The organism is Aeromonas sp. BIGb0445, from assembly GCF_024809075.1.
Classification (GTDB): Bacteria; Pseudomonadota; Gammaproteobacteria; order Enterobacterales; family Aeromonadaceae; genus Aeromonas; species Aeromonas rivuli.
In genome coordinates this window covers 1-115,343 of the sequence record NZ_JANUES010000002.1, presented here as the reverse complement: position 1 = coordinate 115,343, position 115,343 = coordinate 1, and the positions used below count along the sequence as shown (strand labels likewise).

94 protein-coding genes, 1 tRNA gene and 1 other RNA gene are annotated in these 115,343 nt (G+C 59.8%); 45 read left to right on the top strand and 51 right to left on the bottom strand.

Features of this window, described 5'->3' with window-relative positions:
* The first annotated feature begins 229 nt into the window (after positions 1–229).
* The 4 genes from M2367_RS04245 (at position 230) to alr (ending at position 3,960) form a co-directional block, all read left to right on the top strand.
* A tRNA-Pro gene (locus M2367_RS04245) sits at positions 230–306 on the top strand.
* A 186-nt stretch (positions 307–492) separates the two neighbouring features.
* A complete protein-coding gene (locus M2367_RS04240; protein ID WP_259235908.1) occupies positions 493–966 on the top strand; it encodes a CC0125/CC1285 family lipoprotein in 474 nt (157 codons plus the stop codon).
* A 187-nt stretch (positions 967–1,153) separates the two neighbouring features.
* Complete coding sequence (locus M2367_RS04235; protein WP_259235907.1) at positions 1,154–2,425, top strand: dicarboxylate/amino acid:cation symporter; 1,272 nt, start codon at positions 1,154–1,156, stop codon at positions 2,423–2,425.
* Positions 2,426–2,733: 308 nt separating this feature from the next.
* Positions 2,734–3,960 (top strand): alanine racemase, encoded by a 1,227-nt coding sequence (gene alr / locus M2367_RS04230; protein WP_259235906.1) that lies wholly within the window; start codon positions 2,734–2,736, stop codon positions 3,958–3,960.
* Between the two features lie 131 nt (positions 3,961–4,091).
* Here alr and M2367_RS04225 read toward each other — a convergent pair whose 3' ends face one another.
* The 7 genes from M2367_RS04225 to M2367_RS04195 all read right to left on the bottom strand — a co-directional run bounded on the left by M2367_RS04225 (position 4,092) and on the right by M2367_RS04195 (position 11,940).
* Positions 4,092–5,045: a TerC family protein gene (locus tag M2367_RS04225; protein ID WP_259235905.1), complete on the bottom strand. Its 954-nt coding sequence runs from the start codon at positions 5,043–5,045 to the stop codon at positions 4,092–4,094.
* A gap of 343 nt (positions 5,046–5,388) precedes the next feature.
* The gene (gene oppF / locus M2367_RS04220; protein ID WP_042042210.1) at positions 5,389–6,384 is read right to left on the bottom strand and encodes a murein tripeptide/oligopeptide ABC transporter ATP binding protein OppF; all 996 of its coding nucleotides are present in this window, start codon (positions 6,382–6,384) and stop codon (positions 5,389–5,391) included.
* Positions 6,385–7,365, bottom strand: coding sequence for an ABC transporter ATP-binding protein (locus M2367_RS04215; RefSeq protein ID WP_042042211.1), 981 nt, complete (start codon positions 7,363–7,365; stop codon positions 6,385–6,387). It abuts the gene before it with no gap.
* Positions 7,366–7,457: 92 nt separating this feature from the next.
* Positions 7,458–8,369: an oligopeptide ABC transporter permease OppC gene (oppC, locus tag M2367_RS04210; RefSeq protein WP_259235904.1), complete on the bottom strand. Its 912-nt coding sequence runs from the start codon at positions 8,367–8,369 to the stop codon at positions 7,458–7,460.
* A 14-nt stretch (positions 8,370–8,383) separates the two neighbouring features.
* On the bottom strand, positions 8,384–9,304 hold the full coding sequence (gene oppB / locus M2367_RS04205; protein WP_042042214.1) for an oligopeptide ABC transporter permease OppB: 921 nt from the start codon (positions 9,302–9,304) through the stop codon (positions 8,384–8,386).
* A gap of 99 nt (positions 9,305–9,403) precedes the next feature.
* Entirely contained in the window at positions 9,404–11,023 is a 1,620-nt protein-coding gene (locus M2367_RS04200) for an ABC transporter substrate-binding protein (RefSeq protein WP_259235903.1), read from the bottom strand.
* A 281-nt stretch (positions 11,024–11,304) separates the two neighbouring features.
* The gene (locus tag M2367_RS04195; protein ID WP_005906182.1) at positions 11,305–11,940 is read right to left on the bottom strand and encodes a YchE family NAAT transporter; all 636 of its coding nucleotides are present in this window, start codon (positions 11,938–11,940) and stop codon (positions 11,305–11,307) included.
* Between the two features lie 267 nt (positions 11,941–12,207).
* Between M2367_RS04195 and M2367_RS04190 the strand changes: the two genes are divergently transcribed.
* The 6 genes from M2367_RS04190 to M2367_RS04165 all read left to right on the top strand — a co-directional run bounded on the left by M2367_RS04190 (position 12,208) and on the right by M2367_RS04165 (position 21,615).
* Entirely contained in the window at positions 12,208–12,837 is a 630-nt protein-coding gene (locus M2367_RS04190; RefSeq protein ID WP_259235902.1) for a 2OG-Fe dioxygenase family protein, read from the top strand.
* A 294-nt stretch (positions 12,838–13,131) separates the two neighbouring features.
* Entirely contained in the window at positions 13,132–15,807 is a 2,676-nt protein-coding gene (adhE, locus tag M2367_RS04185; protein WP_259235901.1) for a bifunctional acetaldehyde-CoA/alcohol dehydrogenase, read from the top strand.
* Positions 15,808–15,917: 110 nt separating this feature from the next.
* Entirely contained in the window at positions 15,918–17,156 is a 1,239-nt protein-coding gene (locus tag M2367_RS04180; protein WP_259235900.1) for an HD-GYP domain-containing protein, read from the top strand.
* 354 nt (positions 17,157–17,510) lie between these two features.
* The gene (locus tag M2367_RS04175) at positions 17,511–19,181 is read left to right on the top strand and encodes a sensor histidine kinase (RefSeq protein ID WP_259235899.1); all 1,671 of its coding nucleotides are present in this window, start codon (positions 17,511–17,513) and stop codon (positions 19,179–19,181) included.
* 61 nt (positions 19,182–19,242) lie between these two features.
* Positions 19,243–19,947 carry a two-component system response regulator BtsR gene (gene btsR, locus M2367_RS04170; RefSeq protein ID WP_259235898.1) on the top strand — a complete coding sequence of 235 codons (705 nt, stop codon included), beginning with the start codon at positions 19,243–19,245 and terminating at the stop codon, positions 19,945–19,947.
* A gap of 234 nt (positions 19,948–20,181) precedes the next feature.
* A complete protein-coding gene (locus tag M2367_RS04165) occupies positions 20,182–21,615 on the top strand; it encodes a carbon starvation protein A (RefSeq protein WP_042042219.1) in 1,434 nt (477 codons plus the stop codon).
* Between the two features lie 86 nt (positions 21,616–21,701).
* Here M2367_RS04165 and M2367_RS04160 read toward each other — a convergent pair whose 3' ends face one another.
* Positions 21,702–23,339 (bottom strand): mechanosensitive ion channel family protein, encoded by a 1,638-nt coding sequence (locus M2367_RS04160; RefSeq protein ID WP_259235897.1) that lies wholly within the window; start codon positions 23,337–23,339, stop codon positions 21,702–21,704.
* 233 nt (positions 23,340–23,572) lie between these two features.
* Between M2367_RS04160 and M2367_RS04155 the strand changes: the two genes are divergently transcribed.
* The 5 genes from M2367_RS04155 (at position 23,573) to M2367_RS04135 (ending at position 28,869) form a co-directional block, all read left to right on the top strand.
* Complete coding sequence (locus M2367_RS04155) at positions 23,573–23,902, top strand: DUF3302 domain-containing protein (RefSeq protein WP_084218196.1); 330 nt, start codon at positions 23,573–23,575, stop codon at positions 23,900–23,902.
* 10 nt (positions 23,903–23,912) lie between these two features.
* Positions 23,913–24,950, top strand: coding sequence for an HlyD family secretion protein (locus M2367_RS04150; protein ID WP_259235896.1), 1,038 nt, complete (start codon positions 23,913–23,915; stop codon positions 24,948–24,950).
* A gap of 103 nt (positions 24,951–25,053) precedes the next feature.
* Entirely contained in the window at positions 25,054–26,862 is a 1,809-nt protein-coding gene (locus tag M2367_RS04145; RefSeq protein ID WP_259235895.1) for a DEAD/DEAH box helicase, read from the top strand.
* Between the two features lie 166 nt (positions 26,863–27,028).
* Positions 27,029–28,465, top strand: a complete 1,437-nt coding sequence (gene dacB / locus M2367_RS04140; protein ID WP_042042224.1) for a D-alanyl-D-alanine carboxypeptidase/D-alanyl-D-alanine-endopeptidase — start codon at positions 27,029–27,031, stop codon at positions 28,463–28,465.
* A 140-nt stretch (positions 28,466–28,605) separates the two neighbouring features.
* Positions 28,606–28,869 carry a GrxA family glutaredoxin gene (locus M2367_RS04135; RefSeq protein WP_042042225.1) on the top strand — a complete coding sequence of 88 codons (264 nt, stop codon included), beginning with the start codon at positions 28,606–28,608 and terminating at the stop codon, positions 28,867–28,869.
* A 56-nt stretch (positions 28,870–28,925) separates the two neighbouring features.
* Here M2367_RS04135 and M2367_RS04130 read toward each other — a convergent pair whose 3' ends face one another.
* On the bottom strand, positions 28,926–29,168 hold the full coding sequence (locus M2367_RS04130) for a DUF1653 domain-containing protein (protein WP_259235894.1): 243 nt from the start codon (positions 29,166–29,168) through the stop codon (positions 28,926–28,928).
* A gap of 370 nt (positions 29,169–29,538) precedes the next feature.
* Between M2367_RS04130 and M2367_RS04125 the strand changes: the two genes are divergently transcribed.
* Positions 29,539–30,753 carry a pyridoxal phosphate-dependent aminotransferase gene (locus tag M2367_RS04125; RefSeq protein ID WP_042042226.1) on the top strand — a complete coding sequence of 405 codons (1,215 nt, stop codon included), beginning with the start codon at positions 29,539–29,541 and terminating at the stop codon, positions 30,751–30,753.
* A 159-nt stretch (positions 30,754–30,912) separates the two neighbouring features.
* Here the strand turns inward: M2367_RS04125 and fabV are convergent, their stop codons facing one another.
* A complete protein-coding gene (fabV, locus tag M2367_RS04120) occupies positions 30,913–32,106 on the bottom strand; it encodes an enoyl-ACP reductase FabV (RefSeq protein ID WP_042042227.1) in 1,194 nt (397 codons plus the stop codon).
* Positions 32,107–32,842: 736 nt separating this feature from the next.
* Between fabV and M2367_RS04115 the strand changes: the two genes are divergently transcribed.
* Positions 32,843–33,166 carry a hypothetical protein gene (locus M2367_RS04115; RefSeq protein WP_224430668.1) on the top strand — a complete coding sequence of 108 codons (324 nt, stop codon included), beginning with the start codon at positions 32,843–32,845 and terminating at the stop codon, positions 33,164–33,166.
* A gap of 146 nt (positions 33,167–33,312) precedes the next feature.
* Here the strand turns inward: M2367_RS04115 and M2367_RS20460 are convergent, their stop codons facing one another.
* Positions 33,313–33,396: a hypothetical protein gene (locus tag M2367_RS20460; protein ID WP_396021398.1), complete on the bottom strand. Its 84-nt coding sequence runs from the start codon at positions 33,394–33,396 to the stop codon at positions 33,313–33,315.
* Positions 33,397–33,803: 407 nt separating this feature from the next.
* Here M2367_RS20460 and M2367_RS04105 point away from each other — a divergent pair, with 407 nt between their 5' ends.
* Positions 33,804–34,241: a DUF4124 domain-containing protein gene (locus tag M2367_RS04105; RefSeq protein WP_259235893.1), complete on the top strand. Its 438-nt coding sequence runs from the start codon at positions 33,804–33,806 to the stop codon at positions 34,239–34,241.
* Between the two features lie 83 nt (positions 34,242–34,324).
* Here the strand turns inward: M2367_RS04105 and M2367_RS04100 are convergent, their stop codons facing one another.
* Positions 34,325–36,745 (bottom strand): glycoside hydrolase family 3 protein, encoded by a 2,421-nt coding sequence (locus M2367_RS04100; RefSeq protein WP_259235892.1) that lies wholly within the window; start codon positions 36,743–36,745, stop codon positions 34,325–34,327.
* Positions 36,746–37,044: 299 nt separating this feature from the next.
* Between M2367_RS04100 and M2367_RS04095 the strand changes: the two genes are divergently transcribed.
* The 10 genes from M2367_RS04095 to gloA all read left to right on the top strand — a co-directional run bounded on the left by M2367_RS04095 (position 37,045) and on the right by gloA (position 47,427).
* On the top strand, positions 37,045–38,082 hold the full coding sequence (locus M2367_RS04095) for an AraC family transcriptional regulator (protein WP_259235891.1): 1,038 nt from the start codon (positions 37,045–37,047) through the stop codon (positions 38,080–38,082).
* Positions 38,083–38,426: 344 nt separating this feature from the next.
* Positions 38,427–39,725 (top strand): methyl-accepting chemotaxis protein, encoded by a 1,299-nt coding sequence (locus M2367_RS20455; protein ID WP_404972851.1) that lies wholly within the window; start codon positions 38,427–38,429, stop codon positions 39,723–39,725.
* Positions 39,726–40,052: 327 nt separating this feature from the next.
* Positions 40,053–40,634, top strand: a complete 582-nt coding sequence (gene rsxA / locus M2367_RS04080; RefSeq protein WP_042042230.1) for an electron transport complex subunit RsxA — start codon at positions 40,053–40,055, stop codon at positions 40,632–40,634.
* 4 nt (positions 40,635–40,638) lie between these two features.
* On the top strand, positions 40,639–41,202 hold the full coding sequence (rsxB, locus tag M2367_RS04075; protein WP_042042231.1) for an electron transport complex subunit RsxB: 564 nt from the start codon (positions 40,639–40,641) through the stop codon (positions 41,200–41,202).
* A 2-nt stretch (positions 41,203–41,204) separates the two neighbouring features.
* The gene (gene rsxC / locus M2367_RS04070) at positions 41,205–43,700 is read left to right on the top strand and encodes an electron transport complex subunit RsxC (RefSeq protein WP_259235890.1); all 2,496 of its coding nucleotides are present in this window, start codon (positions 41,205–41,207) and stop codon (positions 43,698–43,700) included.
* 3 nt (positions 43,701–43,703) lie between these two features.
* Positions 43,704–44,756 carry an electron transport complex subunit RsxD gene (gene rsxD / locus M2367_RS04065; RefSeq protein WP_224430673.1) on the top strand — a complete coding sequence of 351 codons (1,053 nt, stop codon included), beginning with the start codon at positions 43,704–43,706 and terminating at the stop codon, positions 44,754–44,756.
* 233 nt (positions 44,757–44,989) lie between these two features.
* On the top strand, positions 44,990–45,628 hold the full coding sequence (gene rsxG / locus M2367_RS04060; protein WP_224430674.1) for an electron transport complex subunit RsxG: 639 nt from the start codon (positions 44,990–44,992) through the stop codon (positions 45,626–45,628).
* Entirely contained in the window at positions 45,625–46,344 is a 720-nt protein-coding gene (locus M2367_RS04055) for an electron transport complex subunit E (RefSeq protein WP_042042234.1), read from the top strand. The genes rsxG and M2367_RS04055 overlap by 4 nt, the downstream gene beginning before the upstream one ends.
* A gap of 24 nt (positions 46,345–46,368) precedes the next feature.
* Positions 46,369–47,010 carry an endonuclease III gene (gene nth, locus M2367_RS04050; protein ID WP_042042235.1) on the top strand — a complete coding sequence of 214 codons (642 nt, stop codon included), beginning with the start codon at positions 46,369–46,371 and terminating at the stop codon, positions 47,008–47,010.
* A gap of 3 nt (positions 47,011–47,013) precedes the next feature.
* Positions 47,014–47,427 carry a lactoylglutathione lyase gene (gloA, locus tag M2367_RS04045; RefSeq protein WP_224430675.1) on the top strand — a complete coding sequence of 138 codons (414 nt, stop codon included), beginning with the start codon at positions 47,014–47,016 and terminating at the stop codon, positions 47,425–47,427.
* 95 nt (positions 47,428–47,522) lie between these two features.
* Here gloA and M2367_RS04040 read toward each other — a convergent pair whose 3' ends face one another.
* Together M2367_RS04040 and M2367_RS04035 are read right to left on the bottom strand one after the other, a co-directional pair.
* On the bottom strand, positions 47,523–48,194 hold the full coding sequence (locus tag M2367_RS04040) for a hypothetical protein (RefSeq protein WP_224430676.1): 672 nt from the start codon (positions 48,192–48,194) through the stop codon (positions 47,523–47,525).
* A gap of 176 nt (positions 48,195–48,370) precedes the next feature.
* Positions 48,371–49,246: an OmpA family protein gene (locus tag M2367_RS04035; protein WP_259235889.1), complete on the bottom strand. Its 876-nt coding sequence runs from the start codon at positions 49,244–49,246 to the stop codon at positions 48,371–48,373.
* A 354-nt stretch (positions 49,247–49,600) separates the two neighbouring features.
* Here M2367_RS04035 and rnt point away from each other — a divergent pair, with 354 nt between their 5' ends.
* The 3 genes from rnt (at position 49,601) to M2367_RS04020 (ending at position 52,169) form a co-directional block, all read left to right on the top strand.
* Complete coding sequence (gene rnt / locus M2367_RS04030) at positions 49,601–50,281, top strand: ribonuclease T (RefSeq protein ID WP_042042238.1); 681 nt, start codon at positions 49,601–49,603, stop codon at positions 50,279–50,281.
* Positions 50,282–50,453: 172 nt separating this feature from the next.
* Complete coding sequence (locus M2367_RS04025) at positions 50,454–51,776, top strand: Na+/H+ antiporter family protein (RefSeq protein ID WP_042042239.1); 1,323 nt, start codon at positions 50,454–50,456, stop codon at positions 51,774–51,776.
* Positions 51,777–51,923: 147 nt separating this feature from the next.
* Complete coding sequence (locus M2367_RS04020) at positions 51,924–52,169, top strand: hypothetical protein (RefSeq protein WP_042042240.1); 246 nt, start codon at positions 51,924–51,926, stop codon at positions 52,167–52,169.
* A 123-nt stretch (positions 52,170–52,292) separates the two neighbouring features.
* Here the strand turns inward: M2367_RS04020 and M2367_RS04015 are convergent, their stop codons facing one another.
* The 9 genes from M2367_RS04015 to M2367_RS03975 form a co-directional block, all read right to left on the bottom strand.
* Positions 52,293–53,042, bottom strand: a complete 750-nt coding sequence (locus M2367_RS04015; RefSeq protein ID WP_259235888.1) for a class I SAM-dependent methyltransferase — start codon at positions 53,040–53,042, stop codon at positions 52,293–52,295.
* Positions 53,043–53,192: 150 nt separating this feature from the next.
* Positions 53,193–53,573: an STAS/SEC14 domain-containing protein gene (locus M2367_RS04010; protein WP_259235887.1), complete on the bottom strand. Its 381-nt coding sequence runs from the start codon at positions 53,571–53,573 to the stop codon at positions 53,193–53,195.
* 340 nt (positions 53,574–53,913) lie between these two features.
* The gene (locus M2367_RS04005) at positions 53,914–58,242 is read right to left on the bottom strand and encodes an ATP-binding protein (protein WP_259235886.1); all 4,329 of its coding nucleotides are present in this window, start codon (positions 58,240–58,242) and stop codon (positions 53,914–53,916) included.
* Between the two features lie 239 nt (positions 58,243–58,481).
* The gene (gene gcvP, locus M2367_RS04000; protein ID WP_259235885.1) at positions 58,482–61,358 is read right to left on the bottom strand and encodes an aminomethyl-transferring glycine dehydrogenase; all 2,877 of its coding nucleotides are present in this window, start codon (positions 61,356–61,358) and stop codon (positions 58,482–58,484) included.
* 234 nt (positions 61,359–61,592) lie between these two features.
* Positions 61,593–61,982, bottom strand: a complete 390-nt coding sequence (gene gcvH, locus M2367_RS03995; protein WP_042042245.1) for a glycine cleavage system protein GcvH — start codon at positions 61,980–61,982, stop codon at positions 61,593–61,595.
* Positions 61,983–62,057: 75 nt separating this feature from the next.
* Complete coding sequence (gene gcvT, locus M2367_RS03990) at positions 62,058–63,155, bottom strand: glycine cleavage system aminomethyltransferase GcvT (RefSeq protein WP_259235884.1); 1,098 nt, start codon at positions 63,153–63,155, stop codon at positions 62,058–62,060.
* A 382-nt stretch (positions 63,156–63,537) separates the two neighbouring features.
* The gene (locus M2367_RS03985) at positions 63,538–64,833 is read right to left on the bottom strand and encodes an FAD-dependent 2-octaprenylphenol hydroxylase (RefSeq protein WP_404972850.1); all 1,296 of its coding nucleotides are present in this window, start codon (positions 64,831–64,833) and stop codon (positions 63,538–63,540) included.
* Positions 64,834–64,836: 3 nt separating this feature from the next.
* Positions 64,837–66,084: a 2-octaprenyl-6-methoxyphenyl hydroxylase gene (ubiH, locus tag M2367_RS03980; protein WP_259235883.1), complete on the bottom strand. Its 1,248-nt coding sequence runs from the start codon at positions 66,082–66,084 to the stop codon at positions 64,837–64,839.
* A gap of 156 nt (positions 66,085–66,240) precedes the next feature.
* Complete coding sequence (locus M2367_RS03975) at positions 66,241–66,810, bottom strand: UPF0149 family protein (RefSeq protein ID WP_042042248.1); 570 nt, start codon at positions 66,808–66,810, stop codon at positions 66,241–66,243.
* Between the two features lie 173 nt (positions 66,811–66,983).
* Here M2367_RS03975 and zapA point away from each other — a divergent pair, with 173 nt between their 5' ends.
* Positions 66,984–67,316, top strand: a complete 333-nt coding sequence (gene zapA, locus M2367_RS03970; protein ID WP_042042249.1) for a cell division protein ZapA — start codon at positions 66,984–66,986, stop codon at positions 67,314–67,316.
* A gap of 17 nt (positions 67,317–67,333) precedes the next feature.
* Positions 67,334–67,516, top strand: a non-coding RNA gene (ssrS, locus tag M2367_RS03965) — 6S RNA.
* Between the two features lie 240 nt (positions 67,517–67,756).
* On the opposite strand, the gene M2367_RS03960 is transcribed toward ssrS, so the two are convergent.
* Positions 67,757–70,048: an FdhF/YdeP family oxidoreductase gene (locus tag M2367_RS03960; protein WP_259235882.1), complete on the bottom strand. Its 2,292-nt coding sequence runs from the start codon at positions 70,046–70,048 to the stop codon at positions 67,757–67,759.
* Positions 70,035–70,841 (bottom strand): formate dehydrogenase accessory sulfurtransferase FdhD, encoded by an 807-nt coding sequence (locus M2367_RS03955; RefSeq protein WP_259235881.1) that lies wholly within the window; start codon positions 70,839–70,841, stop codon positions 70,035–70,037. Before M2367_RS03955 ends, M2367_RS03960 begins: the two co-directional genes overlap by 14 nt.
* A 161-nt stretch (positions 70,842–71,002) precedes the next feature.
* Between M2367_RS03955 and M2367_RS03950 the strand changes: the two genes are divergently transcribed.
* Positions 71,003–71,905, top strand: a complete 903-nt coding sequence (locus M2367_RS03950) for a LysR family transcriptional regulator (RefSeq protein WP_259235880.1) — start codon at positions 71,003–71,005, stop codon at positions 71,903–71,905.
* A 118-nt stretch (positions 71,906–72,023) separates the two neighbouring features.
* Here M2367_RS03950 and emrD read toward each other — a convergent pair whose 3' ends face one another.
* The 7 genes from emrD to M2367_RS03915 all read right to left on the bottom strand — a co-directional run bounded on the left by emrD (position 72,024) and on the right by M2367_RS03915 (position 79,744).
* The gene (emrD, locus tag M2367_RS03945) at positions 72,024–73,220 is read right to left on the bottom strand and encodes a multidrug efflux MFS transporter EmrD (protein ID WP_259235879.1); all 1,197 of its coding nucleotides are present in this window, start codon (positions 73,218–73,220) and stop codon (positions 72,024–72,026) included.
* A gap of 252 nt (positions 73,221–73,472) precedes the next feature.
* Positions 73,473–74,909 carry an ABC transporter ATP-binding protein gene (locus M2367_RS03940; protein ID WP_259235878.1) on the bottom strand — a complete coding sequence of 479 codons (1,437 nt, stop codon included), beginning with the start codon at positions 74,907–74,909 and terminating at the stop codon, positions 73,473–73,475.
* A complete protein-coding gene (locus M2367_RS03935; RefSeq protein ID WP_259235877.1) occupies positions 74,906–75,712 on the bottom strand; it encodes an ABC transporter permease in 807 nt (268 codons plus the stop codon). The genes M2367_RS03940 and M2367_RS03935 overlap by 4 nt, the downstream gene beginning before the upstream one ends.
* A gap of 2 nt (positions 75,713–75,714) precedes the next feature.
* A complete protein-coding gene (locus M2367_RS03930) occupies positions 75,715–76,677 on the bottom strand; it encodes an ABC transporter permease (RefSeq protein ID WP_259235876.1) in 963 nt (320 codons plus the stop codon).
* Positions 76,674–78,200: an ABC transporter substrate-binding protein gene (locus M2367_RS03925; protein WP_259235875.1), complete on the bottom strand. Its 1,527-nt coding sequence runs from the start codon at positions 78,198–78,200 to the stop codon at positions 76,674–76,676. The genes M2367_RS03930 and M2367_RS03925 overlap by 4 nt, the downstream gene beginning before the upstream one ends.
* A 210-nt stretch (positions 78,201–78,410) precedes the next feature.
* A complete protein-coding gene (locus M2367_RS03920) occupies positions 78,411–79,073 on the bottom strand; it encodes a glutathione S-transferase family protein (RefSeq protein ID WP_259235874.1) in 663 nt (220 codons plus the stop codon).
* A 59-nt stretch (positions 79,074–79,132) separates the two neighbouring features.
* Positions 79,133–79,744: a glutathione S-transferase family protein gene (locus M2367_RS03915; RefSeq protein ID WP_259235873.1), complete on the bottom strand. Its 612-nt coding sequence runs from the start codon at positions 79,742–79,744 to the stop codon at positions 79,133–79,135.
* 89 nt (positions 79,745–79,833) lie between these two features.
* On the opposite strand from M2367_RS03915, the gene M2367_RS03910 reads away from it, so the two are divergent.
* Positions 79,834–80,439 carry a TetR/AcrR family transcriptional regulator gene (locus tag M2367_RS03910; RefSeq protein ID WP_259235871.1) on the top strand — a complete coding sequence of 202 codons (606 nt, stop codon included), beginning with the start codon at positions 79,834–79,836 and terminating at the stop codon, positions 80,437–80,439.
* On the opposite strand, the gene M2367_RS03905 is transcribed toward M2367_RS03910, so the two are convergent.
* On the bottom strand, positions 80,436–80,900 hold the full coding sequence (locus M2367_RS03905; RefSeq protein WP_259235870.1) for a hypothetical protein: 465 nt from the start codon (positions 80,898–80,900) through the stop codon (positions 80,436–80,438). The genes M2367_RS03910 and M2367_RS03905 overlap by 4 nt on opposite strands.
* A gap of 212 nt (positions 80,901–81,112) precedes the next feature.
* Between M2367_RS03905 and suhB the strand changes: the two genes are divergently transcribed.
* On the top strand, positions 81,113–81,916 hold the full coding sequence (gene suhB / locus M2367_RS03900; protein WP_042042263.1) for an inositol-1-monophosphatase: 804 nt from the start codon (positions 81,113–81,115) through the stop codon (positions 81,914–81,916).
* Positions 81,917–82,243: 327 nt separating this feature from the next.
* On the opposite strand, the gene M2367_RS03895 is transcribed toward suhB, so the two are convergent.
* Positions 82,244–83,875, bottom strand: a complete 1,632-nt coding sequence (locus M2367_RS03895; RefSeq protein WP_259235869.1) for a methyl-accepting chemotaxis protein — start codon at positions 83,873–83,875, stop codon at positions 82,244–82,246.
* A gap of 529 nt (positions 83,876–84,404) precedes the next feature.
* Between M2367_RS03895 and M2367_RS03890 the strand changes: the two genes are divergently transcribed.
* Positions 84,405–85,385 (top strand): Gfo/Idh/MocA family protein, encoded by a 981-nt coding sequence (locus tag M2367_RS03890; RefSeq protein WP_259235868.1) that lies wholly within the window; start codon positions 84,405–84,407, stop codon positions 85,383–85,385.
* A gap of 78 nt (positions 85,386–85,463) precedes the next feature.
* Here M2367_RS03890 and M2367_RS03885 read toward each other — a convergent pair whose 3' ends face one another.
* The 4 genes from M2367_RS03885 to soxR all read right to left on the bottom strand — a co-directional run bounded on the left by M2367_RS03885 (position 85,464) and on the right by soxR (position 87,469).
* Positions 85,464–85,937 carry an SRPBCC family protein gene (locus M2367_RS03885; RefSeq protein WP_259235867.1) on the bottom strand — a complete coding sequence of 158 codons (474 nt, stop codon included), beginning with the start codon at positions 85,935–85,937 and terminating at the stop codon, positions 85,464–85,466.
* A 107-nt stretch (positions 85,938–86,044) separates the two neighbouring features.
* Positions 86,045–86,539 (bottom strand): VOC family protein, encoded by a 495-nt coding sequence (locus M2367_RS03880; RefSeq protein ID WP_259235866.1) that lies wholly within the window; start codon positions 86,537–86,539, stop codon positions 86,045–86,047.
* Positions 86,540–86,648: 109 nt separating this feature from the next.
* Positions 86,649–86,990, bottom strand: a complete 342-nt coding sequence (locus M2367_RS03875; RefSeq protein WP_259235865.1) for an O-methyltransferase — start codon at positions 86,988–86,990, stop codon at positions 86,649–86,651.
* Entirely contained in the window at positions 86,990–87,469 is a 480-nt protein-coding gene (gene soxR, locus M2367_RS03870) for a redox-sensitive transcriptional activator SoxR (RefSeq protein ID WP_259236204.1), read from the bottom strand. Before soxR ends, M2367_RS03875 begins: the two co-directional genes overlap by 1 nt.
* A gap of 280 nt (positions 87,470–87,749) precedes the next feature.
* Here soxR and M2367_RS03865 point away from each other — a divergent pair, with 280 nt between their 5' ends.
* On the top strand, positions 87,750–88,754 hold the full coding sequence (locus M2367_RS03865) for a questin oxidase family protein (protein WP_259235864.1): 1,005 nt from the start codon (positions 87,750–87,752) through the stop codon (positions 88,752–88,754).
* Positions 88,755–88,863: 109 nt separating this feature from the next.
* Here the strand turns inward: M2367_RS03865 and M2367_RS03860 are convergent, their stop codons facing one another.
* From M2367_RS03860 to M2367_RS03840, 5 genes are all read right to left on the bottom strand, one after another.
* A complete protein-coding gene (locus M2367_RS03860) occupies positions 88,864–89,193 on the bottom strand; it encodes a DHCW motif cupin fold protein (protein ID WP_259235863.1) in 330 nt (109 codons plus the stop codon).
* Between the two features lie 65 nt (positions 89,194–89,258).
* A complete protein-coding gene (locus M2367_RS03855) occupies positions 89,259–89,720 on the bottom strand; it encodes a protease (protein ID WP_224430699.1) in 462 nt (153 codons plus the stop codon).
* A gap of 40 nt (positions 89,721–89,760) precedes the next feature.
* A complete protein-coding gene (locus M2367_RS03850; protein ID WP_259235862.1) occupies positions 89,761–90,819 on the bottom strand; it encodes a M35 family metallo-endopeptidase in 1,059 nt (352 codons plus the stop codon).
* A gap of 391 nt (positions 90,820–91,210) precedes the next feature.
* Complete coding sequence (locus M2367_RS03845) at positions 91,211–91,849, bottom strand: DUF2913 family protein (RefSeq protein WP_198135274.1); 639 nt, start codon at positions 91,847–91,849, stop codon at positions 91,211–91,213.
* Between the two features lie 145 nt (positions 91,850–91,994).
* A complete protein-coding gene (locus tag M2367_RS03840; RefSeq protein ID WP_042042272.1) occupies positions 91,995–93,281 on the bottom strand; it encodes a DEAD/DEAH box helicase in 1,287 nt (428 codons plus the stop codon).
* Positions 93,282–93,796: 515 nt separating this feature from the next.
* Between M2367_RS03840 and M2367_RS03835 the strand changes: the two genes are divergently transcribed.
* The 3 genes from M2367_RS03835 (at position 93,797) to M2367_RS03825 (ending at position 96,203) form a co-directional block, all read left to right on the top strand.
* Complete coding sequence (locus M2367_RS03835; protein ID WP_310504054.1) at positions 93,797–94,678, top strand: autotransporter domain-containing protein; 882 nt, start codon at positions 93,797–93,799, stop codon at positions 94,676–94,678.
* A 30-nt stretch (positions 94,679–94,708) separates the two neighbouring features.
* Positions 94,709–95,263 (top strand): DUF4256 domain-containing protein, encoded by a 555-nt coding sequence (locus M2367_RS03830; protein WP_259235860.1) that lies wholly within the window; start codon positions 94,709–94,711, stop codon positions 95,261–95,263.
* A gap of 88 nt (positions 95,264–95,351) precedes the next feature.
* The gene (locus M2367_RS03825) at positions 95,352–96,203 is read left to right on the top strand and encodes a nuclease-related domain-containing protein (RefSeq protein ID WP_259235859.1); all 852 of its coding nucleotides are present in this window, start codon (positions 95,352–95,354) and stop codon (positions 96,201–96,203) included.
* A 120-nt stretch (positions 96,204–96,323) separates the two neighbouring features.
* On the opposite strand, the gene M2367_RS03820 is transcribed toward M2367_RS03825, so the two are convergent.
* The 5 genes from M2367_RS03820 to dapB form a co-directional block, all read right to left on the bottom strand.
* Positions 96,324–97,436, bottom strand: coding sequence for a DUF1615 domain-containing protein (locus tag M2367_RS03820; RefSeq protein ID WP_005899209.1), 1,113 nt, complete (start codon positions 97,434–97,436; stop codon positions 96,324–96,326).
* Between the two features lie 333 nt (positions 97,437–97,769).
* Positions 97,770–99,440, bottom strand: a complete 1,671-nt coding sequence (gene leuA / locus M2367_RS03815) for a 2-isopropylmalate synthase (RefSeq protein ID WP_259235858.1) — start codon at positions 99,438–99,440, stop codon at positions 97,770–97,772.
* Between the two features lie 553 nt (positions 99,441–99,993).
* Positions 99,994–103,218 (bottom strand): carbamoyl-phosphate synthase large subunit, encoded by a 3,225-nt coding sequence (gene carB, locus M2367_RS03810; protein WP_259235857.1) that lies wholly within the window; start codon positions 103,216–103,218, stop codon positions 99,994–99,996.
* A gap of 16 nt (positions 103,219–103,234) precedes the next feature.
* Positions 103,235–104,371, bottom strand: coding sequence for a glutamine-hydrolyzing carbamoyl-phosphate synthase small subunit (gene carA, locus M2367_RS03805; RefSeq protein WP_259235856.1), 1,137 nt, complete (start codon positions 104,369–104,371; stop codon positions 103,235–103,237).
* Between the two features lie 619 nt (positions 104,372–104,990).
* Positions 104,991–105,803, bottom strand: a complete 813-nt coding sequence (dapB, locus tag M2367_RS03800) for a 4-hydroxy-tetrahydrodipicolinate reductase (RefSeq protein WP_259235855.1) — start codon at positions 105,801–105,803, stop codon at positions 104,991–104,993.
* Positions 105,804–106,087: 284 nt separating this feature from the next.
* Here dapB and M2367_RS03795 point away from each other — a divergent pair, with 284 nt between their 5' ends.
* The 4 genes from M2367_RS03795 (at position 106,088) to serA (ending at position 110,463) form a co-directional block, all read left to right on the top strand.
* A complete protein-coding gene (locus tag M2367_RS03795; protein WP_404972849.1) occupies positions 106,088–107,437 on the top strand; it encodes a Na+/H+ antiporter NhaC family protein in 1,350 nt (449 codons plus the stop codon).
* 115 nt (positions 107,438–107,552) lie between these two features.
* Positions 107,553–108,143: a 5-formyltetrahydrofolate cyclo-ligase gene (locus M2367_RS03790; RefSeq protein ID WP_259235854.1), complete on the top strand. Its 591-nt coding sequence runs from the start codon at positions 107,553–107,555 to the stop codon at positions 108,141–108,143.
* A 234-nt stretch (positions 108,144–108,377) separates the two neighbouring features.
* Positions 108,378–109,031 carry a ribose-5-phosphate isomerase RpiA gene (gene rpiA / locus M2367_RS03785; protein ID WP_259235853.1) on the top strand — a complete coding sequence of 218 codons (654 nt, stop codon included), beginning with the start codon at positions 108,378–108,380 and terminating at the stop codon, positions 109,029–109,031.
* Between the two features lie 199 nt (positions 109,032–109,230).
* Positions 109,231–110,463: a phosphoglycerate dehydrogenase gene (gene serA, locus M2367_RS03780; RefSeq protein WP_042042282.1), complete on the top strand. Its 1,233-nt coding sequence runs from the start codon at positions 109,231–109,233 to the stop codon at positions 110,461–110,463.
* Positions 110,464–110,533: 70 nt separating this feature from the next.
* Here serA and M2367_RS03775 read toward each other — a convergent pair whose 3' ends face one another.
* The 3 genes from M2367_RS03775 to M2367_RS03765 all read right to left on the bottom strand — a co-directional run.
* On the bottom strand, positions 110,534–111,235 hold the full coding sequence (locus M2367_RS03775) for an SIMPL domain-containing protein (RefSeq protein ID WP_259235852.1): 702 nt from the start codon (positions 111,233–111,235) through the stop codon (positions 110,534–110,536).
* A gap of 54 nt (positions 111,236–111,289) precedes the next feature.
* Positions 111,290–111,847 carry a hypothetical protein gene (locus tag M2367_RS03770; protein ID WP_042042284.1) on the bottom strand — a complete coding sequence of 186 codons (558 nt, stop codon included), beginning with the start codon at positions 111,845–111,847 and terminating at the stop codon, positions 111,290–111,292.
* Positions 111,848–111,937: 90 nt separating this feature from the next.
* A partial coding sequence (locus M2367_RS03765) for a VCBS domain-containing protein (protein ID WP_259235851.1) occupies positions 111,938–115,343 on the bottom strand: 3,406 nt, incomplete at its 5' end.

Genomic DNA, 115,343 nt, shown 5'->3' with positions numbered 1-115,343 from the left:
GGAAGCGATAGCCATTCAAAGGCTGTCGCTCCCAACCCCATTGGCATGAAGATGACAGGCAGATCACCCGGCAAAACGGTCAGTTCACCGGCTTGCCATTGGGCAAACGGCTGACCTTTAACCGTTAATTGCGTGCAAAGCAGGCGAACGCGTCAAAGTCGCTGTTTGCTGGTTGACAGGGGGGGGCCATCTCCATAAACTCAGCCCCCGTCAGCCAAGCTGACGCAGTCGGCGTGTAGCGCAGCCAGGTAGCGCACTGTCATGGGGTGTCAGGGGTCGGAGGTTCGAATCCTCTCACGCCGACCATCATTCCCCGAGAAAGGCCCAATCAGCAGATTGGGCCTTTTTTTATCCGCGATCCTTCCCCTCCCCCTTTTCCCTCATCACGGATGGCATTGACCCTCTCCCTGCTCTCCTCCAGCCAGGTGGATGATTGCCCAAAACCGATCCCTGTGTTGTGATCAGCTATCGTCTCTGCCCAGGGTTTATCTCATGCCATCTTGTCGTTCTCCTCTGCCCTCTCTCCTGCTGGTCTGCGCCCTGCTCTTGGGCGGCTGCGCGACCCCCTATGACAGTGAGAAGTCAATGTGGAATGGTCAGACTGGCTTCTCCCAGACCCAGCTCGGCCCGGATCGCTGGCAGATAGAGTTCGTCGGCAACGATCTGGTGGACAGGGAGACGGCGCGCAAATACGTGCTCAAACGCGCCGGGGAACTGGCCCTGTCCAGAGGCTATGGCTGGATAGAGGTATTGAGTCTGGAGATTGCCCGGGATGCCGTGCGCGCGACCCCCCGTCGCCCTCAGTTTGGTTTCGATGAGTACGAGCCAGACACCTTCATGGAGCAGTTGCATGTCGAGCATCGCATCTCTGCCCTGCTCAACCTGCGCCTGCGTCACCAGGCCAAGGGGGATGGCAGCTTGTCAGCCGAATATCTCAATAAAATAACAATTAACAACAGTAAATAGTAACAATCAATTAAATAACATCCTTAATACACCTAAGACCAGTATGAAAAGTGTGACTCGACGCTGGTGTTAGTGCTCGCCTTTGGGCATGCTGCAAACCGTGATCGCCCTCCTCTGGCGATCTGGCACGGCTGTCGTGGCACTCGCCACCCCATCCCGACTCCTTGCGTTGCCCGGATCTCTCCCCATGAAAATGAACAAGCTGACCCTCGCCATCCTGATCGCCATGCTGCTTGGCATCGCCACCGGTCAGGGTTATCGACTCTTTGCCCCCGGCGAAGCCCCCGCTTTTGCAGACAATGTCACCCTGCTCACCGACATCTTCCTGCGCCTCATCAAGATGATCATCGCCCCCCTGGTGTTCACCACCCTGGTGGTCGGTATCGCCAAGATGGGGGATACCCGCACCGTCGGCCGGATCGGCGCCAAGACCCTCGGCTGGTTTATGCTCGCCTCCCTGCTCTCCCTGAGCCTGGGGCTGCTCATGGTCACCCTGATGCAGCCGGGCAGCGGCCTCTCCTTGCCTCTGCCACCCGAGTCCGCCAGCAGCGGCATCAGCGCCGCCAGCCTGAGCCTGCGCGACTTTATCGCTCATGCCATCCCCAAGAGCCTGATCGAGGCCATGGCCAACAACGAGATCCTGCAAATCGTGGTGTTCTCACTGTTCTTCGGTCTGGCCGCCGCCGCACTCGGTGATGCCGCCAAGCCGGTGGTGATGCTGCTGGCAAGCAGCGCCGAGATCATGCTCAAGGTGACCGGCTATGTGATGAATTTCGCTCCCTTTGCCGTCTTTGCCGCCATCTCGGCCATGGTCGCCAAGGAGGGGCTCGGCATCCTCGCCACCTATGGCAGCTTCATGGCCCAGTTCTATCTGGCCCTGGCCTGTCTCTGGCTGCTGCTCATCGCCATGGGCAGCCTCTTCCTGCGCCAGCGCACCCCGCGCCTGCTGGCCCTGATCCGCGAACCCGTGCTGCTCGCCTTCTCGACCGCCAGCTCGGAGGCGGCCTATCCCAAGACGCTGCAACGCCTCGAGTGGTTCGGCTGTGACAAGCGCATCGCCAGCTTCGTGCTGCCCATGGGTTACTCCTTCAATCTGGATGGCTCCATGATGTACTGCACCTTTGCGGTCATGTTCATCGCCCAGGCCTATGGCATCGAGCTCTCCTTCGCCCAGCAGGTGACCATGTTGCTGCTGCTCATGGTCACCTCCAAGGGGATGGCCGGGGTGCCACGGGCCTCCCTGGTAGTGATTGCCGCCACCCTCAACCAGTTCCATATCCCGGAGGCGGGTGTCCTGCTGCTGCTCGGCATAGACCACTTCCTCGACATGGGTCGCTCCGCTACCAATGTGCTCGGCAACGCCATCGCCGCCTGCGTGATCGCCAAGACCGAGGATTGTCTGGAAGAGGAGACCCAAGCGCCCCATGCCGCCTCGAAAGAGGCTCGCCAACCCGTTTGATGAGGGGCGAGGTTCGCTCCGTCAATGGCTCAACGCCCGGCTGTGCCCCCTCCCGCCCCGAGACGGGGCACAGCCGGGCATTTGTCCCCTGTCTTGCTCCCCTTCAGCCTCTGATCACCTCAGGGAAACGTGACCTAAAGACGTGCCACAAAGAGCACCATACGGTACACTCCCATCCGGGTCCAAACCCCGTTAAATACATAAAAATCAATAACAAGGCATTTATTAGCCACTGGTAGCATCCAGGGGCGGATCCCGATCTGCCCCTCGATGCCCAGCCGCCTCGCCTCAACAAAACAGGACATCCCATGAACAAGAAAACCCTGCTCGCGACCCTGATCTTCGGCCTGATGGCTGGCCAGGCCGTTGCCGCCCCTTACCTGCCCCAGGCGGACGATCAACGCAATGGCCAGCAATACAGCGCCGCCAATGCCTGGCTGGAAGTGGATCTGGCAGCCTTCGATCACAACCTGCAGACCCTCAAGACTCGCCTCGGTGACAAGGGCCCGCAGATCTGCGCCATCATGAAGGCCGACGCCTATGGTCACGGCATCGATCTGCTGGTGCCCTCGGTGGTTGCCGCCGGCATCCCCTGCATCGGCATCGCCAGCAACGAAGAGGCCCGCGTGGCACGGGACAAGGGCTTCACCGGTCGTCTGATGCGAGTCCGCGCCGCGACCCCGGCCGAAGTCGAGCAGGCGGTGCCTTACAAGCTCGAAGAGCTGGTCGGCGGCCTGGAAAACGCGACCATCATCAGCGAGATAGCCCAGCGCCACCAGACCCGGATACCGGTGCACATTGGCCTCAACTCGGCAGGCATGAGCCGTAACGGTCTGGATCTGCGCGCCCAGGATGCCAAGGGTGAAGCCCTGGCCATACTCGGCCTCAAGGGGATCACCCCGGTCGGCATCATGACCCACTTCCCGGTGGAGGAGAAAGAGGACGTCAAGCTGGGTCTGGCCCAGTTCAAGCTCGATTCCCAGTGGCTGATCGAGGCGGGCAAGCTGGATCGCAGCAAGCTTACCCTGCACTGCGCCAACTCTTTCGCCACCCTGGAAGTGCCCGAAGCACATCTGGACATGGTTCGCCCGGGCGGCCTCATCTATGGCGACTCCATCCCCTCCTACACCGAATACAAACGCGTCATGGCCTTCAAGAGCCAGGTAGCGGCAGTCAGTCACTTCCCGGCGGGCAACACGGTCGGCTACGATCGCACCTTCACCCTCAAGCGGGACTCCGTGCTGGCCAACCTGCCGATGGGCTACTCGGACGGCTATCGCCGCGCCATGAGCAACAAGGCCTCCGTGCTCATCAACGGCCAGAAGGCCCCGGTGGTGGGCAAGACCTCCATGAACACCGTCATGGTCGATGTGACCGACATCAAGGGGGTCAAACCCGGTGATGAGGTGGTGATGTTTGGCCGTCAGGGGGATAACGAGATTAAACAGGCAGATCTGGAAGAGTACAATGGCGCCCTGCTGGCGGACATGTACACCGTCTGGGGTTACAGCAACCCGCGCATCATCAAGCGTTAATCCTGCCGCCCCTGTGGCACGGCGCGCGAGCGGGCAATCAATGCCCATAGAAAAGGGCTCCCTTAGGAGCCCTTTTCATTTCATTATCCTCTGGCACCGCCGCCGTTATACCCGCGCGCCAGGGCTGCGGATCAGCTCGCCGATTTGACTTGCTTGCGCGTCAGCCAGAGGCTGAGCCCCATGCTGAGCACCAGTATGCTGGCCACCACCCCCAGGGCTACCCCGGTCGGGATCTTGAAGATGTCGAGCAGCAGCATCTTGACTCCGATAAACATCAGGATGAAGGCCAGGCCGTATTTCAGCAGGCTGAAACGCTCGGCCACACCGGCCAGCAGGAAGTACATGGCCCGCAGCCCCATGATGGCGAAGATATTGGAGGTGAGCACGATGAAGGGATCCGTGGTCACCGCGAAGATGGCCGGGATGCTGTCCACCGCGAAGATGAGGTCACTCACTTCAACCAGCACCAGGATCAGCAGCAGCGGCGTGGCGTAGCGCACACCATCACGCCAGACGAAGAAGTTCTCCCCTTCCAGCTGCTCGGTCACCTTGACGCGACGGCGCATCCAGTTCAACAAGGGGTTGTTGGCAAGATCCGGCTCCTTGTCGGCCGCCCACAGCATCTTGGCACCGGTCAGCAGCAAGAAGGCGCCGAACAGATACAAGATCCAGTGGAACTGCTCGATGAGCCAGCTGCCCGCAAACACCATGCCAGCCCGCATCACGATGGCGCCCAATACCCCGTACAGCAGCACCCTGCGCTGCAGCTCGGCCGGGATCGCAAAATAGCCAAACAGCATCAGCCAGACAAAGACGTTGTCCACCGCCAGTGCCTTCTCGATGAGGTAGCCGGAGAGGAACTCCAACCCCTTCTGGTTCGCCATCTCGCGACCCATATTCACATCAACCCAGTACCAGATGGCCAGGTTGAAGAGCAGCGCCATGCTCACCCAGACCAGGGACCAGGCTCCCGCCTCCTTGAGGGAAACCTTATGAGACTTGCCGCCCCCCACGAAACGTAAATCGACCCAGAGCAGGGTCAACACCAGGGCGAAGAACCCCAACCACATCCACCATTCACCCATTGTGTCCTCCTTAAAAACGACAAAACCCATGACCGGAGGCATGGGTTCGCGTTTGGAGCAGATACACCTTGCCTCTCGGCAAGGTCTCACTTACAGCCTTGGCTGCCCGGGTGCCGGGTGCTTTGCGCTGCAAAGACACCGTAATGACGACAGACCGGCGAGAAGTTACTCCCCTTGTGCCGCGGATACTAGCAGGCCCTCCTGGTGCTGCCAAGTGCCTGATAAAGATATAGCAATCCGATGAGCGGATCGGCCCGTACCCAGCGCCTCCCCCCGCAGCAGCAGGGGCATCCATAAAGAAGGGCGCCCAGAGGCGCCCTGTTATCTGCATGACGGCGATACGTCAGAGCGGGTCTGCCTTGAGGCAAGAGACGGCGTGGTCGAAGTTCCCCTCAAGCACAGGCCGGGTCTTGGCGCACTCGGGACCGGCCACCGGGCAGCGGGTACGGAACACGCAGCCGGACGGCGGATTCATCGGCGACGGCAAGTCCCCTTCCAGGATCTGGATCACCTTGCTGCGCTCCAGATCAGGATCCGGTACCGGCACCGCCGACATCAGCGCCTTGGTGTAGGGGTGCAGAGGATTGGCGTAGATCTCCTTGCCCTTGCCCAACTCCACCGCATTGCCCAGATACATCACCAGCACCCGATCCGAAATATGCTTCACCACGGACAAGTCATGGGCGATGAAGATGAGCGACAGCCCCATCTCCTTCTGGATGGACTTGAGCAGATTCACCACCTGCGCCTGGATGGAGACATCCAGCGCCGAGACCGGCTCGTCACAGATGATCATCTTGGGTTCGAGGATCAGGGCCCGGGCGATACCGATGCGTTGACACTGACCGCCGGAGAACTCATGGGGGTAGCGGTTGACCAGGTTGGGCAACAGCCCCACCTTGGTCATCATGGCGCGCACCTTGCCCTCCACCTCGCTCCTGGAGAGCTTGGGATAGAAGGTGATAAGGGGCTCGGCGATGATATCCCCTATGGTCATGCGCGGATTCAAGGAGGCGAGCGGGTCCTGGAAGATCATCTGGATCTCCTTGCGCTTCTCACGCAGGGCCTTCTGATCGAGCTTGGTCAAGTCGTTACCCAGCCAGACCACCTTGCCGTCCGTGGCGGGCACCAGGCCAATCAGCGCCCGGGCAAAGGTGGACTTGCCACAGCCGGACTCCCCCACTACGCCCAGGGTCTCCCCTTCATACAGACGCAGAGTCACCCCATCGACCGCTTTGAGGGTCGAGGGCTTGGCCCAGGGCCAGGCCTTGTCACTCTTGATGCTGAAGTGGACTTTGAGGTCGGACACTTCCAGCAGCAGTTTCTTGTCAGTACCCATTTAGTTCACTCCCTTGACCATGGCATCCGATACCCAGTGGCACGCGCGAGCGCGGCCATCGTTGAAGGGCAGCAAGAGCGGCGACTCCTGACCGCAGATCTCGCTGGCCCTGTGGCAGCGCTCCTGGAAGGGGCAGCCTTTGGGCAGACGCAGCAGGTTGGGCGGGTTGCCCGGAATGGTCGGCAAGATCTCCCCCTCGGTGTCGAGGCGGGGAATGGCACGCAGCAGCCCCTCGGTATAGGGGTGGCTAGGACGGTAGAAGATGTCGTTGACCTTGCCGTACTCCATGGTGCGGCCGGCATACATCACCAGCACCTTGTCGCAGATCCCCGCCACCACGCCCAAGTCGTGGGTGATCATGACGATGGAGGTGTTGAACTCGCGCTTGAGCTCGTTCATCAGGGTCATGATCTGGGCCTGTACCGTCACGTCCAGCGCCGTGGTCGGCTCATCGGCGATGAGCAGTTGCGGGCGGCAGAGCAGCGCCATGGCGATCATCACCCGCTGACGCATGCCACCGGAGAACTCATGCGGATACATGTTCATCCGCTGGCGCGACTCGGGGATCTTCACCGCATCGAGCATGCGCACCGACTCCTCGAAGGCCGCAGCCTTGCTCATCCCCTTGTGTTGTATCAGCACTTCCATCAGCTGATCCTTCACCTTCATGTAGGGATTGAGCGAGGTCATGGGATCCTGGAAGATCATCGCTATCTTCTCGGAGCGGATCTTGTTGAGCTTGTGCTCCGGCAGGTTGAGGATCTCCTCCCCCTGGAACTTGGCCGAGCCGGTGATGATGCCGTTCTTGGCGAGCAGGCCCATGATGGCGAAGGCCGTCTGAGACTTGCCTGAACCAGATTCTCCCACTATTCCCAGAGTCTCACCGGCCGAGAGGGAGAAGTTGAGATCGTTGACCGCCACCACATTGCCGTCCGGGGTCTTGAACTCGACCCGCAGATCTTTTACATCCAGTAATTTCATAAAAATTCCTTATCGAACCTCGTGGCTCTTATCAATCCTTCGGGATGCATGACCAGACCATGGGCGCCTGTTAGCACGCCCTGGCTGCACGTTTAGCGATCCTTGGGATCGAGCGCGTCACGCAGACCATCCCCGAGGAAGTTGAAGCAAAACAGGGTCACCACCATGAAACCGGCGGGGAACAAGAGTTGCCAGAGGGCCACTTCCATCGACTTGGAGCCTTCATCTAGCAGGGCACCCCAACTGGTCATGGGCTCCTGCACACCGAGGCCTAAGAAGCTCAGGAAAGATTCAAACATGATCATGCCAGGCACCAGCAGGGTGGCGTAAACGGCCACTATGCCGAGCACGTTCGGTACTATGTGCCGGGTGATGATCTTCCACTTGGAGACGCCACAGACATGGGCCGCCTCGATGAACTCCTTGCTCTTGAGGCTCAGGGTCTGGCCGCGGACGATCCGCGCCATGTCGAGCCAGCTCACCGCGCCGATGGCGATGAAGATGAGCGCCAGGTTGCGGCCGAAGAAGGTCACCAGCATGATCACGAAGAACATGAAGGGGAAGGCGTTGAGGATCTCCAGTACCCGCATCATCAGGCTGTCGACCCGACCGCCGATAAAGCCGGAGGCGGCGCCATACAGGGTGCCGATGATGACGGCCACCAGGGCGCCCATGATGCCGACCATCAGCGAGATACGCCCGCCGAGCAGGGTCCGCACGAAGAGATCCCGGCCCAGGCTGTCGGTGCCAAACCAGTGTCCCGTCTCCAGAGCCGGGGCCGATTGCATGGCGCCCCAATCCGGATCGTCGAAGGTATATTGGGACAGATGCGGGCCTATGATGACCGCCAGACCGATGATGGTCAGGATGATCAGGCTCACCAGCGCCGCTCTGTTGCGCAGGAAACGGCGACGGGCATCTTTCCACAGGGAACGCCCCTCCACCACATCCACTTTCTGTGCGAAGGCTTCGAGTACTTCACGCTTTTCACTATTTACAACCATGATGCACTCCCGGCTTAGTAACGGATCTTGGGATCGATGAAGGCATAGAGAATATCGACCACGGCGTTAAAGGTGATGGTCAAGGCGCCGACCAGAATGGTCAGACCGAGCACCATGGAGTAGTCACGGTTAAGGGCGCCGTTGACGAACAGCTGGCCAATGCCTGGCAGGCCGAAGATGGTCTCGATGACCACGGATCCGGTGATGATGCCGACGAAGGCCGGGCCCAGGTAGGAGACCACCGGCAGCATGGCCGGGCGCAGGGCGTGCTTGAGAATGATGTGGTGCAGCGGCAGCCCCTTGGCGCGGGCGGTGCGGATAAAGTTGGAGTTCATGGTCTCTATCATGCTGCCGCGCATGATGCGCGAGATGGCGGAGATGTAGTACATCATCATGCCAAACACCGGCAGCACCATGAACTGGATGCCGCCGCCCTGCCAGCCACCGGCCGGGAACCAGCCCAGATAGATACTGAAGAAGAGCACCAATAACGGCGCCAGTACGAAGCCCGGGATCACCACCCCGGCCATGGCCGACGACATCAGCAGATAATCGATGAGGGTGTTCTGTTTAAGGGCGGCAATGGTGCCGAACGTTACCCCCAGCAAGACGGCAAAGAAGAAGGCCGATGCTCCTATCTTGGCGGACACTGGCAACGCCTGGCTCACCAGATCGTTGACGCTGAAGTCTTTGTATTTGAACGAGGGGCCCAAATCACCCTGTACCAGGTTGCCCAGGTAGGTGAGGTATTGGGTGCCTATGGGTTTATCCAGACCATATTTGGCCTCGATATTCGCCAGGACTTCCGGCGGCAATGCCCGTTCGCTGGTAAAGGGGTTACCGGGGGCGAAGCGCATCATGAAGAAGGAGACGGTGATCAAGACCAGCAGGGTCGGGATCGCTTCCAATAGACGTTTAAGGATGAATTTCAACATAGACATGTCCTGTCCTGTACTGCTTCCAAAGGGTCGCGGTTTTAATTTAAAGGCCCGCCGTCTGGCGGGCCTGCTTGTTATGCGACTTTTTTATTGTACTCAGTGAGCGATGATGTACATGTCCTTGCTGTACAGGTTATCCAGCGGGTTGGCCGGGTAGCCGCCCACATAGGGTTTCACCATACGGGAGGTCACGTACTGATAGATGGGCGCAATCGGCATGTCCTTGGCCAGGATGTCTTCGGCCTGAACATAGAGCTTGTTGCGGGAGACCTCATCCACCTGGTCACGGGACTCAGCCATCAGCTTGTCGAATGTCGGGTTGGAGTACTTGCCGTCGTTGTTGCCGTGGGTGGTCTGCATCAGATCCAGCATGGAGGAGGCTTCGTTGTAGTCCGCAATCCAGCCGCGACGAGCCACATCAAACTGACCCTGCTTGAGGGTTTCCAGGTAAGTCTTCCACTCCTGGTTCACCAGGCTCACCTGCACCCCCAGCTTCTTCCACATGGAGGCGACGGCCACGGCCACCTTCTTGTGGTTGTCATCGGTGTTGTAGAGCAGCTCGAACTTGAGCGGGTTGCCCGGGCCGTAGCCGGCCTCTGCCAGCAGCGCCTTGGCCTTGGCATCCAGCTCAGCCTGGCTCAGCTTGGACCAGGCCGGAGCCACCGGCTTGAAGCCGTCCACGAAGTCCGGCACCAGGGCATAACCTGGGGTCTCACCCTTGCCCATCACCTTCTCGGCGATCACGTTGCGATCGATGGCATAGGTGAGTGCGGTACGCACTCGCACATCGTCATAGGGTTTGCGCTTGGTGTTGAAGGTGTAGTAATAGGTGCCTACATAGCCGCTCACCTGCACCTCGTTCGGGTGCTCCTTCTTCATCTGCTTGAAGCGCTCGATGGGCATGTTGTAGGTGAGATCCACTTCGCCAGCCAGGTAGCGATTCAGTTCGGCATTGGTGGACTGGATGGGCAGATAGGTGACCTTCTCGATCACCGTCTTGGCGTTGTTCCAATAGTTGGGGTTGCGCTCGACATCGACCCGCTCGTTGACCACCCAATCCTTCAGCTTGTAGGCACCGTTGGAAACCATGTTTTCCGGTTGGGTCCACTTGTCACCAAACTTCTCGATCACCGCCTTGGGTACCGGATAAGTGGTGGTGTGAGAGAGCATGCTGACGAAATAGGGAATGGCTTTTTCAAGCTGCACTTCGAAGGTATGGTCATCCGTGGCCTTGACCCCCAGGGTGTCGGCAGGCTGCTTGCCGGCGATGATGGCACTGGCGTTGACTATGGTCGGAATTTCCATGTACCAGGAGTAGGGAGAGCCCGTCTTGGGATCCACGGCGCGCTTGAAGGCGAAGACGAAGTCGTGGGCGGTGACAGGATCGCCATTGGACCACTTGGCATCTTTGCGCAGGTGGAACACGAAGTGTTTGTTGTCCTTGGTTTCCCAGGACTCGGCGACGCCGGGCAGGGTCTCACCCTTGGGACCTGAGCTGACCAGACCCTCGAACAGGTCACGCAGAATATTGGATTCGACCGTTCCTTCGGTCTTGTGTGGATCCAGGGTGGCGGGTTCTGAACCGTTGCCTTTCACCAGGGATTGCTCGGGGGCGAGCTTGGTACCAGCGGGGACGTCGGCGGCCTGAGCCAGGGTGGCTCCACCGAATAGCGCAGCCAATAAAAGGGTATTAATCATTGTTTTTTTATGAGTCATTTCCATTTACTCCAACAAGAACATTCCATGCGTTTGTCATAAATGCGGGCCTGAGCACGCAGTCAGCATAATTCCCTGTCATTTCTGATAATGCAATAGATATCATCAGAGCAGGTCTGGATCCTTGGTTAAATAAACAGCTTTTAAGCAATTATCCAGCATTTAAATAGGCCGAAACGGCGCTTTTATACACAGAGCCGCTCGATTCTAGGAAATGGTTAACGAAAAAGAAACAATAAAAAGCCGGTCACGGGGACCGGCTGGCACAAAACAGACTCAGCTCACATCAGGCTGGGGAAGACTCCCTTGATGCCCGCCACCATGATCTCGATGCCAAGGGACATCATGATGAGGCCCATGATCCGGGTCACCACGTTGATGCCAGTGTTGCCCATCAACTTGAACAGCAAGGGGGCGGCGCGAAAAATCAGCCAGGAGCAGAAGGAGAAGATGGCCACCACCAGCGACATGCCAAGCAGCTGCTGCCAATGGCTCTGACTGGCATAGACGATCACCGAAGAGATGGCCCCCGGACCCGCCATCAGCGGCAGCGCCAGTGGCACCACGGCAATCGACTCGCGGGCGGCCAGCTCCCCTTTCTCCTGCTTGTTGTGTTTCACCTCTCCCAGCTTGCCCTGCAGCATGGACCAGGCGATCAGGGTGATAAGCGACCCCCCTGCGATGCGAAACGACGCCAGCGAAATGCCAAAGCCATCGAGGATCAGTTGCCCCATGTACATGGAGACCAACAGGATCACCATGACGGCAATATTGGCCGTGGTGTTGGTCCTCATCCGCTCGGCCGGTGTCTGATGATTGGTCAAGCTGACGAAGACAGGCAGGAGGCCCAGCGGGTTGATAATGGCGATAAGGCCAATGAAGAACTTCAGATATAACGAAAAATCGATGTCAGCCACGCAAGTCATCCACAGATAAGCGCCCGTTGGGGCCAGCAGGTAAGAAATTGTGCACGAATTTACCTCATAGTTTGTGCGGCCACCAATCAAATAATCTCACGTTCCCCGCCCTCAATAGTTAGTTCCTCTAATGTGTTATCAAATTTCGACATAATCGTTTGTTAAAAAACATTGTGACGATTTAACATTTCGGTAAAATAATTTCGAGTTTTATCTCGCCATCGGATTTGGTAACAAGATTTCATCTCACAAAAAGAGGAGTTTTCAATGATAGATATGGACGTCACCCTGGATTGGCAACTCGATACCCTGCCAGCAACGCTCGTTGCCGGGCTGAGTATGTTTTTCGATCAACTCCCGGTAGATCCCTATATCGACGGTGATTTTCGTCGCCGCCGCTACGGTCGTTTCGAAAAACAGGGCCAGGGCTTTCATCGCCTCGACAACGGCGTCTTCTTCCAAGCCGCCGCCATCAACAAGTTTCTCGGCGACGTGCCCCGCACCTACCCCGATCTGCTGCCCGCCGTTGCCCAGCATGATGCCTTCCTGGCCATGCTCAGCGCCTTCGCACGCCACACGGCACTGGCTGACGGCCGCGAGATAGGCGTGCATCAGATGCGGATCTGCGCCTCCCTCGGCAGCGCAACTCCCCCCGCCCCCGAGGGCGTGCATCAAGATGGCTTCGACTTCATCGGCGTCTTCTTCTGTGGCAGCCAGGGGGTCACGGGCGGGGCCTTGCAGCTTTACCACGGATTAAAAGAACAACCCTTTTTCCAGCAAGCGTTAACAACCGGTGACTATCTGGTGCTCGATGATCGCCGCTTCTACCACAATGCCGCCCCCATCCTCCCCACAGGCCAGCAGGGCCACTGGGATGTCATAGTCCTAACTGCTTGATTTAAATGGCGTGAGATTCGTTCACGCCCCATTCATCCCCCGCCAGCTTAACTCCACAAGCCGATAACATGTTGAAAACATGTATTTTGAAATAAAATTTCTTTTGTTCTTTTGTTACACATGATCCAGATCAAGCTTTGCTGACATGAGACGGCCCTATAATCGATGGCGAAAGCAGTTCAGTAAGGCTTGTAAATACCCCATAGTGGTCAGGCTCTCCTTGACACGGTGTCTATAATTGCCGGGCATTGCCAAGGTCTTACTAAACAGTTTTCAAATCATCAGGAGATAAACATGGCAGTAACCAATTTGGCTGAACTGGATGCACTGGTTGCTCGCGTCAAAGAAGCGCAGCGTCAATTCGCCAGCTTCTCGCAAGAGCAAGTTGATGCAGTGTTCCGCGCCGCCGCCCTGGCCGCCAGCAACGCCCGTATCCCCCTGGCCCAGATGGCCGTGGCAGAGTCCGGTATGGGTATCATCGAAGACAAGGTTATCAAGAACCACTTCGCCTCCGAATACATCTATAACGCGTATAAAGATGAGAAGACCTGCGGCATCCTGAGTCAGGATGACGAGATGGGCACCATGATCATCGCCGAGCCGGTAGGCATCATCTGCGGCATAGTGCCGACCACCAACCCGACCGCTACCGCGATCTTTAAAGCCCTGATCTCGCTCAAGACTCGCAACGCCATCATCTTCTCCCCGCACCCCCGCGCCAAGAACTCCACCAATACCGCCGCCAAGCTGGTACTGGATGCAGCCATTGCCGCCGGTGCACCGAAAGACATCATCGGCTGGATTGATCAACCTTCCGTCGAGCTGTCCAACGCGCTGATGAAGCACAACGACATCAACCTGATCCTGGCCACCGGTGGCCCGGGCATGGTGAAAGCGGCTTACTCCTCAGGCAAGCCTGCCATCGGTGTCGGTGCGGGTAACGTGCCTATCGTCATCGACGAAACCGCCGATGTGAAGCGCGCCGTCGCCTCCATCCTGATGTCCAAGACCTTCGACAACGGTGTGGTCTGCGCCTCCGAGCAAGCGGTCATCGTGGTTGACTCCATCTACAACCAGGTGAAAGAGCGTTTCTCCAGCCACGATGGCTACATCCTCTCCAAAGATGAAGCTGACAAGGTACGTAAGGTGCTGCTGATCAACGGCGCTCTGAACGCGGATATCGTCGGCCAGCCGGCCACCAAGATCGCGGCCATGGCTGGCGTGACTGTGCCTGCCACCACCAAGATCCTCATCGGTGAAGGTCTGGAACTGTGCGCCGAGGATGAGTTCGCTCACGAGAAGCTCTCCCCGACACTGGGTATGTTCCGTGCCAAGAACTTCGAAGACGCCGTTGATATGGCCTGTGACATGGTCAACATCGGTGGTATCGGCCACACCTCCGGCCTGTACACCGACCAGGATCGCAACGCCGACCGCATCAGATACTTTGGCGACAAGATGAAGACCGCCCGTATCCTGATCAACACCCCCTCCACCCAGGGTGGTATCGGTGACCTGTACAACTTCGCTCTTGCTCCTTCCCTGACCCTGGGTTGCGGCTCCTGGAGTGGTAACTCCATCTCCGAGAACGTCGGTCCCAAGCACCTGATCAACAAGAAGACAGTCGCAAAACGGGCAGAAAATATGCTGTGGCACAAACTTCCGAAATCCATCTATTTCCGTCGTGGCTCCCTGCCGATCGCCCTCGGTGATCTGGAAGGCAAGAAGCGTGCAATGGTGGTCACCGACCGTTTCCTGTTCAACAACGGCTATGCCGACGACGTGGTTCGTCTGCTCAAGAAGCTGAACATGGAAGTGGAAGTCTTCTACGAAGTAGAAGCCGACCCGACCCTGTCCATCGTCCGCAAGGGCGCCGAGATGGCCAACTCCTTCAAGCCGGACGTTATCCTGGCGCTGGGTGGTGGTTCACCGATGGATGCGGCCAAGATCATGTGGGTCATGTACGAGCACCCGGACACTGCGTTCGAAGATCTCGCCATGCGCTTCATGGACATCCGCAAGCGTATCTACAAGTTCCCGAAAATGGGCGTGAAGGCCGAACTGGTCTGTATCACCACCACTTCCGGTACCGGCTCTGAAGTCACCCCGTTTGCGGTAGTCACCGACGACGCCACCGGCATGAAGTACCCGCTGGCCGACTACGAGCTGACCCCGAACATGGCCATCGTCGATGCCAACCTGGTCATGAACATGCCCAAGTCCCTGTGCGCCTTCGGTGGTGTGGATGCGGTCACTCACGCCATGGAAGCCTACGTTTCCGTACTGGCCAACGAGTACTCCGATGGCCAGGCGCTGCAAGCGCTGAAACTGCTCAAAGAGTACCTGCCGTCCAGCTACCAGAACGGTGCCAACGACCCGGTTGCCCGCGAGAAGGTGCACAATGCTGCGACCATCGCCGGTATCGCGTTCGCCAACGCCTTCCTGGGTGTCTGCCACTCCATGGCGCACAAGCTGGGTGCCGAGTTCCACATCCCGCACGGCTTGGCCAACGCCCTGCTGATCAGCAACGTGATCCGCTACAACGCCAACGACAACCCGACCAAGCAGACCGCGTTCTCCCAGTACGATCGTCCGCAGGCTCGTCGTCGTTACGCCGAAATCGCCGATCACCTGGGTCTGACCAACAGCAGTGACCGCACCGCGGCCAAGATAGAGAAACTGCTGGCCTGGCTGGACGAGTTGAAAGCCACCCTGGGCATCCCGGCCTCCATCCGTGAAGCCGGTGTGAACGAAGCCGACTTCCTGGCCAAGGTTGACCAGCTGGCCCTGGAAGCCTTCGATGACCAGTGCACCGGCGCCAACCCGCGCTACCCGCTGATCACCGAGCTCAAAGCCATACTGATGGATACCTACTACGGCCGTCCTTTCAGCGAGGAAGTCCGGGTTGCTGCCAAGGTGGAAGCCAAAGTCGACGCCAAGGTTGATAGCAAGAAGAAAGCCAAAGCCTGATAAGTCAGAGCGATAACAAGAGCCCGCGCACATGCGCGGGCTTTTTTATTTGTCTATCTGCTTAATTTTGCTAGCTTGTTGGTAGGCTTTTTGGCGAACAGGTGTTGCGTATGGCACTGATGCAGGCATCTATCGAGCAGTTGCGGATCGGCCACTATGTCCACCTGCCCGTGGGCTGGCAGCAACACCCCTTCCTGTTCAACGCTTTCAAGATCAAAGATCAGCAGCAGCTCGATATCATACGCCACCTGGATCTCGCCCTGCTCACCGTAGACACCGACAAGAGTGACCTGCCGCTGGCCCCCTTGCTGCAAGGTGACGACCCCGTCGAATTACCCCCTGCCGGGCACTCCCCTGCCCCGAGTCACGCCACTGAGACGGCACTCTTCGATGACAAAGCCTGGCGCCGATCCCTGCGCAGTGCCGACAAGGCATTTGGCCAATCCATGTCGGATTTGCGTGAAGCACTCGGAGCCCTCAATTTGAAACCCGATGAGGGGCTGGCCAATGTCGCCCAGCTGGTGCGCAATGTGGCCGCCCGCCTGCGTGAACATCAGGGCCCCCTCGGCCTGCATCTGATCCGCAGTGTCCACAGCGACATCCTGCTACAGCACAGCCTCAACATTGCCTTTATTGCCATGTTGATGGCCCGCGAGCTGGAGATGGATCCCCTGGCGATCGAGGAGGTGGGATTGGCGGGTCTGGTGCATGATATCGGCGAACTGAGAGTGCCCAGCCAGATCAGCCAGAAACGGGGCGAACTGACTCGTTCTGAACAAAATTACCTGAATATGCACCCTCAATACGGGCTGGAAATGCTCAATCAGTGGCAGGCATTCGAACCCAGGATCCGTCAGGTTGCCCATCTTCATCATGAACGACTCGATGGCAGTGGCTTCCCCCTCGGCATCAAGGGCGGCGAGATCCCGCCACTGGCGCGCCTCATCGGTCTGGTGGATTATTTTGATGAACTGCTTCACCCCAGGGGGACGAGTCAGCCAATCGCCCCCAATCAGGCCATCAGCCAGCTCTACAAGCTCTCTCAGAAGAAATTCGAGCAACCCTTGGTCAAGCTGCTTATCAAACTGCTCGGCGTCTATCCCCCCGGATCTCTGGTGCAGCTGTCGGATGGTGCCCTGGCCCTGGTTGTCAGCACTGAGCCTACCCAACCCTTGAAGCCCAAGATCCTGCCCTATGCCAAGGGGCAGCGCAGCGAGGGGGTTCCCCTCATCGATCTGCGCGAAGATGAACGCACTATCATCGCCTCGCTCAAACCGGAGGAACTGGACGATGCCCAGCGCCACTTCTTCAATCCGGGCCGACGCTTTTGTTACTACTTTGCATTTTGAGTTATCCCCAGAAGCTGGGGATAACTCATTGGACAAACTTGAATAATCGACTGAAAACCCACAAAACGGTTGTCGACTGAGGATGGATGAAAAACGCCCAGTCTCACGACTGGGCGGAGCATGCCACCTCCATGTGGCACATCCTGCGGATGCATTCATGCTCCCCTCCTGAATATCAATTGTTTTTCATTTACACAAATATCAATTTAACGTACTGATTTTATATAGTTTTTATTTTATGTTCTGGCAGAATGCCGCCCCAGGCACCAACAGAGTCGCCACAGAACAAGATCCCGATCACAGTTGCGGGGGGATGGTCATCCACTGACCCCCTAGCAATGAGGAACGTTTTTTATGCAATTGGTCCTCTCACTGCTGCAGCAGATGAGCGTCTTCCTGGTCATCGCCTACCTCTTTTCCAAGACGCCACTGTTTCGGCCGCTGACGCATTTCTCGGTGCGCCTGCCCCACAAGGTGCTCATTTATGTGCTCTTTTCCGGTTTCTGCATCCTGGGCACCTATGTGGGCCTGGACATCGATGATGCCATCGCCAACACCCGCGCCGTGGGGGCCGTGCTTGGCGGTCTGCTCGGCGGCCCCCTGGTTGGCCTGCTGGTCGGACTGACCGGTGGCCTGCACCGCTACAGCATGGGCGGTTTTACCGATCTGGCCTGCGCCATCTCCACCACCTGCGAGGGGCTGCTCGGCGGCCTGCTGCACTGGCGCCTGGTGCGGGCGGGTCGAACCGATGCGCTGTTCGAGCCCAGAACCGCCTTCTTCGTCACTCTGGTGGCCGAAGTGATGCAGATGGTGATCATCTTGCTGGTCGCCGCCCCCTTCGATAAGGCACTGCTGCTGGTGCGCACCATCGCCACCCCCATGATCCTGGCCAACTCCTGCGGCGCGGCCCTGTTCATCAGCATGATCCGCGATCAACAGCAGATGTATGAGAAGTTCTCCCGGGTCTTCTCGGCCAAGGCGCTGACCATCGCCAACCGCACCGTCGGCATCATGAGCCAGGGGTTCACGGTGGAAGCGAGCGACAAGATTGCTCATATCATCAAGGAAGAGACCGGGGTCGGCGCCGTGGCCATCACGGACACTCACCAGATCCTGGCGTTTATCGGCATAGGGGAAGATCACCACAAGCCGGGTACCCCTATCACCTCGCGCCTCACTCAGCAGGCCATCAGTGAGAACCGGGTGCTGTTTGCCGATGGCAACAGCCAACCCTATCGCTGCAGCATCTCCCCCCAGTGCGAGCTCGGCTCGGTGCTGGTGATCCCCCTGCAGGGGGACATGGGGGTGATTGGCACCATCAAGCTCTACGAGCCCAAGACCCGATTGTTTCTCAAGATCAATCACACCCTGGGCGAGGGGATCGCCAATCTGCTCTCCCAGCAGCTGCTCAGCGGTCGACTGGAGCAACAACAGCGCCTGCTGATGCAGTCAGAGCTCAAGTTGGTACAGGCCCAGATCAATCCCCACTTCCTGTTCAACACCCTCAACACCATAGGGGCCATCACCCGCCGCAACCCGGAGCGGGCCCGGGAGCTGCTATTGCACCTGTCGCGCTTCTTTCGCAACAACCTCAAGCGCCAGAGCGATCTGGCCACCCTGCAAGAGGAGCAAGAGCACTGCCAGTCCTATCTGGAGATAGAGCTGGCCCGCTTCGGCGACAGATTGACGGTCATCAACGAGATCCCCGAGCATCTGGCCCAGCTGCGTCTGCCGAGCTTCACCCTGCAGCCCCTCATCGAGAATGCCATCAAGCATGGGATCTCCACCCTGCTGGGCGAGGGGCGATTGCGATTGCTGGCCCAGGAGCATGAGGGGTGCGTGACCATCAGCGTCGAGGACAACGCCGGTTGCTGGCAACCGGGAGCCAATGGCGATGGGTTAGGCATCTCCATTGTCGACAAGCGCCTCAAGAGCGCCTTCGGCCCGCAATATGGCATCAGCATTCACTGTGAACCCGAGCACTGGACCCGGGTCTCGTTCACCTTGCCCAGGGATACCCCATGAACCCGCCTTGCGCCCCGGTCTCCACCCGTCCCACACAGAGCCCTTTGTCCCAGGAGAGAAGATGATCCGCGTTCTCATCGTCGACGATGAACCCTATGCCCGCGACGAGCTGGCCCTGCTGCTTGGTCAGGATGATGACATCGTTCTCCTGGGGCAGGCGGCTAACGCCATAGAGGCGCTCGGCCTGATCAACAGCCTCAAACCTGACGTGGTCTTCCTCGATATTCAGATGCCCAAACTCAGCGGCATGGAGCTGGTCGCCATGCTCGATCCCCTGCCCCGCATCGTCTTCGTCACCGCCTATGACGACTATGCCATTCAGGCCTTCGAAGAGCAGGCCTTCGACTATCTGCTCAAACCGGTCGAACCCGCCCGACTGCACAAGACCCTGGCTCGGCTCAAGCAGGATATGACGCCGCAACCCATGGCGACCCTGGCACCGGCCATCCACCATATTCCCGGCTATCTCCATAACCGGGTGAGACTGTTGCCCATGGCGCAGGTGGAGTACGCCTTCTCGGATCTGGGCGGGGTGCATGTGGCCTGTCAGGGGGAGTTGTTTCACACCCAGCTCACCCTCAAATCCCTGGAGGAGAAGAGTCCGCTGCTGCGCTGCCATCGCCAGTACCTGATCCACCCTGCCGCCATCTTCGAAATCGCCCTGCTCGATAACCAGCTGGCCGAGATAGTCACCCAGAGCGGCGCCCGGGTGCCGATCAGCCGCCGCTACCTCAAGGAGCTGAAAGACCAGTTCGGTCTCAGCTAACCGCCCTCCTCCAGCATGCCAGGGCGCCTTGACCAAGGACCCCTGCCAGGCCCCTTGCCATGCAAGCCGGGCCTCCAGCAGGCCTGGCCCATCGGGCATCAAGCGTGAACCGGATCACAATCCTTCGCCGCTCGGGACGCCAAGACGCCGCTCAGGTTCTTTCCCATGAGTTTCACCGCCCGGCCACCTAGACTCCTCAGCGCACACCACAATAACAAGCAATGGAGCGTTACAATGGTCTGGTTCTTCCTCTGTGTCGGCCTGCTCGTCGCCGGCTATTTCACTTACGGTAAAATCATCGAACGGATTTTCGGCCCCAAACCCGAGCTGAAAACCCCGGCCATCACCATGGCCGATGGGGTGGACTATGTCCCCATGTCCGACAAGAAGATTTACCTGGTTCAGCTGCTCAACATCGCCGGGGTCGGTCCCATCTTCGGCCCCATACTCGGCGCCCTCTATGGCCCGGTCGCCATGCTGTGGATCGTATTTGGCTGCATCTTCGCCGGTGCGGTGCACGACTACTTCTCCGGCATGCTGTCGGTGCGCGCCAAGGGCGCCTCTGTCCCGACCGTGGTCGGTGAGCACCTGGGCACGGTCGCCAAGCACTTCATGAACCTGTTTGCCGTCATCTTGCTGATGCTGGTCGGCGTGGTGTTCGTACTGAGCCCGGCCGGTCTGCTCTCCAGCCTGACTCACATCGAGATGGTCTACTGGATCGCGGCCATTTTTGCTTACTACATCCTCGCGACCATAGTCCCCATCGACAAGATCATCGGTCGCTTCTACCCCATCTTCGGCGCCCTGCTGGTGTTCATGTCGGTCGGCCTGGTGATCGGCCTCATGGTATCGGGCAAAGGGTTCTACAACACAGGGATGGACTTCTCCAACCTGCACCCCACCGACTTGCCGCTCTGGCCGCTGCTGTTCATCACCATCGCCTGCGGTGCCGTCTCGGGTTTCCACGCCACCCAGTCCCCACTGATGGCGCGCTGCATGCAAAATGAGAAGTCCGGTCGCTTCATCTTCTACGGCGCCATGATAGGCGAAGGTGTCATCGCGCTGATCTGGTGCACCCTGGGGCTCTCCTTCTACGAGAGCACGGATGCCCTGAACGCAACCCTGGCCAATGGCGGCCCCTCTGCCGTGGTCCACGAGGTCTCCACTGGCCTGCTCGGCACCGTCGGCGGCATCCTCGCCATCCTCGGCGTGGTGATCCTGCCCATCACCTCCGGCGATACCGCGTTTCGCAGTGCCCGCCTGATAGTGGCGGACTTCCTCAACATGACCCAGAAGCCCATCGTCAAGCGCCTGCTGATTGCCATCCCCATGTTTGTGCTGGGTTACATCATCTCCAAGGCAGAGTTCGGGGTGATCTGGCGCTACTTCGGCTGGGCCAACCAGACCACCGCGGTGATCATGCTGTGGGCTGCCGCCGCCTACCTCGCCAAGGAGGGCAAGCTGCACTGGATTTGCACCATACCGGCCATGTTCATGACCGCCGTGGTCATCACTTACCTGGCCAATGCCCCCATCGGCTTTGGCATGGAGATGCAGATCTCGACCATCATCGGCTTGGTGGCTACTGCCCTGCTGACCCTGGCCTTCCTGGTCAAGTTCAGGCCAACCGATGCGAGCGAGACCGCCAGTGAAATCAAGGAGATCTGACCGCCCTCCCGCGCTGAAATAGCAAAAGGCCCGGCATCGCTGCCGGGCCTTTTCATTTGTCAGGTCATCAGACGCAGACCCCTGACTCAATTGCCAGGTGCCTGATCCTTGGGCGCTTCGGCCGGGGCCTGGTACCACTGCTCCTTGGCCACCAGCACTGCCTGATCCGGCTGGGCAATGAAGTTGGGGGACATGATCTGTACCCCGAACTCGTTGAACACATCCTGGATATGGCCATGGAGCTCGGTCTTGACCACCGCGGGCAACAACCCCGCCTTCATGCGCACCTGCAGCTCGTATTCCACATACCAATCCTGCAGATTGAGCTGACGCACCAGGGGGGCCTCGTCCTGATTGAGCCGCTCACAGCGCCGGGCGGCCAGTTCCAGCATGGCATGCACCTGACGCCAGGGGGTGTCATAGCCGATGGTCACCTTGGTGAGCAGGGCCACTCCCTTCTCGCCGGCGAGGCGGGTGAGATTGACCACCTTGCCGCCCACGACCACGGCGTTGGGCAGGGTAACCTCGTGATCCTGGCGCGTCACCAGCTTGGTGGACAGGGCACTGAGCTCGGTCACCATGCCTTCCACCTCGCCAATCTGTACCAGATCGCCGGGACGCAGGGCCCGCGAGTAGATGAGCACCAGACCACTCATGGCGTGGTTCATGATCCCCGCCGAGCCCAGGGTCACCATCAGGCCGAAGAAGACACTCACCCCCTTGAAGGCATCCGAATTGGCGCCGGGCAGATAGGGGTAGGCCACCGTCAGGGCAAACAACCAGATCACCACGGAGAGCAGGCGACGGGTCGCCCCCACCGTCTCGGCATGCAGCCCCTGCATCCGTAGCTGACCACGTTCGATGCGATCAAAGATGATGCCCAGCATACGTATGAAGAGCCGGGTCATGACGAAGATGAGCAACACTGTCACCAGCCCCGGCATGGCGGCCATGATGCCCTCCAGCATGTCGACGCACAGGATAAACAGCGAGCTGCCCAGCCGATCGCTCCAGGCCCTGGTTTGAGGGAAGAGCCCCAATACGTAGGTGAGCCAGCCGTAGGTCACCATGAACACCAGCAGCAGCGTCACCAGCCCCAGTAGTCGCACCTCGACATTGCCCGCCACCTGGCGCCACTGGTGAGGGATCAACCCCTTTTGCAGCAACAGTCGATTGGCGAGCCACTTTCTGACTCGACGATGGATCCATTGCAGGCCCCATATAAGGCCGAAGAAAACCAGGCTGGCCAGCACAGCCTTGCCGGTAGCCTTGAGCAGATAAGACGTGGAGTGCAGCTCCAGATACTTGAGTCGCACCTCTTCCAATCGCCCCCGCACGCGATCGGCCGCTTGATCCAGGGTTAGCTCATCGAGATCGTCCAGATCCTTGTCCACCAGCACCAGGACTCGTTTGCCGTTGGCCATGAACTCCCGCGTCTCATAGCCGAGCCGCTGGCTCGCGACGACGGTAATGGGGGTCTGCAAGTCATCGGCACTCATGGTGTCGAGGCGTTCATGCACCCGACGCACCCGATCCGCACCGTCCAGGCTACCAAATTTGGCCTGAAACATGACGATAGGTTCATGGAGCAGCACCAGGGTCCGGGCCAGCTCCTGCTCGGTGGGCTCTCGCCTCGGCTCTGCCGCCCAGCCCACTCTTGCCAAGAGCAGGCAAGTCAACAGCAGACCGGTCAACCACAAACTCATGTTGCACAGTTTTTTCATCGCGCCCTCATTTCCCTGTTTCTCACAGATCCGGATCAATTTCTTGTTTGATTTTACAGAAAAAAAACTCTTTTGCGTGATTAATAACCGGCCAATGAACCTAGGCTGTACCAGAAGATGGACGCCTCTATTGCACACTTGCACTGAGGTAATATGCTGTCATCATGTGCCGCTGAACACTGCGGATACGAGATGAAAGTGTCAGCTCGAAATTTATATGGGAGAAATTGAGGATGCTTGATTACATTGCCTTGGGGATCTTGGTATTCGTCGTCTTGGTCATGTTCTATGGAGTTATCGTCATTCACGATATTCCGTATGAAATTGCCAAACATCGCAATCACCCCCATCAAGATGCCATTCACGTGGCCGGTTGGGTCAGTCTGTTTACATTGCACGTACTTTGGCCTTTCCTGTGGATCTGGGCCACTATCTATCGCCCCGATCGTGGCTGGGGGTTCAGTCAACGTCTGCAACAGGACGAAGATGATCTTTCTACCATCAAGCAAGAGCTTGCCGCTTTGCAAGCCCGTATGGCCACGCTCGAACAGCCCAAAAAATAGGTAATATTTCATGGACTTGCTACTGATCCTTACTTATACCGCTCTCTGTATCGGTATCTTCAAGCTCTTCAAGATCCCCCTCAACAAGTGGACTGTGCCGACGGCCGTGCTGGGCGGGGTTTTCATCATCGGGGCGCTCATCGTACTGATGAACTACAACCACCCCTATTCAGAGCTGGCACGCAACTATTACGTCTCCACCCCCATGGTACCGCTGGTCAAGGGCCGCGTCACCGAGGTGCCAGTCCAACCGAATCAGCAGGTCAAGAAAGGAGATGTGCTGTTTCGTATCGACGCAGAGCCATTCCAGGAGAGGGTTGCCAGCCTGACCGCCAGGCTCGCCTCCAACACAGATTTCCTCAGAGCCCTCAGTGCCAGACTGCGCTCCGCCAGTCTGGATCGCGATCGCGCTCAGGAGCTGATGCGCCGTGGCATCGGCAAACAACGGGATCTCGACGTCACCCAGGCCAACGTGGACGATATCGTCGCCCAGATTGATCAACAAAAGGCAGCGCTGGATGACCTCAAGGCCCAGCTAAACATCGCCAAATACGATCTGGAGCAGACAGTGGTCTATGCCCCAAGCGATGGCCATATCGTGCAACTGGCGTTGCGCCCCGGCATGATCGCCGCCCCCTTCATGTATCGACCCGTGATGACCTTCATCCATGAAGATGCCAACTCCTATGTCGGCTGGTTCTGGCAGAACAGCATGCAGCGCCTGAAGGCAGGGGACGAGGCTGAAGTGGTGCTGGACGGCATCCCAGGCAAGATCTTCAAAGCCAAGGTGCAGTCCGTGATCCCCGCCATGGCGCCGGGTAACATTCAGGCTCAGGCGGGCCTCATCGACCAGACCACGGCGCAGCTGCCGGGTCGCCTGCCCATCGTCCTCGAGATCACCGATCCCGAGTGGGCCAAGTATCAGGTAATCGCCGGCTCCAGTGGCCAGGCCGCCATCTACACCGAACATGTCCACCATGTGGCCATCATGCGTAAAATTCTGATGCGCATGGGTAGCTGGCTCAACTACCTGTTCCCCTTCCATTGATCACCCCAAGCGGGCCAGTCTGACTGGCCCGCTGTCGTTTGTGCCCAGCCCTTCCCCTCCCTATAATGCCCGCCAGCCCTTTTTATCAGTCAGCTTCCCCATCATGTTCGTGCTCAGGCCCTATCAGACAGAGGCGGTCAACGCCGTCATCCAGCATTTTCGCAAGCACCCGGATCCCGCCGTGGTGGTGCTGCCCACCGGGGCTGGCAAGAGTCTGGTGATCGCAGAACTCGCCCGCAAAGCCCGTGGCCGGGTGCTGGTGCTGGCCCACGTCAAGGAACTGGTGGAACAGAATCACGGCAAATATGAGGCCTGGGGGCTCAAGGCCGATATCTTCGCCGCCGGGCTGGATCGCAAGGAGGCCAAGGCCCAGGTGGTGTTTGGCTCTGTGCAGTCTGTGGCACGCAATCTGGCCGCCTTCGATCCCGTTTCACCAGTGGTAGCCACCTCGGTAGACACCATCACTGCCACGGGCAGCTTCTCCCTGCTCATCATCGACGAGTGCCATCGGGTTTCACTGGATGAGGAGAGCCAATACCATCAGGTGATCGACCATCTTAAAATCGCCAATCCATCCCTCAAGATCCTCGGGCTCACCGCCACCCCCTACCGACTGGGGCTGGGCTGGATCTACCGGCGCCATTATCACGGCATGGTGAAGAGCCACGGCGAACGGCTGTTTGGCGACTGCGTGTTCGAGCTGCCGCTGCGCTACATGGTGAAACACGGTTATCTCACGCCGCCCCGATTAGTTGATGCCCCCATAGTCCACTACGACTTCAGCAAGTTGATTCCCAAGGGCAATGGCCTGTTCAGCGAGGCGGACCTCAATGGCGAGCTCAAGCGCCAGCAGCGGGTCACCCCCCACATCATCAGCCAGGTGCTGGAGTACGCAGTCGATCGCCAGGGGGTGATGGTCTTCGCCGCCACCGTCGAGCATGCCCGCGAGATCCAGGGCCTGCTCGTCGCCAAGGAGCAGCACGCCGCCCTCATCACCGGCGAGACCCCGGGCCCTGAGCGCGATGCCCTCATCAGCGCCTTCAAAGGGCGGGAGATCAAGTTTCTGGTCAACGTCTCCGTGCTCACCACAGGTTTCGATGCTCCCCATGTCGATCTCATCGTGATGCTGCGCCCCACCGAGTCTGTCTCGCTCTACCAGCAGATCGTCGGCCGTGGCCTGCGCCTCTCGCCGGGCAAGACGGATTGCCTGGTACTCGACTACGCGGGCAACAACTTCAACCTGTTCGCCCCCGAGGTGGGGGAGCCCAGGCCCCATGCCGGCACCGAACCCGTGCAAGTACCCTGCCCGGCCTGTGGTTTTGCCAACACCTTCTGGGGCAAGACCGATGAGGATGGCAAGGTGATTGAACACTATGGCCGGCGCTGCCAGGGATTCTTCGAGGATGACGATGGCGCGCGGGAAGAGTGCGACTACCGCTTTCGCGCCAAGATTTGTCCTGGCTGTGGCAGTGAAAACGACATCGCTGCCCGCCGCTGCCAGCGCTGCGATCAGCTGCTGGTCGACCCGGATGACAAGCTTAAGGAAGCCCTCAATCTCAAGGACTGCATGGTGATCCGCGCCGCCGGGCTGACCCTGGCTGCCGGCCGCGGCAAACAGGGGGAGCGGCTGGAGGTGACCTATCACGATGAGGATGGTTTGACCCTGATGGAGTATTTTTCTTTCCACAGCCCAGGGGCGCGACGCTTGTTTCAACGGGCCTTTGTGCGTCATCATTGGCGCGCTCCGGGCCTGGAGCCCGAATTTGCCACCCTGGATAGCGTCCTTGCGGCACAGGCCCAGTTCCGTCATCCCGATTTCGTCATCGCCCGCAAGTCAGGGCGCTTCTGGCAGGTGAAAGAGAAGATTTTTGATTATGAGGGGCGGTATCGCACTGCCGACACCCTCGGCTAACGTCGCAGCCTGACTGACAGGTGACAGCGACCATGCTCGATGATGAGGCGCCGCACCGCCAACCCTTGGCTAAGGTCGGAACCCGGCTGATGGGTAAAAGAGACGATTTTTCTATTCTGAGGGGCGACAGCGCACCGCCGGCCCCTCGGCTAACACAGAGGTTTTTATGCAGCGGCTTTTGACAGGTTTTTGTGCTTTCGTTTCCCTGGCGGCTCTGGCTGCCCCGCTGACCCCGCCCCAGGGCGGTCAATATGCCGTGATAGTGCAGGGCAACAATGGCGTCGAGTACGCTCGCCACGCCGATGACATGATAGCCCCCGCCTCCACCATGAAGGTACTCACCGCCCTGGCTGCCCGACTCGAGCTCGGCGCCGATTTTCGCTTCGCCACCGATATCCAGGTCAAGCCGGGTGCTAAGCAGGGCGATCTCATCAATGGCGATCTCTGGATCAACTTCGTGGGCGATCCCACCCTGTCGCGGATGGACCTGCTCGCCCTCTTCAAGCAGCTTGGCGTCACGCGCATCAAGGGCAATGTCCACGTCAATACCGGCGCCTACAACGGCTATGAACGCGGTAATGGCTGGTCCTGGGGGGATCAGACCCTCTGCTTCGCCGCCCCCGTCTCTGCGGTCATCATCGACAAGAACTGTGCCTATGGCACCGTCAGCGCCACCCAGATAGGCCGCCCCGCCAGCGGCCATGTGGCCACCGGGGTACCCATCAGCATCAGCGCCGACAACGTGGAGGTGATGAGCTATGGGGACATGGCACGCCAGTTCTGCGCCCTGGAAGTCGACATGGCCAAGGGCAATCATTACGAACTCAAGGGCTGTATCACCCCGAACAAGGAGCCTCAAGGGCTACGTTTTGCCATCCACGACGTGGAGGCCTGGGGCTGGGACAACATTCGCTGGGCCATGGACAGAGCCGGGGTCAAGCATGACGGTCTGCTGCGCGTGACCCACAAGGCGCCTGAGGGTGCCGAGACGCTGGCAACCCACTATTCCGCCCCGCTGCCGGTGATGCTGGCCAAGATGCTGAAGAAATCCGACAACACCTATGCCGATACCTTCCTCAAGACCGTGGGTCGCCACTACTACAACAAGCCGGGCAGTTATCGCAGCGGCACCATGGCGGTCCGCGCCATCCTGACCAAGCAGGGCATCGATCTGGGCAATGCCACCCTGGCCGATGGCTCGGGTCTCTCCGCCCATAACCTCATCAGTGCCCGCCAGATGCTGTCTGTGCTGAACTTTATCCAGCGCAATGATGCCCAGCTGGGCTTTATCAAGTTACTGCCCAGCTCCCAGGTTGACGGCACCCTGGCGTGGCGACGCAGCGTCACCGCCCCCATGATGAAAAACAAGGTGCACGCCAAGACGGGCACCATCACAGGCACCTCCAACCTGGCCGGTTTCATCGATACCGCCGGGGGACAGCGCAAGGCGTTCGTGGTGTTCCAGCGTGGCCTCTCCCAGGATCCCGCCACCCATGAGCGCTACCGTGCCAGCAAGGCGCCCTGGCCATGGACCGTCTTTGAGAAAGGCATACTCGAAGGTATCTACCAGCAGCAGCCGCTCCAGATCGTCGATCGCCCGTGACTGGGCGCGATGCCGGCAGGGCCTGTGCCATCGAACAAGGCGAATGCAGGCATCGACAATTTCCACTTTGACTGACCCAGGGGCACCGCTATGCTGTGCCCTGTCCCATATCAACGCCCTCGTATCATCGGAGAGAGAAGATGTTTGTAGAAATTTATGGTCGTCCCGGTTGCCCCTACTGCGTGCGCGCCAAGATGCTGGCCGAGCAGTTGCGTGAGGAACGCGATGATTTTGACTTCAAATACGTGGATATCCAGGTAGCAGGACTCACCAAGGATGACTTGGCCGCCAAGGCGGGTAAACCCGTCACCACAGTGCCGCAAATCTTCCTGGACGAGCAGCACATCGGTGGCTGCACCGATTTCGAAGCCTATGCCAGAGCCAATCTGGGCCTCGATCAGTAAACCCATAGAAATACCAAAAAGGCGCCCCGAGGCGCCTTTTTCATGTTCATGGCCGATCATTCCCCGGCTTGACTCGCCACCCTGGCGAATCGGCTCACGGCCTGTCCTTGATCCTCGGCGCTCCCCATGAACATGGCGAGGGGGCGAGCGTACACCACGCCATCCTGCTCGGATTGATAGATCACCAGCTGCTCCCGGGTCTCGCTGTGCCAAGCCAGGGTGAGCACCCGATAGTAGCCGCCCTTGAAGTGACGATAACGGCCTGGCTCGGGTAACTGGGGTTGCATGTCCGCTGTCATCTTATTCTCCTCAATGGTGCCATCGGTGGGCACTTCGCCGCACTGACCTGAACACCGACCCACTCTGCGGCCAACCAGGCCCCCAAACGATACTTTTTTACGCAAGCTAATCGTGCCACAAGCGGGTGGTAATTCAATACAGTAAGGGTTGATATACCACTACCACCCCATCTTTCACTGGAAATCCGCATCATCAGCAAACGAAAACACTAAAAATAACAACTTGGCAACCCTGTTTTAGCGGTCATAAACAGGGAATTATTCTAAAAAGAGGATTGTTCTGGCATTCAATTCTGTGAAGAATAGGGACAAAGAAATTTGATTCTAAGCATGCCTTTTCGCCAACGCGCTCCAGGGGATTTCAGTCACTATGCTCACCATCGACAAGTCGCACAAGCTCGACGATGTCTGTTACGACATTCGCGGCCCTGTGCATAAAGAGGCTCGCCGTCTCGAAGACGAAGGCCACCGCATCATCAAGCTCAACATCGGCAACCTGGCCCCCTTCGGTTTCGAGGCCCCGGAGGAACTCATCAAGGATGTGATCCTCAACATGCCCCAGAGCCAGGGCTACTGCGACTCCAAGGGACTCTTCTCCGCCCGCAAAGCGGTGATGCAGTACTACCAGCAAAAAGGGATGCGCAAGATCGATATCGATGACATCTACATCGGTAACGGTGCGAGCGAACTCATCGTCATGGCCATGCAGGCGCTGCTCAACAACGGCGACGAGATGCTGGTGCCCTCCCCCGACTATCCGCTGTGGACCGCCGCCATCACTCTCTCCGGCGGCCATGCGGTGCACTACCGCTGTGATGAAGGGGCCGACTGGTATCCGGATCTCGATGACATCCGCGCTCGCATCACCCCGCGCACCCGCGGCCTGGTGCTGATCAACCCCAACAACCCGACCGGCGCCGTCTACGGCAGCGAATTCCAGTTGGAGTTGATCGAGATAGCCCGTCAACACAACCTCATCATCTTCGCCGACGAGATCTACGACAAGATCCTCTACGACGACATCTCCCATACCAGCGTCTGCACCCAGTGCGACGATGTGATGGTGGTGACCTTCAATGGCCTCTCCAAGGCCTACCGCGCCTGCGGTTTCCGCCAGGGCTGGATGGTCCTCACCGGCCCCAAGGGCCGTGCCAAGGGCTACATAGAGGGGCTGGAGATGCTGGCCTCCATGCGCCTGTGCTCCAACGTGCCCATGCAGCATGCCATCCAGGCGGCGCTCGGTGGCTACCAGAGCATCAATGAGCTGATCCTGCCGGGCGGGCGGCTGCGTCGCCAGCGAGACAAAGCCTGGGAACTGATCAACGACATCCCCGGGGTCTCCTGCGTCAAACCCAAGGGGGCGCTCTACCTGTTCCCGCGCCTCGACCCCAAGGTGTACGACATTCGCGACGATCAGAAGATGGTGTTCGACCTGCTGCAGCAAGAGAAGCTGCTGCTGGTGCAGGGGACCGGCTTCAACTGGCCTGCCCCGGATCACTTCCGCCTGGCCTTCCTGCCACGGGAAGAGGAGCTGGAAGAGGCCATTGGTCGCCTCGCCCGTTTCTTGAAGGGTTACAAGCAGTAAGTCGCTGATTGACATGTAGAAAAGAGGCTCCCACGGGAGCCTCTTTCATGGATGCAATGGGCCGGGTGAGGCCCGCCTATCGGCCCCATGAGCCGTTCATAGCAAAGGGCCCTGTCTGTAGCAGACAGGGCCCTTTTCATGGCGGGAACTCAGGCGAGATTACAGCTCGATAACGTCGAACTTCACGTCCGGATCCACATCCGCGTCGTAATCCACCTCGTCCAGACCGAAGCCGAACAGGCGCAGGAACTCCTGCTTGTAGCCGGTGTAGTCGGTCAACTCGGAGAGATTCTCGGTGGTGATGGAAGGCCACAGATCCCGGCAGGTCTGTTGCACGTCTTCACGCAGCTCCCAGTCATCCATGCGGATGCGGGCCTTGTCATCCAGGGCCAGATCGCCGGTGTAGAGACGGGTGCGCATCAATCTGTCCACCTGCTCCATGCAGCCTTCGTGGATGCCCTTCTCTTTCATGATCTTGAAGGCCATGGAGATATAGAGCGGCATCACCGGAATGGCGCTGGAGGCCTGGGTGACCACGGATTTGAGCACGGCCACGTGGGCGGTGCCGCCCTTGGCCGCCAGGGAGCCACGGATGGCGGTCGCGGCGCGGTCCAAATCTTCCTTGGCGCGCCCCAGAGTGCCATGCCAATAGATTGGCCAGGTGAGATCGGTGCCGATGTAGGAGTAGGCCACCGACTTGGCGCCATCGGCCAGCACGTCTGCATCACGCAGGGCCGCCATCCACAGCTCCCAATCCTGACCGCCCATGACGGTGATGGTGCTCTGGATCTCTTCCTCGTTCGCCGGCTCGACGGTGGCGGTGATGATCTGATCCTTGTTGGTATCGATGGCGGTGGTGGTATAGGTCTCGCCGATAGGCTTCAAGGCAGAGCGCACCACTTCACCGGTGTCCGGCATCTTGCGTACCGGCGAGGCCAGGGAGTAGACCACCAAGTCGATTTGACCCAGATCGGCCTTGATAAGCTCGATCACCTTGGCACGGCACTCATGGGAGAAGGCATCGCCGTTGATGCTCTTGGCGTAGAGACCGGCCTCTTTGGCAGCCTTGTCGAAGGCGGCGGAGTTGTACCAGCCGGCAGAACCCGTCTTGGTCTCGGAGCTTGGCTTTTCGAAGAAGACACCTATGGTCGCGGCGTCGGAGCCAAAGGCAGTGGCAATGCGCGAGGCCAGGCCGTAACCGGTGGAGGCGCCGATCACCAGCACCTTCTTGGGGCCATTGGCAATGGTGCCATTGGCTTTCGTGTAGGCAATCTGGCGACGAACGTTGGCTTCACAACCGACCGGGTGAGTGGTGGTACAGATAAAGCCGCGAACCTTGGGTTTTATAATCATGTTGGGTCTCGACACCGTTAAATGAATGAAATCGGGGCATAAGATACCTCATTGTGGCCCGTTATGGTGCTCTGATGTGTTGAACTGCCTGGAAAACCGGCAAAGTGCCGTCGCCCGCCGCGAAAAATGAAAAATCCGTTGGTGCAAGACAACACCCTCAACCCAATTGGGTGTATCAACCTCAGCGACCTGGAAACGACCCAGTGCGAAAGCCGTTTAGAGAGGGGTAAAAGGCCGGTGAATCAACAGCAGGCCCAGTGATAGCACCGGCTAGATGGCAAGCCTTCGGGCCTATCGCCACCCATCCCCTCATGCAACCACCACATCACTCCCTGATAGTCACCAGCCTTATTTTGGTCCTGGTGGTAGCCGTGGTAGCAGAATAGATATCAGGCAACATAAAGACTCCTCGATTGGTTACGTCATCCGCAGCGAACCAGAGGGCCTCCATGACAGGGTTTATGATGGGTTAGAAATACAGAAGTATAATAAGGTTGCTATTTCAGTAGGTGCCACGCCATTAATTACACGTTCTTCACACATATTAATTACAAATTTAAAGTTTAATTTTAATTTTAATTTTAATTTTAATTTTCAAAAACATTAATATAACTTCGCGACATTTAGGCATCAATTAAAGGGTTGACACAGGACCCTCGTCTGGGTATTTTTTTGCTCCTGCATATTGTTATGCAGTATTTTAAATGACTGTGACTTGATGTTTTAAGGAGATGAGATGGCAATCATAGACTCAACAACTCAAGAGTTTCAAAGTTTCATTAAAAACGGCGGCTCACTGACATTTACGATTGATGCTCGCGATATCTCTGTTAGTGATTTCGAAGAGCTTGATAGCATCAAGCCAATTCTCTGCAGTGGCTTCGAAATCCCTCCGTCTCTGGTCATTCATGATCCACTGGAGAAGACGGTGACACATAAATATGGCGACGAGTGGACTAAGATAGTTGAGGAAATATATAGCCGAGGTGGGCGCATTGTTTACCAAAAGCAACCTTCCGGCCAATTCCTCGCTACATGCACCATCCCTGCCAACGCCTGATATAAAGACTCTCTGGTTATTTAAAGTAAAACCCCGCCATGGCGGGGTTTTACTCGATATGAGCAGCACCACTCTTGCTATCCAAACAATCCAGGCTGATACCGGAGCCCGATCAATTGCCACTGCTCCGCCACTACCGCATGGGTTTAGGGCAGCCCATGTTGGCGACCCCATTTCGCTATATTGCGACTGTTGAACTCATCCCGGATAGCCCTATCTCGCAACGTCACCTTGGGGTGCGCCCCGCTGGGAATGTAATCAACGCGCCCCCCATGCAATGCACCTCTATCAGCACCGGCTCACGGGCTGGGGCAAGCAATAGGTACAATATGGCGCAGGGCCGCGCGACCGGGCCGATAGCCCGAATGTAACGGTGGATGGACTAGCACTTCGATTGGATTTTGTACTGTTTTTTCCCACATAGCCCCGTAACTACCCTGGAGCACCTTGAAGTGATGGGCTGTATGAGAGCCACCGCACAGGCAAACCGGCTGGCAACGCCAGAACACCTTCATAAACTGTGGCAATCTGTCATGAAGCAGCTCGCCGCAGCGACTACTGTTTCAGATACCCGATGCAACCGGCAAGTCACCTGCCCAGGCTTGGTTGTGCAGGCACCGCATTCAAGGAGGAGTCCATGTCACGCATTCTGGCCATCTGCCTCACCAGCCTGATCCTCACTGCCCCGCTGGTTACCCAGGCCGCCGTCTATCAATGCACCGTCAACGGCCGCGTCAGCTTCAGCGACATCCCCTGCAGCGGTGACGCCAAACCCATGGACTTGCGCGTCTACACCCCACCGATCGAGGCGGTGGCAGAGGCCAGCAAGCAGACCCAGGAGATAGAAAAAAATCTGGCCGACAGCCAGAAGCAGCGCCAGATTGCGACCCTGCGCGCCGAGATGGAGGCCAAACAGCAGAAGATGAAAGGTGAGATCGCCAGGTTCAACGGGGCCACGACATCCCAGACCGGTGAGCCACGCTCCGCCGCCGAGATACAGTCCCTGACCCGCCGCCATCAGAGCGACATGGAGGCCCTGAACAAGCAGATCACGACCCTTCAGCAGCAGAAATAGACAGGCTCAGGTGCCAACGTCGGCGCCTGAGCCGGCAAACTGGAATGAAAAGGGGGAGCCAAGGCTCCCCCTTGCTACTCCCCTCAATACTGGGTTTCGAAAGCGGCCTCGGTGACCCCGGCCGGCAGCGCCAGGGCGCCGGGCGTGGTCTTGCTGACCACCAGCCTGCTGGCCAGGGTGAAGGTCAGCGGCTCTATGGCCGACACCTCGCTGGACGGGGCCACATACAGCTTGTAGGTGCCGGGCTCGATGACCCACTCGCTGTTGAGGTTGTCGAAGCTGGCCAGCCAAGTGGCCGGGATCTCGAAGCTCAGCGTCTCGCTTGCCCCCGCCGCCAGCAGGCCGGTCTTGGCGAATGCCTTGAGCTCGATGGCCGGCTTGCCGAGGGTACCCGCCGGCGCGGCCACATAGACCTGGGCGGCCTCCTTGCCCGGCAGATCGCCACTGTTGTACACCGTCGTCGTCAGGCTCAGCTTGCCCCCTTGCTCGGTGAGGCTGTTGGCCGTGATCGCCGTGTTCTTGTAGTCGAAGCTGGTGTAGGAGAGTCCATAGCCAAAGGGATAGCTCACCCCCTTGCCGAAGGTCGCATAGTAGCGATAGCCGACATAGATGCCTTCGTTGTAGTAGTGAGTATCTATGGTGCCATCACCGTCAGTGTCGGTACCTGGGAAGCCCTTGGACGAGGGCACATCTGTGTAGCTGAGGGGGAAGGTCTGGGTCAGCTTGCCGCTAGGGTTGACGGCCCCCGACAGCAAGTCGGCCACCGCATTGCCCGCTTCCTGCCCCGGCATGTAGGCCAGCAGTATGCCGTCTACCTTATCCTGCCAGGCGCTGGTGTCCATGACGCCACTGATGTTGAGCACCACCACCACCTTCTTGCCCTGGCCGTGGAAGGCGGCCGCGACGTCGTCGATCAGGCTCTGCTCCACATCCGACAGCTGGTAGTCGCCCTTCAGGTTCTGGCGATCCACCCCTTGCATGGAGTTGCGGCCCAGGGTGATGACGGCGACGTCATTGCTGGCGGCGTAGGCGCCGATGTCGCTCGGGCTCAGCGCCGGCTCCGGGCAGCTCACCACGGTGGAGATGCCACCGAAGTCGCTCGATGTCTTGTTCGCCTCGAAGAAGCTGCGATAGAACTCCTTCAGCCCGGCATCGACGACGAACTGCTGCGCCAGCCCGTCCACCATATTGACGGTATGGGCCGCGTTCACATCACCGCTGCCGGCCCCACCTTTCAGCGTGTTGATCTGGGTGATCCCGAAGGAGGCGACCTTGCTGCCCTTGGTCAATGGCAGACTGGCCTGGCTGTTTTTCAGCAGCACCATGCCGTCGCTGGCCGCCTGCCGGGAGAGGCGAGCATGGCCGTCGAGATCCGGCGCATTGCCAGCCACATAGCCCTGGTTCGATGGCATCTTCAGCACCTGGGTCAGGATCCGCACCGCCCCCTGCGCTATGGTGTCGGCGCTCAGATCCCCGGCGGCATAGGCCTCCTGCAGGCCGGTCAGGGCATCCCCGTAACCGTATGGCAAAGCCGGTCCACCCGGTTCAATCAGGTCGTTGCCCGACTTGATCATCGCGGCATAGCTGCCGTCCCCCGACCACCAGTCGCTCATGACGAAGCCCTCGAAGCCCCATTCGCCCCGCAGCACAGCGGTGTTGAGATCGGCCCACTGCCCGGTGTAGGTGCCGTTGACCTTGTTCATGGCGGTCATCACCGCCCAGGGGTTGGCGTGCTCCTCCGCGTATTGGAAGCCCCGCAGATAGATCTCCCGGATGGCTCTTGGGGAGATGATGTTGTCCACGATGGAGCGCGAGGTCTCGGCATTGTTGGCGATGAAGTGCTTGATGGTGGTTCCCACCCCCTGGGCCTGCGCCCCCGCCACCTCGGCGGCCCCCATCACTCCCGACACCAGCGGATCCTCGGAGAAGTATTCGAAGTTGCGACCGTTGAGCGGGTCGCGCTGGATGTTCATGCCGGGTGCGAGCCAGACATCCAGCCCGTACTCCTTGATCTCGTTGCCGATGGCGGCCCCCACCTGCTTGACCAGGGCCGCATCCCAGGTCGAGGCCAGCAGGGTCCCCACCGGGAAGGCGGTGCCATAAAAGGTGCCCGCTTCTCCGTCTCGGGTCGGCGTGATGCGCACCCCGGCAGGCCCATCCGCCAGCTTGCTGGCCGCGATGTCCAGACCCGACTCGGCGTTGTAAACCCCGTTGATGTAGCCCACGCTGCCGGGCACATCGCTCTTGAGGTTATTCAAGGCATCCTTGTTGGCCACGAAGGCGCCATTGGCAAACACATAGCCAGGCCCCACCAGCATTCCCAGCCGCTCCTCGGGGGTCATCTTCTGCACCATCCCCTCGGCGAGATTGCGGTAATAGGCGTTATCCTTGTTGACCTCTGTCTTGGCGCTGGAGCTGTTGTCATTACATCCTTGCGCCACCAGGGCCACTGCGATGGCAATGGCAACCCCACTCCATCTGTTGAGGTTATTATTATGTTTCATATGATTCCCTTTCATTCCATGTTCAGGTGAACAAACAAGCCAGAATAGCCTGCGCAGCGTAGCGCGAAGACAAGGGTGCCCGCTTTGCATCCGGGAGCGGGAATTGTGCATGGCGGTGGTGATATTCAATATCACCACCGCCATCACAGCATTACATTTGGTTACAACAACAGACATTAAGTTTCACTGCATTTGATCTGACGCGCAGTTATCTCACCGGGAAGATGCCTTAATCGCGCAGCGCAGCAGGATGCTGCCTGGCCAGCACAATAATACTTATCAGGCATGAAGGGACTTATATGGGGAAGAGCGTTTCCAATATTATCGCCAGATCGACGCTGCATTTCCTGCGCGAAAATGGCGTTAATATCGATGCCATCCGTGCGCAGTGTCAACTCAGCCAATATGAGCTGGATAAGAATGATGGCCGCATCTCGGACAAACAGCATCTGCGCTTTATTAAAGAGACGGAGCCATATGATTTTCTGTGGCAAGAGCGCATGCGCCAAACCGATGCTGATGATCAGATCATCAGCGGGGCCTACGCACTATTTCCGGAGCTGGTGGGTTATTGCCTCAATCAGAAAAATGCCGAGGAGGCGGTGCTCGGCTATATCCGTAACCGGGTCATCATCGGCAACTGCGACAACTTCGTCCTGCGCAAGGAGGGGGAGCATCTCGCCATCGGCTATGTCGAGGAGTCAGGCATGCCGCAGCGCAACTACTCCGCCATCGGCAACTTCATGCTGCTCAGGGCCCTCGTCCGTCTCTATGCCCCTACCACCAAGAGCGCCGTTTCCCTGCGCGGGAGCGATGAGCGCGGGCGCAAGCGGCTCGATGATGCCTTCGGCTGCCACTGCCAGTTTGGGCAGGAGGCCAACATCATCTACTTCAAGGGGGCCGATCTGGCCAGCCCGGCCGAGACCTATCTGCCCCTGCTCAACAAGAATCAGCACCAGCTGATCACCCGCAAGGTGGCGGCGCTGGAACATGAACAGGGTTTTTCATCCCTGATCTATTCCCTGCTCGATGAGGTCATCGAGAATGACCATATCCAGGATGAGACCAGTTTCATGGATCATATTTGTGCCGTCATGGGCATGAGTCGCTGGACCATCAATATTCGCCTCGGTCAGGAGGAAACCAATCTCAGCCTGCTATTAAAAAAGGTGCGAATAAATAAGTCCTGTCGCTGGCTGGCCGAAACCAACCTGAGTGTTCAGGATATCAGCGAACGGCTGCGTTTCTCTTCCCTCTCGGTATTCTCGCGGTTTTTCTCGACCCATATGGGTTCTTCTCCCCTGCACTATCGGCGCCGGCTCGGTCAGCGGATCTGATGGGCCTCATATAAATAGGTCTCATGTAAATAGGTTTGGCGCCGATAATCTCGCCCCCAGGTCTGCAATCACATCCCGAATGGCACCATAATAATGGGGTGCCAATTGATGCGTATTTATAGCTGCATCCTGCATGACTGGGAGATCACCCTGTGATTATCCGACCACGCAGGGGCTAGCCGATATTCAAGTCTCCTCACCCAATAAATTAATCGGCACTGAAAATTAAAAATACAAAAAGTTCACCGTAATTCGAGTAGGGTTCATGGGATAGCGATGCTATTGTTAATTTACTCAGATTACGGTCAGTCTGTCATTCAAGGGTCTCATGGAGGAGCTCTGTTATGTTCTGGAAACGCACAACCAGCAAGGAAGCGAGTGAACAGGCGGCAAGAGTGGTGGAGCTGGGGGCCTTCGAACAGGCCATCCAGTCTCAGGTTCCCTACATCCAGTTTACCCCGGAGGGGATAGTCACCTTCGTCAACGATCTCTTTTTAAAGATTGTGGGTTTCAATCGTGATGAGGTGATGGGTCAGCATCACAGCGCACTCTGTTTCCCGGATGACGTCAAGAGCCGCGACTATGAGTCCCTGTGGCGAGATCTTCGCGGCGGCGCCTTTCGCAATGGTCGCTTTATCCGCCAATCCAAGTCAGGCAAGGCAATCTGGCTCGAAGCCACCTATTTCCCCATCATGGTCGATGGCAAGGTGAGCAAGGTGGCCAAGGTGGCTTCGGATGTCACTGCGCAGCAATCATCACTGGAGCGTACCCAGGCGCTGCTGGCCGCACTGGACAAATCCCTGGCCGTCATTGACTTTGAGCCAGATGGCACCGTCATCACCGCCAATCAGAATTTCCTCGATTGCTTCGGATACCGGCTGGACGAGGTGACAGGCAAGGCACACCGCCAGTTTTGTGATGACGATTTTTACAAGAAAAACCCCCACTTCTGGCGCGATCTGGGCTCAGGGGACATCAAAACCGGGCTCTTTATGCGCTTTGGCAAGCAGGGTCAGAAGATCTGGCTCGAGGCCACTTACAACCCCATCTTCAACCATGAAGGCAAGGTGGTCAAAATCATCAAGCTGGCCAGTGACATCACCGAGCGGGTAGAGAAATCCCTCTCCATCAAGGAGGCCGCCCACACCGCCTGCGCCATTGCGGGCGAAACGGTGGCCAGCGCCGCCAGGGGCCGGCAGGTGATCGACAAGGTGCTCACCACATCGAATCATATCAACGCCTCCGTCAGTGATGTGGCCAACCAGATTGAACTGCTCAACCAGCAGTCGAGAAGCATCGAAGCCATCATCTCCACCATCAGCAGCATCGCGGATCAGACCAATCTATTGGCGCTGAATGCAGCCATAGAGGCCGCGCGCGCCGGGGAGCAGGGACGAGGCTTTGCCGTGGTCGCCGACGAAGTGCGGCAACTGGCCGCCAGAACCAGCACCTCCACCAGTGAGATAGGGGCGGTGATCAAGCAGAACTCCAGCATTACCGCGCGGATCACCCAGACGGTTGGCGTGGTCTCCACCAATGCCATTGCGGGTCAAGAACAGGCAGGCATCATTTCGGAGGTCATCGAAGAGATCATCAAGGATGCCAATTCGGTCTCGGATACCGTCAAAAATCTCTCTTTGTAAGGGAGTTTCGTAACCGAGATGGCGCGTTTCGCGGCGCCTTGAGCGGAGTGAGGCCATCGGGCAGGGTGCATTCCCTGCCTGATGGCGCCACGGAACCGGCAGTGCACAGCATTACCATGGCGTCAGCATCAACCCCAGCGCAGTGCCTCTATAAACGGTTGCCCTGCCCAGCCCCTTCTGCTTTCCCATCTCGGCGCCATGGTCATCCAGTGACTTTTTCAGGAACGTCTGGAGGAATTCAATAATAACCATGCGGGCTTGCGGTTGTTTCTGACCCCCTAACATCAGATAATACCGCCCGCCTTCACAGCGGATAATCCAAATCTGATGACTGAGTACCTGCTTTTACTGATTGGCACCGTGCTGGTGAACAACTTCGTGCTGGTGAAATTTCTCGGCCTCTGCCCCTTCATGGGCGTCTCCGGCAAGCTGGAAACCGCCATCGGCATGGGACTGGCGACCACCTTCGTACTGACCCTGGCCAGCGCCTGCTCCTACCTGGTGGAACATTACATTCTGCTGCCGCTCTCGGTCGGGTATCTGCGCACCCTGGCCTTTATCCTGGTGATCGCTGTGGTGGTGCAATTTACCGAGATGGTGGTGCGCAAGAGCAGCCCGACCCTCTATCGCCTGCTCGGCATCTTTTTGCCGCTCATCACCACCAACTGTGCCGTGCTTGGGGTTGCCCTGCTCAACATCAATGAGCGCCACAACTTCATCCAGAGCATCATCTATGGCTTTGGTGCCGCCGCCGGTTTCGCCCTGGTGCTGGTGCTGTTTGCCGCCATGCGTGAGCGCCTGGTGGCCGCCGATGTTCCGGCACCGTTTCGCGGCGTCTCCATTGCCATGATCACCGCGGGCCTGATGTCCCTTGCCTTCATGGGCTTTACCGGCCTCATCAAGATATAGCCTTATGACTCACTTATTGTTTGCCATCCTGGTTCTGGCGCTGTTGGCCCTGGCCTTCGGTCTCATCCTGGGATTTGCCGCCGTCAAGTTCAAGGTTGAAGCCGATCCCATCGTCGATCAGCTCGATGCCTTGCTGCCTCAAACCCAGTGTGGCCAATGCGGCTACCCGGGCTGCAAACCCTACGCAGAGGCCCTCGCCAATGGCGATGCCGTCAACAAGTGCGTACCGGGTGGCGATGCCACCATGCGCAAGATCGCCGATCTCATGGGGGTAGAACCCCTGGCCATGGGGGGCGATCACGCCGCCGTGCCCATCAAGAAGGTCGCCTTCATTCACGAGGATCAGTGCATCGGTTGCACCAAGTGCATCCAGGCATGTCCGGTCGACGCCATTGTCGGTGCAACCAAGGCGATGCACACCGTCATCACCGCCGAGTGCACGGGTTGCGACCTCTGCGTCGACCCCTGCCCCACCGATTGCATCGAGATGATCCCCGTGCCCACCACGGTCGATAACTGGAAGTGGGATCTCAATAGCGTCGTTATCCCGGTCAAGATGGTGGAGTAGTCATGCAGTCTGTTATCGAACGCATCAAGGCCGGGGCCCTGTGGGATTTTCATGGCGGCATCCATCCCCCAGAGAACAAGCATCAGTCGAGCCAGCACCCTGTCGTGCAGGCCGGGCTGCCCCCCGAGCTTATCATTCCGGTGCGCCAGCACGCGGGCCAGGCTGGCGCCTTGCTGGTCAAGGTCGGTGATAAGGTCAAGAAGGGCCAACCTCTCACGGCCTTCGAACGTGGCCGCTTCGTGCCGGTGCACGCCAGCAGCTCCGGGGTGATCAGCGCCATCGGCCAGCACACCGTTGCGCACCCATCCGGTCTCTCCGATCTCTGCATCACCCTTGTTCCCGATGGAGAAGATGCCTGGTGTGAACGTCAGCCTCAACCTGACTACTGGAATCTGGACAGAGTCAGCCTGCTCGAACGTATTCAAGGTGCGGGTATAGCGGGCCTGGGCGGCGCCGTCTTCCCGACCCACAGCAAGCTCGATGGCCATGGCCAGCTCACCGAGATCCTGATCATCAACGGCCTGGAGTGCGAGCCCTATATCACCACGGATGACCGGCTGATGCGTGAATACGCGGACGAGATCCTCGACGGCATCCGGGTGCTCAAGCATCTGCTCAAACCCAAGCTCACCCTGGTCGGCGTGGAAGACAACAAGCCGGACGCCGCCATGTCACTGCGCCAGCAGATAGCCGACGCCGAATCTGACATCCTGGTGCGAGAGGTACCGACCAAGTACCCCTCCGGGGGCGCCAAGCAGACCATAGAGCTGCTGACCGGTCGCCAGGTGCCCAAGGGGGGCCGGGCGGTCGATATTGGCATCATGGTGCTCAACGTCGCCACCGTGTTCGCCATCAAGCGCGCCGTCATGGATGGCGAGCCGCTCATCGAGCGCATCGTCACCCTCACTGGCGAGGCCTTCAAGCAGCCGGGCAATGCCTGGGTGCGCCTTGGCACCCCGGTACGCTGGCTCCTCAAGCGTTTCGAGCTGCAGCCGGAGCCGGGCCAGCGGGTGATCATGGGGGGCCCCATGATGGGCTTCACCCTGCCCCATGCCATGGTGCCCGTGGTCAAGGCCACCAACTGCCTGCTCGCGCCAACCCAGGTCGAGCTGCCCCCCCCCGAACCCGAGCAGTCCTGCATCCGCTGCAGCGCCTGCGCCGATGTCTGCCCCGCCACCTTGCTGCCCCAGGAGCTCTACTGGTACAGCCGTGCCAAGGAGTATGAGAAGGCCGAGAAGCTCAACCTGTTCGACTGCATCGAGTGCGGCGCCTGTGCCTGGGTCTGCCCGAGCCAGATCCCCCTGGTGCAGTACTACAAGATTGCCAAGGATGACATTCGCGAGGCTCGCGAAGAGGCCGAGAAGGCCGAACGGGCCCGCTTGCGCTTCGAAGCCAAGCAGGCTCGCTTCGAGCGGGACAAGGCCGCTCGCGAGGCCCGTCACGCAGAGGCTGCGGCGCAGCGCCGTCAGGCCATGGCCGCTGCCAGTGGCGAAGACCCGGTCGCCGCCGCCCTGGCGCGGATCAAGGCCAAACAGGATGCCCCCATCAACGAGGGCGCCCTGGATAACACGGCCATGGCCGCAGCCCGGGAAGCGCGCAAGCAAGAGGCACTGGCGCGCCGTGCCGCCAAGGCGGCGGAGCTGCCGGCTTCCCCCTCCGCCGTCCGTGACAGTGAACCCGCGACCGAGGCACCCGATCCCAAAAAAGCGGCCATTGCCGCCGCCATCGCCCGCGCCAAGGCCAAGAAGGCGGCAGATACCGCGCAGCCTGCCGCAGCCGTCGATACCCCTTCCTCGCAGGTGAATGACGACGCCCCTGCGACCGAGGCACCCGATCCCAAAAAAGCCGCCATTGCCGCCGCCATCGCCCGCGCCAAGGCCAAGAAGGCGGCAGAGGCCGCTCAGCCTGGCGCAGCCGTCGATACCGCATCCTCGCAGGTGAGTGACGACCCCCCCGCGACCGAGGCACCCGATCCCAAAAAAGCCGCCATTGCCGCCGCCATCGCCCGCGCCAAGGCCAAGAAGGCGACAGAGGCCGCGCAGCCTGGCGCAGCCGTCGATACCCCTTCCTCGCAGGTAAATGACAACGCCCCCGCGACCGAGGCACCCGATCCCAAAAAAGCGGCCATTGCCGCCGCCATCGCCCGCGCCAAGGCCAAGAAGGCGGCAGAAGCCGCGCAACCTGACGGCGCCAGCGATGCCGTTTCACCACAGGTAAGTGACGACGCCCCCGCGACCGAGGCACCCGATCCCAAGAAAGCGGCCATTGCCGCCGCCATCGCTCGCGCCAAGGCCAAGAAAGCGGCAGAGGCCGCGCAGCCTGACGCAGCCGTCGATACCCCTTCCTCGCAGGTGAGTGACGACGCCCCCGCGACCGAGGCACCCGATCCCAAAAAAGCCGCCATTGCCGCCGCCATCGCCCGCGCCAAAGCCAAGAAGGCCGAGCGGGACACCACCACAGACAGTGCTAGTCAGACTGATAGCAAGATGGATACCTGACTCATGTTCAACATCGCGAGTGCCCCCTTCGCCCATAACCGCAAGCAGACCCAGACCCTGATGGTGCTGGTGATCCTGGCCTGCCTGCCCGGGCTCGCCGCCCAGATCTGGTTCTTCGGCTGGGGAAGCGTCATCCAGATAACCCTGGCCGCGGTCACGGCGCTGGGTTGCGAAGCCTTGGTGCTGCGCCTGCGTGGCCGTCCCGTCAAGCCCGCTTTGCTCGATGGCAGCGCCCTGCTCACCGCCGTGCTGATAGGGCTGGCGCTGCCTCCTCTGCTGCCCTGGTGGATGACCCTGGTCGCGACCGCCTTTGCCATCATCATCGCCAAACACCTCTATGGGGGCCTGGGGCAGAACCTGTTCAATCCGGCCATGGTGGCCTATGTGCTGCTGCTGGTCTCCTTCCCGGTGCAGATGACCAGCTGGCTGCCCCCCGACAGCATCCGCGCCTACGGACTGGGCTTTGGGGATGCCGTCTCGACTATTTTCACCGGCTTCAGTCTGGACGGCTACAGCATGGCCCAGCTCAAGCAGGGGATAGACGGCCTCACCATGGCGACCCCCCTCGACACCCTCAAGACTGGCCTCGGCCAGGGACTGACCGCCAGCGAGGTCATGAGCCATGCGGTGTTCGAGGGCTGGGGCGGCATCGGCTGGAGCTGGGTCAATCTGGGCTATCTGCTGGGCGGCCTCTTCCTGCTGCAACAGAAGGTAATTGCCTGGCGCATCCCGGTCGCCGTGCTGGCCAGTCTGTTTGGCGCCGCGACCCTGGGTTATCTCATCAGCCCCGATGCCACCGGCACCCCCATGTTCCACCTGTTCAGCGGCGCCACCATGCTGGGAGCCTTCTTCATTGCCACCGATCCGGTCAGCGCCTCCACCACGGCGCGGGGCCGCCTCGTCTATGGCGCCCTCATCGGCATCCTGATCTACATCATTCGTCGTTTCGGGGGCTATCCCGATGCCATCGCCTTCGCCGTATTGCTGGCCAACCTCTGTGTACCCATGATTGACAGCCTGACTCGGCCCAAGACCTACGGAGAACGCCGTAAATGAGCGCCTCCTCATATCAAGCTTGCACAGTGCGGCTGGCCAACCTCTGCGTGACCACAGGGATTGACAGCCTGACTCGGCCCAAGACCCATGGAGAACGCCGTAAATGAGCGCCTCCTCATATCAACTGGCCAACCTCTGCGTGGCCACAGAGATTGACAGTCTGACTCGTCCCAAGACCCATGGAGAACGCCGTAAATGAGCGCCTCCTTCCCCGTTATTCAAGGAGCTCCCCAATGCTGAGCAGCATGCGCAAAAATGGGGTCACCCTGGCGTTGTTCGCCCTGGTCTGCACCAGCCTGGTCGTGGCCACCCATCTGCTCACCCAGGACAAGATTGCCCACCAGCAGCAGCGGGAGAAGCTCGCCACCTTGAATGAGCTGCTCCCTCCTGGCAGCTACGACAACGATCTGGTGGCCAGCTGCAAGCGAGTGACCAGCCCCCTGCTCGGCAGCGATCAGGCCATGCCGCTCTACACCGCGACTCAGGCGGGCAAGGTGACCGGTTATGCCCTGGAGACAGTTGCCCCCGATGGCTATAGCGGTGCCATCCGCCTCATCGTCGGCACCGACGCCAGTGGCAAGGTGAGCGGGGTGCGAGTCTTGGCTCACAAAGAGACCCCGGGGCTGGGGGACAAGATTGAGCTGAAGAAATCGAACTGGATCTTGAGCTTCAACGGTCATAGCCTGACCACGGATAACGCCAAGAGCTGGGCAGTCAAGAAGGATGGCGGTGATTTTGATGCCTTCACCGGCGCGACTATCACCCCGCGGGCCGTGGTCAAGGCGGTTGCCAACCTGCTGCGTTTGCAACAGACTCATCCCGAGGTGCTGGCAGATGCCCCCTCTTGTGAACGGGCCGGAGAGAGCCAATGAGCGACGAAAATCAAGGTTCTGAGGTCAAGGAGCTGATGCTCCAGGGGCTGTGGAAGAATAATCCCTCCCTGGTTCAGGTGCTGGGGCTCTGCCCGACCCTGGCGGTCTCCTCCACCTTCACCAACGCCCTGGGGCTGGGACTGGCCACCATGGCGGTGCTGATAGGCTCCAATCTGGCGGTCTCTCTGGTCCGCCACTGGGTGCCCCGCGACGTGCGCATCCCCATCTATGTGATGATCATCGCCTCCCTGGTGACCTGCGTGCAGCTGCTGATGAACGCCTACACCTACGGTCTCTATCAGGCCCTTGGCATCTTCATCGCGCTGATTGTCACCAACTGCGTCATCATAGGGCGTGCCGAGGCCTATGCCTCCAAGCAGCCGCCCCTGCTGGCGGCCCTGGATGGCCTGATGATGGGACTCGGTTTCACGCTAGTGCTGCTGCTGCTCGGCGCCATGCGCGAGATCATCGGCATGGGCACCCTGTTTGATGGTGCCGAACTGCTATTGGGCGACTGGGCCAAGTCCCTGCGTATCGAGATCTTCGCACCGGGTTCGGCCTTGCTGCTGGCCATCTTGCCCCCCGGCGGCTTTATCGGCCTGGGGCTGCTCATCGCCGCCAAGAATGGCATCAATGACTGGCTGGGCCGCAAGCAGGTGGCAGAGAAGGCTCACTGCAGCGTACCGGCACCGGGCGCCCGCGCCACCGAGTTATAAGTACCATTTGCGGATGAGTGAGCGATGAATAACGAAAAGCGGCGCCAGATCCTGACACGACTGCGCGAAAACAATCCTGCACCCAAGACCGAGCTCAACTACAGCACCCCCTTCGAGCTGCTCATCGCGGTGCTGCTCTCGGCCCAGGCGACAGATGTCGGCGTCAACAAGGCGACCGACAAGCTCTATCCGGTCGCCAATACCCCGGCCAGCATACTGGCGCTCGGGGTCGATGGCCTCAAGCAGTACATCAAGACCATTGGCCTGTTCAATACCAAGGCCGAGAACGTCATCAAGACCTGCGCCATCTTGCTGGAACGCCATGGGGGTGAGGTGCCCGAAAACCGCGAGGCCCTCGAGGCTCTGCCGGGGGTGGGCCGCAAGACCGCCAATGTGGTGCTCAACACCGCCTTTGGCTGGCCGACCATCGCCGTGGACACCCATATTTTCCGGGTGTCGAATCGCACAGGTTTTGCGCCGGGCAAGAATGTGGATCAGGTGGAGGAGAAGCTGCTCAAGGTGGTCCCCGCCGAGTTCAAGCTGGATGTCCATCACTGGCTGATCCTCCATGGGCGCTACACCTGTCTCGCTCGCAAGCCGCGCTGCGGCTCCTGTATCATTGAAGACTTGTGTGAGTACAAAGAAAAAATCTACCCGGAGAACTGATCAATGAGAATCCTGCATACCATGCTGCGCGTTGGCGATCTGCAACGCTCCATCGACTTCTACACCCGTGTACTGGGCATGACCCTGCTGCGCAAGAGCGAGAATAGCCAGTACAAGTACACCCTGGCCTTCGTCGGTTATGGGGATGAGAAGGATGAGGCTGTCATCGAGCTGACCTACAACTGGGGCGTGAGCGAGTATGAGCTGGGCTCGGCCTACGGTCACATCGCCCTGGAAGCGGATGACATCTACGCCACCTGCGAGGCACTGCGCGCCGCCGGGGCCAAGATCACCCGCGAGCCGGGTCCCGTGATGGGCGGCAGCACCGTCATCGCCTTCGTCGAGGATCCTGACGGTTACAAGATTGAGCTGATCGCCAAGAAGGATGCAGGCGCAGGCCTGGGTGAGAGCCTCTAACATGCGGCGCTAGCCAGCCCTGTGCTCACCGCCTGGGCCGTTAATGAGAAGGGGGAGCCATTGGCTCCCCCTTCTGCGATGCGCGATCCCTGATGTCACAGCAAGCTGGGCTGACCATCGAGGAACACCAGCCGTTTGCCCGCCTGATTGGGGGCAACGAAGGGCAACTCGTTGCTGTTGACCACATAGATGCCGTTTTTGAACTGGAAGACAGGCACCGTTGGCAAGGCGCGGGGCACCAGCAGCTCACCGAGGTCGCTGCGCACCGTCAGCACGGTATAACGGCCCTGAGGGAGCCCCAGTATCGGGCCAAACTCGCTGCCATCGGCCTCACGGACCGCTTTGACGTAGACACTGAACTCCTCGTAGCCCGGCACCAGGCACTCGTGGGTATAGGCGCCGGTACTGACCGTGGTCACCAGCAGAGGCGCCTGATAGTCATGGCACACGAAGCCCGCGAGGTTGCCGGAGCGCAGCAGGGGTTGCAGGCGGATGGGTTCCTCGCGGATATCGGCAAGGGGTTCGCGGATCTGGTACTGCTCAAGCAGGACGCGGCGCACCACCTCGGCATCATCATAGGCTTCGCCGTCATGGAGGGGGGCGGTCACCACACTGGCGCGGGTCAGCGGATAAGCCTCGACCAGGGAATCCGGCAGTATGATGCCTTTGCCCTCCTGTTCACTCAGGCTGGCTTGCTCGCGATAGGGGTTGTCACGGATCAGGTTGGGGTAGCCACCATAGGCGGTGACGTTCCAGGCCCAGCTCATGGTGGGCTCCTGAACATAATGGCCGTGTTGGTCGGGGGTATTGGCGCAACCACTCAGCGCCAAGCTGGATAGCAAACCCGCTAGGGCAGTCAATTTTCTCATCTGGGCTTGTCTCTCATCGCATCATGGCGCCAGCATCCCTTATCCGGCACCCGTGAGTCCCAAACTAGCAAAAATCAGATGGCTCCGCTACGTCCCATGCTGATCACCACCCGCCGGTTCCTGGCTCGTCCCTCTTCGGTCTCGTTGGAGGCGACATGCTGTTTCTCCCCATGGCCCTCCACCGAGATCTTGCCCTCCTCTATCCCCAAATCGAGGAACACCTTCTTGATGGCATCGGCCCGCTTCTCGGAGAGCTTCTGGTTGGGCCAGCGCCCGCCATAGCTGTCGCTGTAGGCGTCGATCACCACCACGTCGATGCTGCTGTCCGCCTTGATGAATTCGCTGATCATGGCGAGTCGTCGCTTGGAGGAAGCCGACAGGCTGTCGCGGTTCTTGTCATAGGTGAGCACGCTGAAGGCGATGTCATTGAAGCTGTAAGGCAAGAGACCATTCAGGCAATCCATGAAGGCCTGATACTTGACCCGAAAGTTGACGTTGGAGAGCGACACCCGCACCGCCCGGTTCTGGCGATACCAGTCCCGGTACTGGAAGGTGGGCATGCGGCCACTCTCGAGTTCATCGAGCATGGTCCAGGCGGTCTGGCCATCGACCAGGCCGTCAAACTGCTTGAAGAAGCGGATCTGGCTGATATCCCGCCCGGCGAGACCCGGACGCCAGTTGGGGGGCATGCTGCCCAGGCTCACCGTCTGGGTCTGCGCCTGCTGACGCAGCCCCTTGAGTTCGAAATCGAGGTTGATCTTGCGCCCGGCCCGGCTCACGAAGGCCCCAGTGCCCCAGCTCGGGATGGGATGTTCGAGGCGACACTCGACCTGGCTGTCTGCCGTCAGGCGCCAGACGGATTGATCCAGGCCGGCGCCAAATTCGGCCACCCCCGCCTGCAAGTGCATGCTCACCGACATGCTGATCAATCCCAAGGTCCACCCCTTCACTCGCCTCTCCTCTGCCTGGTCCACGCCCCTATCACAGGGGCGTTTTTCATCTGTCTCAAGGCTGTATCGGCATGAGCCGGGCAAGCTTTAGGGAGCAGGCGGCAATTCTTTGCCGCTCGAGACCAGAGGGCCGGGCCTGGGGTATAGGCACCCTTGACCGTCTGCCACCCAGGCGCGGCACAAAATAAGAGGCTGGGTCTGCCACGTAGGCAATCCAGGTAGGTTGTCACCCGGGCGCGATAAAACACGGGGCTGGGTCTACCGCATACGCAACCCGGCGGCCTGTCACCCGGGCGCGACAAATGAAGGCTGATTTGCCATAATGCCGCCTCACTTCAAGCCGACCGAGATCCCATGACCGACGCCGTTAACACTCTCAAAGGCCGCTTCCGTGGCTTTTACCCCGTCGTCATCGATGTTGAAACCGCTGGATTCAATGCCAAGACTGATGCCCTGCTCGAAATCGCCGCCTACACCCTCAAGATGGATGAGGCGGGCTGGCTGGTGCCCGATCAGGTCTTTCACTTCCACGTTGCCCCCTTCGAAGGCGCCAACCTGGAGAAAGCCGCCCTCGACTTTACCGGCATCGATCCCTACAACCCGCTGCGCGGCGCCGTAGACGAGAAGGAAGCGCTCACCGAGATCTTCAAGGGGATCCGCAAGGGCATGAAGGAGCAGGACTGCAACCGCGCCATCGTCGTGGCCCACAATGCCCCCTTCGATCACGGCTTCGTCATGGCCGCCGCCGAACGTGCCGGCCTCAAGCGCAATCCCTTCCACCCCTTTGCCACCTTCGACACCGCCGCGCTGTCTGGCCTGGCCCTGGGGCAGACGGTCTTGGCCAAGGCGTGCCAGAGCGCCCGTATCCCCTTCGATAACAAAGAGGCGCACTCGGCCCTCTATGACACCCAGCGCACCACCGAGCTGTTTTGTCATATCGTCAATCGCTGGAAGGCGCTGGGGGGTTGGCCCCTGCTGGAAACCGACGGGGCTGACGCTGAGGCAACGCCGCAAGACGCGGCCTCCGAACAGTAACCACCTGTTGCCTTGCGAGAAGGGCTGCCACGGCAGCCCTTCTTTGATATCAGTCAGCTTAAATGACTGATTGAGTCATTTTTCTGAATTTTTACTCGACTTTTGGCCCGTTTTTCGCAAACTAACGCCCTTTCACACGCCAGACAACAACACAATATTATAAGGAAGTCGCATGAATCCTGTTGTTATCGCAGTCTCGCTGATGCTGGTGCTCAGCCTGCTGCGGATCAATGTGGTCGTCTCATTGTCGGTCAGCGCCATCGTCGGCGGCCTGGTTGGCGGCCTCTCCCTCACCGATACCCTCAGCGCCTTCAGTGGCGGCCTGGGTGGCGGTGCAGAGATAGCCCTCTCCTACGCCATGCTGGGGGCCTTCGCGGTCGCCATCTCCCGCTCCGGCATCACGGATCTGCTGGCCCGCAAGGTGATAAACCAACTCGGCAAGGACGCGAGTGCGTCACGGATGCTCTGGGTCAAGACCCTGCTGCTCACCTCCGTGCTGGCGGTCGCCATCTCCTCCCAGAACCTGATCCCGGTCCACATCGCCTTCATTCCCATACTGATACCGCCGCTCTTGCACGTGATGGCCCAGATGAAGATGGACAGGCGTCAGGTCGCCTGCGTCATCACCTTCGGCCTGACCGCAACCTATATGCTGCTGCCGGTCGGCTTTGGCGGTATCTTCCTCAACAACATCCTGGCCAAGAACCTCATCGATAATGGGGTGACCCTGGTCAACAGCCAGATCCCCCAGGCCATGGCCCTGCCGGTATTTGGCATGTTCCTTGGGCTGCTGGTTGCCGTCTTTATCAGCTACCGCAAGCCCCGCGAATATGATCTGGCCAAGATCCTGGCCGCCGAGCCCGAATCCGTCGAGCTGAACCTGACCCACATCTGGGTCGCGCTGGTCGCCATCGCCGTGGCGCTGGGCCTGCAGCTTTACACCGACAGCATTGTGCTCGGTGCCCTTGCCGGTTTCATCATCTTCACCTGTGGTGGCGTCATCAAGTTTCGCGAGAGCCAGGATGCCTTCACCCAGGGGGTGCGCATGATGTCCCTCATCGGCTTCATCATGATCTCCGCCGCCGGTTTCGCCGCCGTGATGAAAGAGACCCAGGGGGTCGAGAGTCTGGTGCAATCCGTCTCCAGCCTGATTGGCCATCACAAGGGCATCGCCGCCTTCCTGATGCTGCTGGTCGGCCTGCTCATCACCATGGGCATCGGCTCCTCCTTCTCCACCGTGCCCATCATTGCGACCATCTATGTGCCGCTCTGTCTGCAGCTTGGCTTCTCCCCCATGGCGACCATCGCCCTGATCGGCACAGCCGGCGCCCTGGGTGATGCGGGATCCCCCGCCTCGGACTCCACCCTGGGGCCCACCTCTGGCCTGAACGCCGACGGCCAGCACGACCATATCTGGGACTCAGTGGTGCCGACCTTCATTCACTACAATATCCCGCTGATCCTGTTTGGCTGGGTCGCCGCCATGGTGCTCTAACCCGCCGCAATTTGCCTCATCGCCAGATAACAACGCCCTCGCCAGTCATGGCGAGGGCTTTTTACTGGGCGCATCGCAGGGATGGGCAATCACCCCGTGAAAGAGCCATGGCTTATATACTGCTAGTGACCAACAAGGAGCTACCCCATGAAACCTGCATATTGGCTGATTGCCCTGCTGTTTAGCACCCCTGCCCTGGCGTTCCACTGCCCGGTCGACATGAAACAGATAGACGATGCCCTCGCGACAGGCCCGGCACTCAGCGCCGAGCAGCTCGCCGAGGTCAAGACCCTCAGAGCCGAAGGCGAAACCCTGCACAAGGCCGGTCGCCATCAAGAGTCCGTCGATACCCTGGCCAAGGCCAAGGCACTGCTCGGCATCGACAAGATCTGATCCTCGGCGGCGCCAGCAATCCCCCCCTGCCGTGCTTGATTGATAGATAGCAAAAGCCCCCGCCACGGCGAGGGCTTTTTCATGATGGCGTCTGGCAAGCAAGCCGGGGACCCTGGTCGATGCTCAGACCCGGCCGCTATAGACCAGGGTGCGATAGTTAAAGGCTATCTGACCCTCGATGGCGTGGTGGGCAAACTCGTGCCGGATCAGCGCCGTCAGCGCCTCATAGGCTGGCGTCCCGATGGCGGGAGCGTAAGAGGAGGAGTTGAGCCGCCCCAACACACCATCAAGATCGAACATCTGGCAGTTGTCGAAACACTCCAGCCGGTACTCTCCCTCGAAGAAGGCGTCGAAGTCGGCCTCGCCAAGGTTGCGATGATTGACCTCCTCATAGTCACCGGAATAGGCACGCAGCCCCGCCTCATAGGCCTTGAGAAACGGGGTGTCGGTCAGCCTGTCATTCCAGATGAGGGCGACCCGGCCACCTGACTTCAACACTCGGCGACACTCGGCTTTGAAGGCGGCTCGGTCAAACCAGTGGAAGGCCTGAGCGACCGTCACCAGATCTAGAGTGGCATCGGCCAGACCGGTTGCCTCCGCGCTCCCCGCCTGCCAGCGGATATTGCTGGCCCCGGCCAGCAGCGCCTCGGCGGCAGCGCGCATCTCCGCATTGGGTTCCAGGGCCCAGACCCGGCTCACCCGAGGCGCGAGCTGCGCCGTCAATATGCCGGTACCCGCCCCGATATCGGCCACCACTGCATCTGGCCCCATGGCAAGCTCCTGGATGAGAAAATCCAGCATGGCCGCCGGGTAGCCAGGGCGGTATTTCACATAGGCCTCAACCCGGACCGAAAATCGTTGGGTACTGTCCATTACATGCTCCTCTTGGGGGATGGCCTCTGGATAAGGGCGATAACGCGGCATTGGCCGCCGTGGCAAGATGATCCCGTGGGTTTGAGCCTATCATGCCCAGTCCCATTCCTGGCATCATGCCCGGCAAGAGAGCCACCCTGCGTAACGCTGTCACTCGGTCAACCAATCGATGGCCGCAGCTTCATCGTCGAACGCCTTCACCTCCCCCGAGAGAAACCAGTTGCCGACCCTGGCAGCGAGGGTCTGCCAGCCCTGCTGACCATAGAGGGCTATCTTGCCAAACTCGCTGCCATGCTTGAGCCCGAGAGTGAAATCGTCCCAGGCGGCGCGCAGCTCCCAGCCTTCCAGCTCGCGGGCATCGAGCAGCACCCTCACCCCTCGGCCCTCGACCCGGCTCAGCGCCGCCTCCAGCATGGGAGTGATGGCAAGATAATCCTCATGGCTGAGCTTGCCGACCGCCTTGATTGAAATAAAAGAGACATCATTCACCCGGGCCAGCCCCAGGGTCAGGCCATGTTGTTGCATCTTCATCCCCCTGCCTCCATGAATGGCTGCCACCCGGCCGCCCCTGGTTTGACTCTAACCCACGACGAAGAGACGGTCATGGCCCGGGTAGAAAGCACAACCGGATACTGCCGCCAGATGCGCCTTCGAGGCCAGGATGCTGATGGGCAAGATAGATATCGTCGTCATCAAGGCGGCCTGCCGCGACTGAGACAATCATTACCCTCATCATCCTGCTAATTGCCCAAAAGCTAATACCATGGAGTCTTGTAATGAAAAGCCCCAGCCAAAATAACTGGCTGGAAAGTATTTCTCGCTGCAACCTAGATAAATAGAGCTCGAAATACTGACCGTCTTACACATAACTTTATTTTTTCTTCATCACCCTAGACCGAGACTGCTTTTCTGTCAGCAACCTCGGCCTGAGATCCAGCACATGTATGGTCAATGAAACTGCACCTCCCATCTCCCGCTCTACACGCCTGGCTTCATCATCCAACAGCTCCTTGAGCCCTTCTAAGCCGATTCTTTCCCCGCTATCAGGATGATCCCAGTCCCGCACCTTGGACAAGGTGATAAGTAATGCACCGGATCGGCGAGTTTCAAGCGACAAGTATTTCTTTACCAATTGAGATTCGATCGTGTCACGCAGGTCTCGAGCCGAGCGATTATCGCCAAGTTTCAACTCAATTACTGTCTCATATTCAGACGCCGTCGAACGAAGGCGAATATCGGTCTCCTTTTCATCAGCGGTCACTGACTCTTGATCCACCTTATAGATGCCATTGGCTGCATGCTGTAACTCGCGCGCGATCTCGCGGCGCATGATTCGCTCTTGATCAATTTTCGCCCATGCTTCTTGTGGCGAAACATCACTTTTTAGCAGTTCATCAAGGTCGACCAAACGGTCACGTAGCAAAGCAAACATAGCTGAGTTTGTTGTGAGTGGTGCTTCACCTTTTTTTTCAAGCTCAACACATTCTTGCTCATTTAATAAGACTGAGTCAGCTTCCTGAGCTAATGCCTCTTGAGCCACCGCCAAAATACGATCCTTGATATGGCTGAAGAGTGGGTCGCTTGCCATTGCCAACTTTGCTTTCCATCCTTCCTCGCCTTTTGCATCGAACAGAGCTCTTACGACAGCATTACGGGCATGTTCAGCATCATCCCGTACATCTGGCGTAAAACTACCTTCATGTTCGGCATCATCTTCTGGCCTGACATGCTGATAAGCCAAACGTAAAAGCCGGAGCAATTGCTGTGACGTGAAGGATTCATGTCTTAGAATTAATCCATCACGGCGCTCATTAAAAAGAGCACTAAACCATGTAACAGCCTTGCTTCTAGCTGCTGGCTCAACGTCCTTTAGTCTATTTTCAAGCGCATCAAGGCCTAACTCAGGATTTATCTGGATTAAGGTCGGTAACCAAACCAGCATCAGTGGTTCAGCAAGCTTTTTATTTAACATTCTCTGGGCAGCAACACGTAACTGCGTTCTCTGTTCATCATCTCCATATTTCGAAATCAGTTCAATTACCTGAGACAGACGCAGTGTTAATCCCGATAGACCTGATTCATCCTCCACCTTAACATCAGTCTCAATCAGCCATGTGACAAGACGCGGAAGAAATAATATAGCCACAGGTTCAGGCGCATAGCGGATCCGCTGCAATATCATTGAATTAATATTCTCATGTGGTGTTGTATCGAGCACCCCAGCAAGCTCTTTGCCCAATACTCCTTCAACAGCTAATGGGTAATGCGCGGCCAACCCCTCAATCCATTTTGGCAATCCATTAAGTTCAACCAGAGAATATCGAGCAGCCAGCATCGCCTCTTCAGATGTCAACCTATTCACCCAGCTGGGATCCTCTGCCTCTGCATACACGCCAGCCAAACCTAGCCGCCATATCTCCAGATATGTATTTCGCTGGTCTTCTGGCCTTTCACATGTCAGTGTGGGGTGATGTTTACGCCAACACGTCATCAATACACTACGCAAGCGATCTGCTGCCTCTTTACCAAATGTGGACTCAATGAATTGACGATTCCAGCCAGACGAATCACTATCATCGTAGGCATTACACATCACTCTGAATAGATTCCATGCCGTATTTTCACCACGTTCTGCTGAAAATACGATATCTGGATGTTCTATAATCTCACGCCATAACATTATCCAACTAGCTCGATTCTTCGCCTCTTTCCTCTCTATTTTTTGACGCTGCTCGGCCTCTTGGGCTGCCCACTTTTCCTGCTCTTTTACAAAATCAGAAGGTTTAATTTTATCTTCAATAAAAGCAAGCAGGCTCGGTTGATCTGTAATTAGTGGTTTCAGGCTTACCACTGGCTCTTGCAAATAATAAAATGCGATTTGCAGTAGCATTTGGCGTTCAATAAAAGAGTTGTTTTTATCCTTTAGATCATTAATAACCCAAGCACGATCCCGTTCAACTGTGAACTTAATGGGAGAATCATATGGAATAGTTTCGACCAATCGTTTCCATGAGTCTTCGAACAAATGAAGGGATTGTACCAAGGTATCCATTGCCAAAAAAATGAGCTTATTACTCTGAGCATCAAACTCACTTAATTTCTCAGTCAAGGCGTTATGACTCTTACCATCATCGTATTCCTGCTGATGCAAGCGTAACGCAAGTACACTGGCGTGGAACCACTGGTTATCTCGGTTGAGATCGAGCCCGCGAACACAGATTGCAGCAAGAGCACTGCTCAGATGTTGGTGAGAAGAGACCATGTGTGGCCACTTATCTTGTCGCCATTTCAGTCCATTTGAGATGAGCACAACCAGTCCATCCCGCAACACCTCTAACTGTGGCAATTCAAGTCGCTCATTATTAATAAGTGACGGCAATCGCCAGCTAAGGCTACTGACTGTCCGTTTTTTCCACTGCAACCAACCAAGTATCTGACAAAGTTGTGATGCGGATAGATGGTCTGGAAACAGATCTATGACAACTTCACGTACAACTTTGTCGGGCCACTGTGGATGCTGGGAAACCATGGCAGTCGCAATGTCTGGCAATCTGGGATCATTAATCGCAACCAGCACTTGAATGGCAACAATTCGCTCAATATCCCGAGCTGTGGATTTACAGGCAATACAGTACGCAATATCAGCACATCCACTGATAGAACCTTGTTCAATTAAATCCAGTAGAGTACGGCGAACCTCAGGGTTTTCGACTCCTTGCTCCCAAAGCTGACTGACTTCATCAGCCAATTCCGGGTCGGAAAAACGCTCAATTTGAATATAAGGGGTCTGCAAACCGCGCCAGCCACCTTTCCCATAACGCTCAACATAAGCCCTGAGCGCCTGTTTGCGCTGGTTGAGGGTCAGTGATGCGGGGTCGCCTTCATCAAGTAGAAGTTCCGGTTCATTTTCACGAACCGCCTGAAAAATATCGTTATTAAAGAGAGCTAGCCAACCCGAAATAGCCCTCTTCGAAGGAAAGACGATAGTTTTTCCCTTGGTTTCAGTAAATAGCAGTCGCTTGAGAGCCCGCAATGACATCCCACGATCTCTCATAGCTTGCAACCTCTTAGCAGCAAGAAACTCTGAAACCGATCGATGGTGGAAACGCACGCGACCATATGAGGCAAAACCAAATAGCGGTCGCTCTAGCAGAGTTTTCCGCTCATCTTGCGTCCAATCCGACAAGATAATTGCTGGATCCAGCGCTGCTTCATCCCGCTGAACATTATCCGCTTTGGCACTGTGGCGAATTGTCAAACGGCGGGTCAGCCACATCGCCAATGCAAGCCTGCTCGCCCCCTCGATTGCCTTATCTATTGAGAGTTCGGTAAGCTCACTTCTATCTTCTCTATCCCGAGGTTTGAGCTTGATGCGGATATTGGCTTCAACTTGTTCGCAGTGGGTACGAATATTCTGTTGTGCATGCCAATCGGCACAAAGCTCGATGAGATCCTGAGGACGTCTGGCAAACTCATGAGCGTGGCGTCTCTTTATATCCCTCAGCAACTCATCAGCATTTTTGACCCCTTGCATGCCTGCAAACTCGACAATCTGCAGATCGGATAGTGGCATCAGAGCCACGGTTCGCCAATCAGGAACAGTATCCTTTTCCGATTTGCTGGTTGGCGTTGTGAGATTTTTACGCAATGCCACTCTGGCGAACTCTTCTTCCTGTGCTTCTTTCGATTGAGACTTGGTCTGTAGTGGAATGGGCAGCGTGCTGTGAACGAGCTGTGCATCAAATGGGATTGGACGAGTAGTTACTACCACTCGCACTCTCCCCAATTGATTGTAAATACCTTTTACAAAACGATTTAGCGCTTGTTCGAAAGAACCTCGGGTAAGTTGAAGCTCATCATAAGAATCCAAAAAAAAAGTAGCGACTCCAGACTGCGATGCTAACCACATATCCAGACGTGTTTCATCTTCATAGCCCAGCAGATCCCGAAGATCATTTGATGCCAAACTGGCTAGCTCAACAAAAAATGCGGCTTCACCAGCAGCAGCTAGGCGGCAAGCCTGATCACGGCACTCGTAGGTCTTACCAGCCCCCGCTTCGGAAATAAGCAGAATACGTTTTGAGCGCAACAACTCTTCCCAAGTTACGCCGTTAGACCAGCCTAGCTGCATAAGGAAATGCTGCTTGTCGGCATCAACTAGGTGTTCTTCATCAATGTCTTGGAAAGTACGTTTGATCATGGCGATGGAATAGATCTTGTTTGATTAAGGGATAAATGGCCGATGGAGGTATGCGACCAAAACCTAGTTCTATAGGAAGGTATCTTACGAGACTCTTATACGATAAATCGCCCTATTTCCAACCTCTGCAGATACAAAGCTTCGATTATTTGTGCCAACGCACTCCTCTACAAACAACAAGGCCACCCGCAGGGGGTGGCCTTGAGCTTATTGATTGTCAGCCCTTCACGGCGCCGCGATTACTCGACGTAATCCTCGGTCGGGATGCAGGAGCAGAACAGGTTGCGATCGCCGTAGACGTCATCGATGCGGTTGACCGAGGGCCACAGCTTGGCGGCGCGCACCGCGCTGGACGGGAATACCGCCTCGGCGCGGGTATAAGCCCGCTCCCAGCGCTCGTCCATGACATCATCCTGGGTGTGGGGGGCATTGACCAATGGGTTGTCGGTCAGGCTCCAGTGGCCGTCCTTCACCTTCTCCATCTCGGCGCGAATGGCGGTCATGGCTTCGATGAAGCGATCCAGCTCGGCCTTGGACTCGGATTCGGTCGGTTCGACCATCAGGGTTCCCGCCACCGGGAAGCTCATGGTCGGCGCGTGGAAACCGTAGTCCATCAGACGCTTGGCCACATCCATCTCGCTGATGCCACAGGCCTCCTTGAGGGGACGAATATCCAGGATGCACTCGTGGGCGACGCGGTTGTTGCGGCCGGTGTAGAGCACGGGGAAGGCTTCCCCCAGTTTCTTGGCCAGGTAGTTGGCGTTGAGGATGGCGACCTGAGTCGATTTCTTCAGCCCCTCGTCACCCAGCATGGCGATATACATCCAGCTGATGGGCAGTATGCTGGCCGAGCCAAAGGGCGCGGCAGAGACGGCGCCATTGTCGCGGCTGCTCTTGTCGGTCTTGATGACGGCGTGGCCGGCCACGAAGGGGGCCAGGTGCTGCTTGACGCCGATGGGGCCCATGCCTGGACCGCCACCGCCATGGGGAATGGCAAAGGTCTTGTGCAAGTTGAGGTGGGACACATCGGCACCGATAAAGCCTGGCGCCGTCACGCCGACCTGGGCGTTCATGTTGGCGCCATCCAGGTAGACCTGACCACCGTACTGGTGAACGATGTCGCACACCTCCTTGATGGTCTCCTCGTACACCCCGTGGGTGGAGGGATAGGTGACCATCAGGCAGGAGAGTCTGTCCCCGACTTCCGCGGCCTTGGCGCGCAAGTCGTCAAGATCCACGTTACCGGACTTGTCACAGGCGGTGACGATCACCTTGAGGCTCGCCATCTGGGCGGAGGCCGGGTTGGTGCCGTGGGCCGACGCCGGAATGAGGCAGACATCGCGATGCCCTTCGCCGCGGGACTCGTGGTACTTCTTGATGGCCAACAGACCGGCGTATTCGCCCTGAGCGCCGGAGTTGGGCTGCATGCAGACCGCATCATAGCCGGTGATCTTGACCAGCCACTCTTCGAGGTCTGCCAGCAGCAGCTGGTAACCTTTAGCCTGCGCCAGCGGGGCGAAGGGGTGCAGCTTGCCAAACTCGGGCCAGGTCACCGGGATCATCTCGGCGGTGGCGTTGAGCTTCATGGTGCAGGAGCCCAGGGAGATCATGGCGTAGTTCAGGGCCAGATCCTTGGCTTCGAGACGGTGGATGTAGCGCAGCATCTCGGTTTCGGAGTGGTACTTGTTGAACACCTCGTGGGTCAGCACGGCATCGCTGCGCAGCAGCTCGGCGGGGATGGCCTGATGAGCCTGCGCCTTGGCATCCAGGGTCTCGATATCCAGACCGTGACCCTGGCCGAGGAAGAGCTCGAACAGCTCGGCCACGTCTTCGCGGGTGCTGGTCTCGGACAGGGAGACACCGACCGCGCCGTCCAGGTCGGCGCGCAGGTTGATGTTCATGGCATCGCCACGGGCTACCAGGGCGGCCTTGTCGGCGGTCAGGAGTGTGATGGTGTCGAACCAGCTGTCGTGCTTGAGGGTCAACCCCTTGGCGGTGAGTCCCAGCGCCAGGATGCTGGTCAGACGGTGCACGCGGTTGGCGATGGTTTTGAGGCCAACCGGGCCGTGATAGACGGCGTAGAAGCTCGCCATGTTGGCCAGCAGCACCTGGGCGGTACAGATGTTGGAGTTGGCCTTCTCGCGGCGGATGTGTTGTTCGCGGGTCTGCATGGCCATGCGCAGGGCAGACTTGCCGCGGCTGTCTTTGGAGACGCCAATGATGCGGCCCGGCATGGAGCGCTTGTAGGCATCACGGGTGGCGAAAAATGCCGCGTGAGGACCACCGTAGCCCATGGGCACACCGAAGCGCTGGGCGCTACCCAGCACCACATCGGCACCCAGTTCGCCCGGGGACTTGAGCAGCAGCAGGGAGAGCATGTCGGCACTGACACAAGCCAGACCCTTCTGGGCCTGCACGGCCTTGATCAGCAGCCCCAGATCGGTCACTTCACCCGTGGTCGAGGGGTACTGGAACAGGGCACCAAACACCTCTTCGCTCACGGCGTCGGCGGCCGGGGCCACCACCAGCTCGAAGCCGAAATGGACGGCACGCTCGCGCACCACGTCGATCACCTGGGGGTGAACGTCATCGGCGACGAAGAAGAGGTTGGACTTGGACTTGGCCATGCGCTTGGCCAGGGCCATGGCCTCGGCGGCGGCAGTGGCTTCATCGAGCAGAGAGGCGCTCGCCAGATCCATGCCGGTCAAATCCAGGGTCAGCTGCTGGAAATTGAGCAGGGCTTCGAGGCGGCCCTGGGCCAGCTCGGGCTGATAAGGGGTATAGGCGGTGTACCAACCCGGATTTTCCAGCACGTTGCGCAAGATGACGTGGGGCACATGGGTGTCGTGATAACCCATGCCGATGTAGCTCTTGGCGATACGGTTCTGAGCGGCGTAGCCCTTGAGCTTGGCCAGGGCCTCTACTTCCGTCATGGGCGCGCCTATGCCAAGCGGCGCCTCGCGACGAATGGCGGCGGGCACGGTCTGGCTGATGAGGTCATCCAGACTCTCGGCACCGACAGTGGCCAGCAGGGCGCGCAGTTCGCTCTCGCCCGGGCCTATGTGGCGACGCAGAAAATTGGTTTTTTGCTCGAGTTCAAACAGTGACTGGGTCATTTCCCTATTTCCTAGTAGATATGCCTGATAGAAGATCTTGCCAAGGGATGAGATCTCGCTCGGCGGCTCGCGGACACTTGCCCACGGCGGATAAAACAGGTGCCCGCACAGGATAATCCCGCGGGGCGGGCCTGGGATGCGCGCCAGTTGGCAAGGCGCACTCCCATGGCGAAGCCCGCGCTGTGCAGGGGCTCATAGCAAAAGGCCCTGCACGCGTGCAGGGCCTGAGCGACATTACTCTTCGTCGACGACGTTCTGGTAGCCGTCGGCATCCAGCAGATTTGCCAGCTCCTCGGCGTCGTCCAGCTTGATACGGAACAACCAGCCAGCGCCGTAAGGATCGGAGTTGACCAGCTCGGGACTCCCTTCCAGCTCTTCGTTGACGGCGATGATTTCACCGCTCACCGGGCTGTAAATGTCGGAGGCCGCCTTGACGGACTCAGCCACGGCGCAGTCGTCACCGGCACCAACCTGCTTGCCCACTTCCGGCAAGTCAACGAACACCATGTCACCCAGCAGCTCCTGGGCATGCTCGGAGATACCGACCACGGCCTCACCGTTGGCTTCGACACGGATCCACTCGTGGGAAGTGGCATATTTCAGTTCGCTCGGGATATGGCTCATGTGTGCTTCCTTTATTCACTTGCATCATTGAACAGGGTTGACCCGGGGTGGACCCCGAGCCTGAAACGATAAACGTTATACCAATTTCTGGCCGTTGCGTACAAAGGCGGGCTTGGTCACCTTCACGGTCACCAGCTTCTTGCGAAGCTCGACTTCGGCCACGTCACCGATGTCGCGAGGCACCCGGGCCAGGGCAATGGAGAGTCCCAGGGTCGGCGAGAAGGAGCCTGAGGTGATCACCCCGGTGCGTGACTCGCCCTGGGCATTGGTGAAGCTGACCGGCATGCCGGTGCGCAGCACCCCTTTCTCTTCCATCAACAGCCCCACCAGCTTGGGCTGATCCCCGGCGGCCTTCTGGGCTTCCAGGGCCGCGCGGCCGATGAAGTCACGGCTGCTCGGCTCCCAGGCGATGGTCCAGGCCATGTTGGCGGCCAGGGGGCTGATGCTCTCGTCCATGTCCTGGCCGTAGAGGTTCATGCCCGCCTCAAGCCGCAGAGTGTCCCGGGCGCCCAGACCGCAGGGCGCCACGCCCGCGTCGAGCAGGGCTTGCCACAGGTCACAGGCCTGATGCTCCGGCACCACGATTTCGTAACCCTCTTCGCCGGTATAGCCGGTGGTGGCGATGAACAGATCCCCGGCTTGTACCCCGAAGAAGGGCTTCATGCCCGCGACGGCGGCGTTCTGCTCGGCATTGAATACCTTGGCGGCCAGCGCCTTGGCCTCTGGCCCCTGCACGGCGATCATCGCCAGGGCGGGTTGTTCGGTAACGGTCACCGCGAAGGCGGCGGCGTGCTGGCGGATCCAGGCCAGATCCTTGTCGCGGGTGGCGGAGTTGACCACCATGCGATAGAAGCTGTCGTCCAGATAATAGGTAATGAGGTCATCGATGACCCCACCCTCAGGGGTCAGCATGCCGCTGTAGAGCGCCTTGCCCGGGGTGGTGAGTTTGGCCACGTCATTGGCCAGCAGATGTTGCAGGAAGGCTTTCACCCGCTCGCCGGTCAAGTCGACGATGGTCATGTGAGAGACATCGAACATGCCCGCCTGGGTGCGCACCACATGGTGCTCTTCCAGTTGAGAGCCGTAGTTGATGGGCATCTCCCAGCCGTGAAAATCGACCATCTTGGCGCCGGCTTCCAGGTGCTTGGGGTGCAATACGGTAGTCTGGGTCATCGCTGTTTTTCCTTAAAACCTGGGCCTGCCTCATCCCGGTTCCCGGGTGGAGCAGGAGGCCACAGGGCCTGGGCTCGCTCCCGACATCGCCATGGGCGCTGCGGGACTGGTTCCTTCAATGGCGCGGATTATAAGGCAAGCGGGATGGAGCACCGCTTAAAAAAAACTAATCCACAACATGCTGATAGCGGCCAAACACTATGATAAAAACAGAGGAAAAAACAGTATTGACCGGTAGTTTTCAGGGTTAAATTTTGATTTTTACCGTCTCGTCACAATTTATAGGAAAACGTTTCGCCAGCTTTCCATATTAAAGGCTGATGCCATAAACGAGCACATCAGCCTCTCGGATTACTTTTATTGTAAAAAATGGCGCCTGGGATTAGTTTTTTTCACCCGGCATACCCCAAAATGCCTCGCCACGCTGCTCGGTGCGGGCCAGGAGGGGCAGCTCCCCCTCCAGTCCCATGGCGCTGCGGATCAGGCGCTGCTTGACAGGGATCATGGCATCGACGGCGCTTAAGCCCACGCCTCGCACCAGCTTTTTAAGGGGATGAGCGCCACCAAACAGCCGCTTCAACCCCTCCATGGCGGCCAACATCCGGCTCGCCTCCGTCTTGCGCCAGCGCTCATAACTGCGCAGCCCGGCCAGGGCACCGATGTCCCGTCCCTTGGCGACATGGGTCAGCAGCGTCTGCACCAGGGCGGCGGCATCCATCAGCCCCAGATTGACCCCCTGCCCCGCCAGCGGATGTATGGTGTGAGCCGCATCGCCGACCAGCACCAGCCGCTCCCGGGCAAAGTCGCGGGCGTAACGGGCGGTGAGCGGTATGGCACTGCGGGCTCCCTCCACCCGGCACAGGCCGAGACGCGCATCGAAGGCGGCGGTGAGCGCGCGGTTGAAGTGCTCTTCATCGCACCCTTGCAGCCGCAGCGCCTCATCGGCGGGCAGCGACCAGACGATGGAGCTGAGAGTGGGCTGCCAGAGCGGCAGGAAGGCGAGCGGTCCGGCGGGGCTGAAGATCTGGCGGGCCACGGCCCCATGCTCCTCGGTGGTGCGCACTGTGGCGACCAGGGCATGGTGGCCATAATCCCAGCTGGTCAGGGGAATATCGGCCTGTTTTCGCACCCAGGAGTGAGCGCCATCGGCGGCCACCACCAGCTTGGCCGACAGCACTCGGCCATCTTCCAGCGTCAGCAGGGCATGCTCTTGCCCCTGTTGCAGGCTCGTGGCCCGGGCCGGCGCCAGCAGGTCGATATGAGCAGCCCCCGAGATGGCCTCTTGCAGTGCCAATTGAACAACCCTGTTCTCGACGATGTGACCAAGCCAGGGCAACCCCAGGCTGGCGGCATCGAATGCGATGCGGGCGAAGCTGTCGCGCTCCCACACCTGCATCTGCTGGTAACCTTGCAAACGGCGTGCGGTGATGCCCTGCCAGGCGCCGACCCCGCGCAGGATCTGCTGACTGGCGAGGCTCAGGGCGCTGACCCTGTTATCCGGCGTCGCCGCCAGCGCGGGATCCGGCAGTTGCCCCTCGATGATGGCTATCTTGAGTGCGCTCTGTTTGAGCGCCGCGGCGAGCGCCAGACCCACCATGCCACCCCCCACTATGACCAGATCGTATTGCGCCATGCTCGGTTGCACCCTGTTCCGTTGCACCATGTCATGCTGCTCCATGGCTTACTCCTTAGTGACTGGGCTGATAACGCCCAGGGTCTGGCGAGCCAGAGGGCCCTTGAGGCAGCTGGCGCGCGCCATCAGAGAGAGCGCCAGATTACGACCGGCCACCAGGGGGCCATGGTCGTTGGAAAAGAGCTGGGCCAGGGCCGAGGTGAGCCAGATGGTGGTCTCTTGATCTCCCTTTCGCCCTTGCCAGTAACGGCTCAGCACCGGGTAACCGCCAATGTCCTCCCCCTGTGCCAGGGCGCTGGCCACGATGGCGCAGAGGGCATCGAGATCGCGCATGCCGAGGTTAAACCCCTGCCCCGCGATAGGGTGCAACAGATGGGCGGCGTTGCCCACCAGCACGGTCCTTTGCCCCAGAGGGTAATCGGCTGCCGTGAGTGCCAGCGGGTAGCAGTGACGTACCCCGGTGCGCAGGAAGCGGCCAAGCCGCCAGCCAAATGCCTGCTGCAATTGGGCCAGGAAGGCCTCGTCATTCAGGGCCATGATGCTGTCAGCCTCCTCCCCCGGCATGCTCCAGACCAGAGAGCTGAGCCCTTGCTGCATCGGCAGCAGCGCCAGGGGGCCGCCGTCGGTGAAGCGCTCGAAGGCGCGCCCGGCCGGATGCGCGGCGGTTTGCACCGTGGCTATCACGGCGCTCTGACGGTAGTCATGGCGGCGTACCGGGATATTGAGGGCCTGGCGCACGAAAGAGTGGCCGCCATCGGCCGCGACCAGCAAGGCGGTGATGATCTGCTCCCCCGTGGCCAGAGCCAGCTCGACGGCGTGCTCCCTTGGGGTGACCCCCGTCAACTGCACCGGGCAGAGCATGCGAATATTGGCCGTCTGCGCGATGGCTTCTTGCAGGACCTGACCGGCGGCGCCGAGCTCAATCACCTGACCCAGGGCGGGCAAATCATATTCAGCGGCCGTCATGCGGGTCTGGCCGAGATGGCCTCGGTCCGAGACATGGATGTGGGTGATGGGGGTGGCATGGGGGGCCAGCCCCGCCCAGAGGCCATGGCGAGCCAGCGCCTCGCAGGTACCGGCGGCCAGCGCAATGGCGCGCGCATCGAAGCCGGGATGCGCGCCCTGTGCGAGGGCGCTCGCCTCCAGCAGCACTATCTGCAAGGGCCTGCCATCCGGGCGGCGCAGTGCGGCGAGGGAGAGGGCCAGCACGGCGCCACTCATGCCGCCGCCAACCAGGGTGATATCGGCCTGCAGGACAGGTGAATGGGCGGGTGCGGTCGGATCAGTGTGAGTCATGGGATGAAGAGAATCCGATAAAACGTGGGGCCATGCTATCACAGTTGCCCCCGCTGGGATGGGAGGTGGCGGGCAAAAATGGTGCCCGCCCCGCAAACCCGCAAACAGACGAGGCAGCCATGGCTGCCTCGTCGAGTGGGTGCTGTCTACCCCGGGTCAATGCAGCGTCGGCGGCGCATCCGGCGTGTCGGGACGCTTGCCGAACTCTTCGAAGGTCATCATGACCCCCAGTTTGACATGCTCATAGAGCACCAGGAAGGCGACCTCGTTCTCCTCGTCCTCCTGATCGAACTCCTCCGAGACCTGGGTGATGTTGGCGATGTCCTGGATCATCTCCTGCAGCTCCTCGGACGCCTTGGAGAGCTCTTGCTGCACCACGCCAAAGCCCGCCAGGAAGGCCTGGGACCAATCCACCAGCCCATCGATACGCTCATCCAGGGGGGCATCATCACTGGGCAGCAACAGCTCTACCCCTTTCTGGGCCATCAGCCCCTCGATGGCGTCTTGGTAGAGCTCCGTCATCACCTGGCGCACCTGGGCCGGCAGACCGAAACCGTCGTTCACCAGATCGTTGAAAGGGGCTAACCAGCTCTTGTCATCAAGAGGAACGCCACCGCAGATCAGGCCACAGATAACGCCGTGGGCCTCCACTGCCGTGGCCATCAGCTCGTGCTGGTCCATGAGGTCGGCCAGGGCCGCATAATTGGGGGGGGTTGTCTTGCTCATCGGGGATCCGCTCAAAGTTCAGTCAAATAGCCGGAATTGATGGTCAAGATCCTAGCATTCTCACCCGCCCAGAGCCAGCAAGGCCTTGAAACTTCTGCATCTGCGCTATATAGTCCCGCCCAGTTGTCCACATGGATAAAGGCGGAAATCACCCCCGCCGTATTGAGGAAGGCATGAGCACAGAGGCCGTAGAAATCGTCGTGTTGGGACGTCCCTACAAGGTATCCTGTCCCCCAGGACAGCAGGATGCCCTGCGCCAGGCCGCCGATCAGTTATCCAGCAAGCTTGTCGAGCTGCGTCAACGCTCCAAGGTCTCCAGCAATGAACAGCTGGCCATCATGGCGGCGCTCAATTTCTGTCATGAGCTCTGCCTTGAAAAAGAGAAGAACCACCAATACTCTGAGACCATGGACAAGCGGATCAAGATGCTGCAACGCACCATAGAAGCAGCCCTGATCGAGCATGGACAGTATGGTGACAATGGCGAAGAGGCCAAAAAGCCTTAACGCGCGACCCGTTTTAAAATTCCCTGGAGTGTTTGTCAGCCGGTTCAAGTCCCCGAGCCGATAATCAAACCAAACAGGGGATCGGCCTTCTGGCTATTGTGCATGCTCGGCTCGACCGAGAAGCCTGCGGTCAGACTCGATCTCCGCCTTGAACCTACGGTTCAAGGGCCCAAACCGGCAACGGCATCTCCGGGGTACCAACAGCAAAAGGCCCGTCATCTTGATGACGGGCCTTTTCTTTTGTCTCTTTTGCGCAGCCTGTCGCTGCGAACACGCCCCTCCAGATCAGCGGGCCCCATTGAGGGGCTTGTCACCTGTCGGCACCCGGAGGGGGCCGTCTCGCCCCCCTGCCTCCATCACCATCCAATCCGAGCTGGCGGTGCGGGCACACCATGCCCAGCGGCTCGCTTTGGCGATAACGCCGCACAGGCATGGCAGGCTTAGGTGAGCTGCAGCAGATTCTCCGCTTGCTGGGAGGGGGTCACCAGCACGGGAATGGATTTGGAAGTGGGCGTAAAGGAGCCCTCCCCCACGCTGTCGATGGGCACCAGCGGGTTGGTTTCCGGGTAGTAAGCGGCAATGTTGCCCTGGGGAATGTCATAGAGCGCCACGCTAAAACCCGTGACAATGCGCTCCCGGCCATCGTTGCAGATGGCGGCCATATCCACCCTGCTGCCCTCCTCCAGACCGAGGCGATGGGCATCCGTCTGGTTCATGAACACCACCTTGCGCTGGCCCTTGATGCCGCGATAGCGATCATCCATGCCGTAGATGGTGGTGTTGTACTGATCGTGGGAGCGCAGGCTCTGCAGCAGCAACACAGGTTGATCCGTCATCTGCTCGGCATGGCGAGTGCATTCGGGCAGCACAGAGCGTGGCAAACGGCTTGCCCGAAACTCGGCGCTGCCGCTGCTGGTTTTCCACAGCAACTGGGCCGCCGAGTTATCCAGATGGAAGCCACAAGGCTGCTGGATGCGGGCATTGAAGTCACTGAAGCCGGCAATGGTCTGCTCGATGAGGCAGCGAATGCGGCCGTAGTCATCCCGCAGCGCCAACCAGTCGACGCGCTCACTCCCCAAAGTGGCATGGGCCATGCGCGCTACGATGTCGGTCTCCGACAGGCAGAGCGCGGACAGGGGTTCCGCGGCCCCGGTCGAGGCGTGCACCATGCTGAAGGTATCCTCCACCGTGATTTTCTGGTTGCCGGTGCACTGAATATCGAGCTCGGTGCGGCCGAGGCAGGGCAGGATCAACGCCTCTTTTCCCACCTGCAAGTGACTGCGATTGAGTTTGGTGCTGATCTGCACATTGAGTTCGGTGGCCCCCATGGCGGCATAGGTGAACGCCGTATCGGGCGCGGCCGCCGCCAGGTTGCCCCCCAGGCAGATGAGCACCTTGCTCCTGCCCTCGTGCAGCGCCTTGAGCGCCTCATAGACATTGTGGCCAGGGGCCCTGGGCAGACTCACCTGCAGATGGCGTTCGATGCGCTCGATGAAGGCTGCTGTCGGTTTCTCATTGATGCCCATGGTGCGGTTGCCCTGCACGTTGCTGTGGCCACGCACCGGACAGAGCCCCGCCCCCGGCTTGCCCAACTGGCCGCGCAGCAGGTGCAGGTTGACGATCTCACGTATGGTATCGACCGAATGCAGGTGCTGGGTGATCCCCATGGCCCAGCAGCTGATGACGCTGCTGCTGGCGGCAAAGACCCGGGCGGCCTGTACTATCTCGGCCTGGGTCAATCCGGACTGCTGTACTATCTCGGCCCAGTCGGTGGCGCGCACCTGCTGTTCATACTCGTCGAAATGCCGGGTATGGCGGGTGATAAAGTCGCGATCCACCGCCTCTGGCAGCTCTTCCAGGATGTACTTGGCCATGCCACGCATGGCCGCCATGTCACCGCCCAACCTGGGGGTCAGATACTGGTGGCTGATGGTGGTGGCCGCCGGGGTCAGCAGTTCGAGCGGGCTCTGGGGGCTGGCGAATCGCTCCAGGGCCACCTCTTTGAGATTGTTGAAGCTGACAATCTTGCACCCCTGGCGCGCCGCCTGGCGCAGGGCATTCATCATGCGCGGGTGGTTGGTGCCCGGGTTCTGGCCATAGACGAAGATGGCGCCGGCGCGGTCAAAGTCATCCAGCACCACTGTCCCCTTGCCAATGCCCACCGCCTGAGTCAGCGCCACCCCGCTCGCCTCGTGACACATGTTGGAGCAGTCAGGGAAGTTGTTGGTGCCAAACAGGCGGCCAAACAGCTGATAGAGGTAGGAGGCTTCGTTGCTGGCACGGCCCGAGGTATAGAACTCGACCCGATCCGGGCTATCCAGCCCTGTCAGTTTCTCGGCAATCAGTGCAAACGCATCATCCCAACTGACCGGCTCGTAGTGATCGGTTGCGGGGTTGTAGCGCATCGGCTCGGTCAGACGCCCCTGATACTCCAGCCAGTAGTCGCTCTGATTGGCGAGCTGGCGCACCGAATGGCTGGCAAAAAAGTCCGCGCCCACCGTCTTGCCCGTCGACTCCCAGGCCACCGCCTTGGCGCCGTTCTCGCAGAACTGGAAGGCACCGTGGTCGTTGTCCCCCCAGGCGCAGCCCGGGCAGTCGAAGCCATCGGTCTGGTTGACCCGCAGCAGATTCTTGATGTTCTGCTTGGTTTTCTGGCTGCGCAGCACCTGCTTCATGGTGGATTGCAGGGACGAAAATCCGCCGGCTTTGGCAGGCTTTTCAATATGGCTCATGAGACTCTCCGATGGGACTCGACGGGTGATGGCTGGAATAGCACACAGGCGCATCGATCTTGGGAATATGGACGACATTGAGGTTGTATTTGAGGGCCAGCCTCACCGCCAGTTGGCTGGGGGAGGCGAGGCAGACGAGATGGCGAGCGCCAAACAGCACGGCTTTTTGAATAAGCTCGCTGCCACAGCGGCTGGTCACCACCAGGGTGTCGCAGGCAAGCTGCTGGCGCAGCAACAGGCCGATCAGCTTGTCGAGGGCATTGTGCCGACCGATATCCTCCCGGCAATGGAGGATCTGGCCCTGCTCGTCCAGCGCCAGGGCCGCATGGATGGCTCCATACTGCTGCGCCTTGAGCTGCCACTGGGCAATCTGTGGTCTCAACCCGGCCAATAATCCCGCATCAAGGGGAGGCGTGAGTGGCAGGGGGCGCAGCTCGGGGAATGCCTGCTCGACCGCCTCCACCCCGCAGATGCCACAGCCGGTTGCCCCGGTCAGCCTGCGCCGACGCTGCTGCAGCCGCGCCAGGCAACGATTGGCGATGGTCACATCCAGCACGAAGCCCAGCTCAGCAGGGGTCACCCGGATATCATGCACATCGTGGTTGTGCGCGATGATCGACTCGCAGAACAGGAAACCAATGGCGAAATCGTCGAGATCGTCCGGGGTCGCCATCATGACCGCATGATTGATGCCATTGATGTTGATGGAGACGGCCACCTCCTCCACCAGATGATCCAGCGCAGGCAGGGGGTGCGAATTGACAGCGGCGGCAACGGGACGGTGCGCAGGCATGAATGAGTGGCCTAAAAATACAAACTGCATTCAAGTTTAGAGAGGCAACTGCTGTAAAACCAATGAATTAAATCTATATGTTGATAGAACTATTCTATTGAAGAGTGATTTTCAATTGATTAGTGTTGGCACTTACCTCCCCCAGCCCCTGCAAGAGCATGATGAACATCAAGCAGCTGCACTACTTTCATGAGCTGGCCCATCACCAGCACTTCGCCAAGGCAGCCAAGGCGTGCCACATCACCCAGCCCACCCTGTCGGCCAGCATCACGGCGCTGGAAAAGAGCGTTGGCACCGATCTCGTGGTGCGCACCAGTCAGTTTGTCGCCCTCACCGAGGCCGGGGAGCTGGTGCGCCAGTATGCCGAGCGTATGTTGCTGGAACAGGAGGCGCTCAAGCAGGAGCTAGGGCGCTTTCACGGCGAGCTGTCAGGCACCCTGCGCATCGGCATAGTCCCGCAGTCCAATGTCGACATCATGCCGCTCATCGCCAGTTACCAGGCACGCTATCCCGATATCGCCATCCGCCTGTCGGTGCTGAGCAACGAGGCCCTGCTGTCGCAACTGGAACTGCACCAGTGCGACATTGGCCTGGGCTTTGACGAGTCGCTGAGCGCCCCAAACCGGCGCGCCTTTCACCTATACCCCCAGGGCCACAACCGCATGGCGCTGTTGATGAGCCGCAGTGATGCCATCACCTTGCAGAGTGCGGCCCCCATCCCCCTCGCCAGCCTGCAAGACAAACCGCTGGTACTGCCCAGCCGGAACATGCAATTTCGCCACTATCTGGATCTCGCCGCCGAACGGGCAGGCATCAGCCTGAAGATAGTGCTCGAAACCGACTCCCTCTTCCATCTGACCAGCGCCGTCCACCACCAGCTGGGCTGGGCCATCGTCAGCGCCGGTCTCGCCCACTCGGCCAGTCAGCTTTCCGACCTGGACTACCGACTGCTCGAGCCACTCGATGTCGGGCGCACCCTCTTCATGACCCGTCAGCACAGCATCACCCCCGCCATGCGCGCCTTTCTCGCCCTGGTCACGGAGACGACGGATCCCGCCCCATAGCCGCAGCCCCGGGATGCCGCCTGCTGGCGAGGTGTGCTACCTCCATCCCCCTGCCCCCCGGTAAACAAAAAGCCCGCCAAAGGAGGCGGGCTTGATGATGGGATGCAGGTGACCGACATCAGGTGGCCAGCTGTTCCCGGGGCAAATCATGGTGACGCAGCCAGGCAAAGCTCAGGGCGACCAGCACGACCATCGCCGTCATGATGGCCCCCAGTCCCAGCTGCCCCTCCATGGGAAAGGTTGCTGCCAGCAGGGTGACCAGCCCGGCGCCCAGGTTCTGCATGCCCCCCAGAATGGCGCCAGCCGTCCCTGCCTGACCCGGGAAGGGCTCGATGGCGCAGGAGGTCGCCGTCGGATAGAGGATGCCGCTGCCGATGAAGTAGACAGCCGCGCCCCCCACCAGGGACGCCGCGCTGACGATGCCAAACAGACCCGGCAGCAGGATGATCAGGGCCCCCACCCCCAGGAAGACAATGCCCAGACGCATCAGCCTGCCCTGACTCAGCCGGAAGCTCAGACGAGCCGAGAGCCAGGCGCCGAACAGATAACCCGGCAGGGGCAGCACGAACAGCACGCTCACCGTCTTGGCATTGAGGCCGAGCACATCACCGAGCAATACCCCCGCCGCCGCCTCGAACACCGCAAGGCCTGCGAAGGTCGCCATCAGGCAGAGCAGGTTACCCTGGAACCTGGGATTGCCGAGCACATGGCGGTAGGCGGCACGCACCCGCAGCGGCTGACGACGCGCTGGTGGCAGCGTCTCGGCAAACCAGATCAAAATGGCGAGAGTACTGATGGCGCCAAAACCGAACAGGAACCAGTAACCGGCCCGCCAGTTCAACCATTCGGTCAGCCAGCCCCCCAGCACGGGGGCCAGCAGGGGGGAGAAGATCACCCCCATGCTCACCAGGCTGTTGGCGCGGTTGAGCTCGGCGCCGCTGTAGCGATCCCGCATCACTGTCCGGCTCATGGCGCCCGCCGCCCCCGTTCCCAGCCCCTGAATGAAGCTGCCCACCAGCAGGGCGCTGGCACTCGGGATCAGCTGGATCACCAGGGTGCCAAGCAGAAACACCATCATGCCCGTCAGCAACACGGGGCGACGGCCCCACTTGTCCGACAGGGGGCCATAAATAAACTGGGACAAGCCATAGGGGATCAGATAACAGGCCATCACCGCCTGCAACGACGCCGAACTCACCCCCAGATCCGCCGCCATCACCGGGATGGAGGGCACATAGAGGGTCTGGGTCATCTGGCCCACGGCGACCATGAGAATGGTCAGGAAAAACAAGGGATAAAAGCTGTGCCGATTCATAACTGCTCCACGACATCAAAAGCATGGCGCTCCTCACCGCGAGGGAGGAGTCACTGTCAGATCTGGATGAGTAATCACTGCGCGGAGGACCCGCGTTGATCGGGAGCAGATCAGCTCCCTTTAATGGCCGCCATGGTAGTGATTCGGATCACAAAATACGAACGAATCTTTGTAATCGGCTTGGCTTAGTTTTTCTAATAATACGGGACCCAGAGGCCCCGTCCATCGTTCAGGATAATCCCCCCGGCGACCTCATCCGGCCCGCGACACCCGCGCAGGTTCCAGCGCAGCCTTGGCGGCGCCCTCCTCACCACTCCCCAACAGCAGGCAACGGCTGGCGACCTTGCCCGCCAGCGCCTCGTCATGGGTCACCAGCAGCAGGGCGCAGCCTATCTCCCCCAGCGCCCCTAGCAGGCAGGCGATGGTCTGCTGCTGGCTGAGGGGATCGAGCCGGGAGCTGGGCTCGTCGGCAAACAACAGCACGGGGCGCAGCAACAGGGCCCGGATCAGCGACAGCCGTTGCAGCTCTCCCCCGGACACCTGGCTCGGCAGCCGGCTCAGCAGCCGCTCATCGAGGCCTAGCCGCGCCAGATAGTCGGTGAGGGGCTGGCGGGGCAGCCTGTGCAGGCGCAGCAAATCGTCAAACTGGGTGGCGAGGCGCACCCGGCTGGCGAAGGCCTGCACCGGATCCTGATAGAGCTTCTGCCAGCGGTGCGGTGCTATGCCCGTCTGGCGCAATACCCGCCCCCGCAGCGGGCGCTGCAACCCCAGCAGCACATTGCCGAGGGTGCTCTTGCCCGCGCCGCTCGGCGCCATGATGGCGAGCCGCTCCCCTCGGGCCAGTGGCAGATCCAGCCCCTCGAACAGAGTCTGCTCCCCGTAGCCCATGGCAAGCCCCTCCCCCTTGAGCAACCAGTCGCCGGTCGGGGGATGCACCGCCTCGGGCCAGGCGGACGGCTCTGCCGCCAGCAGGGCGCGGCTGTAGGCATGGGAAGGCGTGTGCAGCACCTGTTCGGCGGGCCCCTGCTCCACTACCTCGCCCCCCTTGATCACCAGCACCCAGCCCCCCAGCGCCCGGGCCAGGGAGAGATCGTGGGTGATGGTCAGCAGGTGGCGCCCCTCGGTCAGATAGCCCTGGAGCAATGTTTGCAGCCTGGCGCTGGCCCGGCTGTCGAGCCCCTTGGTGGGTTCGTCGGCGATGAGCAAACGGGCCTGCCCCAGGGTGGCGGCGGCAAAGGCCGCGCGTTGGGCCATGCCCCCGGAGAGCTGGTGCGGGAAGTGGCGCTCCCGCCCGGCGAGCCCGAGCCGCGCCAGGGCGTCCTGCGCCCGCGAGCGCGCCTCCTTGCCTCCCGCCAGCCAGCCCTCCTCCACCTGAGGCAGCAGCCCCATGGTGGGGTCCAGTGCCAGCACCGGCTCCTGGGGCAGCATGGCCAGCTCCCGCCCCCAGAGGGTGCGCAGGGCCTGGGGGTCCGCCAGGCTGTGGCGCCGGCCGCCCATCGCCATCTCACCCCGGCCGCGCAGGGGGGCAGGCAAGGTCCCCATCAGGGCGTGGGCTAGCAGGGATTTGCCCGAGCCGCTCTCCCCTATCAGGGTCAAAGCACTGCCGGGGAGCAGGGTGAGATCCAGCGCCTGCAACAGAGTTTGCTGACCGTCATCCACCTGCAGGCCCTTGATATGAATGGTCGTCATGGGGTGACTCCTTGTGGGGATGGGGTGTGAAGAGTGCCCTGCTGATTGAGCAGCACCAGGGCCAGCAGCATCATTCCCATCACCAGGATGGGAGCCAGCAGCAGGCGGGGCGCCTCCTGATAGTGGGGCAGCGCCTCCGTCATCATCAGGCCAAGCTCAGGGGTGGGTGGCTGGATGCCCACCCCGACGAAGCCCAGGGTGGAGAGGGTCAGGATGGCCCCGGCGAGGCCAAAGGCCATCATGGTCAGCAACTGGGGGGCCAGCTCGGGCCAGAGGTGGCGCCGCACTATGTGGCCGTTGCCAAAGCCCAGCAGCCGGGACGCCTCCACCTGGGGCGAGGCGAGCAGCGCCCGGCTGCGGGCCCGCACCACCCGGTAGTACTCCACCCACTGGGCCATGGCCAGCCCGAGATAGAGGATGGCGAAGCCCCCCTGGGCCATGGCGGAGAAGAGCAGCACCAGCAGCAGGCTCGGCAGGGCCAGCACACCGTCGGCCAGGCTGCGCAGCAGGCCGTCAACCCAGCCACCGCGCCAGGCTGAGAGCCAGCCCAGCAAGGATCCCAGCAGGGCTGCAGTCAGGACGCACAGCATCCCCAGCAGCAGGGAGAGCCGGGTCGCCGCCGCGAGCCGCGCCATCAGGCTGCGGCCCATCTGATCGCGCCCGAGCGGCTCCTGCCAGGAGGGGTCGGCCAGGAACTGCACCAGCTCCTGGGCGGCGGGATCGGGCCAGAGCATTGGGCCCAGCAGGGCAAACAGCACCACCAGCAGGAGCAGGCTTGCTCCCGCCTTGACGGAGAAAGACATGATCAGGACTCCTTGTGACCGCGGGGATCGATGGCGAGACAGAGCAGATCCGTCAGGGTATTGAGCAGCACGAACAGCGCCGCCAGCACCAGCACGGTTCCCTGCACCATGGGGATGTCGCGCCAGAAGATGGCGTGCACCAGGGCATGGCCGATGCCGGGCCAGGCGAACAGGCTCTCCACCACCACTACCCCTTCGATAAGCAGCACCAGCTGAACCCCTGTGTAGGCGATGACGCTGACCCCGCTGTTGCGCAGGCCGTGACGCCTGAAGACCCGGGCGGGCGAGAGCCCCTTGGTGAGGGCGAAGCGGTAATAGCCGGACTGCACCACGGTGAGCACGCTCTCGCGCACCACCCGGGAGAGTACCCCCGAGAGCCCCAGCCCCAGGGTGAGGGCGGGCAGCAGCAGGTTGCTCCCCTCCCCGTGACCGGCGGCGCTGACCCAGCCCAGCTCCACCGAGAGCAGCACCATGAGCACCAGGCCGAGCAGGAAGGGAGGCAGCGCACGCATCAGCACGCTCCAGCCCAGGGTCAGGCGATCGCACCATCCCCCGGGGCGCAGGGCGCTCAGGCTGCCGAGCGGTAGCGCCAGCACCAGGGCCAGGGCCACGGCGGCCACCGCCAGGGACAGGGTGGCCCCCAGGTGGTGGGCAATCTCCCCCGCCACCGGCGCCACCGTCACCAGGGAGCTGCCGAGATCCCCCTGCAGCAGGGCTCCCAGCCAGTCACCAAAGCGGGAGAGGGCCGAACCGGCCAGCCCCAGCTCGCTGCGCACCGCATTGGCGGCCTCGGCGGTGACATAGTCATAGCCATAGCGGCCCGCGGCGATGCGAAAGGCGAGGTCCCCGGGCAGGGATTGCACCATCAGAAAGCAGAGCCCGGCCACCAGCAGGGCCACCATCAGCGCCTGCACCAGCCGCTGACCCAGGATCCCCATGACGGCGGAGAAGGGCATCGCTGTCATTGGGCGCTCCATGTCAGTTTGTCCAGACGGTAGCTGCGCTCCTGGGGATCCAGTTCAAAGCCCTTCAGCTCACGGCTGACTGCCGCGCTCTGGCGGTACCAGGCGATGGGCAGAAGCGGCAACTCCTGCTGCAGGGTGGTGGCGATGTCACGGCGCAGTGCCGCGGCCTCCCCGGCGGGCAGGGTCTCCTTGCCAAGGCGGGCCAGTGTTTGCTCCAGGGCCGGGGATTGCCAGTTCATCACCCCCCAGTCGGCACCGGCGGGGGCCAGATCCCCCAACAGGGTGACCAGGGGATCCGGCACCAGGGCATAGTTGCGGGCATAGAGACCGAGCTGGAGCGAGCCATCCTGATGACCGGCCGGGATCTCGCTCGAGTTGCCCACCACCACCTTGAGCTCCACCCCCACCGCCTTCCACTGCGCCTGCAGTGCCGTGGCCAGCAGGGGCAATTCCGGGCGATCCGGGAAGGTGCGCAGGGTCAGGGCGAAACGCTCCTCCCCCTTGTGCAGCACACCATCCGCCCCCAACAGCCAGCCTGCCGCCGCCAAGGCCGCCTGAGCCGCCTTGACGTCATAGGCGAGCGGGGTCAGCCCGGGTTGATGCCACTCCCCCAGGGTGGGAGGGAAGAGCTGGGTCGCCGCCATCTCGGGATCCCGCAGCAGGGCCGCCGCCATGCCACGGCGATCGATGGCGAGACTGAGGGCGCGGCGCACCGCTGGATCCTTCAGAAGGGGATCGGCCCCATTGAGCTTGAGCTGTATGGTGCGCGGCAGGGTGACGGAGGCGATGGCGACCCGGGGCGCCTGCTGCAAGCGGCGGATGCTGACCGGATCCAGCCCCCAGGCGATGTCTGCCTGACCGCTCTCGGCCATCAGGGTACGGCTCTCGGCACGGCCCACCGTCAGGTAGCTCACCTGCGAGATGGCAGGCTGGAGGCCCTGCCAGCCATCGAAGCGCTCGGTTTCGATCCGCTGAGGTTGCTGCAACCGGGTGATGCGATAGGGGCCTGAGCCGATGACCTGAGTCATCTCCCCCCTGGCATCATAGGCCCCCTTCGCCAGGATCTGGGTGCTGGGGTGAGCCAGCACGGCGGCCAGGGGGGCGAAGGGGCCGGTGAGGGTGACCAGCAGAGCCCCCTCGCGGGCCTCAATGGACGCTATGGGGGCACTGGTCATGACGCCGGGCTTGCGCCTGGCCTGCTGCAGGGCAAAGGCGGCCTGCTCGGCGCTCACCTCGCTGCCATCGTGAAAGCGGGCCCCGGGGCGCAGGGTGAATCGCCATTGCAAACCATCCCCGGAGCTTGACCACTGGCTGGCGAGCCCGGGTTGCAGATTGCCCTGGCTGTCGACCTCGACCAGGGTCTCCGCCACCTGCATGCGGGTAAAGAAGACCCCGTTGCTGGCAGGGTCGACACTGTGGATCTCCCAGGGCCCGACCATGGTCAGCGGCTTGCCGTGAGCGGCATTCATCCCCACCAGCAGTGCCAGCGCGCACCATCGTGCAGAGGTGTGTATTTTTGTCATCCATTCCATCCAAACAATAATGATTATCAATAAAGTATTGGTGTTATAACATAACAATCTAATGGAAAGAATGACTCTTGATTTTTGATAAATGGCTTATTTACAGCGGGAAAGGGGTGAGCAGGTGAGAGGCCCTGCAGGCGTGAAGGGCAGTCAATGGGGCGGCGATCATAAAAAGAGATGGCCCGTCATCGGGCCATCGTCATCATCCTAGCGGGTCACCATCTGCTGCGCCCGCTTGACCTGATCCTCGGGACTTTCGTTGCGCGGTGGTATGGTGATGCCCTTCTGGCAGGCGGGTTTGGCCCCCATGCGCGCCATCCAGGCCTGCAGATGCGGCAGACCCTCGATGGAGATGCCGCTCCAGTCATAGATCCGCACCCAGGGCCAGGTGGCGATGTCGGCGATGCTGTACTCGTCGGCCAGGTACTCATGGTGGGCAAGATGTCCGTCCAGCACCTCGAACAGACGGCGCCCCTCCTTCTGGTACCGTTCTATAGCCGCCGGGATCTTCTCGGGGAAGTAGCGGTAGAAGACGTTGGCCTGCCCCATCATGGGGCCGACGCCGCCCATCTGGAACATCAGCCACTGGATAGCCTGGGAGCGACGCTTGGGATCTTGCGGCAGCAGCTTGCCGGTTTTTTCCGCCAGATAGAGCAGGATGGCGCCGGATTCGAACACGGCGAAGTCATCGTTGTCCCGATCGACGATGGCAGGGATGCGGCCATTGGGGTTGATGGCCAGAAACGCGGACTTCTTCTGCTCCTGGGTCGAAAAATCGAGCGGGATCACCTTATAAGGCAGACCCAACTCTTCGAGGGCGATGGCGACCTTGAAGCCGTTTGGCGTCGCGGCCGTGTAGAAATCAATCATCATCTTCTCCTTGGTTGCCCAACACACAGGGTGTCGGGCGTCTCTGATGGTAGAGTGACTCAGGCCTGGGCACTGGGTCTGCTTGAGACCGCATCATACCAACGCTTGAGGGATGTCTGCTCATCGGCTATGTGCAGTTCCAGCGTCCTGGCGGCAAAGTCTATGGCGCATATGGCAAGAATGTCGGCGATAGTGAAGCGATCACCGGCAACATAGGCAGACTCTTGCAGTCTTGCCTCCAACTTGCCGAACCACTGACTCGTCAATAATTTGCACTCCTGCCCCCACTCGGGGAAGCAAGTCTCCCTGTCCTGATAAAAACCGGTGATGTGGCGAAAGGCCATGCCCGCTGGCAGCCAGAGGTTGAACTCGATGAAGCGGCTCCACATCTCTATCTGGGCCCGCTCCAGCGCAGTGGCGCCAAACAGATTGTTATCGGGGTAGAGCTCCTCGAAGTAACGGCAGATAGCGACCGATTCGCTCAGATAGCTACCGTCATCCAGCGCCAGCACCGGAATGCGCCCGGCCGGATTCTTGGCCAGAAAGTCCAGACTCAAGTTCTCACCGCCGCTCAGATCGACCTGTTCATAGGCCATGTTGACCCCTTTCTCGGCCAGAAACATCCGCACCCGGCGCGCATTGGGGGCTCGCCGCAATTCATAGACTTTCATCCTGCTCTCCATTTCTAAACGAACAGTTAGAAACTAGTCTTATCTAAACGAACGGTCAAGAATTTGTTATAGTGGCAACAGGAGACACTATGGCCCGAAAAACTGCATTCGATCCAGCCGAAAAGCTGGAACAAGCCATGACACTGTTCTGGCAAAAAGGCTTTGAGGCAACCTCGATCCAGGATCTGGTCGATGCCTTGGGCATCAATCGTTTCAGCCTCTACAACAGCTTCGGAGACAAGCACACCCTGTTTCAACTGGCGCTGGATCACTACATCGACAAGGTCTCACGCCAGCGCCTCACCCCTTTGCTCTGCGAGCGCGGCGGGATTGCGGCCATCCATGGCTGGCTAGATGCTCTGGCACTGCGCCTGACTCAACCCGGCAACCTGGGTTGTTTCTTGCAAAATGCCCAGATAGGCACAGCCATGGATGAACCCAGGGTGCATGAGTGCATCGCGGCCATGCACCAGGAGTTGCAGCAGGCGCTGACCCATGCGCTCAGGGTCGCGATTCGAGATGGGGAATTGGCAGGCAATACAGACGTGGAAGCACTGGCGCGCTTTTTGTTTGTGCATGTGCAGGGCTGTATCTTGCTCGGGAAGGGAGGAGGCAATGGCGACACCTTGCGCGCCGACATTGCCACCCTCAAACGACAGCTCACCCTGTGGCAGGGCGACCAACTGACGGCCTAGTTAACAGTCCCCGGCTGGCTGCGCTGACGCAGCAGGCTCAGGCGTGACAACAGTGGGAGGTACGAGGCGAGTTTGTCCAGCAGCAGCTGGCTGCTGGTCGGGCTCTCCCACTCGTGACCATCCATCACAATGCCGTTGGAGACAAAGTAGTAGCGGGGATCCCGTACATCAGGCCCACGGCGCGTGTTTGCCCCTCCCGAATCCTCAGCCGTACACACCCAGAGCGGCAGCACGGGCAATCCAATCGAGGTCTCAGTCTCCCCCGCCGCAGATTCCGGCCAGTGGACCTCATCATCGAGTAGCAAGATGGCGGCCTCATCTCGAGTCGGATTCCATTGACTCGGACTGGTCACCACGATGCGGTTAAAATAGGTGCCGACGTCGGCGGACGTCTGTAACGCCTGCAGCAACCCATTGACCGCCATGGACGACGGTTTATGACTGACTAATGACAAGTTCATACGACACATCCCTATGAGTGATGGAGCTTGTTATTACACGTGCCAGGGGTCTGGCGAGACAAGACTAGACCAAAATGTTATGTAAAGTCAGCCATTGATGGATGCTATATATTTAGCGCTTCTCGATGGGGGATAAAGCTTGCGGTTCAAAAGTATGCTGCTATAATTTTGCGTCCTTTTATCCCCGTTCTTTAACATCCAGTGGTGAACCTATGCATCCGATGCTGAATATCGCCGTGCGCGCTGCGCGCAACGCCGGTCAAGTAGTAGTAAAAGCCTTCTCCCAGCCCGAAAACATCGAGGCCACTCAGAAAGGCAGCAATGACTTCGTGACCAACGTTGACCGTGAAGCCGAAGCGGCCATCATTCATACCATCAAAAAATCTTACCCAGAACACAGCATCATCGCTGAAGAGTCTGGTGAGATTGCCGGTACCAATCCGGACTACCAATGGATCATTGACCCACTGGATGGCACGACCAACCTGGTCAAGGGCATTCCGCACTTTGCCGTCTCCATCGCCCTGCGCGTCAAGGGCAAGACCGAACAGGCCGTCGTCTACGATCCCATCCGTGACGAACTCTTTACCGCTACCCGTGGTAATGGCGCCCAGCTGAACGGCTACCGCATCCGTGTCGGCAAAGCTAAAGACCTGTCCGGCACCGTGCTGGCCACCGGCTTCCCGTTCAAGCAAAAACACCACATCGAGCCTTACCTGAAGATGTTCCAGAGCATGTTCATCGAGTGTGCTGACATCCGTCGCGCCGCCGCGCCTTCCCTGGATCTGGCCTATGTCGCCGCTGGCCGCATCGACGGTTACTGGGAAATCGGCCTCAAGCCTTGGGAAAGTGCCGCCGGTGAACTGCTGGCCAAAGAGTCTGGCGCCATCGTCACCGATTTCGTGGGTGGTCATAACTACGAAAACTCCGGCAACATGGTGGTTGCCAACCCGCGCGTCCTCAAGGTGATGCTCGGCAAGATCCGCGAGAATCTGCCGGAATCTCTGGCCAAATAAGCCAGTTCCGACTCTTGCACCTTAAACCCGGCTCAGGCCGGGTTTTTTTATATCTGCTACTTATCAAGGCAACCAGGGATCCAGGCCGTAGTGCCGCTCTCCAGCGCAGCCATCCCCAGCCCCGTATAAGCCCTTGATACAGACCTTCCAGCCCTGGAAATCGGCAGACGTCCCGGATGACTCGATGTGCCATGCTGCCGCCTGCTCACATTGCCCCGCGACCACCTCCCTGGCAGCCCGCCAAAAACAAACACCCGGCGCCAGGCCGGGTGTTGACATTAACGCGCAGCTACCGGGCCAATCTGAGCCAACCCGATACTGACCTCATCAGACCAGGCGGAAGCGGCCTATGGTCTGCTTGAGCCCGGCCGCCAACTGGCTCAGCTCCAGGCAGGCTTGGGCCGTGTGCTCGGCACCGGTTGCAACCTCGCGAGAAGACTCATTTATCCGCTCGACATTGCGCCCCAGCTCGTCGGAGACCGCATCCTGTTCGCTGCAGGCACTGGCGATCTGGATGGCCATGTCGGCTATCTGGGCCACCGCCTCTTCAATCTGCTGAATACCCACCCCGGTCTGTTCGCTCTGGCCGACACACTGGCGGATCATGTCACAGCTCTGCCCTGTCACCTTGCGCGCCTGGTTCGCCCGGGCCTGCAGCGTCTCTATGATGGCAATGATCTCCCCGGTGGAGGCCTGAGTACGGCCAGCCAGGGTACGTACCTCATCGGCCACCACGGCAAAGCCACGACCCTGCTCACCCGCCCGCGCCGCCTCGATGGCAGCATTGAGCGCCAGCAAGTTGGTCTGATCGGCGATGCCACGGATCACATCGACCACCAGATTGATCTGGGCCGACTCCCGCTCCAGCTCGGTTACCAGGATGCCGGCCTGCTCCATCTCGGCGGCCACCTGATTGATGGCGACCAGGGAGCCCTGCACATCCTGGTTGCCGCGACGAGCCAGCCGGTTGGCGGCGCTCGCAGAATCAGAGGCCATCTCGGTATTGCCAGCCACATCCGCCACCGTCGCCTTCATCTGCGCCATGGCGGTCGCCACTTGCGTGATCTCCTGCTGTTGATGGGCAATCCCCCGTGAAGATTGCTCGGAGACGGCACTCACCTCCTCGATGGCCGTACCCAGCTGGGTGACGGCGGCCACCACCTCTTCAATGAGCCGGCGCAGGTTGTCCTGCATCTGCAACGTGGCCTTGGCAAGCATGCCCAGCTCATCCTTGCCGATGTGCTGACGATCCAATCTGTGGGTCAAGTCTCCGGCGGCGATGGCATTGGCCTGACTCACCACGGCCTGCAGGGGTCGGCAGATCTGGCGCGTCAGGAACCAGGTCATGGCGATCATGAACAGCACCAGGGCCCCGATGCTGACGCTGGAGAGGGTGAGCAGCGTGCTGACACTGCCGAGCAGCCCCCCCCGGTTTTCCTGCACAAAGCCCAGGTTGACGCTGATCAGGTTGTTCACCTCCTGCTCCAGGCGGCTATAACCCTCATTGGTCTGGAACAGCTGGACGCGGGCCTGTTCCCGGTTGCCCTGGGTGAGCTGGCGCTCAAAATCGCCCACACTCTGTCGATAGTCGAGCCAGGCCTGCTTGGTACGATTGAATACCTGACGCTCATTATCGCTACCGACCGTGGCTTCATAGCCGCGCATAGCCCCATCCACCTTGCCGATATTGACCTGGATCCGGCCAAGCCGCGCCTGCAGATCGGCCGCATCATCCACCATCAGCACGGCAAACTGGGCACGGCGCACATAAGAGACGTCATACATGAGGTTTTCAACCGAGATGACACTCGGCAGGGTTGAGTCGGTAAAATTCAATACGCGTTCCCGCACCGTTCTTAATTCACTGGCAAGGAAGAGACCGAATATCATATTGACGATGGCGATCACGAAAAACACCAGGGCAATTTTCTTGCCGATGGAGAGGTCTTTATAAAACATGTTTACCCATATTCCTCAACTGCCGAATGGCAGAGGCTGTTGGTCATCATGTCCTTATGGCATGCGCCGCCCGGGAGTCCTGCTGGGAGGTGTCGATAGGCCGAGAAGGGAAATTCCCGGCAGCTGCCGACTATATCATACCCCCTTGCCAACCCCGACTATTCGCGCCATGAATATTGGCAAGATTATTAACAGCACTGTATTTAACGGACCATCTATTAGTCTCAATAAATTAGCTAGTGCACTTTTTGATCTATTCAATCCATATATCACCGCTCATCCTGGCGGTTATCGTTTCGCCTGATAAAGATGCCCGGATAATAACAACGTCCCTTTTTTATCTGCGGCATGATGGGATCCCCCTCTCCCGCGACTCGGTATCAGACCAACATTGAGCGACTTATCATCAGTGACGAATTTTTCCTGCAGAAGGCCAACTGCCATGGTGGGGCCAGAGGGCGAGTTAGGCTATGATGAGCGCCGACCCTGCCCCTCTTGCTACCTGCATGTTGTTACAAGGAGCTAACCCATGATCAGACTCGCGGTGATCGGAACCAACTGGATCACAGAAAAATTCATCGAAGCGGCACTGCTGAGCAAGGCTTTTCAGCTGACTGCCGTCTACTCCCGCCAGCGCGCCACCGCAGAAGCCTTTGCCGCCCAGTATGATGATCCGGCCTGCTTCGACGATCTGGCCGAGTTTGCCGCCAGCCCCTGCTTCGATGCCGTCTACGTGGCGAGCCCCAACTCCCTGCACTGCCCCCATACGCTGCAACTGCTGGCGGCGGGCAAACATGTGATCTGCGAGAAGCCACTCGGCTCCAACCTGGCCGAGGTCGAGGCCATGTACCAGTGCGCCCGTGAGCGGGGCGTCGTCTTGTTCGAAGCCTTCAAGACCGCCTACCTGCCAAACTTCCGCCTGCTGGCCGAGCAACTGCCCCGTCTGGGCCAGGCGCGACGCGCCAGCTTCAGCTATTGCCAGTTCTCCTCCCGTTGGCCCAAGTACCTGGCCGGTGAGCAGCCCAATACCTTCAACCCGGCCTTCTCCAATGGCTCCATCATGGACATTGGCTACTACTGCGTGGCCAGTGCCATCGCCCTGTTTGGTGCGCCAGAGCGGGTCACCGCCAGTGGCCAGTTGCTGGAGACAGGGGTCGACATTCAAGGCACAGTGCTGCTGCACTACCCGGATTTCGAGATGGTGATCAGCCACTCCAAGGTGTCTGACTCCTTCATCCCAAGCGAGATCCAGGGCAGCGAAGGCGCCTTCATCATAGAGCACCTCTCCGAGAGCACCGGGCTGACCTGGATAGGCCGCGACGGCCAGCGGGAAGTCCTGACCCTGCCCCAGTCTGACAACAGCATGATCTATGAGGCCACGGCCTTCGCCGCCCAGATAACCGCAGGCCAAATGGATGAAGCTGCGGTGACGCGCTCCATCGACACGGCGCGGGTCATCACCCAGGTACGCCATCAGGTTGGTGTGCGCTTCCCGGCCGATCAAGCCTGATTGGCCAGCCACTAGCCGATAGAAAGAGGCCCCGCACTGCGGGGCCTCTTGTTTTACCGCTGTCCTATCACATGGCCCCTAGAGCGTTGCGGCCAGCTCCGCCAGCTGATCCGTGCATTGGCCCCAACCACGGTGAAAACCCATCGCCTCATGCTCCTTGCGATCCGCCTCGCGCCAATGGCGTACCCATGCCCGATAACGGGTGCCCTCCCCCTCGGGGGTAAAACTCAAGATCAGCGTCATGAAGGGACGGGCCGTCGGTTGCCACGCTCGCTCATAGGCATCGGTCGAGACGATACGCCGCCCCGGCTCCAGTGCCAGGTAGATGCCGGGACAGGGGATCTGTTCACCATTGGGTCCCCCCATCACCACCAGACTGGCCCCGCCAACCCGCACATCCAGCTCGGCGCTCAGGGTGCGCCAGGGCTGGGGAGCGAACCAGCGCATCAGCAACTCAGACTCGGTCCAGCAGCGATAAAGCGCCTCCGGCGAGGCCGCTATCCATCGCTCCAGCACCAGATCACGAGCCTCATCCAGCTGTTCTGTCATCATGGCATTGCTTCCTGTGTCAGTGAGATAACATCCGATTAATCAGAGAGGGGGTGAAGGCTCACCGCCGCCTAGCCAAGCGACATGAGTGGGCCCCCGGCAAGCGAGCCTCACGCATTTCCCTCATAGGCCCGCTGCAAGGTTGCGATGTCGAGTCGTCCCATTCTCATCAGGGCGCCAAACACCCGGGCACTGGCGGCGGGATCCCCTGAGAGCCACTGGGGCAGTTGCCGTGGCACCAGTTGCCAGGAGAGCCCGAACCTGTCTTGCAGCCAGCCGCACTGATCCGCGCGCCCCCCTTCGCTCAAGACCTGCCAGCGCTTGTCCAGCTCCAGCTGGTTATCACAGTACCCCACCAGCGAGCAGGCCGGCGTGTGGGGAAATTGCGGCCCACCATTGAGGGCCAGGTAGTGGCTCCCCTCGAGGCGGAAATGCACCGTCAGCACGCTGGCCGCCGGGCGATGCGTACCGGGCAGAGGCGGATCAGCCTCTTGCCCGGGATAGTGGTTGATGGCCAGGATCCCGGACTCGGGAAACAGGCTGATGTAGAGTTCGGCGGCGGCCTGGGCCTGGCCGTCGAACCAGAGGCAGGGAATGACGCCCATGGGATGACTCCTGTTGAACCAGCAATGAGTATAAATGCCCTTCCGGGGAGGGCCAGTTCACCCCCGTTCGACGCTGCGCGCTTGCTAACCGGCACCCATCCCCCTGACATCACGGGTTCTTGACCAGCAGCCACTCCCCCTTGCCAATGGGCAGCAACAGTTGCTGAAATCCGGGATCCTGTGCCACCTCCGTCATCCAATCCTCAAGTTCATGGTGATGGGAGATGGCGTTGTCGACGACGAGCAGGCCACGGGTGGACAGTAGCGCCCTGATGCTCGGCCACCAGCTGGGGTACTGGCTGCGATCCGTATCGAGGAAAACAAGATCGAATGCCCCCTTGGCCAGGCATGGCAGTATGGCCTCCGCTTTCCCCGCCAACTGGATGATGACGCTCTCCAGCCCCGCACGGTGAAAATTCGCCTGCGCCATCGTCCGTTTCAGCGGCGTCATTATTGGTCATCTATATCGGGGGGAAAATCCCCCATCAGGTAACGAGCCCCGGCACCATGACGAGCGGCCTGATCTTGCGGGTTGTAGAGGGCGCAGTGACGCAGGGAGAGACAACCGCAGCCCACACAGGCGCTGAGCTTGCGCTGCATCAGTTGCAGCGCCGTGATGCGGGCCTCGAGCAGCAACTGCCAGTCACGGGCAAGGGCGGACCAATCCTCCGGGGTCGGTGTGCGCCCCTCGGGCAGCCCGGCCAGGGCATGCCCTATCTCTTCCAGACTAAGACCCACTCCTTGTGCGGCGCGGATGAAGGCGACACGGCGCAGCACATGCTGGGGATAGACTCGTTGCCCCCCCTGGCTGCGAGCACTGCTGATCAGCCCTTTCTGCTCGTAGAAGCGCAAGGCACTGGCCTTGACCCCGGCGCGCTTGGCGAGTTGGCCGATGGCAAGCCAGCCATGGCCAAGCTCGCCATTCGTCATGCTCTGTTCGGGGGCTGAAGGGATTGGCCCCTGCCCGCGTTCAATATCGTCCTTGCTCATGGATACCTCCCTGCTTCACCAATCAATATCCGCTCTGGGACAAAACGCGCTCCCTGTGGCTGTCGCTTGCCCTCATCCCTCATCTCTCATGCTCCTGCATCCCTCATGTTCCAGCATCCAAGTCAGCGCCCCCTGGACAAGAGGCTGCACCTGGCCCCTTGACTTAAAGTTAACTTTAACTTGCATGATTCAAGCTATCACCGTCAAGGAGTCACCGCATATGATGTCACTGCACAACCTGCTCGATGCCAACCAGCAGTTCGCCCTCAATGGCCGAGGCACCACCAATCACTGTCCCATGGCGCTCCATGCCCTGGCTGAAATGGGGGCAGATGAGGCGCGCCTTAACGACTTCTTCGCATACTGGCAGCGCGACAAGGCCCTGCCCGCGAGTCCTGGGAGCGGGCTCACGGATGAGGGGCAGGATCCGGAGGCTCGCTTCAGCCAGCTTAGGGCCGACTTTTCAAGCAAGGTTGCCAGAGAGGGCTGGCAGCCCCTGTTTACCCAGATAGTGGCTCAGGGGATATCTCCGGCCAGTGGCGCCTTTCATCCTATGATCCGCCTCGCCTGTGCCATCGAAAACGGCCATCAGGGCGAACAGGCTGCGGCACTGGCAGCCTGGCATTGCAAACCGCTGCACCTGCCTCAAGGGTTGGGAGCCCCATGCCCGGATCTCCCCGCTCTGCTGGCGCGTCTCCATGAGGCATTGGGCGGCTGGCACAGTGATCAGGGCTGGATCACCGCCCGCCTTCGCCAACTCGCCGAGAGCCCCGCCTTTGTGCAGACCTTGCCCCGCGACCTGACGGGTGTCCCGCCACTGACCGAGGGAAAGTGCGGCCCCGGGGACCTACTGCGCATCCTGGCCGAGCTGGCCCTGGCGCTCTACTGGCAGACCCGGGATTTTACCGTATTGCATCTGGTGACCGGCACCCGGGCGGCCACCATCATCAGTGCGCAGCTCGGTGAGCCGCTGCGCGGTGAGTTTATCCGGCTCCTCTGGCAAGGAGTGGCCGCCGCCTATGTGACGGTCGGCGCCCCTTCGCTCAACGGGCCTCACTGGCCTGCGCCGGGGGATATTCACTGGCAGCAGGTGGTGGCTCTGGCCATCAATAGCAATGACGATCACTGCATCAAGCTGGTTCACGCCTGCTGGCGCGAACGGGCTGTCTCTCGCCACTACCTGGCGGTGGCGGCCCGGGAAGTTGGCTTGCTGGGCAATGGCTGAGGCGATGAGAAGATAGGGGGACGGGAGCTGGCCTTTGAGGTGAGCCCACCAAACGGAAGTCGGGGCCAATCTGGCCCCGATTTTATGCAATGAAGAGCGTCATGCCGCGTCAGTCGACGATAAACAGCGTGGCACCAAGGGGGCTGGTAGAGCGATGCGGTTCGGCCCCGTCGGCCACCTGATAGCTGACCCCCGGGGTCAGCACGAAGTTACGGCCGTCGGCCAGCTCGGTATGCAGTTCACCCTCCAGGCAGAGCAGGATATGGCCCTTGCTACACCAGTGATCGGCGACATAGCCGGGGCTGTACTCCACCATGCGCACCCGCAGCGGCCCGAATTGGCGGGTGCGCCAGCGGGCCTCGCCCTGCTCCCCGGGATGAAGGGTCTCTGGCACTTGATGCCAATCGGTCAGGCCGAATGGCAGATTGTCTATCTGCACTGATGCACTCCTTGCGGCTTGTTTACTTCACGTCGGGAAGAGGGATGGTCTGTTCACAGCCCCCATCACTGGGTCTGGGCAGCTGGCGGGTTGTCTACTGGCAGGCGCTCGAAGCTGACTGGCGGGCACTCAGGCGTGACTCCCTGCTCATCTCGCACCGGCGCGGGGCGATAACTGAGTCGATAGTGGCCGGGTTGGCTCAAGTCATAGACCTGAGTCAATTCTGCCTCGGCCTTGATGCGCTGTTTGGGGCCCACTATCAGGCGATCATCAGCCCCGGGGGCACCCCGTTTGGCGAGTGGTCCCTGATAGGGAATGGGCTGCTCGTTCAGGGTCAGGTCGATGGCATCGGCAAACCAGCCTTCGAAGGGGGTAAACCAGCTCAACACCTCCAGGGTATCCTCCCCCTGGTTGCTGAGCGCCATGGCCAGGCTTAAGGGTTCGTCGACCCGGCTCTGGGCCTTGACGTTAAGCTCGCACTGCAAGGCGCTCAGGCCAAGGACGCCGCCGAGCAAGAGTGACATCATGTTGCCTCCATCAAAAAGGGGGCCAAGGCCCCCTGTCGACTCAGTTTTCGCTCGGGGTGTTCTCGGCAAAGTATTCGTGGTTGTCGGCGTTGTTGAGCGCCTTCACCGGATCCGTGCTCGCCAGGTTGCGGGCATTGCCTTGACCGTAACCCAGATCGTCCGTGCCTGCCACCACATTGAAGTGGGTCAGCTCATGGATGATGGTGCCGCCACGGGAATCCGTGCCCGTGTTGGCCGCGGTCCAGAAACTCTTGCACAGATAGATCTTGTAGGGCTGATCTGCATAGACATAAGCAAAATAGCTCTCCTTGCAGCCGCAATCGAAGGTCAGCGGTTTCTCTTCGATGGCTTTCCTCACCTTGCTGAAGTGACCCTCGGCCTGGTTCCAGCGGCTCGCGTCATAGGCGCCGAACCAGCTGCGATAGCGTTGACCACTGGGCTTGTCCACCGCCAGATAGCTGAGGGAATCCCCCGCCATGACTCCGGCGGCATCCAGGGCCGAGACTATCTGGCTCTTCTGGCTGTTGGTGCAGCGACCGGTGAAACTCACCGATCCCCCGGCGGCGGCCGGTTCAACCGCGGCGGCCTTGGCCAATACACGCTCATCACTCGCGACCCCATCTAGCCAGAGGCTGACGGTGTTGGATTCGCTGGCCTGGGGGGGTGCCTTGGCACTGGGCTGGGCGTTCCGCTTGGCGCCAGCTTCATCAGATACCTTGGGCAGGCGGTAGCTGATGCTGTACTCCCCCTGGGCACTCATGTCATAGAGACCGGACACTTCCGCCTCCAGGGTCAGGCTCTCCCCGGCGCTCAGGCGCTGATAGTCCCGATGACTCGGCAGACCGCGCTTGATCAGGGCCCCCTGATAGGCCACGGACTGGCCATCCCGCTCGACCACGAACAAGGGGGCATCCCCTGCGCCCGGCAGTTGCCACTTGAGCAAATCAATCGGCTTGTTGCCGTTGTTGGTCAGGGTCACTTGCACCCGCACATCCTCACTCGCGCCCTCTTGCAGGGTCAGTCTGGCATCCAGACCCGCGGCGCAGAGGGGGGAACCCAGCAGGCCTGCCAGTAACAGGGCTATCGGTGTTGCTTTCATCGTCTCTCCTTAGAATATGTGGTTTGCATCCATGCCCTCGAAGGGGCTCAGCCACCCTAAAACAGATGAAAAGCAGGCACCTACCGCCATATGGGGGCAGCCCCTCCGTATGGGGGGCGCCAGCGATTCCCCCCAGATGGAGGGCCGAAGGAGGCTTGGTTGATGACCCAGGATGTCCGGCAAAGAGCGTCTTGGGTAGCGGTCAAAGGCCCGCGAGCAGCAGGCTGGCGATCGTCACGAGGGGTTGATGATCCTTGCCACCCCAGTGGCAGACGTCACGCCAGGGGGGCAATGGGGAAAGCGGGCATTGCAGCCATGAAAAACCCCGATGCAAGATCGGGGTTCGGTCACAGGACAGGCGGCAGACTCTGCGCCGCGGAACATCCCGCGCTCAGCCATCTATCTCCAGCGCCAGCAGCGCGAGGGCAGGCAGGGCGTTGCCCGGCATCAGCAGATGGGCCTTGTGGTGCTTCACCCTGACCTGCTTCTTGTTGCCCTGGCCAATGAGCAGACCGTGCCGATAGGCGAAACGGGCCAGCACTTGCTCGTCACCGCGCACATAGAGGGTGAGCGGCTTGACCAGCTCGCCGTCGGCGCAGGCAGCGGCCAGCTCGGCAGAGCAGATAACAATTGAAGACTGCCCCTGGTTGGCGAGTCTCGCCCGGCCATCGATCACGCTCTGGGTGACCCGCAGCCAACCCGCCTCTTCACAGTCGTCCAGCAGCGCCATGAGCCGCGCTTCCAGCCCCTGCGTCGCCGCCTGGCTGTAATGACGCACGATGCGCTCGAGCAATCCCTTGAGATCGGCCCCCGCCCCTTGGGTGCGCGCCTGCTGCACCCACCCCTTGAGATCCTCCATCACCAGACGGGAGAAGCGTTTCTCCTTGAGGGAGTCCACCAGCCAGAGGCTCAGGAAATGGCTCTCCTGGGCGGGAGTACGGGCGGCGCGGCCGGCGCCGGTGCGCACGAGTTCAGCCAGACTGGCACCGGCCATCTCGAGCAGGGCCTGGTTATAGGTTTGCACTTTCAGATCGCTCATCACGACTCCTGGGCAGATTGGGGAAGGCGCTGCAGCGCTGCAGCCCCGCCACCATCATCAAAAAGGCGCCGAGGCGCCTTTGAAAACAAGATTGCCGGGCTCACAACAAGCCCGGTTTAGCCGCCGACTTGGCCGCTTATTTGTCTTTGCGGGCCGTCTTGCGCAGGCGAGTGCGCTGGCTCTGCAGCTTGGCTTCGGCCATCACCTGGGCGGCGGCATTGTCATCACGCTGGGGCTTCTTGCCAAAGCGGCGACGCTCCTGCAACTGCTTGATCAGCATGTCACGGTTGCTCACCTCGTAACCCGGCACCATGACGCGACGGATCTTCTGGCCGATCAGCGCCTCGATGTCGAGCAGGGTACGTTCCTCCTCGCGACTGACGAAGGAGATGGCCATGCCGCTCTTGCCGGCGCGGCCGGTACGACCGATACGGTGGACATAGTCCTCGGCCAGGAAGGGCAGGTCATAGTTGACCACGTATTCCAGGTTCGGGATATCCAGACCACGGGCCGCCACTTCGGTGGAGACCAGTACCCGTACCTTGCCTTCGATGAATTCGCGCAAGGCGCGACGACGGCTGCCCTGGGCCTTCTCGCCATGGACCACGGCAGACTTGATCCCATCCAGATTCAGCTCGGCCACCAGCTCGTCGCAGCTCTCGCGGGTACTGGCAAACACCAGCACCTGTGGCCAGTTCTGCTTGCCGATAAGCTCGGAAAGCAGCTCGCGTTTGCGCTTCTGCTCGACCGGATAGACGGTATGGGTCACGGTATCGGCGGTGGAGTTCTGCTTGTTGACGCTGACTATCTGCGGCTTGTTGAGCATCACATTGGCCAGCTTCTTGACGCCATCGGAGAAGGTCGCGGAGAAGAGCAGGCTCTGGCGATCCTTGTTGACCGCCAGCAGAATTTTTTGCACCTCGGCACTGAAGCCCATGTCGAGGATGCGATCCGCTTCGTCCAGCACCAGGCACTCAACGTTGGAGAGGCTGAGGTTGCACGCGTTCAGGTGCTCGAGCAGGCGGCCCGGGGTCGCCACTATGATGTGGGCGCCGGCCTTGAGGCGACGCGCCTGTACGTCCTGCTTGCCGCCGCCGCAGATCACCTGCACGCTCAGCTCCAGATACTTGCCAAACTCCTTGATGTTGTCAGCCACCTGAGCCGCCAGTTCGCGGGTCGGGGTCAGGATCAACACACGGGCGTTGGAAGGTGCGAGCGGCGCCGGGTTATCAATGAGGCGCTGCAAGATAGGCAGTGCGAAGGCGGCGGTCTTGCCGGTGCCGGTCTGGGCACTGGCCAGTACATCCTGGCCACGGCGGATCGTCGGGATCGCCTGTTGCTGCACAGGGGTCATCTCCTGATAACCGCACTCCGAGACGGCGCGCAAAATCTCGGGGGCAAAATCGAATGATTCAAATTTCATCATGGGTTTCCTGTGTTCCAGCAAAGCTGTGATTGGCTGCGACCCGACCGGGGTGACAACGGATGCCAGGGATCGGCCTGGCCTGGCAGGGTCTGCAGGCGAGCCGGAAAATGGCGGGCGCGGAGTGTAACAAATTTTCGGCGCCAATGCGTCTCAAATAATCTCTCCGACCTAAAACTCCCTCATGTCGCGCCATGATAAGGGGCAAGCCAGGGATCAGAGAGGAGCCATGGCAGGCAGAACCGCCTGCGTCCCCCTGGTGATGCGCCTGCCTGATGCGAGGTGCCTGGCTCAGGGCAATGGACGCCGCGCCATCCTCAGGTAGAATCATCTCTAGTGCTCACATGGGCATGAGGCCACAGGGAGTTGCCATGGAGATAACAGCGATGCACAGCGCGCACACACCGTTGCTTGGCCAGGGCAAGCCAACACGGTCTCCCGCCCCCGCCGCGAGCGCTGCATCGAGGCAGCAACCCTTGTTGCTGTTGGCCTGCCTTGCGACTGCCTCTCCGGCCATGGCCGCCGACGGCGCCGTCGATGCCCGCGTGCAGGAGCGGGCCAACGCCGTGGTCTCGTTGATGACCTTCAACGTGATACCCGATATTACCTCCAGCAACCTGGATATCTCGGGGGGCAGCGGTCAACAGGCGGCATTGACCATGAGCCAGGTTGGCGGCGGCGCCACCATGAGCAAGGAGGTCCCCATCTATCTGGAGGGCAACCTGGGCTATAGCCGCTACGATCCCAAATTTGTGATAAGCCAGGGCGAAGAGAGCCGAACCATCCCCGCCAAATGGAACAGCCTGACCGCCACCGGCGGCATCGGCTGGGACTTCGCCGTCGCCCCGAATTGGGTACTGCGTCCCATCGCCAACTTTTCCCTTGGCACTGTGGCCAGCGATATCCAGATAGGTAACTGGTATCTCGATCGCCAGACCGGCAAGAGCCTCGATTTCCTCGATAACGGCCAGCTCAATGTGTTCGGACTCGGCGGCTCCCTCATGCTCGATTACGAGCTGTTCTCCGATACCCAGGACATAGACGCCGAATTTCGCTACTCCTACCTCCATCTGCAGAGCACCATTGGCACCAGTCCCAGTGTGAAGGGCGAGGCGAATGCCGAGAACTTTGGCATCTATTTGCGCCGCCGCGCGCCCCTGCTCGATTGGACCCTGCTCGATCGGCCGCTACGCTACGTGCTGGAAGGGGCCCGTACCGAATACCTGGGAGATCAACGGGGCCTGCTCGGTTTCAACGCCCTCAACTCCGTCGGGGTTGGCCTCGAGCTCGATTCGAGCAAATACCCGGTGTGGGTCACCCGTACCCGCCTCATGTACCGCTTGATGTTCGGCAACAACACCAATGGTTATGCCATTGGCCTGGCGATGAGTTTCTAACGGCGCAAATCCAAACGAGAACGAGGTTGCATGATGACAGTGACGAACCTGCAGATTGATGACTTGCTCGCCACCTTGCAAGCCCGCTTCGAACAGCACAGGCAGCGCCACGAGGGGATAACCTGGTCACAGGTGCGCGTCAGGCTCGATGCCCATCCCCAGTCATTGCGCTCGCTCCACGAGATGGAGAGCAGCGGCGGTGAGCCCGATGTCATCGGCCAGGATAGGCAGACCGGGCAGCTGCTGTTCTGTGACTGCAGCGTCGAGAGCCCAAGTGGACGCAGGAGCCTCTGCTATGACGGCGCGGCTCTGGCGTCGAGAAAGGAGAACAAGCCAGCAGGCAGCGCGACCGAGCTGGCCGCCAAGATGGGCATCACACTGCTGACGGAGGCCGAATATCGGGCGCTGCAGACCCTAGGCTGCTTCGATGCCAAGACATCGAGCTGGATACTGACCCCCGAGAAAATCAGGACGCTCGGCGGCGCCCTGTTCTGCGATCGCCGCTACGACAGCGTGTTCCTCTACCACAACGGCGCCCAGTCCTACTACGCCGCCAGGGGCTTTCGCGGTCTGTTGCGGGTCTAAACCGGCCAGGACTCAGTCCCCCAGGTGCAGCAACCTGCTCCCTGTCGAGGCCTACACCTTAAGCAAGACTCCATAGAGGCTCAGTGAAATGGACTTCACCACCCTTATTGCTCCTTTACTATCTCCGCTCGGCTATCTGCTACCCCTGCTGCTGATTGCCATTCTGATCAACACCCCCTGGTTCAAGGGCATGATCGGGGAGTGGGTTATCAACCTCAGCATCCGGCTCTTTCTCGACCAGCGGGAGTATCACCTGCTCAAGGATGTGACCCTGCCCATTCCGCAGGGCAGCACCCAGATAGACCATGTGATCGTCTCCCGCTTCGGGATATTCGTGATTGAGACCAAGAACATGAAGGGCTGGATATTCGGCAATCCGGCCCATAAAAGCTGGACCCAGCAGATCTATCGCCGCAAGCATCGCTTCCAAAATCCCCTGCACCAGAACCACCTGCATATGATGACCCTGAAATCCCTGCTGGGGCTGGCGGATCATCAGCTTCACTCGGTGATCTGCTTCATTGGCGACTGCACCTTCAAGACTCCCATGCCGGACAATGTGATGAACCGTGGGCTGATCCGCTATATCAAGGGAAAAACCACACAGGTATTGACCGCTGCCGAAGTCACCCGAGTGGTTGAGACCATCCAGCAAGGACGGCTGGCAGCCAACAGGCAGACCCATCGGCAGCATGTGGCCCAGCTCAAAGCACGCCATCGCGCAGCCCCGGACAAGCCGGAGGTCAGCATCATCACCCCGCTCAGCCAAACCGGATATTCCCCGCCATTCAAGCAAACGGAGGCATCCGCTGTCCCGCCCCCCTGCCCCCGCTGCGGCGGTGCCATGGTGTTGCGCACGGCGCGCAAGGGGGACAATCAGGGAAGTCCGTTCTGGGGATGCAGCCATTTTCCCAAATGCAGGGCGATTGTGACGCGCTAAATGCTGGCCATGCATGGGGGAGATGTCTATCGAACATCTCGCCACTGCCTGAGCTGTCCAGGCCCATGCAGCGCTCCCCCATAGACAAGGGCGGCCACTTGCCGCCCTTGTCTATGGCTGTCAGCGAATGGTCGCCATCTTCCTCACGCAGGCTTGCTCCCTGTCATCCACCCGCTTGGCAAACCAGGCGGTGGTGAGGTTGCGGGTGATCTTGGGGCTTTTGAGTTGAATGCCGGGCAGGATGGCGCGGGGTTGGCGCGTACCCGCCTGCTTGTCGGCCAGGGTAAGGACGCGATGGTAGAGGTCGGTCTGGGCAAAGTCGGCGCTGTCTCCCTTGAGCAGGCTCTGGTGGATGGCCTGCTTGCTCATGTTGACGCGGCTGGCGATGCTGTGCACCGCGAGCTCCGTCTTGCCGGGCTGGTCGGAATCATAACGGACGAGATCCCCGTCCAGGGCCAGGGGCTTGCCGCTGACCCGGCTCACCGCGGCCTGGAAGGCGGCGTTGCGGCTCGCATACCAGCCGGCATTGAAGTCGGCGAAGCGATAGAGGGTATCCGGGTAGTCGGCGGGATAGCCAAACAGGTGCTTGGTGCCGAACCAGATACCGCCCCGGCGGCTGAACACCTCGTGGCGGATGGAGTCCTTGATGGGATAGGGATAGCCACGGGCGTTGGCCTCTGCAAAGGCGATGCTCACCTGCATGGGACCTGCAGTGTGCACCGGGTTGAGGTTGCCAAAGAGCCGCTTGCCCATGGGGGCCATGCCTATCATGTCCTCGAAGATGAGACTCAGCTCCTGCTCGGTACGCGCCTTGTCGAGCCGCTCGGCATAGGACTTGCCAGTGGGGGACTGGATGCCAAGGGCGGTACGCACCACAAAATCTGGGATATGCAGGCGACCAGATCGGGCGTAGATCTCCTTCCAGGCAATCTTGCCAAGACCGGGTACCACGGGATCGGCCTGATACGTGGCCTCCTGCTCGGCTACCGCCAGCACGGTGCACACGTTGTGATCACTCACCGTCAGGCCTTGGGTGCTGAGCGCCGTCACCACATCATTGGCCCAGCCCGGTTTGTCTTGCACCTGTTTGGGCAAGAAGCGGACGATCCGGGTTTTCATGTCGGCAGGCTTTTGCGGTTGCATGGACGCGGGCAGCTTGGCGATGGCGGCAGCATCCTGCGCAGGGGCAGTCGGCTCGCTGGCACACCCAGCCAGCAGCAGGGCCGCCACCATTGGCAACCCGGTGAACCGCGTCGCAAAGAGGGAAAAGGTCGAGGAGAATATCATCAAGGCATCCGATGCAGGGGGCCAGGCGCGGGGCCTATGGCACACGAGAGTCACGCGCGCGGGGCTGTGGTAGTCAGCGATCCCCGAACGCAAGCAGGCGCCCATTGTAGTGGATTGACTCGCTGGGCTAAAGCCTTGCTCCTTTACGCCTCTGCCGACTCGCTCATGGCACCCGCATGTTGACCAGCCGCGAGTCAAGTTGCCCCTTGATCAGTGCCTGCCTTTTTATATGGAAAACGCCACCCTGAGGTGGCGTTTTCTGTGGCAATAGGCTCAAGATCAGGCCCGTTGACGCTGGGCCTGAGCCTCGATATTGATCTGGGCGGCGCCATTGATCACCGCCTGCAAGGAGGCGTGAACCACGTCGCGACCAATGGCTACCCCGCACATACGGGCGCCATCGACGCTGAGCAGCACATAGGCGACGGCGCGCGACTCCGTACCGGCGGAGAGCGCATGTTCCGAATAGTCGAGCACGTCGATATGCATCCCGGTTTCTCGCTCCCAGCCGTTGACCAGCGCCGTGATGGCCCCCTCCCCTTCACCCTCGAGTTGCAGTGCGCCGTTCGGGGTCTGCAACTCGAGGCGCAGGCTCTCCTGACTGTCGTGGCCAAGCTGGAAGCGGCCGACCCGATAGCCGTGCAGCGGCTCGAGGTAGTGCTGCTCGAACAGAGCGCGGATCTGCTCGGGGCTGATCTCGCTGCTGCTCGCCTCGGCCTGGGCCTGGACCCTGCGGCTGAAGTCGATTTGCAGCCAGCGCGGCAGTTGCAGGCCAAGGTCGCGCTCCAGCAGATAGGTGACGCCCCCCTTGCCGGACTGGCTGTTGATGCGGATCACCGCCTCGTAGCTGCGGCCCAGATCGGCGGGATCGATGGGCAGATAAGCCACATCCCAATAAGCATCGGGTTTCTCGGCCGCCAAGGATTTGCGAATGGCATCCTGATGGCTGCCGGAAAATGCGGTGTAGACCAGCTCGCCGGCATAGGGGTGGCGCGGGTGCAAGGCTATCTGGGTGCAAGCGCCCACGGTCGCGACTATGGCATCCATGTCCGACAAGTCCAGCTCGGGATCTATGCCCTGGCTGTAGAGGTTCATGGCCATGGTGACTATGTCCATGTTGCCGGTGCGCTCGCCGTTGCCAAGCAGGGTGCCCTCGATGCGATCGGCCCCCGCCAGCACCGCCAGCTCGGCGGCAGCGACCCCGCAACCTCGGTCGTTGTGGGTGTGAATGGAGATGCTCACCTCGGAGCGCGCCTTGAGGTGGCGGCAGAACCACTCCACCTGATCCGCAAACACATTGGGGGTACTCACCTCCACCGTGGCGGGCAGATTGAGGATCATGGGGCGAGCGGCGGGGCGCCACTCGTCGATCACCGCATCACACACCTCCACCGCAAATTCCACCTCGGTGCTGCTGAAGCTCTCGGGGGAATACTGGAAGCTCCACTCGGTGCCGGGGTTGCGCGCCGCATGGTCACGTACCCAACGCGCCCCCTGCACGGCGATGGCCTTGACCCCCTCCTTCCCTGAGTTGAACACATAGTTGCGCTGGGTCGGGTTGACCGAGTTGTAGACGTGGACGATGGCACGCTTGGCCCCCTTGAGCGCCTCGAAGGTGCGAATAATCAGATCTTCCCGGGCCTGCACCAGCACCTGAATGGTGACATCCTCCGGAATGAGGTTGCGTTCAATTAGCTCGCGCACGAAGTCGAAATCGGGCTGGGAGGCAGCCGGGAACCCCACCTCGATATGCTTGAAACCGACATGAGTCATCAGCGCCCACATCTGCAGCTTCTGGGCCACCGTCATGGGCTCGACCAGCGCCTGATTGCCGTCGCGCAAGTCCACGGCGCACCAGGTCGGGGCCTGCGCCAGCACCCGGTTGGGCCACTGCCTGTCCGCCAGCGCGATCACGGGGGCCGGACGGTATTTGCGATGATCGAAGCTCATATTCAGATTCCCTTGGCTAATGTCCTTGAGGCACGACGCCGTTGCGGGCGATGACGGTAAGCAACGACGCGACTGGGCAGGCAAGCAGGCGGAGTAAGGAGGGGGAAGCAGGCTGGCGCGGTAACGCTGGCCCTGACGGTTGCTGGGGTGGTAACCCCACAGCCGGTTTCCTGTGGTCCCTCTTGATAAGAGGGGCCGGCCTGCGCTGCCGGGTTGGCAGCGGGCCCTGATCCTCTCGCACCCCGCTGTTGCAGGCGCAGACGACCTTATGTGATGAGGGACCAGTATATAGAGGCTATCGGGGTGAGTGATTGCGAAGATACAAGCATTAAGTCAAGGATGCGCAATGATAATCTGTTTAATGATGAATTAAGGGTGTAAATAATCACTACAGCACCAGGGTGTGCCTTTTGTCCCCTTCGCCACGACAACCTTTGAACTTGCCCGCAGTTCCTGTTCGCCATCAAAACAAAAACCCCGCCATCACTGGCGGGGTTTGTCATTACTCATTCGCACTGACCCTCAACTGGCCGGGGAGTCATCCCCTCGACCATTAGCGGTTTTTAACTCTCTCGTGCAGCTCCTGCACCGAGTTCACGTTGGCAGTGGCATCGACGCTGATGGCCATGCACGTCGCGAAACCTGCGTTCAGGGTAGTGGTGTACGCCACCTTGTGCTGCAGGGCGCCACGGCGCAGTTGCTTGGAGTCCTGGATAGCCACCCGCCCTTCGGCGGTGTTGACGATGTAGGTGTACTCACCGTTCTTGATGCGATCCAGAATGTGCGGGCGCCCCTCGTGCACCTTGTTGACCAGGCGCGGGTTGATGCTCGCCTCGCCCAGGGCCACTGCGGTGCCATGGGTGGCATCGAGTTCATAACCCAGTTCCAGCAGCTTGGCGGCGAGATCAACGACCCGTGCCTTGTCGCTATGACGCACTGACAAGAGCGCACGGCCCTCTTTGGGCACGGCATGGCTGGCTCCCAGCTGAGCCTTGGCATACGCCTCGGCGAAGCTGTTGCCCACCCCCATCACCTCACCGGTGGAACGCATCTCAGGCCCCAGCAGCGGATCCACGCCCGGGAACTTGGCGAAGGGCAGTACCACCTCTTTCACCGAGTAGTAAGGCGGGATGATCTCGCTGGTGAAACCTTGGCTCTGCAGCGATTGCCCGGCCATGACGCGGGCGGCGATCTTGGCGAGCGGCGCACCGGTTGCCTTGGAGACGAAGGGCACGGTACGGGCGGCGCGCGGGTTCACCTCGATGAGGTAGATCTCATCATCTTTCACCGCGAACTGCACGTTCATCAGGCCGACCACGCCAAGCTCCAGCGCCAGCTTGCGTACCTGCTCGCGCATCTCGTCCTGGATCTTCTTGGACAAGGTATAGGGCGGCAGGGAGCAGCCGGAGTCACCGGAGTGGATACCCGCCTGCTCGATGTGCTCCATGATGCCGCCAATGACCACATCGACGCCGTCACAGATGGCGTCCACGTCCACTTCGGTGGCATCATCGAGGAATCTGTCCAGTAGGACCGGCGATTCGTTGGAGACGCTCACCGCCTCGGCGAAGTAGCGACGCAGGTCGATTTCGTCATAGACGATCTCCATGGCACGGCCGCCCAGCACGTAAGAGGGGCGCACCACCAGGGGATAACCGATCCGCTCGGCGGTCAGTACCGCCTGCTCCAGGGCAGTGACGGTGCCGTTTTCCGGCTGCTTGAGGCCCAGGCGTTCGACGGCAGTCTGGAAACGCTCGCGGTCTTCGGCGCGGTCGATGGCGTCCGGGCTGGTGCCGATGATGGGCACGCCGTTGGCTTCCAGGGCACGGGCAAGCTTGAGCGGCGTCTGACCACCGTACTGCACGATGACGCCTTTCGGGTTCTCGACGCGCACGATTTCCAGCACGTCTTCCAGGGTCACCGGCTCGAAGTAGAGGCGGTCGGAGGTGTCGTAATCGGTGGAGACGGTCTCGGGGTTGCAGTTGACCATGATGGTTTCGTAACCATCTTCACGCAGGGCCAGGGCCGCGTGCACGCAGCAATAGTCAAACTCGATGCCCTGACCGATGCGGTTCGGGCCACCGCCGATGATCATGATCTTGTCACGATTGCTCGGCGCCGCTTCGCACTCCTCGTCATAGCTCGAGTACATGTAGGCGGTGTCGGTGGCGAACTCGGCGGCGCAGGTATCAACCCGCTTGTAGACCGGGAAGATGTTGTGACGGGCGCGCAATTTGCGCACCTCGCCCTCGGCCACACCCAGCAACTTGGCCAGACGGGCATCGGCGAAGCCCTTGCGCTTCAAGGCGCGCAGGAAGTCGGCATCCAGACCGGCCATGCCGCGCTCTTTCACCTCCTCCTCCAGCTTGACCAGATCTTCAATCTGAACCAGGAACCAGGGGTCAATCTTGGTCAGCTTGAAGATGCCGTCCATGGAGAGACCGGCGCGGAACGCATCGGCGATGTACCAGATGCGGTCGCAGCCCGCCTCTTGCAGCTCGTGACGGATGCGGGTCAGGGAGTCCGGGGCATTGAGGTCAACCATGGGGTCGAAGCCGGTTTTGCCGGTTTCGAGGCTGCGCAGCGCCTTGTGCAGGGACTCCTGGAAGTTGCGGCCAATCGCCATCACTTCACCCACGGATTTCATCTGGGTGGTGAGACGGTCGTTGGCGCCGGCAAATTTTTCGAAGTTGAAGCGCGGTATCTTGGTGACCACGTAGTCGATGGCCGGCTCGAAGGAGGCCGGTGTCCGGCCGCCGGTGATGTCGTTCATCAGCTCGTCCAGGGTGTAACCGATAGCGAGCTTGGCGGCGATCTTGGCGATGGGGAAACCGGTCGCCTTGGAGGCCAGCGCGGAGGAGCGGGAGACCCGCGGGTTCATCTCGATGATGACCATGCGGCCATCTTTCGGGTTGATGCCGAACTGGACGTTGGAGCCACCGGTCTCGACACCGATCTCGCGCAGCACCGCCATGGAGGCGTTGCGCATCAGTTGATACTCCTTGTCGGTCAGCGTCTGGGCTGGCGCGACCGTGATGGAGTCACCGGTGTGGATACCCATGGGGTCGAAGTTTTCGATGGCGCAGACGATGATGCAGTTGTCGTTGCGATCCCGCACCACTTCCATCTCGTACTCTTTCCAGCCAATCAGCGACTCATCGATGAGCAGCTCCTTGGTCGGCGACAAGTCCAGACCGCGCTCACAGATCTCGACGAACTCTTCGGTGTTGTAGGCGATGCCGCCACCGGAGCCACCCATGGTGAAGGAGGGACGGATGATGCAGGGGAAGCCAACCATCTGCTGCACGCCCCAGGCCTCTTCCATGTTGTGGGCGATGCCCGCACGGGGACATTCGAGACCAATGCTCTTCATGGCGATGTCGAAGCGGCGGCGATCTTCGGCCTTGTCGATGGCATCGGCGGTGGCGCCGATCATCTCGACCCCGAACTCGGCCAGCACCCCGTGCTTCTCCAGATCCAGCGCACAGTTCAGTGCAGTCTGGCCACCCATGGTGGGCAGGATGGCGTCCGGGCGCTCTTTCTTGATGATCTCGCGCACCACTTCCCAGGTGATGGGTTCGATGTAGGTGGCATCGGCCATCTCGGGGTCGGTCATGATGGTGGCCGGGTTGGAGTTCACCAGGATGACGCGGTATCCCTCCTCGCGCAGGGCTTTGCAAGCCTGGGCGCCGGAGTAGTCAAATTCGCAGGCCTGACCGATGACGATGGGGCCGGCGCCGAGGATCAGGATGCTCTGTAGGTCGTTACGTTTTGGCATGGCTTCTCTTTTCCTCTTAAGCGCGATACTGCTTGATCAATTCAATAAAGTGGTCGAACAGACCGGCACAGTCGTGGGGACCCGGGCTCGCCTCGGGGTGACCCTGGAAGCTGAAGGCCGGACGGTCGGTACGATGGATGCCTTGCAAGGAGCCGTCGAACAGGGAGACGTGGGTGGCACGCAGGCAATCGGGCAGCGAGGTCTCATCCACCGCAAAACCGTGGTTCTGGGCGGTGATCATCACGGTATTGTCATCCAGACTCTTGACCGGGTGGTTGGCACCGTGGTGGCCGAACTTCATCTTCGCCGTCTTGGCACCGGAAGCCAGGCCCAGCAGCTGGTGACCCAGGCAGATGCCAAACACCGGGGTGTTGGTCTCGAGGAAGGCCTTGATGGCCGCGATGGCGTAGTCGCACGGCTCGGGGTCACCGGGGCCGTTGGAGAGGAAGATGCCATCGGGGTTCATGGCCAGCACCTCGGCGGCCGGGGTCTTGGCCGGTACCACGGTCAGGCGGCAGCCACGGTCCACCAACATGCGCAAGATGTTGCGCTTGACGCCAAAATCGTAGGCGACCACGTGATATTTGAAGTCGCTTTCGCTCGGGGTGACATGACCCTTGCCCAGCTGCCAGCTCCCTTCGGACCAGGTGTAGGACTCATTTACGGTCACTTCTTTGGCCAGGTCCATCCCCTTGAGGCCGGGGAAGGCGCGCGCTTGGCTCAGCGCATATGCCTCATCAACCTGCTTGCCCGCCAGGATGCAACCGGCCTGGGCGCCTTTTTCACGCAGGATGCGAGTCAGTTTGCGGGTATCTATCTCGGCAATGCCGACGATGTTTTGGGACTTGAGGTAATCGGAGAGAGATTGCTGATTGCGGAAATTGGAGGCAAGGATCGGAAGGTCACGGATGATCAGGCCCTGAGCATGGATCCGATCGGACTCTTCATCTTCGTTGTTGGTGCCGGTGTTGCCTATATGTGGATAAGTGAGGGTGACTATCTGACGGGAATATGAGGGGTCGGTAAGGATTTCCTGGTAACCCGTCATCGACGTGTTAAAAACAACCTCACCAACAGAACATCCCTCGGCGCCTATCGACACGCCTTTGAACACAGTTCCATCTTCCAGCACTAGCAATGCAGTGTGATTCAAGACAACCTCCAGTTATTTAGCTTTAAATTCAGCAATTTACCTGGGTGTCGCGGCTCAGAACCTTGTGTGAAACAGGGGGCTGAACCGGCAGATTTCTGGCAAATTGGGCGCATTCTACTCAAAAATGATGTCATTTCAATGTCTTTCAACAAAATAAATGCATCTAAATTCAATAAAAAAGCAATATTACCCATTATCTATGCAGTTTTACTATTTACAACCCCCGCCGACAAAAGAAAATCCCGATACGCGTTCAAAACTGCCCACCTGAGTCACCCTGGTGACACAATTCAACATTTAACCAAACAAAAACAGATAGTTGGTAAATTAAAAAAAATATCTCAATCACGATAAAAGCATATTTTTCAGTACTTGTTTTTATGAAACCAAAGGAAAACGTTTTTCTTTCATTGAATTTTTACGCTTTTTAAGGTCGTGTGAGAAAATCGTAGCAAGGGCCAAAAACAGGGACTTGCCGTTCACCCTCCGGTGACAACTCATGCCCCCATCATCGGGGGTATTGGGAAAGAGTGAGTGTTATGGACGCTTGGTTGAAAAAAAAGAGCATAAGCCCTATTTAACACACATAAAAAACCCCGGTCGCCCGGGGTCATCTGCTTCACTTCAGGTTGAGTACGTCCTGCATGTCATACAGGCCCATTGGCTGCCTGCTTAGCCAGGCGGCGGCGCGTACCGCACCGTTGGCGAAGGTGAGTCGGCTCGACGCCTTGTGGCTGATCTCGACCCGCTCGCCAATGTCGGCGAACATGACGGTGTGCTCCCCGACCAGATCCCCGGCACGAATGGTGGCGAAGCCGATGGTGTTGCGATCCCGCTCACCGGTGATCCCTTCGCGGCCATAGACGGCGCACTCTTTCAAGTCACGTCCGAGGGTCTTGGCCACCACTTCCCCCATGGAGAGCGCGGTACCGGACGGCGCGTCCACCTTGTGTCTGTGATGCCCTTCGATGATCTCGATGTCGGTGTAGTCTCCCATCACCTTGGCGGCCTGCTCCAGCAGCTTGAACACCAGATTGACACCGACCGAATAGTTGGAAGCGAAGACGATGCCTATGTGCTGGGCCGCCTCATGCAGAGCCTGCTTGCCTGCCTCGTCAAAACCGGTGGTGCCTATCACCATGGCCTTGCCATGGGCGCGGGCGAAGGCCAGATTGGCCAGGGTCACTTCGGGGCGAGTGAAATCGATGATGAGATCGAACTCATCCCGTACCTTGTCCAGGCTGTCGCTGATAGCCACCCCCAGGTGGCCCAGCCCATTGAGTTCGCCCGCGTCCAGACCGACCACGACAGAGCCCGGTCGCTCCAGTGCGGCGCCAACGACCACCCCCTCAGCATTGGCGATGGCCTCCAGCAGCACCTTGCCCATACGACCATTACAGCCCATCACGGCCACACGGATCGGATTGTCCATCTCCACCCTCTCATCTGTTGTCATGTTTTTTGGAAAGGGACAGTTCTACCAGCCCTGACGTCCTTTGAAAAGCCCCGTGAGCCTCCCGGCTTAGCACCGCTATATAAACGGATAATTTTCAAATATCAGAATATATAACGACATAATCCAATATGTCAGAATCAACATGCATTAATATTTATCCATCTGGACGGCTATCTTGACCCGTGAGAGGCAAATCACTAGGGTATGGGGCCAGAGTGGCAGGATGCCAGCCGCCCAATGCGGTTCATATGACAGGAGTCATGTTCCACGCATCCGAGGCCCTCATGCACCAACGAGTCCCTAACTCCACCGCCCTGCTTCCTCTACTGTTGTTCCTGGCCATCTTCATTGGCACCGGCACCTGGCTCACTCTGCAAGGGGTCGAGTTCGCCTTCTATCAGCTGCCTGCCCCTGTTGCCGTACTACCTGCGGTGATCCTGGCCCTGCTGCTCGGCAAGGAGAGCTTCAACCAGAATCTTGAAACCTTCTTCAAGGGAATTGGTGACAGCAACATCATGGCGATGTGCCTGATCTATCTGCTGGCGGGGGCCTTTGCCACCGTGGCCAAGGCCACGGGGGGGGTGGACGCCACCGTCTCCCTCGGTCTGTCACTGATCCCCGGCTGGTGCCTGCTGCCGGGTCTGTTTCTCATCTGCGCCTTTATTGCCACCGCCATGGGTACCTCCATGGGCACCATAGGGGCAGTCGCACCTGTGGCCCTCGGCGTCGCCCAGGCCGCCGGCATCGATCCCGTGCTGATGGCGGGTACCATACTCTCGGGAGCCATGTTCGGCGATAACCTCTCCATCATCTCGGACACCACCATAGCCGCGACCCGCAGCCAGGGCTGCGAGATGAAAGACAAGTTTCGCGAGAATTTCAAGATTGCCGCCCCCGCCGCCGTGCTGGTGATCCTGATCTACCTCACCCTGGGCAATGTGGGCGACGCACCGGCCCCCCATGGCAGCCCGGACTTGTTCAAGGTGATGCCTTACCTGCTGATCCTGGGGCTGGCACTGGCCGGGGTGAATGTGTTCGTGGTGCTTGGTCTGGGCATATTGGCCGCCGGTATGGTGGGGCTGTTCGGGGGTTACTCCCTCGGCCAATTTAGCAAGGATATCTATCAGGGCTTCACCGGCATGCAGGAGATCTTCCTGCTCTCCATGCTGATCGGTGGTCTCGGCGCCCTGATGGAGCGCCAGGGAGGATTGGCCTGGATTGGCGATCGCATCGGCGCCCTCATCCGTCGTTTCACCCGCCAGCATGATGGCGAGCAGAACGAGAAAGCCGCAGAGCTCGGCATCGCCGGGGTGGTGGGCCTCACGAACCTGTGCACCGCCAACAACACCGTCGCCATCATAGTGGCCGCCAAGGTCTCCCGGGACCTGGCCGAACAGCATGGGGTCACCCCACGTCGGGCCGCCTCCATGCTGGATATCTTCTCCTGCGTGGTGCAGGGTCTCATCCCCTGGGGAGCCCAGGCCCTGCTGCTCGGCTCAGTGTTTGCCCTCTCCCCCCTCTCGGTGGTGAGCATGAGTTTTTATCCCATGGCGCTGGCGCTCTCGGCCCTGGTCGCCATCGTTATCAAGCATCAACTGCGCCGGGATTGAGATCCGACAATCCCTGCCAAGCCGGGCCCAGTGCCCGGCTTTTTTATCCCAGGCCGTTTGCCCTGTGCGCTCCCCTTGTTAAGGTAGAGGCACGCAATCCAACCCGGAGCCTCCCATGTCGGACAGACAATCCCTGCGCCAACTCATCCGCCAGCGCAGACGCGCCCTGAGCCAGACCGAGCAACAGGTCGCGGCGCAGCAGTTGCTGGCTCAGTGCCAGCAGCATCCGGACATGCTGACCGCCAAGCGCATCGCCCTCTACCTTGCCAACGACGGCGAGCTCAGTACCCTGCCGCTCATTCACTGGCTCTGGGCACAGCACAAGGAGGTCTATCTGCCGGTGCTGCACCCCTTCAACCCGGGCCATCTCCTGTTCTTGCGCTATACGGCGACCAGCCCCATGACCCAGAACCGTTTTGGCATCGCCGAGCCCGAGCTCGATGTGTTGCAGGTCTTGCCCCACACCAATCTGGACCTTATCTGCACGCCGCTGGTTGCCTTCGACGAGACTGGCAACCGGCTCGGTATGGGGGGCGGGTATTACGATCGCACCCTGACCGCCTGGCAGCAGCACCGACTGGGGCCCAAGCCGCTGGGTATTGCCCATGACTGCCAGCGAGTCGACACCATTCCCTGCGAGAGTTGGGACGTGCCGCTGCCGGAGATCCTGACCCCGAGCAGGCGCTGGTGCTTCGCGCGAAGCTGAGGGCGCCTGCTGCAATGATGCCATCGGGCGCCACTCGACATGAGTCTGGCGAGTCGGTTGAGTGACAAACAACTCGCCACTCCGCCTTTGTCGGCGGCATCGGCGGCCGTCTGCCCAACAAACAAGCAAACGATTTACATCTTGGGCTTTTTATCCTCATAACGTGAGCGCCACGGTCGCCCCCGAGAGTACTCTTGGCTATAATGCGCCCGCTTTTTCCCCTAAGGATCTACCATGACTCAAGATGACATGAAGAAGGCGGCCGGCTGGGCTGCGCTCAAATACGTAGTGCCCGGCACCATAGTCGGCGTAGGCACCGGCTCCACCGTCAATCACTTTATCGACGCCCTGGCGACCATGAAGGGTGAGATCAAGGGGGCCGTATCCAGCTCCGTGGCCTCCACCGAGCGTCTCAAGGGCCTTGGCATTGAGGTGTTTGACCTCAATGACATCGATGCCCTCTCCGTCTATGTAGATGGCGCCGACGAGATCAATGGCAGCCGCGACATGATCAAGGGCGGTGGCGCTGCCCTCACCCGGGAAAAGATCGTCGCCGCCGTGGCGGACAAGTTCATCTGCATCATCGACAACACCAAGACAGTGGATGTGCTGGGGCAATTCCCGCTGCCGGTCGAGGTGATCCCCATGGCGCGCGAGTACGTGGCCCGCGAGATCCGCAAACTCGGTGGCAACCCAGTCTGGCGTAGCGGTGTCATCACCGATAACGGCAATGACATACTGGACGTCAAGGGTATGGCCATCACGGATGCCAAGGGGCTGGAAAACCAGCTCAATGCCATCGTCGGCGTCGTCACCAACGGACTGTTCGCGCACCGTGGTGCGGACGTAGTACTGATAGGTACACCGGACGGCGTCATCACCCAATAATCGGGTAGTGACATTGATAGCGGCGCCTGATGGCGCCGTTTTTTATTATCTGTCAGTCCCTTGCCGCCAACCGTTTGCAACTATCGTTGATAACTTCAAAGAATTTGACTTTCGTCACAAATATTCCCTCTGCCTGTTGTTTTTGCTACTTTACGGTTTTCTTCACACACCATAGCTGCACTGATTTAGAGGGATCGCCATGACCGTCAAGTTTTCGCTCGACAAGGATAAGATCAAGGTACTGCTGCTGGAGGGGGTACATCCCAACACGGTAGAAACCTTCCGGGCCGCCGGTTACACCAATGTGGATTACCTGAAAACCTCCCTGAGCGAAGAGGATCTGATCGAACGGATCCGTGATGTCCACTTCGTCGGTCTGCGCTCACGTACCCAACTCACCGACAAGGTGCTGGACGCGGCCCAGAAGCTGTTTGCCATCGGCTGCTTCTGCATCGGCACCAACCAGGTGGATCTGAAAGCCGCCGAGCTACGCGGCATTCCCGTCTTCAACGCGCCTTTCTCCAACACCCGTTCGGTCGCCGAGCTGGTATTGGGTGAGATACTGCTGTTGTTGCGCGGTATTCCCGAGAAAAATGCCAAATGCCATCGGGGTGTGTGGGAAAAGCTGGCCAACCGCTCGGTAGAAGCGCGTGGCAAGAAACTCGGTATCATAGGTTATGGCCACATCGGCACCCAGCTTGGCATCATCGCCGAGAGTATTGGCCTCAAGGTCTATTACTACGACATCGAGAACAAACTCTCCCTGGGTAACGCCATCCAGGTACCGAGCATGGCCGAGTTGCTCAACATGTCCGATGTCATCAGCCTGCATGTGCCAGAGACGGCCTCCACTCAGGATCTGATCGGCGCCGAGCAACTGCGCATGATGAAACCAGGCGCCATCCTGATCAACGCATCCCGTGGCACTGTGGTCGATATCGATGCCCTGGCCGACGTGATCAAGAGCGGTCACCTGAGTGGCGCCGCCATCGACGTCTTCCCAAGCGAACCCAAGTCCAACGATGAAGAGTTCCTCACTCCGCTGCGCGGCCTGGACAATGTGCTGCTCACCCCGCACATCGGTGGCTCGACCCAGGAAGCCCAGGAGAACATCGGCCTGGAAGTAGCCAGCAAGCTGGTCAAGTACTCGGACAATGGCTCCACCCTGTCCGCGGTCAACTTCCCGGAAGTCTCCCTGCCTGGTCACAAGGGCTCCAGCCGCTTGTTGCATATTCACCGCAACCAGCCTGGTGTCATGAACCAGATCAACCAGATCTTCGCCGAAGAGGGGATCAACATCGCCGGTCAGTACCTGCAAACCAGCAGCGAGATCGGTTATGTGGTGATCGACGTAGAGACTGAGCACAGTGAGAAAGCCCTCGCCAAGCTCAAAGAGATCAACGGCACGTTGCGGGCCCGGATCCTGCACTGATCGCACATCGTCATCATCAAAAAGGGCTCCTATAGGAGCCCTTTTTATATGCTGTGCGAGATGATCCGACTCAATCGATCAGGAACACCGCCTCGACATTGTCCGTGATGCTGATCTCCTGCTGCTCATAGCTGGCATCCGCCTCGGGCGCCGCCGCCATCGCGGCCATCTTCATCCCTCGGCCATAGACCGGCATGTGCGCGGCATTGCGATACTCGATGCTGTATACCTTGCCCAGAGTCACCCCAAATGCCTTGGCCAGGGATTGCGCCTTGGCTCTGGCATCTTGTACCGCGCTGACTCTGGCCTGCTCGCGAGCAGCCTGGGGATCTTTCAAACCAAACTCAATCTGGGAAACGGACTCGAGCCCGGATTTGAGGGCGGTGTCCATCAGCTGGCTGAGCTTGTCGAGTTGATAGAGTTTGACTGCCAGCTGGCGCTGAGCACGATAACCGGTCAATTCGGGTTTACGGTTTTGCGGATACTGATATTCGGGGGAGATCACCAGATTGCCCGCCTCCACATCGCTGCGTTTGATGCCCAACCCCTCGAGTTGACCAAAGAAGGCCGCAACCCGTTTGTCGACCTGCTGCTTGGCATCAATGCCCTTCTTCTCCAACGCCGTCACGGCCACACGCAGGGTCAGCATGTCGGGCTCCACCTTCTGCTCGGCATTGCCGCTCACCAACAGATGCGGGGCTTGAGGCACCTCGATAGCCATGGTGGTTGCACTGGTGCAAATCAGACACAGGGAAAGGATGGAACGCCACATAGATAACACCTCAATCAGAATGATGGCGGCATTATGCACGGGCCAGATGCAGATTCATATATCGTGACTGGGGGGGATAAAGTCCAGCACGTGATTGCTCATGTCCAGACTAATGCTGATCTCGTTGATCGCCTGTGCTGGCGGTTGAGAGAGATTCGGTGTGGCGGCCAGTTCCGGCAGCCTGTCGGCCTCATCGAAGTGGAATGAGTCCCACGACAGAATGTGTCCCTCAACAGGTGACGTCACCTCCACAGCGGCAATGGGATCGCTCCAAGCGTCCCATCCTTGCGTATCGGGACTGGCCAATAAATCATGCAGGGGAGCCGTGATACTCTGCAACGAGCACTCTTGCTGACGTTGCCCATCGCCGCAGAGCAGCACCATGTGGGGGGATTCAACACCGACATAGGGGACGAAGGAGAGTTGCATAGCGGCAAAGTCGACGTTCAATACCCCGGCGGCCTCACCATCTTCGTTCTCTATTTCAAGCCCGGTCAGGCTGCTGCCATCGAGCTGGGTCTGATAGGCAAAGCGGCCGGAGCAGACAATATTGTCCTGCCCGTCCCAGCTATAGCGAATGCCATCAATGTCAATCCAGTTAAAGGGCCCCATATCTTCCTCACTACGTCAATGTTGCCTATCTTAACGTCCTTCCCGTGTCAGCAACAGAGGGCAGGCAAGCCCGCCCTCTGTACATGCTGTCTACGGATGTGGATCCACCTTGAGGTTACCATCATCGAGCAGTTGCTTGATGATGTCCTGGTTGGAACCAGAAGAGAAGCTAGGTGCATTCTGGAAGAGCACAGTCAACTGATCCCCGCCTGCAGTACCACCATTGGTGTCTATGGTCAGCGTGTTATTGGCCGTATCAAAGGTCAGATAACTGTTGAGCGTACCGGCCAAGACACTGTTGTTGGCGCTGGCAGGCACATCGACCAGCAACTGGGACAAGTCCAGCACATCGCTGTTGGCATTGCTGCCACTCAACCCAAGGGTGAAGTCGGCTATCTTGTCGATACTGCCATCGGCCTCGCCAGCCAGCCACTTGAAGGTATCGTGCCCGGCGCCACCGGTCAGGGTATCTGCACCCAGGCCACCGATCAGCGTATCGTTGCCGATGCCGCCATCCAGGATATCGGTACCCACCCCTCCCAACAGGGCATCATTGCCTGCATCACCATACAGAGTATCGTTCCCAGCGCCCCCTTCTATGTGGTCATGACCCCCATTGCCATGAATGGTGTCATTACCACCATAACCCAACAGCACATCATCGCCTGCCGTTCCGTTAAGGTTGTTATCAGCACCGGTGCCTTCTATCGGAGTCGGCACAGCGGCAGCTGTGGCTCCAATGTTGATGGTCAGCTGGGCGGTGTCCTGATCACCATCGCTTTGCATGACCTGATAGGTGAAGACATCAGATTGACCGACATTACTCAGGTTCGAGTTGGGAGTGTAGGTGTAGGCACCATCACTGTGGATCTCGAGGGAACCATAGAGCCCGGCAACCGTCTGACTGGTGGTAACAGAGGTATAACTGCTGCCATTCCAGATCTTGAGCACTGCGTGCTCGCTGCCCAGCGCATCCACCGCCCCCCAGGGATCGCTGCTGTACGGGTTGTGGTTGGGATCGGTCAGCACATTGCCCTGAGCAGCCATGATGGCAATGGCGGCGGTGGCAGCGGCTGTGATGTTGAGCCTGATATTGTCCAGTTGCAAGGTGGAATCACTGTTTCCAGAACCATCATTGACCGAGAAATAGACCCGATAACGAGTGTTTGCATCCAGTGTTGTCGTCGTGATCGTGGTCATTGCACCAGGATCGCTGGATAGAGTACCACTCAAGCCAGTCCCGGAGAGCTGGGTCCAGTTCGAACCATCAAACTTGTACAGATTCCAAGTCACCGTATCGCTGCCATTCACATTGGCTCTGTCGTACTGGAAGCTCAGTGTTGTCGCCAGTGTCGAATTAGTCACAAACTCGGGGGTAATAAGCTGCGCAGCCCCCGCACCATCATCATTCGTGTCGACCAGTTGCAATACGCCACTGCTCACGCTGCCATCCAGTGTTGTGCTGTTCAAGGTACTGACGACCCACTTGTCTCCATTACCTGCAACCGCCGTAGCGATAGTGCTTGACCCCAAATCGATCACGCTGGTACCGGTGCCAGACGTGTCATATATCCAGGGGTTATATCCTGTACCGCTCCCATTGGTCGTCGTCTGGAAATCCGCCAAGGTTGTAGGGGTCGTCACCCCAGGCACCATGATCTGATACACCAGCGCCTCATTGCTGTTGTCATAGACGGTGACCTCACTGGAATCCGTGGTGATCATATTCAACACCCCTGTCTTCACATCCCCATCGGCATCACTGATGGTGTAACGGAAGGTTTCGGTGTAGTCATTGGCCACATCCAGCGACAGGCTGTAACTGTAAGCCCCGGTCAACAAATTGACCGAGAGAGTGCCCCCCCCATGAGTCGGAATAGTCAGCACATGGGTAGTAGCGTTATAGCCGGAATAAGCCGTGGTGTAGATAACGTCCGGTGTCGCCGGGTTACCATCGGCATCGTGGGAAATACTGGTAATGGGCAAGGCGGCAGGACCGTCCGCACCAAAGGCCACCCCAGCATCGATCAGCAGGTTGCCTGTGGTTGGCACCTGCACAGTCCCCGAGAGGGTGCTGGCCAACTGACTCAGGTCCGTCACTATGATGGCAGGCTGATCTGTTCCCGTAGCGCCGTTGTAAGAGATAGGCTCCAATGCTGGCGCCGTCGCCCCGCCCCCCATCCCCAAGGCATAGGCCTTGACATCATTGTTGGTCAGGAAATTCTGCCAAGCAGTCTGTTCAGCCGCATTGATACCGTTGTTTCCCGTACCGACCACACCGGGCCAGCTGGTGCTTTCGGTAGGCTCACCATCGGAGAGGAAATAGAGCACGCTCTGTCCGCCGATGATCTTCCCTGCCGAATCATATGCCGCCATCGCCTTGATCAAAGCATCGTCATAATCAGTGCCGCCGTTACCCAAGGTATCGGTAATGTCATCGATAACATCCAGTGCCTGAGCTGCCGTCAACCAGATATCCCCCGAGCCGAGGAAGTTGGTGGTCGCCGTGCTGGCAAACCCCACCAGACGCACCATCACATTGCCCAGATCGTCATAGTCGCTGATCAGTTGCAGGATGGAAGCCCTGGCAACGGCCATCCGGGTAGCAAATCCAGGTGCCTCTGCATCGAAGTCCATACTGCCCGAGGTATCCAATATGATCATCAGATTGGTACCAGGGTTAGAAAACTCTTCTACCCGGGTATTCAGCTCTACCGGTTGAACCGGCACATCATCCACGATGCGCACGATGAGCTGGTCGCTGCCACTGGTGCCAGTCACCCCGTTCACCGCGATGGTCACGCTGTCATCAAACTCGGTCAGCGTAGCCCCCGCCTTATTGTCGTTGTCGATGGTCGCGCTCAGGGTGTAGCTGTAGTTCACCGTCCCACTGGTCGCTGTCCCGCTGTAACTCAGCAGGGTCAGTACCCCCTCCCCGGTGTTGATGGTCTGGCTGCCGTTGAAGGCCTGCATCTGGGCAAAGGTATAGGTCGTGCCCCCTATCACCACGTTCAAAATCCCGTCCGATGCCGCCACCGTGAAGCTGCCTGTCGCCGTCTCGCTGTTGGCCGCCGCATTCGAGCCGTTCGGGCTGAGACCCGCCTCGTAGACCAGGTGGTCCGGACCCATCGCCGCCACCGTCACCACGCTGGCGCTGTCATTCGCACCCTGGATGGTGATGGTCAGCTTGGCGATTGCCTCATCGCCATCGGCATCCTTCATGGTGTACCAGACGTCATAGCCCTGGTTGAAGGCCGATGTCAGTGCCTGGGTCGCCGGACGGCTGTTGTCCAGCGCATAGGTCCAGCTGCCATCGCCGTTTTGCACGAAGTTGCCGTAGGTCGTCAGCGCGGTGACTGCCGCACTGTTGTTATGCCCGGTCGCACTCCAGCCCACGAACACCGCCGGGGTGTCTGCGCCAGAGAGGTCGTTGCCCAGCACGTTGCCGTTCAGGCTCGCCACCACGTCTTCGGTCACGGTGCCGCCGACATTGTCG

Excerpts from the sequence above, each read along its gene's own strand:
- gloA (WP_224430675.1), top strand. The coding sequence starts at position 47,014 with ATGAGAATCCTGCATACCATGCTGCGCGTTGGCGATCTGCAACGCTCC.
- zapA (WP_042042249.1), top strand. The coding sequence starts at position 66,984 with ATGAGCACAGAGGCCGTAGAAATCGTCGTGTTGGGACGTCCCTACAAG.
- M2367_RS03855 (WP_224430699.1), bottom strand. The coding sequence starts at position 89,720 with ATGATGTCACTCTTGCTCGGCGGCGTCCTTGGCCTGAGCGCCTTGCAG.
- M2367_RS03840 (WP_042042272.1), bottom strand. The coding sequence starts at position 93,281 with ATGAAATTTGAATCATTCGATTTTGCCCCCGAGATTTTGCGCGCCGTC.
- M2367_RS04015 (WP_259235888.1), bottom strand. The coding sequence starts at position 53,042 with ATGGACAGTACCCAACGATTTTCGGTCCGGGTTGAGGCCTATGTGAAA.
- M2367_RS03975 (WP_042042248.1), bottom strand. The coding sequence starts at position 66,810 with ATGAGCAAGACAACCCCCCCCAATTATGCGGCCCTGGCCGACCTCATG.
- gcvT (WP_259235884.1), bottom strand. The coding sequence starts at position 63,155 with ATGACCCAGACTACCGTATTGCACCCCAAGCACCTGGAAGCCGGCGCC.
- M2367_RS04105 (WP_259235893.1), top strand. The coding sequence starts at position 33,804 with ATGTCACGCATTCTGGCCATCTGCCTCACCAGCCTGATCCTCACTGCC.
- M2367_RS03875 (WP_259235865.1), bottom strand. The coding sequence starts at position 86,990 with ATGACGCCGCTGAAACGGACGATGGCGCAGGCGAATTTTCACCGTGCG.
- M2367_RS04175 (WP_259235899.1), top strand. The coding sequence starts at position 17,511 with ATGCAATTGGTCCTCTCACTGCTGCAGCAGATGAGCGTCTTCCTGGTC.
- M2367_RS03940 (WP_259235878.1), bottom strand. The coding sequence starts at position 74,909 with ATGACGACCATTCATATCAAGGGCCTGCAGGTGGATGACGGTCAGCAA.
- M2367_RS04235 (WP_259235907.1), top strand. The coding sequence starts at position 1,154 with ATGAAAATGAACAAGCTGACCCTCGCCATCCTGATCGCCATGCTGCTT.
- rsxB (WP_042042231.1), top strand. The coding sequence starts at position 40,639 with ATGACTCACTTATTGTTTGCCATCCTGGTTCTGGCGCTGTTGGCCCTG.
- oppB (WP_042042214.1), bottom strand. The coding sequence starts at position 9,304 with ATGTTGAAATTCATCCTTAAACGTCTATTGGAAGCGATCCCGACCCTG.
- serA (WP_042042282.1), top strand. The coding sequence starts at position 109,231 with ATGACCGTCAAGTTTTCGCTCGACAAGGATAAGATCAAGGTACTGCTG.
- M2367_RS04095 (WP_259235891.1), top strand. The coding sequence starts at position 37,045 with ATGGGGAAGAGCGTTTCCAATATTATCGCCAGATCGACGCTGCATTTC.
- alr (WP_259235906.1), top strand. The coding sequence starts at position 2,734 with ATGAACAAGAAAACCCTGCTCGCGACCCTGATCTTCGGCCTGATGGCT.
- M2367_RS04125 (WP_042042226.1), top strand. The coding sequence starts at position 29,539 with ATGCTCACCATCGACAAGTCGCACAAGCTCGACGATGTCTGTTACGAC.
- M2367_RS03905 (WP_259235870.1), bottom strand. The coding sequence starts at position 80,900 with ATGAACTTGTCATTAGTCAGTCATAAACCGTCGTCCATGGCGGTCAAT.
- nth (WP_042042235.1), top strand. The coding sequence starts at position 46,369 with ATGAATAACGAAAAGCGGCGCCAGATCCTGACACGACTGCGCGAAAAC.
- rpiA (WP_259235853.1), top strand. The coding sequence starts at position 108,378 with ATGACTCAAGATGACATGAAGAAGGCGGCCGGCTGGGCTGCGCTCAAA.
- M2367_RS03920 (WP_259235874.1), bottom strand. The coding sequence starts at position 79,073 with ATGATTGATTTCTACACGGCCGCGACGCCAAACGGCTTCAAGGTCGCC.
- rsxD (WP_224430673.1), top strand. The coding sequence starts at position 43,704 with ATGTTCAACATCGCGAGTGCCCCCTTCGCCCATAACCGCAAGCAGACC.
- M2367_RS03825 (WP_259235859.1), top strand. The coding sequence starts at position 95,352 with ATGGACTTCACCACCCTTATTGCTCCTTTACTATCTCCGCTCGGCTAT.
- gcvH (WP_042042245.1), bottom strand. The coding sequence starts at position 61,982 with ATGAGCCATATCCCGAGCGAACTGAAATATGCCACTTCCCACGAGTGG.
- dacB (WP_042042224.1), top strand. The coding sequence starts at position 27,029 with ATGCAGCGGCTTTTGACAGGTTTTTGTGCTTTCGTTTCCCTGGCGGCT.
- M2367_RS04160 (WP_259235897.1), bottom strand. The coding sequence starts at position 23,339 with ATGAAAAAACTGTGCAACATGAGTTTGTGGTTGACCGGTCTGCTGTTG.
- dapB (WP_259235855.1), bottom strand. The coding sequence starts at position 105,803 with ATGGACAATCCGATCCGTGTGGCCGTGATGGGCTGTAATGGTCGTATG.
- M2367_RS03850 (WP_259235862.1), bottom strand. The coding sequence starts at position 90,819 with ATGAAAGCAACACCGATAGCCCTGTTACTGGCAGGCCTGCTGGGTTCC.
- M2367_RS04040 (WP_224430676.1), bottom strand. The coding sequence starts at position 48,194 with ATGAGCTGGGCCTGGAACGTCACCGCCTATGGTGGCTACCCCAACCTG.
- adhE (WP_259235901.1), top strand. The coding sequence starts at position 13,132 with ATGGCAGTAACCAATTTGGCTGAACTGGATGCACTGGTTGCTCGCGTC.
- fabV (WP_042042227.1), bottom strand. The coding sequence starts at position 32,106 with ATGATTATAAAACCCAAGGTTCGCGGCTTTATCTGTACCACCACTCAC.
- ubiH (WP_259235883.1), bottom strand. The coding sequence starts at position 66,084 with ATGACTCACACTGATCCGACCGCACCCGCCCATTCACCTGTCCTGCAG.
- M2367_RS03830 (WP_259235860.1), top strand. The coding sequence starts at position 94,709 with ATGATGACAGTGACGAACCTGCAGATTGATGACTTGCTCGCCACCTTG.
- M2367_RS04240 (WP_259235908.1), top strand. The coding sequence starts at position 493 with ATGCCATCTTGTCGTTCTCCTCTGCCCTCTCTCCTGCTGGTCTGCGCC.
- M2367_RS03775 (WP_259235852.1), bottom strand. The coding sequence starts at position 111,235 with ATGTGGCGTTCCATCCTTTCCCTGTGTCTGATTTGCACCAGTGCAACC.
- M2367_RS03890 (WP_259235868.1), top strand. The coding sequence starts at position 84,405 with ATGATCAGACTCGCGGTGATCGGAACCAACTGGATCACAGAAAAATTC.
- M2367_RS04025 (WP_042042239.1), top strand. The coding sequence starts at position 50,454 with ATGAATCCTGTTGTTATCGCAGTCTCGCTGATGCTGGTGCTCAGCCTG.
- M2367_RS04130 (WP_259235894.1), bottom strand. The coding sequence starts at position 29,168 with ATGACAGCGGACATGCAACCCCAGTTACCCGAGCCAGGCCGTTATCGT.
- M2367_RS03795 (WP_404972849.1), top strand. The coding sequence starts at position 106,088 with ATGTTCCACGCATCCGAGGCCCTCATGCACCAACGAGTCCCTAACTCC.
- M2367_RS04225 (WP_259235905.1), bottom strand. The coding sequence starts at position 5,045 with ATGGGTGAATGGTGGATGTGGTTGGGGTTCTTCGCCCTGGTGTTGACC.
- soxR (WP_259236204.1), bottom strand. The coding sequence starts at position 87,469 with ATGACGAATGGCGAGCTTGGCCATGGCTGGCTTGCCATCGGCCAACTC.
- M2367_RS03820 (WP_005899209.1), bottom strand. The coding sequence starts at position 97,436 with ATGGTGGCGGCCCTGCTGCTGGCTGGGTGTGCCAGCGAGCCGACTGCC.
- M2367_RS03960 (WP_259235882.1), bottom strand. The coding sequence starts at position 70,048 with ATGAGCCATATTGAAAAGCCTGCCAAAGCCGGCGGATTTTCGTCCCTG.
- leuA (WP_259235858.1), bottom strand. The coding sequence starts at position 99,440 with ATGAGCTTCGATCATCGCAAATACCGTCCGGCCCCCGTGATCGCGCTG.
- M2367_RS03835 (WP_310504054.1), top strand. The coding sequence starts at position 93,797 with ATGGCCGCCGACGGCGCCGTCGATGCCCGCGTGCAGGAGCGGGCCAAC.
- M2367_RS04155 (WP_084218196.1), top strand. The coding sequence starts at position 23,573 with ATGCTTGATTACATTGCCTTGGGGATCTTGGTATTCGTCGTCTTGGTC.
- M2367_RS03885 (WP_259235867.1), bottom strand. The coding sequence starts at position 85,937 with ATGATGACAGAACAGCTGGATGAGGCTCGTGATCTGGTGCTGGAGCGA.
- oppC (WP_259235904.1), bottom strand. The coding sequence starts at position 8,369 with ATGGTTGTAAATAGTGAAAAGCGTGAAGTACTCGAAGCCTTCGCACAG.
- M2367_RS04005 (WP_259235886.1), bottom strand. The coding sequence starts at position 58,242 with ATGATCAAACGTACTTTCCAAGACATTGATGAAGAACACCTAGTTGAT.
- M2367_RS04145 (WP_259235895.1), top strand. The coding sequence starts at position 25,054 with ATGTTCGTGCTCAGGCCCTATCAGACAGAGGCGGTCAACGCCGTCATC.
- M2367_RS03895 (WP_259235869.1), bottom strand. The coding sequence starts at position 83,875 with ATGTTTTATAAAGACCTCTCCATCGGCAAGAAAATTGCCCTGGTGTTT.
- M2367_RS04100 (WP_259235892.1), bottom strand. The coding sequence starts at position 36,745 with ATGAAACATAATAATAACCTCAACAGATGGAGTGGGGTTGCCATTGCC.
- M2367_RS04055 (WP_042042234.1), top strand. The coding sequence starts at position 45,625 with ATGAGCGACGAAAATCAAGGTTCTGAGGTCAAGGAGCTGATGCTCCAG.
- M2367_RS03930 (WP_259235876.1), bottom strand. The coding sequence starts at position 76,677 with ATGACAGCGATGCCCTTCTCCGCCGTCATGGGGATCCTGGGTCAGCGG.
- M2367_RS04010 (WP_259235887.1), bottom strand. The coding sequence starts at position 53,573 with ATGAAGATGCAACAACATGGCCTGACCCTGGGGCTGGCCCGGGTGAAT.
- carB (WP_259235857.1), bottom strand. The coding sequence starts at position 103,218 with ATGCCAAAACGTAACGACCTACAGAGCATCCTGATCCTCGGCGCCGGC.
- M2367_RS04190 (WP_259235902.1), top strand. The coding sequence starts at position 12,208 with ATGATAGATATGGACGTCACCCTGGATTGGCAACTCGATACCCTGCCA.
- M2367_RS03925 (WP_259235875.1), bottom strand. The coding sequence starts at position 78,200 with ATGACAAAAATACACACCTCTGCACGATGGTGCGCGCTGGCACTGCTG.
- M2367_RS04135 (WP_042042225.1), top strand. The coding sequence starts at position 28,606 with ATGTTTGTAGAAATTTATGGTCGTCCCGGTTGCCCCTACTGCGTGCGC.
- M2367_RS03935 (WP_259235877.1), bottom strand. The coding sequence starts at position 75,712 with ATGTCTTTCTCCGTCAAGGCGGGAGCAAGCCTGCTCCTGCTGGTGGTG.
- M2367_RS03955 (WP_259235881.1), bottom strand. The coding sequence starts at position 70,841 with ATGCCTGCGCACCGTCCCGTTGCCGCCGCTGTCAATTCGCACCCCCTG.
- M2367_RS03985 (WP_404972850.1), bottom strand. The coding sequence starts at position 64,833 with ATGGAGCAGCATGACATGGTGCAACGGAACAGGGTGCAACCGAGCATG.
- M2367_RS04200 (WP_259235903.1), bottom strand. The coding sequence starts at position 11,023 with ATGACTCATAAAAAAACAATGATTAATACCCTTTTATTGGCTGCGCTA.
- suhB (WP_042042263.1), top strand. The coding sequence starts at position 81,113 with ATGCATCCGATGCTGAATATCGCCGTGCGCGCTGCGCGCAACGCCGGT.
- M2367_RS03910 (WP_259235871.1), top strand. The coding sequence starts at position 79,834 with ATGGCCCGAAAAACTGCATTCGATCCAGCCGAAAAGCTGGAACAAGCC.
- M2367_RS03770 (WP_042042284.1), bottom strand. The coding sequence starts at position 111,847 with ATGGGGCCCTTTAACTGGATTGACATTGATGGCATTCGCTATAGCTGG.
- M2367_RS04150 (WP_259235896.1), top strand. The coding sequence starts at position 23,913 with ATGGACTTGCTACTGATCCTTACTTATACCGCTCTCTGTATCGGTATC.
- M2367_RS20455 (WP_404972851.1), top strand. The coding sequence starts at position 38,427 with ATGTTCTGGAAACGCACAACCAGCAAGGAAGCGAGTGAACAGGCGGCA.
- btsR (WP_259235898.1), top strand. The coding sequence starts at position 19,243 with ATGATCCGCGTTCTCATCGTCGACGATGAACCCTATGCCCGCGACGAG.
- M2367_RS03790 (WP_259235854.1), top strand. The coding sequence starts at position 107,553 with ATGTCGGACAGACAATCCCTGCGCCAACTCATCCGCCAGCGCAGACGC.
- M2367_RS03915 (WP_259235873.1), bottom strand. The coding sequence starts at position 79,744 with ATGAAAGTCTATGAATTGCGGCGAGCCCCCAATGCGCGCCGGGTGCGG.
- M2367_RS04215 (WP_042042211.1), bottom strand. The coding sequence starts at position 7,365 with ATGAAATTACTGGATGTAAAAGATCTGCGGGTCGAGTTCAAGACCCCG.
- M2367_RS04115 (WP_224430668.1), top strand. The coding sequence starts at position 32,843 with ATGGCAATCATAGACTCAACAACTCAAGAGTTTCAAAGTTTCATTAAA.
- M2367_RS03880 (WP_259235866.1), bottom strand. The coding sequence starts at position 86,539 with ATGGGCGTCATTCCCTGCCTCTGGTTCGACGGCCAGGCCCAGGCCGCC.
- rsxG (WP_224430674.1), top strand. The coding sequence starts at position 44,990 with ATGCTGAGCAGCATGCGCAAAAATGGGGTCACCCTGGCGTTGTTCGCC.
- M2367_RS03865 (WP_259235864.1), top strand. The coding sequence starts at position 87,750 with ATGATGTCACTGCACAACCTGCTCGATGCCAACCAGCAGTTCGCCCTC.
- M2367_RS03950 (WP_259235880.1), top strand. The coding sequence starts at position 71,003 with ATGAACATCAAGCAGCTGCACTACTTTCATGAGCTGGCCCATCACCAG.
- M2367_RS04165 (WP_042042219.1), top strand. The coding sequence starts at position 20,182 with ATGGTCTGGTTCTTCCTCTGTGTCGGCCTGCTCGTCGCCGGCTATTTC.
- rsxA (WP_042042230.1), top strand. The coding sequence starts at position 40,053 with ATGACTGAGTACCTGCTTTTACTGATTGGCACCGTGCTGGTGAACAAC.
- rnt (WP_042042238.1), top strand. The coding sequence starts at position 49,601 with ATGACCGACGCCGTTAACACTCTCAAAGGCCGCTTCCGTGGCTTTTAC.
- M2367_RS04020 (WP_042042240.1), top strand. The coding sequence starts at position 51,924 with ATGAAACCTGCATATTGGCTGATTGCCCTGCTGTTTAGCACCCCTGCC.
- rsxC (WP_259235890.1), top strand. The coding sequence starts at position 41,205 with ATGCAGTCTGTTATCGAACGCATCAAGGCCGGGGCCCTGTGGGATTTT.
- gcvP (WP_259235885.1), bottom strand. The coding sequence starts at position 61,358 with ATGACCCAGTCACTGTTTGAACTCGAGCAAAAAACCAATTTTCTGCGT.
- emrD (WP_259235879.1), bottom strand. The coding sequence starts at position 73,220 with ATGAATCGGCACAGCTTTTATCCCTTGTTTTTCCTGACCATTCTCATG.
- oppF (WP_042042210.1), bottom strand. The coding sequence starts at position 6,384 with ATGGGTACTGACAAGAAACTGCTGCTGGAAGTGTCCGACCTCAAAGTC.
- M2367_RS04180 (WP_259235900.1), top strand. The coding sequence starts at position 15,918 with ATGGCACTGATGCAGGCATCTATCGAGCAGTTGCGGATCGGCCACTAT.